Source organism: Pseudomonas sp. RIT-PI-S (genome assembly GCF_025642975.1).
In the GTDB taxonomy this organism is placed as follows: Bacteria; Pseudomonadota; Gammaproteobacteria; order Pseudomonadales; family Pseudomonadaceae; genus Aquipseudomonas.
On record NZ_JANZKJ010000003.1, the window covers coordinates 1 to 115,343 of the forward strand.

A 115,343-nucleotide genomic window follows, 5' to 3' on the forward strand; every position below is an offset into this window, starting at 1 on the left:
TGCCATCGCTCGTGCCTGAACGCTCATTCCGTGGGAAAACCATGCCTGCCTTTCTTTCTGCACTCCGCTCCCCCCGCTCCGCCGCGCTGCTGCTAGGTGCCTTGGCCAGCCCAACGGCATTGGCCGCCGAAGACCTGCGCCCCGGCCGCCCCGAGGACGTTGAACTGGCGCCGACCGTAGTCACCGCCGTAGCGCCTACTTCTCCGCTGACCATCACCACCGATCCCAAGGCCCCAAGGCAGCCGCTCCCGGCCACTGATGGCGCCGATTACCTCAAGACCATTCCCGGCTTCAGCGCCATCCGCAATGGCGGCAGCAATGGCGACCCGGTGTTGCGCGGCATGTTCGGCTCCAGGCTGAATATCCTCGCCAACGGCGGGCAGATCGTCGGCGCCTGCCCCGGCCGCATGGACGCACCCACCTCGTATATCGCGCCCCAGAGCTACGACCGCCTGGTAGTGGTCAAGGGCCCGCAGACGGTGCAATGGGGCCCTGGAGCTTCCGCCGGCACGGTGCGTTTCGAGCGGGACCCGGAGGCCTTTGAAGAGCCAGGCGCCAGGGCCGACGCCACCTTGCTGGCCGGCTCCAACGGCCGCTTCGAGCGCCGGCTGGATACTGCCGCCGGCAGCCGCGAGGGCTATGCGCGTTTCATCGCCAACGAGGCCTTTGCCGATGACTACTCCGACGGCAGCGGCAACACTGTCCCCTCGCGCTGGCGCAAGTGGAATGGCGACCTCGCCCTGGGCTGGACACCCGACCCCGACAGCCTGGTCGAGCTGTCTGCCGGCAAAGGCGACGGTGAGGCGCGCTATGCCGGGCGTGGCATGGACGGCGCCAGCTTCAAGCGCGAAAGCCTGGGCCTGCGGATGGAGCGCCACGGCCTGGGCGAGGTATGGCAGGGGATAGAAGCCCAGCTGTATTACAACTACGCCGACCACGTGATGGATAACTACAGCCTGCGCACGCCGCCAAGCGGCGGCATGATGGCCGGCCCCATGGCCAGTAACGTGGACCGGCGCACCCTCGGAGGGCGGCTCAAGGGCACGTGGGAATGGCAGGACGTGGAACTGGTGGCCGGGGTGGATGCGCAAACCAGCGAGCACCGCAAGCGGTCCGCGATGGGGGAAGGCGCCTACAAAGAGGTGCCTCGCAGTAAAGACGCGGAGATGACCGACCTGGGGGCCTTTGCCGAGCTGACCTGGCACGCCAGCGAGCAAGGCCGCTGGATCGGCGGCGCCCGGCTGGACCGGGCCAGCGCCAAGGACTACCGCACCACCCTTGGCTCGGGGATGGCCGCTCGGCCAAACCCTACCGCCGGCCACGAGCGCAACGACACCCTGCCCAGCGGCTTCGTGCGCTATGAACACGACCTGCAGGGCCTACCACTGACGGCCTATGCCGGCCTGGGCCATGCGCAGCGCTTCCCGGACTACTGGGAGCTGTATTCAGCCACCAGCGGGCCAGCGGGCAGTGCCAACGCGTTCGCCGCGATCCGCCCGGAAAAAACCACCCAGCTGGACACCGGCTTGCAGTACCAAGGCGAGCAACTGGAAGCCTGGGTGTCGGCCTACGCCGGGGAAGTGCGCGATTACATCCTGTTCGACTACACCGGCGGCCAGTCCATGGCGCGCAATATCAATGCGCACATCGCGGGCGGCGAACTGGGCAGCGCCTGGCGTTTCAACGACCACTGGAAGGCCGATGCCACCCTCGCCTACGCCTGGGGCGAAAACCGCAGCGATGGCACCGCCCTGGCGCAGATGCCCCCATTGGAAACCCGTCTGGGCCTGACCTACCTCCACGATCGCTGGAGCGCCGGGGCGCTTTGGCGGCTGGCCAGCGCGCAGCACCGCACCGACCCCGGCCGCGGCAATGTGGTGGGCAAGGACTACCGCGACACGCCCGGTTTCGGGGTGTTTTCCCTTAACGGCGCGGTGCGCCTGAACAAGCACCTGAAAGTCAGCGCCGGGGTGGACAACCTCTTCGGCAAAACCTACGCCGAACACCTCAACCTCGCGGGCAATGCCGGCTTCGGCTATCCAGGCGATGGCACCCGCCCCGTCAACGAACCGGGGCGTACGCTCTGGACCCAAGTGGACTTGAGCTTCTAGGAGGCCCCATGCGCAGCAACAGCGTTTCGTTCTACAACCTGGCGTGGCGGTGGCACTTCTATGCCGGCCTGCTGGTCGCCCCGGTGCTGATCCTGCTGGCCATCACCGGCATCGTTTACCTGTTCAAGCCGCAACTGGACCCGTTGCTTTATCCACACCTGATGCGAGTAGAGGCCGCGGGGCAGGAATTGCCGGCAGATACCCTGCTTGCCCAGGTGCGTGAACGATACCCGAGCGCCAGCATCGACCAATACCTGCCGCCGGCTACGCCAGAGAGCAGCGGGCAGTTCGTGCTGCAGGCCGGCGGCACCACACTCAACCTGTTTATCGACCCCTACCGCGGGCAGGTGCTGGGCACTCAAGACGCCACCTATAACCTCCAAGCCATTGCCCGCAAGCTGCACGGCGAATTGATGATCGGCAAGGTTGGCGATGCCGCGGTGGAACTGGCCGCCGGCTGGGGCATTGTGCTGGTGGTGTCTGGGCTGTACCTGTGGTGGCCCCGCGGCAGCAAGGGGGCCGGGGTGTTCTGGCCGCGCCTGCGCAGCCGCGGCCGGCTGTTCTGGCGAGACCTGCACGCGGTGGTCGGTTTCTGGGGCTCGCTAACGCTGCTGTTCATGCTGCTCACCGGCATGACTTGGACCGGTATCTGGGGCAAGCAATACGCCGAGCTGTGGAATCGCTTTCCAGTGGGCATGTTCAGCGATATCCCGCTTTCGGATGTAAAGGCCCGCAGCCTGAACGAGAACGCCAGCCAACAGACCGTGCCCTGGGCCCTGGAAACCACGCCCATGCCCATGAGCAGCGGCGCCCATGCCGAGCATATGGGCCACGCCACTGCGGGCAACGACCCGGCAGCGCCGCAAGTGGGCCTACAGGCGGTGATTGAAACCGCTGAGCGCGCTGGCGTTCACCCAGGCTACAGCATCACCCTGCCGAAAACCGGCAGCGGCGTTTACACGGTTTCGGTGTTCGCCGACGACCCGCGCAACGACGCAACCCTGCACATCGACCAGTACACCGGTAAGGTGCTGGTGGACGTGCGCTGGGCACAGTACGGCCCGGTCGCCCGGGCTACGGAGCTGGCGGTGATGCTGCACGAAGGGCGTATGTTCGGCCTGGCCAACCAACTGATCGTGCTGGTGATCTGCCTGATGGTGCTGCTCAGCGCCCTCAGCGGCCTGGTGATCTGGTGGAAACGCCGGCCCACGGGCCAGTTGGGCGTACCGCCACTGCGCCACGGCCTGCCGCTGTGGAAAACCGCCGTGGGCGTGATGGTGATGTTGGGCGTGGCCTTCCCGCTGGTAGGTGCGTCGCTGGTGCTGGTCGCGCTGCTGGAATACGGCGTGCTGCGCTGGATGCGTAACCCAGCCCTCCGATAATTACAGGGGCGGGTGACGCCCCGCGGGCCCACATTCGCAACCCGATCTCTCTTGTGAGTCCGTTGCATCGGGTTCGCGGGCTGCGCCCGCTCCCACACGCGTCGGCTCCCAGTCCGTTAGCGGTAGCAGCACCACAAACAGGCACAACCGCGCACCACCCCCCGCTTCGAGCCCCACCCTGGCGCAACGCCGGGGTTGACCGATCCGTCAGGATCCCCGCCCCAGGCCCGTTCCGCTCTTTCGGCATACCCCTTGCAATGACCCGTTCAGGAGCATGCCGTCTGCCCATCCAAAGACCAAAAACCAAAGCACTGGAGATAGCACATGAAGCGCCGCAGTTTGCTAAAGGCTTTTACCCTCTCGGCTTCCGTTGCCGCGATGGGCTTGACCTGGACCGTCCAGGCCGCGGAAACCATCAAGGTTGGCATTCTGCATTCGCTCTCCGGGACCATGGCGATCTCCGAAACGTCCCTCAAGGACATGGCCCTGATGACCATCGACGAGATCAACAAAGCCGGCGGGGTCAACGGTAAGCAGCTTGAGCCAGTGGTGGTGGACCCAGCTTCCAACTGGCCGCTGTTCGCGGAAAAAGGCCGTCAGCTGCTGACCCAGGACAAGGTCGCGGTGGTGTTCGGCTGCTGGACCTCCGTGTCGCGCAAATCCGTGCTGCCGGTGTTCGAGGAACTCAACGGGCTGCTCTTCTACCCGGTGCAGTACGAAGGCGAGGAAATGAGCCCCAACGTGTTCTACACCGGCGCAGCCCCCAACCAGCAGGCCATTCCCGCGGTGGAATACCTGATGAGTGAAGACGGCGGCGCGGCCAAGCGCTTCTTCCTCCTGGGCACGGACTACGTGTATCCACGCACCACCAACAAGATCTTGCGTGCCTTCCTGCACAGCAAGGGCGTGGCCGACAAAGACATCGAAGAGGTGTACACCCCTTTCGGCCACAGCGATTACCAAACCATCGTTGCCAACATCAAGAAGTTCTCCGCCGGCGGCAAAACCGCGGTCATCTCGACCGTCAACGGCGACTCCAACGTGCCGTTCTACAAAGAGCTGGCCAACCAGGGGCTGAAGGCGACCGAGGTGCCAGTGGTGGCCTTCTCGGTGGGCGAAGAAGAATTGCGCGGTATCGATACCAAGCCGCTGGTGGGCAACCTCGCCGCCTGGAACTACTTCGAATCGGTGGAGAACGACGTCAACAAGAAATTCGTCGCGGATTGGAAGGCCTATGCCCAGGCCCACAACCTGCCTAATGCCAACACCACCGTGACCAACGACCCGATGGAAGCCACCTACGTGGGCATCCACATGTGGGCGCAGGCAGTGGAGAAGGCCAAGAGCACCGATGTGGACAAAGTGCGTGAAGCCATGGCCGGGCAGACCTTCAAGGCGCCCTCGGGCTTTACCCTGACCATGGACAACACCAACCACCACCTGCACAAGCCGGTGATGATCGGTGAAATCCAGGACGACGGTCAGTTCAACGTGGTGTGGCAAACCAAAGAGCCCATCCGCGCCCAGCCGTGGAGCCCGTTCATCCCCGGCAACGACAAAAAGCCTGACCACCCGGTGAAGAGCAACTGACCCACCGCCTCCATGGGCCGCGGCCCTGCGCTCGAGCAGGTGCCGCCAAGGCGTGAGGAAAGCCTGATGCGTATTGACCGCCTGCTGTTGCTTTTCGCCCTGCTGCTGCCGCTGGCCGCCCACGCCAGTGATGCTGGAGATTTCGTGGCAAGCGATGCCACGGGCCAGGCCAAGTTGCTGGAAACCTGGGCTGCGCAGCCGGTGCCTGAACGCCTTGGCCTGCTCCAGGCACTGCAAGATGGCCGGCTGGCCGCCGACAGCGAGAAGCACCCCTTTATCGACACCGACGGCAAGTTGCAAGGCATTGATACCCCCGTGCCCAGCGACGAGCCGCGCAAGCTGCGCCTCAATAACCGATTACGCGGCCTGGTCAACAATGCCCTGGCCAGCCATCAATTACTCTCCAATGACAACCCCACGCGCCTGGCTGCCGCGCAGCAGTTACAGCGCAGCGCTTTGCCCGGCCAGGTCGGCGCCTTGCAGCATCAGTTCGAGGGTGAACAGGTGCCCGTGGTGAAGGCCGCCCTGGGGCTGGCGTTGGCCAACCTGCAACTCACCGACCCCGCCGCCGAGGTGCGCCTGCGGGCAGTGCGGTTGCTCGGCGAGACGGGTGACCCGGTGGCCCGTACGCGCCTGCAAGCGCTGCTCGAGCCCGGCGCCGAGGCCGACGCGGGGGTGCGCACCGCCGCCCAGACCAGCCTGGTGCAGATCAACCGTCAGCTGAGGATCGGCGAGCTGCTCGGGCAGGCGTTCAGCGGGCTTTCCCTAGGCTCGATCCTGTTGCTGGCCGCCCTCGGCCTGGCCATCACCTTCGGCCTGCTCGGGGTCATCAACATGGCTCACGGCGAGATGCTGATGCTCGGCGCCTACACCACCTATGTGGTGCAGTCGTTGCTTCAGCACTATGCCCCCGCTGCGCTGGCGTGGTACCCGCTGGTGGCACTGCCGGCGGCGTTCTTCGTGACCGCGGCCATCGGCATGGCGTTGGAGCGCACGGTGATCCGCCACCTGTATGGGCGCCCGCTGGAAACCCTGCTGGCAACCTGGGGCATCAGCCTGATCCTGATCCAGTTGATCCGCCTGTTGTTCGGCGCGCAAAACGTCGAGGTCGCCAACCCCGCGTGGCTCTCCGGCGGGGTTCAACTGCTGCCCAACCTGGTGCTGCCGTACAACCGCCTGGTGATCATCGGTTTCTCACTGTTCGTGGTGGGGCTCACCTGGCTGCTCCTGAACAAAACCCGGCTGGGCCTCAACGTGCGCGCAGTCACTCAGAACCGCAACATGGCCGCCTGCTGCGGGGTGCCTACCGGGCGGGTCGACATGCTCGCCTTCGGCCTGGGCTCGGGCATCGCCGGGCTGGGCGGGGTAGCGCTGAGCCAGATCGGCAACGTCGGCCCGGACCTGGGCCAGAGCTACATCATCGACTCCTTCCTGGTGGTGGTGCTAGGCGGCGTGGGGCAATTGGCGGGGAGTATCTGCGCGGCCTTCGGCCTGGGCATCGCCAACAAGTTCCTTGAGCCGCAGATCGGCGCGGTGCTGGGCAAGATCCTTATCCTGGCGTTGATCATCCTGTTCATCCAGAAACGCCCGCAGGGGCTTTTCGCACTCAAAGGGCGGGTGATCGACTGATGAACCAACCCCTGATGGTTTCCGTTGCACGCAAGGCCGGGCCGCGCCTGTCCATTGCCGTGGGCATGGTAGGCCTGGCCGTCCTGCTGGCGTTGCCGCTGCTGTCGCTGTTGCCAGAAGGCAGCAGCCTGCAAGTGTCGGCCTATACGCTCACCCTGGTGGGCAAGATCCTCTGCTACGCCATAGTCGCGTTAGCGCTGGACCTGGTATGGGGCTATGCCGGGCTGTTGTCCCTCGGCCACGGGTTGTTCTTCGCGCTGGGCGGCTACGCCATGGGCATGTACCTGATGCGCGAGGCGGCCGGCGACGGGCTGCCGGCGTTCATGACCTTCCTGTCGTGGAGCGAGCTGCCGTGGTATTGGGTGGGCACCGAGCATTTTCTCTGGGCGCTGTGCCTGGTGGTGCTGGCGCCGGGGTTGCTGGCGCTGGTGTTCGGCTTCTTCGCCTTCCGCTCACGAATCAAGGGCGTGTACTTCTCGATCATGACCCAAGCGCTGACCTTCGCCGGCACGCTGCTGTTCTTTCGCAACGAAACCGGCTTCGGCGGTAACAACGGCTTCACTAACTTTCGCACGCTGCTCGGGTTTTCGGTCACGTCCCAAGGCACCCGCGCGGTGTTGTTCCTGCTCACGGTGGCGCTGCTGCTGGCTAGCCTTTTGCTCGGCTGGCGCCTGGCGCGGAGCAAGTTCGGGCGCGTCCTCACGGCCCTGCGCGACGCGGAAAACCGCCTGATGTTCTGCGGCTACGATCCGCGTGGCTTCAAGCTGTTCGTATGGGTGCTCAGCGCCGTGCTGTGCGGCCTGGCCGGCGCGCTGTACGTGCCTCAAGTGGGCATCATCAACCCAAGCGAAATGTCTCCGACCAACTCCATCGAAGCGGCCGTCTGGGTCGCCCTTGGCGGCCGTGGCACCTTGATCGGCCCGCTGTTGGGCGCGGGCCTGGTCAATGGCATGAAGAGCTGGTTCACCGTGGCGTTCCCCGAATACTGGCTGTTCTTCCTTGGCGCACTGTTTATCGTGGTAACCCTTTACCTGCCCAAGGGCGTGATCGGCCTGCTGAACAAGCGAGGTGACGTGTGAGAAGCGTGCCCAGCCTGATGCTCGAACCTGCGCTGAACCCTAACCAAGACGCCGGCACCAGCCGTGACGCCCTCGGCCTGGGCGGCGCCAGCACCGGTGGCCTGGATACCCGCCACGGCACCATCCTCACCCTGGAAGACATCAGCGTCAGCTTCGACGGCTTCAAGGCGCTCAATAACCTGAACCTCTACATCGGCGTGGGCGAGCTGCGCTGCATCATCGGCCCCAACGGCGCCGGCAAGACCACCTTGATGGACGTGATCACCGGCAAAACCCGGCCCACCGCCGGCAAGGCCTGGTTCGGCGAAACCCTGGACCTGACCCAGATGAGCGAAGTGCAGATTGCCCAGGCCGGGATTGGCCGCAAATTCCAGAAGCCCACGGTATTCGAAGCACTGACTGTGTTCGAAAACCTTGAGCTGGCGCAGAAAACCGACAAGTCGGTATGGGCTAGCCTGCGGGCGCGGCTGAACGGCGAACAGCGCGACCACATCGAGCGAACCCTTGGCACTATTCGCCTGGACGCCTTCGCTCAGCGGCCGGCGGGGCTGCTGTCTCACGGGCAAAAGCAGTTTTTGGAAATCGGCATGCTGCTGATGCAGGATCCCCAGCTACTGTTGCTGGATGAGCCCGTGGCAGGCATGACCGACGCGGAAACCGAATTCACCGCCGAGCTGTTCAAGGGCCTGGCCGGCCAGCGTTCGCTGATGGTGGTCGAGCACGACATGGGCTTTGTGGGCACCATCGCCGACCACGTAACGGTGCTGCACCAAGGCAGCGTATTGGCCGAGGGCTCGCTGGAAGACGTGCAGGCGGATGAACGGGTTATCGAGGTGTACCTGGGGCGCTAAGGCGCCCCTTCGGGGAGCGGCAAGTTGAAGGGCTGCAAGCGGCAATGCCGGGCGCAACACCACTGTGAAGCTCGTCGCCGCGCACGATCGCCGGCAAGCCGTGCTGCTACGGGTTTAATAAGGACGTAACCATGCTTGAAGTTTCAGACCTTCACCAGTTCTACGGCGGCAGCCACATCCTGCGGGGCCTTTCCTTCGAGGCGCGGGTGGGCGAGGTTACGTGCCTGCTTGGGCGCAATGGCGTGGGCAAGACCACCCTGCTGCGTTGCCTGATGGGGCTGCTGCCGGCCAAGGAAGGCCAAGTGCGCTGGGATGGCCAGGCGGTTACCGGGTTCAAGCCGCATCAGCGGGTGCAGGCCGGTATCGCCTATGTGCCCCAGGGGCGGGAAATCTTCCCGCGGCTCACCGTGGAGGAGAACCTGCTGATGGGCCTGTCTCGCTTCCCCGCTCGCGAGGCGCGAGAGGTGCCTGGGTTTATCTACGAGCTGTTCCCGGTGCTGCTGCAGATGAAACACCGCCGTGGCGGCGACCTTTCCGGTGGCCAGCAGCAACAGCTCGCTATCGGCCGGGCGCTGGCCAGCCGGCCGCGGCTGCTGATTCTCGACGAGCCCACCGAGGGCATTCAGCCCTCAGTGATCAAGGAGATCGGGGCGGTGATCCGCAAGCTGGCGGCACGAGGCGACATGGCCATCCTGCTGGTGGAACAGTTCTATGACTTTGCCGCGGAGCTTGCCGACCATTACATGGTGATGGCCCGTGGCGAGATCATCCGCGAAGGCCGTGGCGCCGACATGGAAGCCGACGGCGTTCGCGGCCTGGTGACGATCTGACCCCATGACCTTGCCCGCGTTGTTCATCCCCCATTGGCATGCCGAACTGGAGCTGGCCTACGCCCGCAGCGATGGCTGCACGCGGCCGGTGCGCCGCCGTCACCTGGGCCCGCTGCGGGTGCAGAAGCACCTCTATCCGGAAGGCCCGCAGGTGTGCCAGCACATCATCATCCACCCGCCCGCTGGCATCGCCGGCGGTGATCGCCTGGCCCTCTCGGCCAGCGTGGGCGAACACGCCTGGGCGCAGCTGACCAGCCCTGGCGCGGCCAAGTGGTACCGGGCGGGATCACCGGCCCGGCAAACCCTCGAGCTTCACGCGGCGGCTGGCGCGACGCTGGAATGGCTGCCGCAGGAAACCATCGTGTTCAGCGGCGCCCAGGCCGAGCTGCACACGAACATCAACCTGGAAGGCGATGCCCGCCTGTGTTACTGGGATGTAGTCGCCCTGGGCCGCCCGGCCAGTGGCGAGGCTTTCAGCACTGGCTGCTTCCAGGCCGCGCTGGATGTACGCCGCGACGGCCAGCTGCTGTGGCACGAGCACCAGCGCCTGGTGGGCGGCGACCGCCTGCTGGCCTCACCGATTGGCTTGCGCGGCCAGCCGGTGTTCGCCACCCTGCTGGTCACCGGCGAGGCCGGCCCAGCGCTGCTGGAACAATGCCGCGCGCTACCCTGCCAGGGGCAGGGTGACCTCAGCCAGTTGCCGGGGCTGTTGATCGCGCGCTGCCTCGCCAGCGAAGCCCTGCATGCCCGCGACTGGCTGATCAGCCTGTGGCGGTTGCTGCGCCCGGCTTTATTAGGCCGGGAAGCGGTCGTGCCGCGCATCTGGACCACTTGAACCTAACGGAACCGCCATGGACCTGACCCCACGCGAGAAAGACAAGCTGCTGATTTTCACCGCCGGCCTGGTCGCCGAACGGCGCCTGGCCCGGGGGTTGAAACTCAACTATCCCGAAGCGATGGCGTACATTTCCGCCGCGCTGCTCGAAGGCGCGCGCGATGGCCGAACGGTCGCCGAGCTGATGCACTACGGCACTACCCTGCTCAGCCGCGACCAAGTGATGGACGGCATCGCCGAGATGATCCCGGAGATCCAGGTCGAGGCCACCTTCCCGGACGGCACCAAACTTGTGACCGTTCACCAGCCCATCGTTTGAGGCCCTGATGAGTATCGACATTCGAGATGCTACCCCGGCGGACCTGCCCACTATTCTGAGCATCTATAACGATGCGGTGGCCAACACCACGGCGATCTGGAACGACAGCCAAGTCGACCTCGCTAACCGCCAGGCGTGGTTCGAACTGCGCCAGCAACAGGGCTATCCGATCCTGGTCGCGGTGGATGGCGCCGGGCAGGTGCTGGGTTACGCCTCCTTTGGCGACTGGCGCCCTTTCGACGGCTTCCGCCACAGCGTCGAGAACTCGATATACGTGCGTGATGGTCAACGCGGCCAGGGGCTAGGCTCAAAGCTGCTGCAACCCTTGCTCGAGCGTGCCCGTGCCTGTGGCAAGCACGTGGTGGTGGCGGCGATCGAAAGCGGCAACGCCTCGTCGATCCGGCTGCACCAGCGCCACGGCTTCAGCATCACCGGGCAGATGCCCCAGGTAGGGCTCAAGTTCGGGCGCTGGCTCGACCTGACCTTCATGCAATTGATTCTCGCCCCTGGCGCCATGCCGCCACAGGAGTAATACGATGAACTCGGCCCAGCTGCGCCGCGTGACCGTCGAAAGTTTCGCCCATTACCGTCCCGGGCTGGTCGAGCTGCTGCTCGATGCCGTAGCGGATGGCGCCTCCATCGGCTTTCTGAACGACGTGGATGCTGCCGCGGCCACGGAATATTTCAACACCGTACACGCCGAAGTCAGGCAAGGCAGCCGCCTGCTCTGGGTAGTGGTGAAGGACGAACACGTGGTGGCCAGCGCGCAACTGGGCCTGTGCCAAAAGCCCAATGGGCTCAACCGTGCCGAAGTGCAGAAGCTGCTGGTGCGTACCGATGCCCGCCGCCATGGGCTGGGCGCGCAACTGATGGGCGCCCTGGAAAGCGAGGCCCTCTACCTGGGCCGAGGGCTGCTTTACCTGGACACCGAAACCGGCTCGGCGGCGGAGCCCTTCTATGAGGGCCTGGGCTACCAGCGGGCCGGGCAGATACCTGATTACGCCTGCTCGCCGAGTGGTGTGTACCGGCCGACTTCCCTGTACTACAAAATCCTCCAAGGACCGCGCGCATGATTCCTGGGCAATACCGCATCGACGATGGCGAGATCGAACTCAACGCCGGCCGCCGTACCCTCAGCTTGACCGTGGCGAACAGCGGCGACCGGCCGATCCAGGTCGGCTCGCACTTTCACTTCTTCGAAACCAACGACGCCCTCACCTTCGATCGCGCCGCCGCCCGCGGCATGCGCCTGAACATCCCGGCCGGCACCGCGGTGCGATTCGAGCCTGGGCAGGCTCGGGAGGTGGAGCTGGTGGACCTGGCCGGGCTGCGCCGGGTGTTCGGGTTTGCAGGCAGAGTGATGGGGGGCCTTGAAGAATGAAGATCAGCAAACAGGCCTATGCCGACATGTTCGGCCCCACCGTCGGTGACCGGGTGCGGCTGGCCGATACGGAGTTGTGGATCGAGGTGGAGCGGGACTTCACCTGTTACGGCGAAGAAGTGAAGTTCGGCGGCGGCAAGGTGATTCGCGACGGCATGGGCCAGGGCCAACTGCTGGCCGCCGAGGTGGTGGACACGGTGATCACCAATGCGCTGATCCTGGACCACTGGGGCATCGTCAAGGCCGACGTGGGCCTGAAGAACGGCCGCATTGCCGCCATTGGCAAGGCCGGTAACCCTGATATCCAACCCGAGGTGACGATCGCCTTGGGGGCTAGCACCGAGGTCATTGCCGGGGAAGGGATGATCCTCACCGCCGGTGGCATCGACACGCACATTCACTTCATCGCCCCACAGCAGATCGAAGAAGCCCTGATGAGCGGGGTGACCACCATGATCGGCGGCGGCACCGGCCCTGCGACCGGCACCAACGCCACCACCTGCACGCCCGGCCCCTGGCACATGGCGCGCATGCTTCAGGCGGCGGATGCGTTCCCGATGAACATGGGCTTTACCGGCAAGGGCAACGCCAGCCTGCCCGGCCCACTGATCGAGCAGGTCGAAGCCGGCGCCATCGGCCTGAAGCTGCATGAGGACTGGGGCACCACGCCAGCGGCTATCGACAACTGCCTGGCAGTCGCCGACCAGTACGACGTGCAGGTGGCGATCCACACCGACACCTTGAATGAATCTGGCTTCGTCGAAACCACGCTGGGCGCTTTCAAGGGCCGCACCATTCACACCTATCACACCGAAGGCGCCGGCGGCGGCCACGCGCCAGACATCATCAAGGCCTGCGGGCTGCCCAACGTGCTGCCCAGCTCGACCAACCCGACGCGGCCGTTCACCCGCAACACCATCGACGAGCACCTGGACATGCTCATGGTCTGCCATCACCTGGACCCGAGCATCGCCGAAGACGTGGCCTTTGCCGAAAGCCGCATCCGCCGCGAAACCATCGCCGCCGAGGACATCCTCCACGACCTCGGTGCATTCTCGATGATCAGCTCCGACAGCCAGGCCATGGGCCGGGTGGGCGAGGTCATTACCCGTACCTGGCAGACCGCCGATAAGATGCGCAAGCAACGCGGGCCGCTGCCCGAGGACAGCGAGCGCAACGACAACTTCCGCGCCAGGCGCTACATCGCCAAATACACCATCAACCCTGCCATCACCCACGGGATCAGCCATGAAGTGGGCTCGATCGAAGTAGGGAAATTTGCCGACCTGGTGCTTTGGCGGCCGGCGTTCTTCGGGGTCAAGCCGAGCTTGATCCTAAAAGGCGGGACCATCGCCGCCAGCTTGATGGGCGACGCCAACGCGTCCATCCCCACGCCGCAGCCCGTGCATTACCGGCCCATGTTCGGCAGCTTCGCCGGAGCCCGCCACGCCACCAGCTTGACCTTCATCAGCCAGGCGGCCCTGGCTGCTGGCGTTCCTGAACGGTTGGGGCTGAAGAAAGCCATTGGCGTGGTAAAAGGTTGCCGGGCGTTGGGCAAGGCGGACTTGATCCACAACAACTACCAGCCCGCCATCGAGGTGGATCCGCAGACCTACCAGGTCAAGGCCGACGGCGTGCTGCTGTGGTGCGAGCCCGCCGAGGAACTGCCGATGGCGCAGCGGTATTTCCTGTTCTAGCCCGCTGGCCCTTTCGTTGTGGGAGCAGACGACCTTTGTGAGAGTAGGCGACAGCCCGCGAACCGGGCGTGCAGGCAGAGGTTCGCAGGCCGGCGCCAGCGTGTACGAGCGCCCAGCTCAACATCGGCCTAGGGCCGGTCGCGAGCTCGGCTGCTACGAGTGCCTCTTTGGTTCCCCGTTCAAGCCCTAGGGTCGAACGCTGCCTTGTGAGCCAGTTTCTCCCACAGCTCACGGGTGGCTTCGGTGTGTGGCGGCATCACTACCTTCAGTTGCACCAGCAGATCTCCACGGCTGCCACCCTTGACCGGCAGGCCGTTGTCTTTAACCCGCAGGCGCTGGCCGTTCTGGCTGCCGGGGCGTACGGTCAGGTTGATCTTGCCGGTCAGAGTGGGCACCTGCACCTTTGCCCCCAGCGCCAGCTCCCAGGGTGCCACCGGCACCTCTACTACCAAGTCCTGCCCTTCCACGCTGAAGCGTGGGTGGGGCGCATAGCGGATGGTTAAGTACAGGTCCCCGGCCTCGCCACCGGCGTACCCGGGCCCGCCCTGCCCCTTCAAGCGCACGCGCTCGCCATCGGCCACACCGGCCGGGATCTTCACGTTCAGGGTCTTGGTGGCGCTGCCGGTGGGCTGGCCAGCGGGGTTGTATTGCGGCACGCGGAAGCTGACCTGCTTGGACTCCCCGGCCAGGGTTTCCTCCAGGAACAGCGCCAGCTCCAGGTCGACGTCCTTGCCGCGCCGGCCCGCATTGCGCGAAGGCCCACGGGCGCTGCCAAAGGGGTTGCCGGCGCGGCTCTGATTGCCAAAGATCGAACTGAAGAACTCGGAAAAATCGACGCTCTCGGCCTGGCCGAAATCCGCGCCACCGCGATACCCAGGCGGGGCCTGGAACGGCCTGCCGTGCACGCCATATTTACGCAGCTCGTCGTACTCGGCGCGCTTTTCCGGGTTGCTCAGGGCGTCATAGGCCTCGGATGCCTCCTTGAAGTGCGCCTCGGCGTTCGGCTCCTTGCTCACATCGGGGTGATACTTGCGCGCGAGCTTGCGGTAGGCGGTCTTGATCGCCTTGTCATCCGCGGTGGGCTCGACCCCAAGTATCTTGTAGTAGTCTTTGAAATCCATCTGTGGGTACCACCTGGAAAAGGAAAGGCGCGAGGGCGTCTATCAATCAGACGTTGCCAGTGGCAAATGTTCGCGCGGGTAATGGCCTGAAGATTGGGGGGCATGGGCTGCCTTTCAAGGCAAACAGGCGGTAAAAAATAACTGATGACTGCCCTTCGGTTCCGGCCAATGCTGGCATACACTGCGCGGCCGTTTTCCCCCAGGGCCGATACATGACCTCCGCTACCTTCGCGCGCGCCTGCGGCATCGACTTTGGTACGTCCAACTCCACCGTGGGCTGGTACCGCCCCGGCGAGGAAACCCTCCTGCCTTTGGAAGACGGCAAGATCACCTTGCCGTCCGTGGTGTTCTTCAATGCCGAAGAACGCCGCCCGGTGTATGGCCGGCTTGCGCTCAAGGAATACCTGGACGGTTATGAAGGCCGGCTGATGCGCTCGCTCAAGAGCCTGCTGGGCTCACGCCTGATCAAGCACGATACCAGCGTGCTGGGCAGCGCCCTGCCCTTCAAAGACCTGCTCGGCCTGTTCATCGCCCAGCTCAAGCAACGGGCGGAACACGCGGGCGGGCGCGATTTCGACCAGGTGGTGCTGGGCCGCCCGGTGTACTTCGTGGACGAAGACCCGGCCGCCGACCAGGAAGCCGAAGACACCCTCGCCGCAGTGGCCCGCAAGATTGGCTTCAAGGACGTGTCATTCCAGTACGAGCCCATTGCGGCCGCGTTCGACTACGAGTCGAACATAGAGCGTGAAGAGCTGGTGCTGATCGTCGACATCGGCGGCGGCACCTCGGACTTCTCCCTGGTACGCCTGGCGCCCGAGCGGCGAGCCCTGACCGACCGCCAGCAGGACATCCTCGCCACAGGCGGCGTGCACGTGGGCGGGACGGACTTCGACAAACAGCTGAGCCTGCAAGGGGTGATGCCGTTGTTCGGCTACGGCAGCCGGATGAAGAGCCAGGCACTGATGCCTACCAGCTATCACCTGAGCTTGGCCACTTGGCACACCATTAACTCGGTGTACTCGCAGAAGTCGCAGATTGCCTTGGGCAACATGCGCTATGACATCGAGGACACCCTGGGCATCGACCGCCTGTTCCGGCTGATCGAGCAACGCGCCGGGCATTGGCTGGCCATGGAAGTAGAAGAAACGAAGATCCAGCTCACCGAAGCGCCGAACCGCCTGCTGGCGCTGGACCGGATCGAACCCGGCTTGAACGTCGACCTCACCCGTGCGCTGTTCCAGGCGGCTATCGAGGGCTTGCTCGAACGCGTCCGCGCCAGCGTGACCGAAACCCTCACCCGGGCCGGTGTGAGTGAAGCGCAAGTCGATACGGTGTTCTTCACCGGCGGCTCCAGCGGCATCCCGGCCCTGCGTGACAGCGTGGCGGCCATGCTCCCTAACGCCCGCCACGTGGAAGGCAACCGTTTCGGCAGCATCGGCAGTGGCCTGGCCATCGAGGCGTGGCGGCGCTATGGCGCCTGAGCCGGGGAGGATCTTGAGGGAGACTCCATGGCCGCCCGCAAGCCCTAACGCGTAGCAGCGCGGCTTGCCGGCGGCAGACGTTACACGCAGCCGGGGCTGATCGCGGGCCTGCCTGGCTGCTATGGCCCTGGCACCGGGCGACAGCCTGCGAACCTGGAGAACTCCCGGGCTCCGCCCTCACGGGGTTCGGTTCCGCCCAGGCTCGCGATATCGACTACACCAACCCCGCCTCACGCAGCTCGCTTTTCAAGTAGGCGTAATAGATCGGCCCGGCGACTACCCCGGGCAGGCCGAAGGCTGCTTCGCACACCAGCATCGCCAGGAGCAACTCCCAGGATTTGGCGCGGATCTGCCCGCCGACGATGCGCGCGTTGAGGAAGTATTCCACTTTGTGGATCAGGATCAGGTAACCCAACGCGGCCACCGCCACCCAGACGGACAGCGACAGCCCGACGATGGTGATCAGGGTATTGGACATCAGGTTGCCGATCACTGGCAGCAAGCCCAGCAGGAAGGTCACCACGACGAGGGTTTTGGTCAGCGGTAGCTTGATGCCGAATAACGGCAATACCACCATCAAAAAGATTGCAGTGAAGGTGGTGTTGAGCAGAGAGATCTTGATCTGCGCGAACACGATATTGCGAAACGCTTGCACCAGCAGCGTCAGGCGATGGTACAGCGCCGCGGCCAGCGGGCGTCGATCAGCGTCTTCCGGGGCTCGTTGCAAGGCGATGATCGCCCCTAGCACCATGCCGATCAGCAGGGTCACGAACGTGTGCACCGCATCCTTGCCCATCAGCTGCAGATCAGTGACATGCTTGCCGAGCCAAGCGCCGATGGCTACCCGAAACTCCGCCGCGCTGGCCGGCAGGTAGGCGTCGATGGCAGGTGGCAGTTGCCCGCGCGCACGGTCTACCACGCCCATGAACTTATCCAGCGAGGCCCCGGGGTTTTCCACTTCGTGCAGCACCAGGCTAAAGGCGCCGAAGAAAATCAGTGCCAGGGCACTGACCACCAACGTGCCCAGCAAGGCCACCGCCACCCAGCGCGCGCGCGGGCCGGCGATCAGCCGTTGCAGCTGCGGGGTCAGTGCGTTGACCAGCTCGAACACCAGCAGCCCCGCGAGCAGGCTGGGCAACAGATGCAGCGGTAACACCAGCAGCAACCCGCCGATAACCATCAGCCAGCTAGCAATCAGAACATGACGCGATGAAAAGACGGGCATACGGCCTCGAACAAACGACCCAGGAAGGATGGGCAGTCTGCCAGCGAACCAGCCGCTCCACCAGCGCTAACAGGGCGGGCCAAGCTCGCGGCGCGCTTGCCCCGACTTAACCGCTGAAAGTTCGAACTCTTGCGCACAAGCGAAGCTCCAAAAAACGTAGCCACTTTGGCTTTTCGAGGAGTTAACCCATGTATAGGCATACCCTGACCGCTGCCTGCGCGCTGGCCATGCTCGCCGGTTGCCAGACCACCCCGGAGAACCCGGTCGACTTCGTCACCTACCGTAACGAGCCTTTGGTCAAGCAAGTGGAAAAAGGCATGACCATGCAGCAAGTGCTCACCGTTGCCGGCCCACCTTCGACTGTCATCGACGGCACCGCAGGCTCAACCAATGGCACCTGCAACAATTACATCCTCAACCGCGATGGCCACCAGCAGGCCTATTACGTGAGCTTCAACAACGCAGGCCTGGTGGACACCAAGGGCTTCATGACCTGCGAACAGCGCAAACAGAACGAACAGGCCAAGTGAGGGCAAGCGCGGCTCGCTCAAGGGTTGAAACCTTCGGAGCGGCCGCCACTCACAGCTAAACCTGAGCCTGCCGGGCGCTGTAGCGCTGAACAGAGCGGGCCAGGGCACCGTGAACCAGCCTGGAGAACGCTATGCTTAACCTGCAACTGACAGACAAGCTCGCCCTGCGCGAGCGAGCTCGCCAAAACGTGGACAACGGCGCGGTAACCGAAGGCTACTCCGCCGACCGCGAAGAAGTGATCCGCCTGCTCAATGAATCTTTAGCAACGGAGTTGGTGTGTACGTTGCGCTACAAGCGCCACTACTTCATGGCCACTGGGCTCAAGGCCAGCGTGGCCGCCGACGAGTTCCTGGAGCACGCGCAACAGGAAGCCGAACACGCCGACCGCCTGGCCGAGCGCATCGTGCAACTCGGTGGAGAGCCAGAGTTCAACCCAGACAAACTGTCTGCGCTGTCCCACGCCGAATACAAAGCCGGCAAGAACCTCAAGGAAATGGTCTACGAAGACCTCGTGGCCGAACGCATCGCTATCGACTCCTACCGTGAGATCGTGCAGTACATCGGCGACAAAGACCCCACCACGCGGCGCATCTTCGAAGACATCCTGGCCCAGGAAGAGGAACACGCCGACGATATGGCAGACATCCTCAAAGACCTGCCGTAACTCCCCGTCGTAGCTCGTAAACCAGGCGCTTGCCTGGTTTTTTTTTGGCCTGGACCTCGACAGCTCATTTAGGCGCGCCTTACATCCGTAGCAGCGCGGCTTGCCGGCGACTGGGCTTTACACGGTGCTAAGCCCTTTCGCGAGCAAGCTCGGCTGCTACAGCGTCCGGGCGCTACACAGTGCTAAGCCCTCCCCCAAACAGGCTCGGCTGCTACCGCATCCGGCCTTACACACTGCCAAGCCCTCTCGCGAGCAAGCTCGGCTGCTACTGGACCGTCTTCGGCACCTTGCCTTGCTGCATCTGTTCGAGCAGCGGACGGCACTGGTTGGGCTCTTCACCGCTCGGCGCCACCAGCGCCAGCAGGCCGGCCGCCGGGGCAACCACCGCACCAAGCGCGACCATACCGGCGCCGCGCAGTAACAGCGGCACGGTTTGCACGCCCGCGTTGGGCTTGGCGAAGGTGCCCCGCACGTACAATGGCGAGCGCAGCGACAGCAAACGCAGGCCCTTGGATTCAGGCGTGACCTTGAAGTCCATTCGTTCGGTTTTGAAGTTAGCGTCGCCGTCGATGTAGATGGCCGCGTTCTCGGTATCGAACACAAACAGGTTGGTGCTGGCCAGGCCATCCTTGATGCCAATGTCTGCGGCGGCGCAGTTGATCTTCACCTCCCGGTCGCCAAAGATTTTGCCCATCACATAGTTGCCCACGTTAAGGCCGGCAATTTCCATCAGGTCGCGGCTGACCGCACCGTCATTGACCAGCATCTTCAAGCTGCCGTTGGACGAGCCCAGCAGGGCGGCCACCGAGTTGCCAGTGCCGGAGAACTGGGCGTCCCCGTTCAATTCACCGAAACTGGTGCGCATAGGCTCGAAGGTCGGAAACAGTTGTTTGAGCTTGAACCCGCGCGCGCTCAGCTTGACCTGGCCCTGCAACGGCGCGGCCTGGCCATTGAGGTTTATTTGCGAATTCAATTGGCCGCCAGCCACGCCGAACCGCAGCGGATTCAGGCTCAAACGGCCGTCATCGAGCACCACATGCGTGTTGAGGTCAGACACCGGCAGGCTCTCGCTCTTGACGATGCGCTTGCCGGCAAATTCCACGTCGGCGTCCATGGCTCGCCAGCGATCCGTGCGGAAGGCTTCCACCGGCAGCACCTTGCCCTCTGGCTGCTGGCTTGCACCGCCGCGGGCCTTTTGTTCCGCATTGGAATCCGCGCCGATCAATGGCGCCAGGTCGGCGAACAGCAATTGGTTGGACACCAGCTTGCCGGTCAGCTTCGGCCGTGGCTGGCTTGCAGCGAAGGCCAGGTCGCCATGGATATCGCTATCGCCAATGCGGCCGTTGAAGCCTTCGTAATGGAAGGTGGCGCCGCTGGGCTCGTGCAGGCGCGCAACCAGGTGGCCGTCGGTGCTATAGGGCGGCGAATCCGGCAGGGTTACGCCGGTCAGCGGGTAAAGGTTGCCCAAGCTGGTACCGGAGAGCTTCAGGTGCAGGTCCAGCGCGCCGAGGTTGCGCGGGTCCGTCAGGGTGCCCACCGCCGCAGCGCGGGTATCGCCCGCGGTCAGGTCAACCTGTACCGGGAACGGCCGGGCAGCGTCCTGCAGAGCCAGCAAGCCGCCAATCTTGCCTTCGCCACGCACTGGCAGGCCTTTATAGCGCCCATCCGCCTTCAGGCCGAAGGCGTAGTCCTGGGTATCGTTACCCTGTTTATCCAGTGCCTTGGCCGCCTCGCTCTGGCCGGCCAAGGCCTTGAACGGAATTGGCTTGCCCAACGGGTCGATCAAGACCCGTACCTGAGCATCGAGGGTGGCATCGTTGAAATTCACCTGCCCCTTGTCGAACCCGATGGCACCGATGTCCAGCACCCAGCTCGACGGCTCGGCTTTGTCATCCTTCGGCCCGAGGTCGAAGTTCCAGTTGGCGCGGCCGTCCTTGAGCCGTTGCAGGTCGGCGCTTGGCTCGGTGAGGTCGATGCGTGGGATCACTATCCGCTGCGCCAGCAATGGCAGCGGAGACAAGCGAAACTCGATCCGCTTGAGGCCAGCCATGCGCGGTTGCTCGGACCACTGCGGGTTGCCTAGGGTGATGTCTTCGGCGCTAAACACCGGCCATGGCACCCAGGCTCGCCAACCGCCCTCGTCGCGCTGCCGGGCCCAGGCCACGGCAAGGTTGCCGTTGATCGCAAAGGGGCGGTGCAGGGCCGCGGACACTTTTTCGTTGAGGGTCGGCTTTACCCGGTTCCAGTCGAAGGTGGCGATGAACACCACGAGGGCGAGGATCAGCGCCGCAAAAATAGCGGCGATCCAGGCAGTGATACGAAGCGGGCGCGACATTTCGGTCTCTCCTTACAGCGGCCATCCCCGGGCATAAACGCGCTATTGATGGTCTTGGGTGTGACTACAGCGAGGCGGCGCTGGTTCGAGCCATCGCGCCGGAGCAGGTTTCCAAACACGTTCCTCAGGGTTAAAAATTGCTGTAGGTGGCTGATTTAAAAAGACTTCTAAAGCATCAATCTGATCAATTGTTAACATTCCCACGATCGACTTCCGCCAGCCGAGGCGCGGCGTAGCATTGGCCCCGTAAACAACTTCTCAGCCAATTTGGAGCCACCATCATGAAAAGCCAAATCCTCGCCGCCGCCCTTTCCCTTGTTACCGTCAGCGCCTTCGCTCTGCCTGTTTCCGAACAAGACCTAGCCGCCCAGGCCAAGCCCACCGCAGCCGTGTTCATCCATCACAGCGTTGAGGTCGCCCGGGACAATGCCGAACGTACACTCGACCGAGTCGCCCAAGACGGCGCTGACCGCGGCTTGAACAGCGTGGCCCAAGACGGTGCCGACCGTGGCCTGAACAGCGTGGCCCAGGACGGTGCCGACCGTGACCTGAACAGCGTGGCTCAAGACGGTGCCGACCGTGGCCTGAACAGCGTGGCCCAAGATGGTGCCGATCGTGGCCTGAACAGCGTGGCCCAAGACGGCGCTGACCGCGGCCTGAACAGCGTGACCCAGGACGGTGCCGACCGTGGCCTGAACAGCGTGGCCCAGGACGGTGCCGACCGTGGCTTGAACAGCGTGGCCCAAGATGGTGCCGACCGTAGCCTGACCGCCGTAGTTTGAGATCAGACCATGACCGACCTTTAAAGCCCGGCTTATTCCAGCGGGCTTGCTCTATTCACTGAAACGGCAAGCACTACAAAGGTGCACGGCAGCTAGCAACGCACCAACGTTACCCAGCAAGCGCCCCCTGGCGGCCTCTCGTATTTCTGCTCCCCTTCTGGTTTGGCATTCTTTCCTGCTTGGCAAGGCACTTGCTCTAAGCTTGGGTACCGGTCCCGCTGGAAGCTTGAACATGCTTGTGATCCACCGCCGTATTGCCCCTCAGGCCATCTGGGCCGCTGAAATCCATTTGAATTTCGATGCCCGCAGCAAAAGCCGGCTGCGCTGCTTTGCAGCCGACGGTGAAGACGTCGGGCTATTTCTGGAGCGTGGCCAGCCCCCGCTTCATGACGGGGACTGCCTTCAGGCTGAGGACGGCCGCGTGGTGCGGGTTTGCGCACGCCCTGAGCGGCTGCTGCAAGTCACCTGCGCCAATGCGCTGGAGCTGAACCGCGCGGCCTATCACTTGGGCAACCGCCATGTGGCCTTGCAGATCGGTGACGGCTGGTTGCGCCTGCTGGACGACCACGTACTGCTGGCCATGCTCGAGCAGCTCGGCGCGACCGTCGAGGCGCTTGAAGCGCCGTTTCAGCCAGAGCACGGCGCTTATGGCGGCGGTCACCACCACTCGCACCAAGGCGAGGAAGGCTTCAATTACGCACCGCGCCTACATCAATTCGGCACTGCGCGGTGAATCGCGCCTGGGCGTTACTACGCATTGCCAGCCCGCAGCTACCTATCGGCGGTTACAGCTATTCGCAAGGGCTGGAGATGGCGGTGGAAGCAGGCTGGGTGAAATGCCGAGCCAGCGCCGCCGCTTGGCTGCGCGACCAGCTGGAACTCAACTTGCCGCGCTTCGAAGCGCCTCTGCTGCTCGCCCATTGCACGCTGGCCATGGCGAACGATTGGGCCGCGCTGCGCCTGCGCTGTGAGCAACACCGCGCAAGCCGGGAAACCCGCGAGCTGCACCAGGAGAGCCGGCAGATGGGCTACTCGCTCAAGCAGCTGCTGTTAGGCCTGACCGAGCTTGACCAAGCCGCTCGCGGCTTTCTGCAAGACCACGAGGAGCCCCACCTGGCCCTGGGTTGGGCATTGGCGGCGCGGGCCTGGGGGATCAGCCCCGGCGACGCGCTGGCCGCTTGGTTGTGGAGCTGGCTGGAAAACCAGCTTGCGGTGCTGATGAAAACGTTACCGCTGGGCCAGCAAGCGGCCCAGCAGTTAACCAGCGAACTGCTGCCCGCGCTCGAGCAAGCCCACCGCGCCAGCTGCGCGCTGGACCCCGCTCACCTCGGCAGTGCCCCCTTCGGCCTGGCATTGGCCAGCATGGCCCATGAACGCCAATACAGCCGCCTGTTTCGATCCTAGGAGAACCTATGAACAGCCAACCCCTACGCGTCGGTATCGGCGGCCCTGTCGGCTCCGGCAAAACCGCGCTTACCCTGGCCCTCTGCCTGGCGCTGCGCGAGCGCTACAACCTGGCCGTGGTCACCAATGACATTTACACCCGCGAAGACGCTGATTTCCTGGTGCGCAACGAGGCCCTGGCGCCGGAGCGGATCATCGGGGTAGAAACCGGCGGCTGCCCGCACACAGCCATTCGCGAGGACGCCTCGATCAACCTCGAGGCCGTGGACCAGCTCAACCGGCGCTTCCCCGGCCTGGACCTGATCTTGGTGGAATCGGGCGGCGATAACCTGTCCGCCACCTTCAGCCCGGAGTTGTCGGACCTAACCCTTTATGTGATCGACGTGTCCGCCGGGGACAAGCTGCCCCGCAAGGGCGGCCCCGGCATTTGCAAGTCCGACCTGCTGGTGATCAACAAGATCGACCTTGCCGAGCAAGTCGGCGCATCGCTGGAAAGCATGGATCGCGACACCCGCAAGATGCGTGGTGAAAAGCCTTTCGTGTTCAGCAACCAGAAAACCGGCCAGGGTCTGGAACAGATCATTGCCTTTATCGAACGCCAAGGCCTGCTCAGCGCAGCCTGAACCCAAGGAAGCCTCTATGACCCGCAAGCATGTGTTCACTACCGTCGCCCTGCTGCTTCTCCCAGCACTGGCCTCGGCGCACCCAGGCCATGGCGATGGTGTACTGGCAGGTGCAAGCCACCCTTTGAGCGGGCTGGACCACTTGTTAGCCATGGTCGCGGTGGGATTGTGGGCCGCCCAGCAACAGGGCCGTGGCCGCTGGGCCCTGCCATGCACCTTCCTGGCCGCCATGCTGCTCGGCGGCGTGCTGGGCTTCGCCGGTGTGAGCCTGCCTGGGCTTGAAAGCGGCATCGCAGCCTCGGTGCTCGCTCTGGGCCTGGCCGTCGCGCTGGCGATCCGCCCGCCGCTGCCGTTGGCGATGCTCGCCACGGCCGGGTTTGCCCTATGCCATGGGCTGGCACATGGCTTGGAACTCCCCGCCATGGCCAGCGCCTGGACCTACGCCCTCGGGTTTATTGGCGCGACCGCTCTGCTGCATGGCGCAGGCTTCGCCTTGGCGCGCTGGATGCCCAGGGCGGCGGCGCCCCTGGTACGCCTCGCCGGCCTCGGCGCGGCCATTGCCGGTGGGTATCTGTTGGCGGTGTGATTCAAGGCGCCAAGGCCAGGTTCGAAGGCTCGCGCCATCTTGTGCGAGCTTGGACGCCACAACCACAACCTGTGGGACCGGGCCGTATCGCTTAAGTGAAGGCCGTCGTAAGCAAGCTTGGCGCGTTACCTGTAGCAGCCGGGCTTGCCGCGATCAAACGCAGCGCCGTGTAGCGCCTGTCTTCAGCAAGCCGCGCTGCTACGCGTTAGCGTGTGCGGGCACCATAGAATCTCCTACCAGCACCTGCCCGGCCCGCGAACCTGGGCATGGCCCCGGCGAAGGATGCGTGGTTTTCTGCTAGAGTGGCGCGCATTTACCGCCCCATGAAGCCGTCCATGCCTGCCTCCCTGCCCTCCCAACTTGCCGAAACCTTCGCCACGGTGTGGCAGCACTTTCTCCAAGGCATCGTGCCACTTTGGGAGGGCCCGGGGTGGAATGCCGCGCTCGGCTTGCCTTATGAGGCACTGGATGCTGCCCAACAGCCGTTGCCGGTGCAGCGCTATCGGGCCATGGCCTGTGCCAGGCAACTGTTCGTGTTCACCTCGCTGGGGGATCGCCCCGGTGCCGCCGAGCGCGCCGCGGCGTTGTTCGCTTCGCTGAACCGCCATTTCGCCGACCCGGAGCATGGCGGCTGGTTCTACAGCGTCGATGCCCTGGGCGCGCCGCTCGATACCCGCAAGGACCTGTACACCCACGCGTTCATCCTGTTCGCCTGCGCTCATTATTTGCGCCGGGCGCCAGCCGCGGCCGCTAGCCTGGATGACGCGCTGCAGGCAATACAGCGCTTCGCTATTGGCGACGGGCTATACACCGCCTGCCTGGACGGTAACTGGGCCAGCTTGGGCCAAGGGCCGTTGCAAAATCCTCTGATGCACCTGGCCGAGGCCTTCCTTGCTGCCTTGGATTCGCGCCCGGACGCAGCTACCGAAGGCGCGCTGCAGGCACTGTGCGACGGCATGCGGCAGCACTTCTTCGATGCCGAACATCAGGTGCTGCTGGAAATGCCATGCGCCAGCGCGGGCAACTGGTACGAGCCCGGGCATCAGTTCGAGTGGTTTTACCTGCTGGCGTCTTCGCCGCGCCTGGCGGCGCACCCGCTGACGGCAGGTATGCGCTTGGCCCTGGCGCGTTCCGAAGCGCAAGGCCTGCGCGATGGCGCGGTGTGCGCCACCTTGACCGCAGACGGCAACCTGCTCGACGGCACCCGCCGGATATGGGCTCAGGCGGAGTACCTGCGCGCCTTGAGCCTGCTACCGGAACGCGCGAGCGCCCTGATGGCGGGGCTGCAACAGCTGCGGGCGCAGTTCCTGCGCGCCGAAGGATGGTTCGAATGCCGTGACGCGGCTGGGGCAGTGAGCCGGCAAGACATGCCGTCCACTACCCCTTATCACCTCTACACCTGCTTCGAAGCCTTGGCCGCGGCGTTCAGCCCTTCTGCTGCCGATTCACGGCAAAGCCCGCCCACGATTGATTGACCGGCATCAGCTCCAGCCGGTTGATGTTGATGTGGGCCGGCTGAGTGAGAATCCAGAAGATAGTGTCGGCGATGTCATGTGGTTGAATCGGCTCCACGCCGGCATAAGTGGCGTCATAGCGCGCCTGATCACCACCGAAGCGGACCAATGAAAACTCGCTCTCGCACATGCCTGGCTCGAGGTCGGTGACCCGCACCCCAGTGTTCTGCAGGTCGCAGCGCAGGCTCAGCGAGAACTGCTTCACGAACGCCTTGGTGCCGCCGTACACGTGGCTACCAGGATAGGGATAGCTGCCAGCGACCGAACCCAGGTTGACGATACCCGCTCCCCTGCCATGGGCAATCAACCGTGGCAGCAGCAGCCGGGTGGTGTAGATCAGGCCTTTGATGTTGGTGTCGACCATGGTGTCCCAATCGTCGAGGTCGCATTGGGGCGCAGGGTCCGCCCCCAGGGCCAGCCCGGCATTGTTCACCAATGCAGTGAGGGTGGCGAAACGTTCAGGCAGGCCTGCGATCGCCGCTTCCATGGCCTTGCGGTCGCGTACGTCCACCGTCAGCGGCAGCACATCTACCTGGGCGGACAATTCCTCGGCGAGCGCCTGCAGGCGGTCCTCGCGGCGCCCGGTGATGATCAGCGACCAGCCAGCCTGGGCAAAGCGCCGTGCGCAAGCCTCGCCAAAGCCGGACGTAGCGCCAGTGATAAACACGGTGGAGGTCATCGGGTGCTCCTCGTTGTGGCGGCCAAGGCTGCCAGTGGTGGGTTCGAGCGTCAGCATGCCCGTGGCGCCTGGCCGGTACAATCTCCGGCGCTGTGTTTTTCCCGACGCGGACCGTTCAGCGGCAATCCAGACGGCCCGGCCCAGTGGGTGCGAGCCGTGCTCCAGGGCTGTTCAAGGGTAGCTTTCCAAGGGTTTCACACAGACTTATCCACAGGCCACTTACTCGGCGCGCCCCCTCCTGTCAAGGCTTGACATCCTGATAGCACCTGGGAACAGGTGACCATGATCAATTAATAGTCAAACCCCTGGAGCCCACGAAGCACAAAGCGCATAGCGTTATGCCAGCAGGTTATTCACAGGCTGGTCCACTGAATTTGGGGCTAAGAACAGTTGGGGATAAGTAAAGTCGGAATGCGACCTGAAGTCGCATTCCGAAGGTGCCCGGAAAATGTTTTCCACATTTGCCGGGCAAAGGGGAAATGCACTGGGATTGTCAATGGCCGCCAAGGTAAGCGTTGCGTACATCGTCGTTGGCAAGCAGCTCCTGGCCCGTGCCGCTCATGCGAATCTGCCCATTGACCATTACGTAGGCACGGTCCGAAAGCCTGAGCGCATGGTTTGCGTTCTGCTCCACCAAGAAGATCGTCATGCCCGATTGAGCCAACTCGCGCAGGGTTGAGAAGATCTGCTTGACCACGATAGGGGCAAGGCCTAGCGAGGGCTCATCGAGCAGCAGCAGCTTGGGTCGGCTCATCAGCGCTCGGGCAATGGCCAGCATCTGCTGCTCCCCGCCCGACATGGTCATTGCCCGCTGGTTGCGCCGCTCCTTGAGCCGCGGGAACAGCTCGAACATCCGCTGCATGTCTTCGCCCGAATGCTTGTCGCCAATGGGGATGGTCCCCATCATCAGGTTTTCTTCCACAGACATGTCCGGGAACACCCGCCGCCCTTCCGGCGACTGGGCAATCCCGTTGGACGCGATGTAGTGGGACGACTTCTGGCTGATGTCCGTACCTTGGTAAAGGATCTGGCCGCTGGCCACCCTTGGCTGGCCGAAAATGGACATCAACAGGGTGGACTTGCCCGCACCGTTGGAGCCGATCAGGCTGACCGTCTCACCCGGGTTGATGTGCAAGGAAACCTGCTTGAGCGCATGGATAGGGCCGTAATAGACATCGATGGCCTTGACGTCGAGGATAGGCGCAGTCATACCAGCTCCTCCTCGTCCGCGCCCAGGTAAGCGGCAATGACTTTCGGGTCGTTACGGATCTGTTCGGGCTTGCCCATGGCGATCACGTTGCCGTGGTCCAGCACCACGATGTCGTCGGAAATACTCATCACCATGCCCATATCGTGCTCGATCAACACCACCGTCATGTCGTGGTGGTCGCGCAAGTGGCGGATCATGCCACTGAGCGCTTCGGTTTCCTGAGGGTTGAGGCCGGCGGCGGGCTCGTCCAGGCAAATCACCTGCGGCCGCGTACACATGGCCCGGGCAATCTCCAGCCGCCGTTGCTGGCCATAGGAGAGCTCGCCGGCCAGCCGGTTGGCGCAGTCCACCAGGTCGACCACTTCCAGCCAATAGAAAGCGGTGGCCAGGGCACGCTCCTCAGCCTTGCGATAGCCAGGGGTGTTGAGGATGCCGGCGAGCATGTTGCGGTTCACCCACATGTGCTGGGCTACCAGCAGGTTTTCCACCACCGACATTTCCTTGAACAGACGAATGTTCTGGAAGGTACGCGCCAGGCCGGCGCGGTTGACCAAGTGGGTGCCGCCGAACATTTTGTAGTACAGCCGGCTGAAGAAGCGCCGCGGCGAAACGAAATCCGTGGCCTTGAACGGCTCGCCGAGCAGTTTGATCACTTCCACGCTGCCATGGCGGGCATTGAGCTGGATGCGCCCGCCGCTGGCCCGGTAGAAGCCGGTAAGGCAGTTGAACACCGTGGTCTTGCCGGCGCCGTTAGGGCCAATCAGGGCAAAGATAGAGTTGCGCTTGACCTGCAGGTTGACGTCGCTCAACGCCTTGATGCCGCCGAACTGCATCATCAAGTGCTCGACGGACAGAATGATATCGTCGCTCATGGCGCCACTCCTTTACGCGGGGTCACCCCGGTGCGGCTGATGCGGATAAGCCCGCGCGGCCGCCAGATCATCATCAACACCATAAGAATGCCGAACAGCAATACCCGGTATTCGGAGAAGCTGCGCAGCAACTCCGGCGCCACCGTCAGCACGAAGGCGGCGATGACCACCCCCACGGTGGAGCCCATGCCACCGAGCACCACGATCGCCAGGATCAGCGCGGACTCGAAGAACGTGAAGGACGTAGGATTGACGAAGCCCTGGTAGCTGGCGAAGAACACACCTGCCAGGCCCGCGGTGGATGCACCCAGCGTGAACGCCGACAGTTTGACCAGTACATGGTTGAGGCCCATGGCGCGGCAAGCGATCTCGTCCTCGCGCAACGCTTCCCAGGCCCTGCCCACTGGCATGCGGGTAAGCCGGTGCTTGATGTACAGCACCAGCATGACCACGATGAACAGCACGCCGTAGATGAACAGGAATTTGAGGTCGGGGTTGTAATCGAAGCCGAAGAACTCATGGATAGGCACCCCCCCATCCTTGGCCCGGCGTCCGAATTCAAGGCCGAAAATGGTCGGCGACGGCACGGGTACGCCGTTTGGCCCGCCGGTGAAATCCAGCCAGTTATTGAGCACCAGGCGGATGATTTCCCCGAAGCCCAGGGTCACGATGGCCAGATAGTCGCCATGCATGCGCAGCACCGGGAAGCCCAGGATGCAACCCGCCAGTGCCGCGGCTATCGCTGCCAGCGGCAGCGCCGACCAGAAGCCAAGGCCCAGGTACTGATAGCCCAACGCCAAGCCATAGGCGCCAATGGCATAGAAGGCTACATAGCCCAGGTCGAGCAGGCCGGCCAGCCCCACCACGATGTTCAGGCCCAGGCCCAGCAGCACGTAGATCAAGCCGAGGATCACGACCGTCAACATGTACTTGTTGGCGAACACTGGGAACACCAGGGCGATCACGATCAGCAGCGGGATGATCCAGCGCAGCCGAGACTTGTAGTCTGGCGCCAGCACATGCACACCGCTGCCGCCGCCCTCGAAGCCCTGGAGAATGCGCAGGCCCTTGGGGGTTTGCAGGAACAGGCTGAGCAGGAAGCGCCCCGCCATGACCACGGTGATGAGCACGGCGGTGCGCGCGGGCTGCAGGTTGAAGCCGTAGCCATCGAGCACGATGCCCACGATCGGGCCAAACACGATCAGCGCCAGCAGGCCAGCGACGATCGCGTCGATAACGCTCTTCTTCAGGTTTACAGGTTTGTTGTTCGCAGGAGACATGGTTACACCTTCGCCACAAGTGGGCGACCCAGCAGGCCTTGGGGACGGAAGATCAGAATCAGCACCAGCAGGCCGAAGCTGAATACATCCTTGTAGTCGGAGTTCACCAGGCCGGAGAACTGGGATTCGGCAACGCCCAGGATCAACCCGCCGAGCATGGCGCCCGGCAGCGAGCCAATGCCGCCAAGCACTGCCGCAGTGAAGGCCTTGATGCCGATGATGAAGCCTGCATAGAAGTCGAAGGTGCCGTAGTTCATGGTCACCAGTACACCGGCCAGCGCGGCCATGGATGCACCGATCACGAACACATAGGAAATGACCCGATCGGTGTTGATGCCCAGGATCGAAGCCATCTTGCGGTCTTGCTGAGTCGCGCGGCACATGCGGCCAAGCTTGGTGTATTTGATGATGTAGGTCAGCACGCCCATGCCGACGAAGGCCGCCACGATGATGAACAGCTTGGTGTAGCTCAGCTGCACAAAGCCTGTGCCCACGTCGAAGCGCCAGCCGCCTTCGAGCAAGGTCGGTACGCCCTGCTGGCGAGAGCCCTGGCTGATCTGCACGTAGTTTTGCAGGATCAGCGAAATACCGATGGCGCTGATCAACGGCGCCAGGCGGGTGGAGTTACGCAGTGGCTTGTAGGCCACCCGTTCGATCACGAACCCGTATACGCCGGTCACCACGATGCTGAAGATCAAGGTGCCGAGTATCAGGAACGGAAAGGATTCGATGCCGAAGAAGGACAGTACCGCCAGGCCGATGGCGGAAAGATAACAAGACACCATGTACACGTCGCCGTGGGCGAAGTTGATCATGCCAATGATGCCGTAGACCATCGTGTAACCGATGGCTATCAGCCCGTAGACCGACCCCAGGGTCAGCCCGTTGACCATTTGCTGCAGGAAAATACCGTCCATCATGCACTCTCGTGAACGTGTTGGGGCGCCATTGCACCTGCCCAGCCGAACGGCTGGAGTGTTGCAGTGGCAATGTTGCGAGGCAGGGTAAAGCACGAACGGGGCGTGCCGGCACGATCACCGGAACGCCCCGCCGTCAGGCTTATTTTTGTTTTTCGAGTTGCTTGTACTTGCCGTCGGAACCCCACTGGTACACGACGTAGTCGGAAACCTTCAGGTCGCCCTTGGTATCCCAGGCCTTCTCACCCATGACGGTCTTCACCGAGTTGGCTTTAAGCCACTTGGCCGCGTCTTCACCCTTGTTGGACTTGGCGCCGTTGAAGCCTGCGGCGATGGCTTGCAGCGAGGCGTAGGCATACAGCGTATAGCCTTCCGGCTCGTAGCCCGATTTGCGGAACTCGTCCACCACAGCCTTGGAGTCGGCGATCAAGCGTGGGTCTGCACCGAAGGTCATGTAGACGCCGTCTACGTATTGAGGGCCGCCAGCGGTGGTGACCAGTTCGTCGGTGACGATGCCGTCATCGGACACGAATTTCACATCCTTCAGGCCCTGCTCGCGCAGTTGACGTACCAGGGGACCTGCTTCTGGGTGCAGGCCGCCGAAGAACACGACTTCGGCGCCGGTGCCGCGAATCTTGGTCACCAAGGCGCTAAAGTCTTTCTCGCCGCGGGTCAGGCCTTCTTCCAGCACGGGGGTCACGCCACGGGACTTCAGCTGTTTGGACGTAGCATCCGCCAGGCCCTTGCCATAGGTGTCCTTGTCGTTGATGACCGCTACTTTCTTGGCCTTCAACACGTCGACGATATAGTTACCCGCGACGATCCCTTGCTGGTCGTCACGGCCACACATGCGCAGCATGGTCGCCAAACCGCGCTCGGTCACGGTCGGATTGGTGGACGCCGGGGTGATCGCCAGGACGCCAGCGTCGGCATAAACCTCAGAAGCAGGAATGGTCGAGGAGGAGCAGAAGTGACCTACCACGGCGATGACCTTGTCCTGGTCGACCAACTTGTTCGCCACCGCCACCGCCTGCTTGGGCTCGCACGCATCGTCGCCCTGAACCAGCACGATCTTCTCACCGTTGATACCGCCCGCCGCGTTGATCGCCGCGGCCGCGGCCTCAGCGCCTTTCACGAACTGTTGGCCGAACGAAGCATTCGCACCGGTCATGGGGCCAGCGACGGCGATCTTGACATCAGCCTGAGCATAAGACGCAACGCCCATTGCGGTGGCGACTGCAAGGGCCAGAAAGCCTTTCTTGTAAAACGTCTGCGACATGAGGTGGTGCTCCTGAGCTTTTTTTAGTTGGCACAACGACTTCAGCGTCATGCTCTGAGCAAGCGTCGTGCCATCACCTTTTCGCTACGCTAAACGGCGTAAACATAAGCCCACAGGCTAAGGCTCGGGGGGCGGCCTAACGGGACGTGCAACCGTCTATCCCAACCTTAGTAGCACCATGTTACAGATAAAGTGCAACCACTATGAGGGCGAAGGAGCAACCAAGACCTGCAAGCCAGGGCAACCTGTACGTAACAACTAGCGTAACGGAACTGCACAGTTTGAGTGCGCGTGCGCTACGGCGCGCACCATCTAAGGTGTGGCACGAGCGCCCGATCCAACGTCAGGTTAGCGGTTGTTCCCCGTCGAAACAGGAGTGCGCCAAGAAGCGCACCCTATGGCAGCCGAGCCGGCTTACTTTTCGCTCGACCTGTTGTCTGAACGCCGTCGATAGCCCTGGAGCCCCTGATGATCGATTCGCCGTTTGGCACCCGCGTTATCCAATCTGTGCTGGACACCGACCTGTACAAGCTCTCGATGATGCAGGCGGTGCTGCACAATTACCCCAACACAGACGTGGAGTGGGAGTTCCGCTGCCGCAACGGTGAGGACCTGCGCCCTTGGCTGCCTTACCTGCGTGAAGAATTGGAACGGCTCTGCGAGCTCGGCCTGAGCGACGACGAAAGCGCATTCCTCGAAAACATCAACTTCATGAAGCCAGATTTCCTGCGCTTTCTCGGGTTGTTCCGTTTCAACCTGCGCTACGTGCAGCTGGGCATAGAGAACGACGAGCTGTACATCCGGCTTCATGGCCCCTGGCTGCACGTCATTCTGTTCGAGGTGCCGCTGTTGGCGATGGTCAGCGAGGTGCGCAACCGTAACCTTAACCCGCAAGTAACGCTGCAGCAGGCCCGAGATCAGCTCTATCGCAAGTTCGACTGGCTGGTCGCCAACGCCTCGGTGGATGAGCTGGCAGGTTTGCAGGTCGCGGATTTCGGCACGCGTCGGCGGTTCTCTTACGGCGTGCAAGATGAAGTGGTTCGCCTGCTCAAGGCTGAATTCCCTGGTCGGTTCGTGGGCACCAGCAACGTGTACCTGGCGCGTAAATATGACCTCAAACCGCTGGGGACCATGGCGCACGAATGGGTGATGGCCCACCAGCAGCTTGGGCCTCGGCTGATCGACAGCCAGATCGCCGCGCTGGACTGTTGGGTCCGCGAATACCGCGGCCTGCTGGGCATTGCACTGACCGATACCATCACCATGGATGCCTTCCTGCGCGACTTCGATCTGTTCTTCGCCAAACTATTCGATGGCCTGCGCCACGACTCAGGCGACCCCGTGGCCTGGGCAGAAAAAGCCATCGCCCACTACCGCAAACTGGGCATCGACCCCATGACCAAGACCTTGGTGTTCTCCGATGGCCTGGACTTGCCCAGGGCCTTGAACCTGTACCGGGCGCTGCGTGGACGTATCAATGTCAGCTTCGGCATTGGCACCAACCTGACGTGCGACATCAACGGTGTGGCGCCCATGAGCATGGTGCTGAAGATGACCAGCTGCAATGGTCAGCCGGTGGCGAAGATTTCCGACGAGGCTGCCAAGACCCAATGCCGGGACCCGAACTTTGCGTCCTACCTGCGGCATGTGTTCAAGGTGGTGTAGTAGGGCCGGCCGTTGGCGCCCAGGGCTCGCAAGCTGTTGCCTGCCCCCTGGGATTGCGCAACCGGAAGCGTGCGAGGCCTGCGAACCGGTGCCTCAATCCACCAATTTGATCGCCCCTTGCATCATTGCGATATGCCCCGGAAAGGTGCAGAAGAACGCATAGGCCGTGGCAGGGTCCAGGGCTGAGGCGTCGAAGGTGACGCTGTCTTGCTCACCCGCGCCTATCAGCTTGGTGTGGGCGATCACTCGCGTATCCCCAGGCTTAAGGTAATCGCTTGCCTGCCCGGCGCTCATGCCGTCACTGGCGACCTCGCGCATGTCGCCCTCCTTGCTCAGCACCCAGTTATGGCCCATGACTTGTGCCGGCAGGGTACCCGAATGGGTCAGGGTGAGGGTGAACGCCTTGCAGCTCTTGCTGACCTCGATGGCCTTCTGGTCGAAGGTCATCTGGTCCGTGGAGTCGATGGTCGCCTGGCATTGCGCCGCCAGCGCGGGCGCCGCAACCAGGCCAAGCAAACTTGCAGCTAGGGCTTTGAGCAACATGCATTCACTCCGAGTGATGGGCCAACGCTTCGTCTATCGCGCCCATGGAAAAGATCAACGGGCCCATCTTGCCCGCCGGGCGTAGCCTTCTCAACACTTGAGGAGAACCACCATGAACTTCAACAGCATCCTGCGCAGCCTGCTTGCGGCCTACGCCTGTGGCGCCAGCGGCACCGAGCCGGCTGACGACCTCCTGCGCTGATCACGACGCGGGCAGCGGCAGCACTGTAACCCGCACCTCCGGGTCATGGCTGCCGCCGCCGAGAATGACCCCGCGAAGAGGCGACACATCAGAGAAATCCCGCCCCCATGCCAGGGTCACGTGGCCCAAGCCCGGGCGCAGGTCGTTGGTAGGGTCGAATTCCACCCAGCCGTTGACCGGGCAATACACGGCCACCCAAGCGTGCGAAGCGTCGGCGCCGATCAGCCGGGGTTGCCCCGGGGGCGGCTCGGTCAGCAGGTAGCCACTTACATACCGGGCCGCCAGCCCGCGCGAACGCAGGCAAGCGATCATCAAGTGGGCGAAGTCCTGGCACACGCCCCGGCGACGTTCCAGCACCTCCAGCAGGGGCGTGGCCACATGGGTGGCACTGGCGTCGTAGGTGAATTCGCGGAAGATCTTGCCCATCAGCGCGGTAACGCATTCGAGCAATGGCCGGCCCGGGGCGAAGCAGCTATCGGCAAAGGCCACGAAATGCTTTTTCAGCCGTACATAGGGTGACTCGAAGCGAAAGCGGCAGGCCTTGAGCAGGTCGCGAGGCATCGGCTGGCCGCTATAGCACAGGCTGTCGCGGGCGCTTTCCCAAGGCGCTGACCCGGCGATATCCGCCACCGGCCGCGGCAGCACTTCCACTTCCAGTTTAGCCTTGACCGTCAAAGCGTCATGAGGCCGCTCGAACGCTAACCGGGTCAACGGGTTGCCGAACACATCGTGCTCGTCGATGCGCTGGGTCGGTGCCGGGGTGATCTCCAGCGCCTGGCTGCGGCATAGCTGCCAGGCACAAGGCCGGGGCCACAGGTGCGCCAGCTGCTTGGCCAGCGAGACTGGGGCATCGTAGCCGTAATGGGTGTCATGCAATACCCGGTAGCGTGCGCCGCTCATACCGACACCGTGCGCTGGCTGATGTCATCCACGTGGGCGAAGTGACGCAAGGCAAGGCGGTCAGACACCGTGGCGCTGGCAGCGCCGATGTCGTCGAGCAAGCCCGCCAGGCCACTGAGCACGGCGCGCACGCTGCCAACGCCGAACAGCGAGTACTCCAGCGCGCCCAGGTCGAACGCGGTGAGGCGCTCGATCAGCCCGGTGAAGCACGGGTCGCGCGGGATGCGCAGGTCGTCATGCAGGCGGCGCAGCGAGCGCGCCACCTGCTTGAGCTGGAACAGCACCGCATGGGGGTTTTGCGGGTCCAGCAGCAGCAAATCGAGCACTGGAATCAACTGAGCCTCGGCCAAGTAGCGGGAGCGATAAGTGATGCTGCTGTTGGCCAGCTCGAGCAGCCACTCCAGCGCCGCGTGTTCGAACACCTGCTCGCTACGCAGGCAGGCGGCAAGGCTCACGCACAGGAACTGCAAGCGTTCCAGGCGCCGGCCGATCATCAGAAAGCGCCAGCCCTCATCACGGGTCATGTCGTCCAGGGCGAAACCGGACAGCGCTGCAAGCGAGACGACCAAACCGTTGAGCAGGTCCAGCGCTTCCCCCAGGTCCGGCCCAACCGCGTCGAGCCTGGCCGACTCACGCTGTAGTTCGACCAGCGCGTGCCAGTTTTCCCGAGAAAGCTTGCCCCGCACCTGGGATGCCGCCCACTGCAACCGCTGCAGGTTGTTGCGCAGGCTGAAGGCCCAGTCTTCGGCGACCAGCGCGGTCAGCAGGCGGGCTTCGAGGTCGCCTTCCTCGGGCATCACATTGAGCGACTGCGCCAGCGCCACTGCGGCGTGCAGGGCCTGGGCGTCGTCGCCTTCCACCTGCCGGGCGAGGATGATGCGCAGCAGCCTGGCGCTGTCATCGCAACGCTCACAGTAACGGCCGAACCAGAACAGGTTCTCGACCACCCGCGAGGGCAGGTAAGGGTCCTGGCGCACCACGTCCTGAACGCCGAGTGCGCGCTGGGCACGCCATTGCTCGGCGCTCGGCGCCGGCTCGCCAAGGATCCAGGTGTCTTTGCTGGCGCCGCCGCGCTGCATCGCGATGACCTGCGCGTCCGCGTGCGCAGCCACCCGGGTCAGGCCGCCGGGCAACACCCGGTAACCCACTGCCGTGCCGACCACCGTGGCCGGTGCTTCAGCCACTGCATACATGCGCATGCCGATAGCGCGCGGCTGCAGGCCTTGGCTCGGCCCGTGCCACACCGGCGCCTGGGACAACTGTGCGATGGCCTGGCCCACATAAGCGTAGGGGCGCGTTCGAATCCGCTCCGCCAGGGCACAGCGCTGCGCGGCGTCGAGGTCACGGCCGAACACCGGGCCAAAGCTTTGCGAGGGAAATGCCGGCTTGAACACCAGTTCAGCCATGCGCTCCAGGGCATCGGCCAGGACCGGCGGCTCACCGCACCACCAAGTAGCGATAGACGGCAACAACAGCTTTTCACCGAACAAATGCTCGTTGATCGCCGGCAGGAAGCCCAGCAGGCCTGGGGACTCCAGCACTCCGCTGCCCAAGGCGTTCGCCACCAGCACCCGGCCTTCGCGGACCGCCTGCAGCAGGCCTGGCACACCCAGCGCGGAATCGGTGCGCAGCTCCAGCGGGTCGCAGAAGTCGTCATCGAGCCGGCGCAGTATCGCGTGCACTCGGCGCAGGCCGCTCAAGGTCTTGAGGTAAACCGTGGCATCGCGCACCGTGAGGTCGGTGCCCTCCACCAGCGGGTAGCCCAATTGGCGAGCCAGGTATAGATGCTCGAAATAACTCTCGTTGAAGCGCCCCGGGGTCAGCACCACCACCAGTGGCGTTTCGCTGGCGTCGGGGGCGAGCCGCGCGAGGGTTTCTTGCAGGGTGCGGAAAAAGCCCGCCAGGTGCCGTGCCTGCATGTCGCGGTACAGGTCCGGGAAGGCGCGGGACACGATCATTCGGTTTTCCAGCGCATAACCGGCGCCGGAGGGGGCCTGGGTGCGGTCGGCGGTGACCCACCAACGGCCGTCCGGGCTGCGCGCCAAGTCCACGGCATAGAGGTGCAGGAAAGTGCTTGCCGGAGGCCGAATGCCCTGGCACGGCCACAGGAAGTTGTTGTGGCCGTACACCAGTTCAGTCGGCAACAGCCCCTCGTGCATCAGCGTTTGCGGGCCGTAGATATCGGCCAGCACGGCATTGAGCAGCCGGGCGCGCTGGGCGATGCCGGCCTCCAGGTATTGCCATTCGGCGGGCCCGATCAGGTTGGGCAGCAGGTCCAGCTCCCAGGGGCGGTCTGCGCCCTTGGGGTCGGCGTACACGTTATAGGTCACGCCGTTCTCGTGGATCTGCCGGTTGAGCATGTCTTGGCGCTGCCCCAATTGGGCCGGCGTGCTGCGCCGCAGGTGCTCGTACAGGCGCCGCCAGTGGGGCCTCACCGCCCCGGCAGGGTCGAGCATCTCGTGATAGCTACCCGCGGCGTGCGGGTAGTGGTCAAGCAGGTCTGGCATGCGATGCTCGGCTACAGATGATTTGCCTCTCTTAACGGAACTGGCGCATATCCAGGGTCAACGGAAACTCGTCGTCAACGTGCAGAGGCGGCAGCTCGATCGTCCCGGGAGTGTGGCCGAGCCGGAAGAAACGCGCCAGCCGGCGGCTTTCGGCTTCGTTGGCGTTGACGGGGAAGGTGTCGTAGGTCCGCCCGCCGGGGTGCGTCACATGGTATTGGCAACCACCCATGGAGTGCTGGGTCCAGGTGTCTACCAGGTCGAACACCAGCGGCGCATGCACGGCGATGGTCGGCTGCAGTGCGTTGGCCGGCTGCCAGGCACGGTAACGCACCCCGGCCACGAACTCGCCCACGCGCCCGGTCGAGCGCAGCGGTACCGGCACGCCGTTGCAAGTCAGCACATACCGCTGCGGCGCTATGCCACTGACCTTGACCTGCAAGCGCTCCAGTGATGAATCCACGTAGCGCACAGTGCCGCCGGCCGTGCCCTCCTCGCCCAGCACGTGCCAAGGCTCCAGCGCCTGGCGCAGCTCCAGCTCGATGCCGGCCACGGCGTAATCGCCGACTTTGGGAAAGCGGAACTCCATGTGTGGGGCGAACCATTCGGGCGCGAAGGCATACCCGGCCAACGACAGCTCGCCGAGCACATCGGTGAAGTCCTGGGCGATAAAGTGCGGCAACAGAAAGCGGTCGTGCAGCTCGGTCCCCCAGCGGGTCAACCGCGCCGGTGCGTAGGGCTCGCGCCAGAAGCGCGCCACCAATGCCCGTAGCAACAGTTGCTGGGCCAGGCTCATGCGGGCGTGCGGTGGCATCTCGAAGGCACGCAGCTCCAGCAGGCCCAGGCGGCCGCTAGCGCTGTCAGGGGAGTAAAGCTTGTCGATGCAAAACTCGGCCCGATGGGTGTTGCCACTCACATCGACCAACAGGTTGCGCAGCAACCGATCGACTGTCCACGGCGCTACTGCCTCGCCCGGGGCGGGCATCAGGGAGAAGGCGATTTCCAGTTCATAGAGCGCATCGTTGCGCGCCTCGTCCACCCGTGGTGCCTGCGAGGTAGGGCCGATGAACAGCCCGGAGAACAGGTAAGACAGCGAAGGGTGATCGTGCCAGTAGCTGATCAGGCTGCGCAGCAGGTCTGGCCGCCGCAGGAAGGGTGAGTCGCCCGGGGTGGCGCCGCCGAGCACCAAGTGGTTGCCGCCGCCGGTGCCGGTGTGACGGCCATCGACCATGAATTTTTCACTGGTCAGGCGGGTAAGCCGTGCCTGCTCATAGAGAAATTCGGTGCGCTCGACCAGCTCTGCCCAGGTGGCCGATGGCTGTACGTTCACTTCGATCACACCGGGGTCTGGCGTAATGCGCAGGTTGCACAGCCGTGGGTCCTGCGGTGGCTCGTAGCCTTCGAGCAGCACCGGGCAACGCAGCGCCTCGGCGACCGCTTCTATCTCGGCCACCAGTTCGAGGTAGTCTTCCAGCCGCTCCAGCGGTGGCATGAACAGATATAGCCGGCCCTCCCGGGCTTCGGCGCACAGGGCGGTACGAGCGATCCAGCCGGCCGATTCACCCGCCTGTGGAGCGCTGCCGCGAAGTTGGCTGTACGCAGCGGGGGCGGATGGCTGCATGGCCAAGGGCGGGAAGCTCTGGTTAGGGTCCGCGGCATGGACAAACGGATAATCGCTTTCCGCTGCCCAGGGCAACGAGCCGAGCGGCAGCCGGTAGCCCAGCGCCGAGTCGCCAGGCAGCAGCCGGCACTGCTCGTCGCGCAGGAACCAGCGGCTACTGTGCCAGCGGTCTTGGGTAGCGGTGCGGGCCAGGGGCAGTACATGGCCGATCACCTTGTCCAGCCCCTGAGTGAATACCTTGCGCAGGCGATGGCGTTCCAGTTCGTCGGCCAGGCGGGCATCGGTGGCGGTCAAGTTGGCCGGCAGGGTGCCCTCTCGCCAGAGGTAATAGAGGCTGTCTTCCACCGCGGGGAACACATAGTCCCCAGGCAAGCCCAGGCGCTCAGCCACCTGCACCAGAAAACGCGCGGCAAGTTCGGCGTCGGCGGCATAGTTTTCCTGCTCGCTGACGATTAACTGCGGGTTACGCCAGATCGGCTGCCCATCGGCCCGCCAAAAGGCGTTGAGCGACCAGCGCGGAAGTTGTTCGCCGGGGTACCACTTACCCTGGCCGAAGTGGGCCAGGCCGTCAGGCGCATAGCGTTCACGCAGGCGCTGGTAGAGCTCGCAGGCGAGGTGGCGCTTGTTCGGGCCGAGCGCTGCGGTGTTCCACTCCGCGCCGTCCGGATGGTCGATCGACACAAAGGTCGGCTCGCCGCCCATGGTCAAGCGCACGTCGCCGGCTTGCAGGTCGCCATCGATGCGCTCGCCCAAGGCAACAATCGCCTGCCACTGCTCATCGCTGTAAGGCCGAGTCACCCTGGGCGCTTCCCAGATACGCCGCACCGACATGGCATGGGCGAAGTCGCATTCGCAGGGCTCCACCTTGCCAGTGATGGGCGCCGCAGAGGTTGGGTCCGGGCTGCAGGCCAACGGAATATGGCCCTCGCCGGCGAACAGCCCCGAAGTCGCATCCAGGCCAATCCAGCCGGCGCCTGGCAGGTAAACCTCGCACCAGGCGTGCAGGTCGGTGAAGTCCACGTCGGTACCAGCGGGGCCGTCCAGCGCCTTGACGTCTGCCGTCAGTTGGATGAGGTAGCCAGAGACGAAGCGCGCCGCCAGGCCCAGGTTGCGCAGCACTTGCACCAGCAGCCAGGCTGAGTCCCGGCATGAGCCTCGGCCCAGTTCAAGCGTTTGCTCGGGCGGCTGTACCCCCGGCTCCATGCGGATCAGGTACTCCACATCCTGGCTGATGCGCTGGTTGAGCTGCACCAGAAACTCCACGGTTGGCAGCGGCTCGCGCTCGATACTTTCGATATAGGCGGCCAGGCGCGGCGACAGCGGCAGCTTTTCCAGGTAGGGCGCTAGCTCGCGGCGCTCATCGCCTGCGTAGCTGAACGGGACGGTGTCGGCATAGGGTTCAAGGAAGAAGTCGAAGGGGTTGAACACCGCCATTTCCGCGACCAGATCCACCTCGATGCGCAGCCGCTCGGTTTTTTCCGGGAAGACCAGCCGCGCCAGGTAGTTGCCTTGGGGGTCCTGTTGCCAATTGATGAAGTGGTTTTCCGGCTGGACCTTGAGTGAGTACGAGAGGATCCGCGTGCGGCTGTGGGGCGCGGGGCGTAGGCGAACGATCTGCGGCCCAAGCTCTACCGCCCGGTCGTAGCGGTAATCCGTGACGTGGTTCAACGCAACATGAATCGACACAGCGTGCCTCCTGCAAGGTAAAGCGGTTCAAGAACAGCGCAAGAGTTGTGCCATGCACAACCGCCCTTATTGCTCGGCGCCACCACACCTCACGCACCCTTTCTGGCGACACCGGCCCTGCATTGGGTTCGCGGTACTGCACCGCAACGGCGCAGCCGATAGATATGCGCCTCAAGACCGGAGCTGTCCGGTGCTGTGCTCGGCTCTCCTGAATCGAGAGGTCCTTGCAATGAACGCCATACCGCCGTACCAGCCATCTCCTTTAGCGCCCTGGGCCGATGCCAAACTGACCCGCCTGGACCGCTTCATCACCTTTGGCCACCGCTTGCTGAAAACACCGCGGGCCCACCTTCGACTCGGCGAACCCTTGTTCTATCCACAGGCGCCTGACCCTGATGACCCGAGCGCAGTACAACGGGTGTCGGTCACCGACTATCTGCAGCAGCAAGGGCTGAATAACGTTATCGATCATGCAGGACTCAGGGTTGCCTTGGACAGGCTAGAACAACAACGAGAAGAGCGGCTGGCCGCGCTTGATGCCCAAGCGCCCAATATCGACTGCTGGCTTGGGCCCGTGGACGAGCAAGCCATAAAGGCAGTATGCGCCGAGTACACCGAAGGTGAACGCCATGACCTGCTCAGCCTGCTGGCGGACGAAGTGCTGGAAAATTACAGCACAGCGCGCATTGCACGGCTGCCAGCCACTTTGATGGCCTACGTGACCGCTCGCGCATTGGACGGTTCGTTCGTTCGGCATTTGCTGGACCAGCTGGGATGGTATGCCGGAGACGCCAGGTCGCCGACCTCTCCTCGGGTGATTTCACGGCTGTTGCGCAAGGCCGTTGCGTTGCACCTGGACCCTCACCGCAACCTTGCCGGCTTCAAGATCTACAGCCCGGCCTACCGTGGCAAGACCTTCCCTCACATCCTGCAGGCGCTAGCGGCGTACTGGGTGGAAGCCGGCATCGTGGCGGACAGGAGCGTGGCCACCTTCGCGCTGTATTGCTTGCGCGCGAACATGCCACCTGAACTGCGCTGCCCGACCTTGCCAGCCTCCCTGCCCTTTTTGAGCAGCAGCGCTTGGGTAGAAATCGCGCAGGCCGCCAGGCTGGTGAATGTACTAGCGCCGGCGGCATTGGAGCGGTTGCCCTACCAGCAGTTACTGAAGGCAGCCCAACGCGTGGCCGCCTTTGACCACACGACCGCCCGCGCCCAGTACTTGAGTTGCCTGGCCGAGCCGGCGTGGCATTGGGCCAATGCACAGGTCAATAGCGGCGGCACCGTGCTCCCAACGCTGGAAGGTTACGCCCGCGCGGTCGAGGCCTACCTAAGCTGGCACGCGCGGCTCCATTCAGCCGCGCAGGCGCTGTCTCGTCCCATGCCCAAACGGTTGGAGCTGGTCGACCTGTACCTTTACGAGCACGCGCTGGATCCGGATGAACTGTGCATACCCAACAGCTTGGCGGTGGGTTTTTTCAACCGCTCGCTGCGGGACTTGGTAGCTACCGGGGCGTTGCTGGAAGATCCTCTGGCATGGACCCCCTTCAGTACTCGGCCATTCTTTGGAAGCCGTTGGCCGAAGCAGTTCGAAGATATCTCTGCTCAGTTCGACAGCGCATTCACCCGCTGGGCTGACCAGCAAGTGCTTGCGATTCGGGATTTGGCCAGCGCTTTACTGGATGAGCTGGATGCCGAAAACCGCTCGATTCTTACCCACGGCGTTGTGCAGATGTACTCGGTACGGGAGGAAGCCTTAAGCGTTGAGGCCTATAACGATGCGGCCCATCCGCTGATCATCGCCTCCACCGGCCGAGGCGGCGTTGTCATGACCAGTGACTTCGAAGGCCGCCGATATGTTTATGAATGGCTCCCAGGCGCGGGTTGGCTGGGGCGTCGCGATGACATCAATGATCTGGTCATAGGGGGCGAGGTGTATGACACCGGCAAAGGCAGTGGCCCCGTCTATGGCAACCACTACAGCTTTGTCTATCGGCTGGCGACTGACCTACCGCTTGACTGGCAAGCGTACTCGACCGGCGTACCGCCACGGCCAGAAGCCCACGGCCAGCTTATCCTCACCCGCGTTGCAACGTTCGATGCGCACCAAAGCGAATCACGGCCTCGGCTGGAGGCTTTGGCGCACACCTTCGCTCACACCTTCTTCGCCGCAGGCATGCCCGCCCTGCGCGACACCGCAAGAGGCCAAGTACCTTCGGAGCGACCGAGCCGGCTGCTAGGTATCGTCAAGGCGTTGGTACCCTTCTGGTCCTCGATCGAAAACATCCAGCAGTGGCGCGAAACCGGCGACTATGGCGCTTTGAAGGATGGGCTGTATGGCCTGACGTTCGATGCCTTCACCACTGCACTTCCTGCTGCGAAGTTGGTGGCGACCACCGCCCGGCTGGCAAAAACAACATTCCATACCACCGCAAAGTGGGCCATCCGCAAGTTAGGGGGCCTTTCCGCTACAGCTCGAAGTAGCCTTGCAGCTTCCGCGCCTTCATCGGCAGAAGAACTTTCACGGCTGTTCGCGTTGGCCGGTGACGCCGCAAACACTGCCTTGGCCCGATCGCTGCGAGCCCAGGACGGCCTCGCCAGGCAAGTTTTACCTACGTCGACCCAGGTATTGGGCGGGGTAATCACCGAGGCGTCGGGTGAGTCTTTAAAAGCCGCCCGGTTAGGAATGCAACTTGAAATCGCAGTATCTACGGCGCTCGGTGATTCGAAGGGCCTGCTTTTGGTCGATGCCCAAAACCTGCTTCCCTTTGGCCCCGCCCTTCCTCTGTCCGCGCCTGGGGATCGGTTATTCGTCGCGCCGGACGTATTGCCCATCGTCACGAAATTCGGCCGGCCCGCTATCGAGCTGGATCATTCGGGGCTGGCGATACAGTGGTTTCGCCAGGATGACGAGCTGACGCTAATGCTTGGCGGCACGCCCTATCGTCAAGGGCGGGCGGCGAGCGGTGAAATAGCCTTGATACGTCAGCGTGAATGGGCGCCCGAGCCTCAGCTCTGGCCATTGCCGTGCCGACGCGCCCGCACACCTGGGCTGGATTGCGTCGCAAACAACACCTTCGCCACCCGCAACTATCATGGGCTTGAAGCCGTGACGGCGACCGAAGCAGGCCCAGTCAGCTGGTTCGAGCACTTCAAGATAAACGCCCAGGGAGGCCGGCTCGTTCATGGCCGCCAGGTTCATCGCATTGTCGGCAACGAACTACGCATCGAACGCCGGGTTGTCCGCTATGGCGATTACAAGCCCAGGCTGGCTGCGCGGTTGCTTGGCGGAAACCAGATCTTCAAGCGCATCCGTATTGAAGAGGGCCTGATACCAGGTGTTAGCGATAGCCGCGAAGTGTCTGCCGTGGTCGTGCGCCACCGACCCAGCGCTACGCTGCGCCTGGTTACCCGGGTGGACAAAGACTTGTTCTATGCCGCGAGCCTGGCCGATGGAGATGCCCTGCAACTTGAAAAGCTGTCGCTGACGCGCGAGCCTGAAAACGTAACGACGTACACCGACGACGACCACCTTGCCAATATCTATGTGGGCTCACTGGATGCCAACAGGCTGATCGCGCGGCAAGGCGAGGCACGGATGAACGAAGCACTGGCCAACCTCAGTGATGAGGTGGTGGCCGCGCGGGAGGAAGCAATCGCGCCCTTCTTCACTGAGCGCTTCGAGCTGGCCACCACGCGGAAAATGGCCGTGCTGTATAACCGCTATGCCAGGCGAGCGGTGGTCGAGGCTATCCGTGAAAACGCTACTTACATCCATGCACTCACGCCGCATACGCCCCTGCAGCAGTTGGAGGCGATTGCGGCTCAGGTCAATGAGCTATTCGTTCGACCTGGGCAGTTCGGCGTCGCCGACCTCTACGATCCGGCACGGCTGCGCGCCGCGCTCGGCACTCGCAACCTGGCATACCTGGCCGTGGAATTGGTCAAGGATGGGCAGCCATTGAAAGAGGTCTATTTCAGCCTGTCGGGGCTCAGGAGAAGCGAGAGTGCCCTGCCTCTGGCTAATACCCTGCCAGCGGGATGGCGCGAAGAAGGGCTGGCGAAGGTTTCCCCTGGGGGCGTGCGGTATATCGATTGCCAACCCAGAACCATCCAGTACACCTCGGTGGTGTGGCTACCCGACCTGAATAAACGCAGCACTTTCATGCACTATCTGGAAAACCCCCGGACATTGGATTCGGAGCGCAACATCCTGGTGCACCTGACCAATCACCCCATCGACCACCAAGCGGTACGGCGAGCCGTCCTTTATACGCAACGGCCGGCCTGCCCCTCTTGCTTGACCGGCATCGAAGCGTTCCAGCATGCGCTCGCGCCCGGCAGCTTCACCTTGTTCGAAGGGCCGTGATCAGCGTGGGATCACCGGTTGCCGGCTGGGCTTCTTCTTGCCGTTGCCATTCCCCTTGCCAGCCCGGGCCGCCTGATCGCGGCGCGCCTGGGCCGCGGCCTTGGCTTCCTCGCGCTTGTCCCAAGGCTTGCTGCCATCGCTGGCACGGGGCGGCAGGCCGGTATGCTGGGTAAGGATCCGCTGCTCGCGGCCAACCTTGTGACTGCCCGCCGGGGTAGAGTTCTTGCGCCGCGCACTGGTGTAGGTATCCACCTCAGGCTGATGCGCCGGAATCAACTGATGCTTGCCTGGGCCGATCAGGTCGGCGCGGCCCATGCGCTCAAGCGCCTCGCGCAGCATCGGCCAGCCCTTGGGGTCGTGATAACGCAAGAAGGCCTTGTGCAAGCGGCGCTGGGCCTCGCTCTTGACGATGCTCACTGCGGGGCTCTTGTAGGTCACCTTGCGCAGCGGGTTCTTGCCCGAGTGGTACATCGCCGTAGCCGAGGCCATGGGCGAGGGGTAGAACGCCTGCACCTGGTCCGCGCGGAAGCCGTTGCCCTTGAGCCACAGCGCCAGGTTCATCATGTCTTCATCGGTGGTGCCGGGGTGTGCCGCGATGAAGTACGGGATCAGGTACTGCTCCTTGCCCGCCTCTTTCGAGTACTTCTCGAACATGCGCTTGAAGCGGTCATAGCTGCCGATGCCCGGCTTCATCATCTGGTTGAGCGGGCCTTCCTCGGTATGCTCCGGGGCGATCTTCAGGTAGCCGCCCACATGGTGGGTGACCAGCTCCTTGACGTATTCCGGCGACTCGACCGCCAGGTCGTAGCGCAGCCCCGAGGCGATGAGGATTTTCTTCACGCCCGGCAAGGCCCGGGCGCTTCGGTATAGCTGGATCAGCGCCGAATGGTCGGTATTGAGGTTCGGGCAAATGCCTGGGAACACGCAAGACGGCTTGCGGCAGGCGGATTCGATTTCCGGGCTTTTGCAGGCGATGCGGTACATGTTGGCGGTCGGGCCGCCCAGGTCGGAAATCACCCCAGTGAAGCCCGGGACCTTGTCACGGATTTCTTCGATTTCACGAATGATCGATTCTTCGGAGCGGTTCTGGATGATGCGGCCTTCATGCTCGGTGATGGAGCAGAAGGTGCAGCCACCAAAGCAGCCGCGCATGATATTCACCGAGAAACGGATCATCTCGTAGGCCGGGATCTTTTCCTTGCCATACGCAGGGTGTGGAATGCGCGCATACGGCATGCCGAACACGTAGTCCATTTCCTCGGTGGTCATGGGAATGGGCGGCGGGTTGAACCACACATCCACCTCGCCGTGTTTCTGCACCAACGCCCGCGCGTTGCCGGGGTTGGTTTCCAAATGCAGCACGCGGTTGGCGTGGGCGTAGAGCACCGCATCGTTACGCACTTTCTCGTACGACGGCAGGCGGATCACCGTTTTGTCGCGGGTCATGCGCGGGCTTTCGAGGATCTGCACGACCTTGGCTTCGGTTGGGTCTTCTACCGGCCCCTTTTCCTGCTCGATGGCGCAGGCCTGGGTGTCCTGGGTGTTCACATAGGGGTTGATGATCTTATCGACCTTGCCGGGGCGGTCGATCCGGGTGGAGTCCACCTCATACCAGCCCTGCGGCGTATCGCGGCGCACGAAGGCGGTGCCACGAATGTCGGTGATGCTCTCGACCTTTTCGCCCGCCGCCAACCGCTGGGCCACTTCGACCACGGCACGCTCGGCGTTGCCGTACAGCAGGATATCGGCGCAGGCGTCGATCAGGATCGAATGGCGAACCTTGTCCTGCCAGTAGTCATAGTGCGCGATGCGCCGCAGCGAGGCCTCGATGCCGCCCAGCACGATGGGCACATGGCGGTAGGCTTCCTTGCAGCGCTGGCTATACACCAGGCTGGCACGGTCAGGCCGCTTGCCCGCCAGGCCGCCGGGGGTATAGGCGTCGTCGGAGCGGATTTTCTTGTCCGCGGTGTAGCGGTTGATCATCGAGTCCATGTTGCCAGCGGCCACGCCGAAGAACAGGTTCGGCTCGCCCAGCTTCATGAAGTCGGCTTTGTTGGTCCAGTCTGGCTGGGCAATGATGCCCACGCGGAAACCCTGGGACTCGAGCAGACGGCCGATGATCGCCATGCCAAACGATGGGTGGTCTACATACGCATCGCCGCTGACAATGATGATGTCGCAGGAGTCCCAGCCAAGCTGATCCATTTCTTCCCGGCTCATAGGCAGGAAAGGCGCCGGCCCGAAACATTCGGCCCAGTACTTTGGATAGTCGAATAGCGGCTTGGCTGCTTGCATGGCGATAACCGAGGTTGTGGCGGATGGCCCGCGTGAATTCGCGGCCGCGGAGATTAGCACAAAAATTAACCAAATCCGACCACTCTTGTCGGATTTACCGGCCGAATCGTTCCCGGGTTTCACCCGGCCCTACAGCGTGGGCGCGGGCGAAGCCACAATTGCCGGTTACTCGTCGTCGAACTGGTAGCTGCCCGGCGCCAGGTTCTCAAACCGCGTGTACTTGCCGATAAACGCCAGGCGCACGGTGCCGATGGGGCCGTTCCGCTGCTTGCCGATGATGATCTCGGCAATGCCCTTGTGTTCGGTTTCGGGGTGATAGACCTCGTCCCGGTACACGAACATGATCACGTCGGCGTCCTGCTCGATCGCTCCGGATTCCCGCAGGTCCGAGTTGACCGGCCGCTTGTTCGGGCGCTGTTCGAGGGAGCGGTTGAGCTGCGACAAGGCGATCACTGGGCAGCCGAATTCCTTGGCCAGGGCCTTGAGCGAGCGAGAGATCTCGGAAATCTCGTTGGTACGGTTGTCGCCACTGGAGCCGGGAATCTGCATCAACTGCAGGTAGTCGATCATGATCATGGCGATTTCGCCGTGCTCGCGAACGATACGCCGTGTACGGGCGCGCATTTCCGAGGGGCTGATGCCAGCGGTGTCGTCGATGAACAGCTTGCGGTCGTTGAGCAGGTTCACCGCGGAGGTGAGCCGCGGCCAATCGTCGTCGTCCAGCCGGCCGCTACGGACCTTGGTCTGATCGATACGGCCCAGCGACGACAGCATACGCATTACCAGGGAATCGCCGGGCATCTCCAGGGAATACACCAGCACCACCTTGTCGCTGCGCAGTACCGCGTTCTCCACCAGGTTCATGGCGAAGGTGGTCTTACCCATGGACGGTCGTCCGGCCACGATCACCAGGTCCGCCGGTTGCAGGCCGCTGGTCTTGTCATCGAGGTCGGCATAGCCGGTGGACAGGCCGGTGATGGCCTGGTCGGTATTGAACAGGGTGTCGATGCGGTCGATGGCCTTGGTCAGCAGGTCGTTCACGCCCACGGGGCCGCCTGTTTTCGGCCGCGCTTCGGCGATCTGGAAGATCTGCCGCTCGGCTTCATCGAGAATCTCCGCTGCGTTACGCCCTTGCGGGTTGAATGCGCTGTCGGCGATGTCGCTGCTGATGCTGATCAACTGGCGCAGGGTCGCCCGCTCTCGCACGATCTGCGCATAAGCCTTGATGTTGGCGACCGAGGGGATGTTCTTGGCCAGCTCGCCCAGGTAAGCCAAACCACCTACCTGGTTGGCTTGACCTTCCTTGTCCAGTTGCTCATGCAGGGTAACCACGTCGAAGGGGACGTTCTGGTCGGCCAGGCGAGCGATGGCACGGAAGATCAGGCGGTGGTCATGCCGATAGAAGTCGCCGTCCGATACCTGGTCTAGCACCCGCTCCCAGGCATTGTTGTCCAGCATCAAGCCACCGAGCACGGCCTGTTCGGCCTCGATGGAATGCGGCGGGACCTTGAGCGCGGCGGTTTGCAGGTCGTATTGCTCGGGCGTCGAAATCTCGTTCATAACCGGCGGAATCTTGAGTGTGGTTCGGTAAAAACAAAGGGCACGGCCTGCAATGCAGGACCGTGCCCAATGTTAACTGGCTGGCAAACGCCAACCAACAGCTTAGGCAGCTACAACCACAACGCGAACGGTGGCTTCGACGTCGCTGTGCAGGTGCACGGCAACGTCGTATTCACCGACGTTACGGATGGTGCCGTTCGGCAGACGTACTTCAGCCTTGGCCACTTCCACGCCAGAGGCGGTCAGTGCGTCAGCGATGTCGTGGGTGCCGATCGAACCGAACAGCTTGCCTTCATCGCCAGCGGTGGCGGTGATGGTGACTTCCAGTTCGGCCAGTTGAGCAGCGCGGCTTTCAGCCGAAGCCTTCTTGTCGGCAGCTGCTTTTTCCAGGTCGGCGCGGCGAGCTTCGAACGCAGCCAGGTTGGCTTCGGTCGCGGCAGTGGCCTTGCCTTGTGGCAGCAGGTAGTTACGGCCGTAACCAGCCTTTACGCTTACCTTGTCGCCCAGGTTGCCCAGGTTGGCGATTTTTTCCAGCAGGATCAGTTCCATTTGGTATTAACCTCTTAACTTTTAACCTTCACCGTTCGCGGATCCCTGGTCATCTCCCTGTTCGGGAGCCAGGCGGCCGCGAAAATCAATCAGGCTGTCGACAATGGCCAAGACCACGAGCAACAGATAGGCCAGCTGCATAAACAGCAGGAACGTGACGTACAACCCTACCAGCCAGAATCGGCCGAGCTTGCCGCGCGCGGCCAGCCCATGCACCAGGGCGAAGCCCGCGAACACCAGCGGCACGCTGCAGATGGGCGTCAACATCGCCACCCGCGGGCCAAACTGCGGCCCAACCAGCATGCACGCCAGCAGCGCTAGCGCCATGGCGCCGGGAATCCTCGCGGCGCGGAACTCGCGCCCGAAACCTCCCGGGTTGTACAACACGGCCTGCCAGTAGCGCCCCAACATCAGGGCCAACAAGCTGACGGCCTGCAACAGTGCTGCTATCAGTCCGATCAGTACCGGGGCGATCAACGCCTCCAGGTGGGCCTGCTCTTCCAGCGACAAGCGCTGGTAGATATCACCGAGCAGGTTGGGCAAGTGGCTGTTCATCGCCACCGCCAGCTGGTTCAGGGCCTCGCCAAAGACAGCGCCCAGCACCACGCCATACACCACACCCAGGCCGATACTCGCCAGCAGCAACCTGTCCCAGGTCCACCCCGCGCGCAACAACGCCGCGAGGCCCAGTGAACCGAGCAGCACCAGCAAGGTGCGAGGTTCACCGAAGTACCACCAGACCAACGCCGGCAGCACCCCCCAGGCAAGCACGCCAATGGCGTCGCTCAGCCCCCGCCGCAGCAGCACTAGGCAACCCGCGGCAGCACTCAACCAGAACAACAGCGGCAACGCCGCACATCCAGCCACCACCAGGGTGGCTTGCATACGACCCCGCATGATGAAATCAGCCAAGGCACGCATGCGCTCTATCCTTTACTGCTTGTCGACAAAGCCCGTATCAGCGGCCGTGGCTGTCGGTGTAAGGCAGCAGGGCCAGGAAGCGGGCGCGCTTGATAGCGGTAGCCAGCTGACGCTGATAACGAGCCTTGGTACCCGTGATGCGGCTAGGAACGATCTTGCCGGTTTCAGATACGTAAGCTTTCAGGGTGTTGAGATCTTTGTAGTCGATCTCTTTAACGTTTTCTGCGGTGAAGCGGCAGAATTTACGACGACGGAAGAAACGTGCCATTTAACAGGCTCCTCTAAAGATCCGTGGATTACTCGTCAGCGTTGTCGCTGTTGTCGCTGTTGTCGCTGCTGTCGCTGTCATCGCCGTCGGCGTTTTCAGCTTGCTCAGGACGGTCACGACGCTCACGGCGCTCGCTGCGGTTCTCTTCAGCCTTGAGCATTTCGGACGGGCCGGTAACGGCTTCGTCGCGACGGATCACAAGGTTACGGATCACGGCATCGTTGTAGCGGAAGCTGTCTTCCAGCTCGGCCAGGGCCTTGCCAGTGCACTCGACGTTCAGCATCACGTAGTGAGCCTTGTGAACGTTGTTGATTGCATAGGCCAGTTGACGACGGCCCCAGTCTTCCAGGCGGTGAATCTTGCCACCGTCTTCTTCGATCAGCTTGGTGTAACGCTCGACCATGCCGCCGACTTGCTCGCTCTGGTCCGGGTGGACCAGGAAGATGATTTCGTAATGACGCATGAATGCTCCTTACGGGTTGTAGCCTGCCGGGATACCGGTCAGACAAGGAGTTAATGTTTCTGATGCTTGCCTCGGCCGGGCGCAAATACGCCTGCCACCTGGGCAAGGGGCGCAATTGTAGAGAAGGGGCTGGGCTTAAGCAAGGCAATTGGCGAATATTTGACCAGCCCCATAAACAAGCCAACAGGTGCTGCCCGCGAACCTTGAGCGCTCATTCCGGGCCCCGCCCGGCCCCAAAGAGTTCGGCGCGGGGCCGGGGGCTGCTGCAGGAGATTCTACGGTTGGCCCGCAAACGCTAACGCGCAGCAGCACGGCTTGCCGGCGATAGGGATTACGCGGAGCTGCATCTGATCGCGGGCAAGCCTGGCTGCTACGGCCTTGGCGTGCAGGAGCTGGCGCCTGCCCACGAACCCCGAGGCCGTGGCTCGCAGGTTTTGCCCGCTTCTACATTCAGCGGCCCTTGCGCTGGCGCACGGCTTCGAACAGGCATACGCCGGTGGCTACGGAGACGTTCAGGCTGCTGACACTGCCGCCCATGGGCAGCTTCACCAGATGGTCGCAATGCTCGCGGGTCAAGCGCCGCATGCCCTTGCCTTCGGCCCCCATCACCAGCACCAGTGGGCCGGTGAGGTCTTGCTGGTAGATTTCTTTGTCCGCCTCGCCGGCGGTGCCGACGATCCATAGCCCACGCTGCTGGAGTTTTTCCAGGCTACGGGCCAGGTTGGTCACGGCCACCAGCGGAATGACTTCCGCCGCGCCGCAGGCGACCTTACGCACCACCGGGGTGAGCGTGGCGGCTTTGTCCTTAGGGATGATCACCGCCAGAGCGCCGGCAGCATCGGCGGTGCGCAGGCAGGCGCCAAGGTTATGTGGGTCGGTCACGCCGTCGAGCACCAGCAGCAGCGGTGGCCCGTCGTGGCGGTCGAGTAACTCCTCGAGCATGGCTTCGCCCCACACTTGGCTGGGGCTCACATCCGCCACCACGCCTTGATGCACGCCCTCGACCCAGGCATCGAGCTCTTTGCGTTCAGCGGCACCGATCGCCACCCGATGTTGCCCGGCCAGCTCCAACAGCGCTTGCAGGCGAGGCTCGCTACGCCCCTCGGACAGCCAGATCTGCTTGACCCGGCGAGGATGGTGGCGCAGCAATGCTTCGACGGCATGTACGCCGTAGATTTTTTCCAGCTGACTCATGTTCTTGCCTTGGTCTTGCGCGAGCCGGCTTTAGGCGGCCCCTTGCGGTGCTTGGTCGGCTTGGCGGCGTCGGCCTTGGCCGGGTTGCCATGCCGGGCTTCGCTCATCAGCGCCTTTTTCATTTCGCGGCTCTTGCGCACTTCGGCGTTGTTGGCCGTGGCATGAGAGGCGCGATAGGCGTCGTCGACGGCCGGGTCCTTCCCTGCCTTGCGCTTGCGCGGGCGGGCCGGCTCGGCCGGTGGCACGGCAGCGGCCGGCGCGGAGGCGGAAGCCGCAGGCCCTTTATCGGCAGGCTTGCGAGACTTGCGCGAATTGCTATCGGAGCCCTTCTCAGGGGTTTTGTCAGCCAACTCGAAGTCGATCTTGCGCTCATCAAGGTCAACCCGCATCACCCGCACCGCGATAGTGTCGCCGAGGCGGAAACTGCGGCCGGTCCGCTCGCCGGTAAGGCGATGGTGGACCTGGTCGTAGTGGTAGTAGTCCCCCGGCAAGGCCGAAACATGCACCAGGCCTTCGACGTAGATGTCGGTGAGTTCCACGAACAGGCCAAAACCGGTGGTCGCGGTAATCACGCCTGGGAACACTTCGCCCACGCGGTCTTTCATGTACTCGCACTTGAGCCAGTTCACCACATCACGGGTGGCTTCATCGGCCCGGCGCTCGGTCATCGAGCACTGCTCGCCGAGCTGTTCGAGCGCGGCCTCGTCGTACGGGTAGATGCGCGCCTTGGGCATTGCAGCGGCGCCGGCACGCACCACATGCGGGGTTTCGCGCTTGGAACGGATCACGCTGCGTATGGCCCGGTGCACAAGCAGGTCCGGGTAGCGGCGGATCGGCGAAGTGAAGTGGGTGTAGGCGGGATAGTTGAGGCCAAAGTGGCCGTGGTTGTCCGAGGTATACACCGCCTGGCTCAGGGAGCGCAGCATGACGGTCTGGATCAGGTGGAAGTCCGGGCGATCCTTGATGGTTTCCAGCAGCGCCTGGTAATCCTTCGGGCTCGGCCCCTCCTTGCCCTTGTGCAGCGACAGGCCAAGCTCGCCGAGAAAGGCGCGCAGTTTTTCCAGGCGCTCCGGCGGCGGGCCATCGTGCACCCGGTACAACGCAGGCACTTCGTGCTTCTTGAGGAATTCGGCGGTGGCCACGTTGGCGGCCAGCATGCACTCCTCGATCAGCTTGTGGGCATCGTTGCGGGTGGTGGGGCGAATCTCGGCGATCTTGCGCTCGGTGCCGAAGATAATGCGGGTTTCCTGGGTTTCGAAGTCGATGGCGCCGCGCACATGGCGCCCGGCAAGCAGCACCTGGTACAGCGCATACAGCTGCTTGAGGTGCGGCAACACTTCGCCATATTCCCCGCGAAGCGCCTTCGCCTCGGTGCTGCGGGAATGCTCGAGCATGGTGCTGACCTTGTTGTAGGTCAGGCGAGCATGGGAATGGATAACCGCTTCGTAGAACTTGTAGTCGACCATCTGCCCGCTTTTGGAAATGGTCATTTCGCAGACCATTGCCAGGCGGTCGACGTGGGGGTTCAGGGAGCACAGGCCGTTTGACAGCTCTTCGGGCAACATCGGCACTACCCGCTCGGGGAAGTACACCGAGTTGCCCCGTACCTGGGCTTCCGCGTCCAGTGCGGAGTCGATCTTCACATAGCTGGACACATCGGCGATGGCCACGAACAACCGCCAGCCGCCAGAAAACATCTTGATGCGGCCCTTGGGCTCGCAATACACCGCGTCGTCGAAGTCTCGCGCATCTTCACCGTCGATGGTGACAAACGGCAGGTGACGCAGGTCCACCCGGTTCTGCTTGTGCTTTTCTTCCACCTCGGGCTTGAGCCGCGCGGCTTCTTTTTCCACCGCCTCGGGCCACACATGGGGGATATCGTAGCTGCGCAGGGCAACGTCGATTTCCATGCCGGGGGCCATATAGTTGCCCAGCACTTCGATCACATCGCCCTGAGGCTGGAAGCGCGCGGTCGGCCAGTGGGTGATCTTGATCTCGACGAACTGGCCAACGCGCGCTCCACCATTACGGCCCGGCGTGACCAGTACTTCCTGCTGCACCTTGGGATTATCGGCCTGAACGAAGCCGATACCGCCCTCTTCGAAATAACGGCCCACGATGCTTTCATGGGCACGGCTGACCACCTCGACCAACGCGCCTTCACGGCGGCCACGACGGTCCAGGCCGGATACCCGCGCCAGCGCACGGTCGCCGTCGAATACCAGGCGCATCTGCGCCGGGCTCAGGAACAGATCATCACTGCCGTCATCGGGAATAAGGAAGCCGAACCCATCACGGTGACCGCTGACCCGGCCGGCGATCAGGTCGAGCTTGTCTACCGGGGCGTAGGTGCCACGGCGGGTATAAATAAGCTGAGCATCGCGCTCCATCGCCCGCAGGCGGCGGCGCAATGCTTCGATCTGGTCCTCGGTCCCCAGGCCGAACTCCTCTACCAGCTGCTCGCGGCTCGCAGGGGAACCACGCTCGGCGAGGTGGTGCAGAATCAGTTCACGGCTGGGGATAGGATTTTCGTATTTTTCCGCTTCACGAGCGGCCTCGGGATCGAGGGACTGCCAATCGGCCATTAGAGAGTGTTCACCTTGTGTGATATGCAAGTTAGTTTGGCATACCCCTGTTGAAACGGGAAATTCCGACCGTTAAAGCCTGGTCGTGGCATTGCCTCGTTACTCGCTTCAAAGGGCTGCAAAGGGCGCCCGACCGGTGGGAAATATTTTTGGGGTCAGGGGTTTACACTGCAATACGGCAACCGTATAGTGCGCGCCATCGACGACGCAAGTAGTCGATTTGCCCAGATGGTGAAATTGGTAGACACGCCAGCTTCAGGTGTTGGTGGCCTTACGGCCGTGGAAGTTCGAGTCTTCTTCTGGGCACCATATTCAAACGCGAGACTACCTCAGTCCACTGCGTTCCAAAAGCCCGCGAAAGCGGGCTTTTGCATTTTTGCGCAGATGTATTTCTCCGTCATATTCATGCCCAGCCCCTGTTGGCAGCTTTTTTCAGGGAGGGGGCTTTACAGCCCGATATGACCGCCGTATAGTGCGCGCCATCGACGACGTGAGTCTTCGATATGCCCAGGTGGTGAAATTGGTAGACACGCCAGCTTCAGGTGTTGGTGGCTTTACGGCCGTGGAAGTTCGAGTCTTCTCCTGGGCACCAAATTCAGCGTCATCGCTACAAAGAGCCCGCAAATAGCGGGCTTTTTTGTGCGCGCTAGTAAAGTACCTAACCTTCACTGCAACCGCATTCGAAAAGCGATCTCCTTTATAATCGCCGCACTTTTGTATCGAGGAGATATGCCCGGATGTCGATGCGACGTGCCCTCTTGCGCCTATGCGCCTTGCCTGCTCTGGCGCTGGCCTTGTTCGCCAGCTGCGCCCAAGGCGCAGATATCCCAGAACTCACCTTGTATAACGGCCAGCACAAAGAGCTGGGTGAAGCCATTGCGAAAGCGTTCGAGGCAAGCACCGGTATTCATGTGAACGTGCGCAAGGGCAGCAGCAACCAGTTGGCCAGCCAGATTATGGAAGAGGGTGAGCGCTCCCCGGCCGACGTGATCTACAGCGAAGAATCTCCGCCACTCAATGCGCTGGGCGAAAAAGGCTTTCTGGCGGCCACTGACAAAACCACTCTCGACGCCCTGCCCGCCGACTATGTAGCCAAGGATGGCACCTGGATCGGCATCACGGCCCGGGTTCGAGTCGTCGCCTATAACCCCAGCCTGGTGGCTGAAAAGGATCTGCCGGCCTCGGTCATGGACTTCGCCCGCCCTGAATGGAACGGCAAGATCGGCTTTGTGCCCAGTAGCGGCGCCTTCCAGGAACAAGCCGTTGCCGTGCTGAGGCTTAAAGGCGAAGACGCCGCCGAAGAATGGCTGACGGGCCTGAAGGCTTACGGCAAGACCTACGCCAACAACATGGTGGCGATCAAGGCCGTGGAACGCGGCGAAATTGCCGCGGTACTGGTGAACAACTACTACTGGTATGCACTCAAGCGCGAAAAAGGCGAGCTGCAATCGCGCCTGTATTACTTCAAGAACAAAGACCCCGGCGCCCTGGTAAGCATCTCCAGTGCGGCAGTCGTCAAGGCCAGCAAGCATCCGCAACAGGCTCAACAACTGTTGGCGTGGATGACCAGTGAAGAAGGCCAGCGGGTGATCACTCGCGCCCAGGCGGAATACCCGCTGCGCAAGGGCATGGTTTCCGATCAAGGCCTCAAGCCCTTCGAGGAACTGCAAGCACCGGATATCACCCCAGCCGACATCGGCAATGCCGAGGAAGCGCTGGACATGCAGCGTGATGTCGGGCTGAACTGATGACCGCCCAGGCACAGATTTCGCAGCTGCCGCACAAGGCCTGGCAGGCGAAGGGCAAGCGGCCCTCCGCCTGGCTGGTGGCTCCGGTGCTGCTGTTGGTGGGCTTGAGCCTGCTGCCGCTGGCCTACGTGAGCATCCGCACCGCGGAGGCCGGCTGGCATGACATCTCGCGCCTGTTGCTGCGCCCCTATGTGTATGGGCTGTTGCTCAACACGCTCACGTTGCTCGCCGGGGTGACCGTAGCCTGCGCCGTCGCCGGAACCTTGCTGGCTTGGTTGCTCGAACGTACCAACTTGCAAGGCAGGCGCACCTGGGGCGTGATCTTGTGCCTGCCGTTCGCAGTGCCTTCATTCGTGGCCAGCTTTACCTGGATTTCGTTGAGCGCGGGGTTCGAGGGCCTGGGCGGCGCCATTCTGGTGATGAGCTTGTCCAAATACCCGCTGGTTTTCCTACCCGTAGCGGCAACCTTGCGTGGCCTGGACCACTCGCTGGAAGAATCCGCGCGCCTGCTGGGCGCTAGCCGCCGCAAACTGTTTTTCCGCGTGACCCTGCCGTTGCTATGGCCGGCCATTCTCGCCGGCAGCTTGCTGATCGCCCTGCACATGCTGGTGGAATTCGGCGCACTGTCGATACTCAACGTGCGCACTTTCACCACCGCTATCTACCAGCAATTCGAGCTTGAGTTCAGCAACGCCAACGCAGCCATGCTTTCAGCCGTGCTGCTGGTGCTATGCCTAGGCTTTCTTTGGTTGGAACTGAAGGTCCGCGGCCGCGCTCGCCACGTGCGCACCGGCCAGGGGGTCGCGCGGCGAGCCCCGCCCATGCGCTTGCCGCCGTGGGCGGGGCTCGCCGCGCAGGTTTTTTGCCTGACGCTGGCGGTGCTGGGCAGCGGCGTGCCGCTGGTGATGCTTGGCTATTGGCTGGTACAGGGTAGCTCCGCGGCGTTCCCTTTGGCCGCCATCGGCCAGGCGCTGCTGTCGTCGCTGGGGCTGTCACTGGCCGGGGCGGCCGTGTCGCTGTTGCTGGCACTGCCCGTGGGCCTGCTGGTGGTGCGCTATCGCGGCCCGCTGGCGATCTGGGCCGAGCGCCTGCCCTATCTGCTGCACGCCCTGCCCGGCCTAGTGATCGCGCTGACGCTGGTGTACTTCGCCTTGCATTATGTGCCGGCGCTATACCAAACCACCGCCCTGCTGATTGCGGCCTACGCACTGTTGTTCCTGCCCCTAGCCCAAGGGCCGGTGCGCACCGCGCTTACCAAAGCCGCGCCACAACTCGAAGAGGCCGCGCGTACACTGGGCGCCAGCGCGTTCAAGGCATTCTGCAAGGTGACCTTGCCGATCATTTTCCCAGCCCTGGCTGCAGCTTTCGCCCTGGTGTTCCTAGACACCATGAAAGAACTCACCGCTACCCTGGTGCTGAGCCCGACCGGTACGACGACCCTGGCGACAGAAGTGTGGGCGCATACCTCGAACATGGAGTTCGCCGCCGCCGCGCCCTTCGCCGCCCTGCTTATCCTGGTTTCCGGTCTGCCGGTTTACCTGATAACTACGCGGATGTACCTCAACAAGCGCTAGCTTAGGCGCGGAACTGCCCCAGGCTCGCCCGCAGCTGGTGAGCCAGGCGGTCCAGCACTTTACTGCTCGCCGTGGTTTCCAATACCACCTGGGCCGACTGCTCGGCCTGGGCATGGATTACCTCCACCCGGCCCTTAACCGCCTGCGCCCCTTGTGCCTGATGTTGAGCGGCGCGGGTGGCCAGGTCGATCGCCGCATGCACCTGCTCCACTGAGCTCTGTACAGTTTGTTGCAGCCGGGCGCTCTCACGCAGCACCAACAGCCCTTCACTCGCCTGGCGCCCCGCCTGGCCGATGGCACTGACCGCTTCACGCGCCCCAGCTTGTAAGGCGCCGATATGCGCCTGGATATCGCCAGTAGAACTCTGGGTCTTGCTGGCCAGCGCGCGCACTTCGTCGGCCACCACAGCGAAGCCGCGGCCGGTTTCCCCGGCGCGGGCGGCTTCAATAGCCGCGTTGAGGGCAAGCAGGTTGGTCTGCTCGGCGATGCCATGGATGACCGTCAGCACAACCTCGATCTGCTGGCTTTGCTCAGCCAGCCGCTCGATCACTCGTGAACCCGTTTCCACCTGGCCCGCCAACGCTTCGATGAGGTGCCCTACCTGGGCCGAGGCTTTGGTGTTGGCATCCGTCGCTTGCCGAATTTCGATGACCTGCTTGAGGGCCGCCTGCATCGCCACGCTCTCCGCCTGGGCTTCATCGGCCATTGTGGCCAATGCCTGGAGGCTGGCAGCCACTTCGTCACGCTGGCGTTCTGCAGCTTTATCGGCGCCGGCACTGCGCTGGGTCATGGCTCCGATTTCCTGCCCAGTACGCTGGGCGACATCGCCGGCCTCGCGCACGATCGGCTGCAACTTGGCGACAAAGCGGTTCACCGCGCCAGCCATGTCGCCAATTTCGTCGTTGCTGGACAGCTCGACCCGTTTTGTCAGGTCACCCTCACCCGCCGCCAGGTCATCCAGCGCGCCGATCAGTAAACGCAATTTGCTGACTACGCGATGCCCGAGCACTACCGCCAGCGCGAGCAACACCCCCAGCGCCACGACCGCAAGGCCGGCGCCAATGCGCCAGCGCAGAATGCCCGCTGCCTCGCTGACAGCCTGATGGGTATTAGCCTGCATGGCTTGGGCCGCGGCTTGAGCGCTTTGCAGGCGATCGCGCAGTACACGCGAGCTTTCGGCAGAAGCGCCGGCCACGCTGTCGGCAACCAATTGGTCCCCGCTGGCGATCAGGTCAGTGAAACGCTTGTCGAGCGCTGCAAGCTGGGCATCGACGCTGGCCGTAGAAACACCCATGCGCACCTTGCCAATCTCGGTGCCATTAGGGCTGATAGAGGCTTCGACGTAATACACAGCCGGATCATTGCGGGCGGCATCGAGTACTTTGTCCAAAGGTCGTTCGCCCTGGCCTTTTTCGATCAGCGCTTGGTTGATCGGGTTATCGCGGTTCAGGTAACGGGTAAGGTGTTGGCCGTTCGCATCGTCATAGATGACGAACAGCACGTTCGGATTGCGCTGGGCACGCCGGGCAAATTCGGAAAGGGTTGGAATGTCGCTGTCCCACATGGCCCTCGGGGCTACCGACGCCAAGAGCTCGGCCATGTCGTTGGCAGACTCCTTGATGCTGTGCTCGAGGGTCGCGCGCACCTGCTTCTGTTCATCGGTAAGGCGGCTGGACAGCCCGGCCCCCAGGCGCTGGCGCGTACTGGAAGAGAGCTTGTCCAAGCTGCTGGTCAAGTCTTGCCCGGCTTGGGCCAGCTCACCTCCCAGGCGTTGGCTGTCCGCACCCAAGCGCACCCCAAGATCGGCCTCGAGCGCACTGACCGTGCTTCGAGTAAGAGCCAACGCAACCAACACCTGCACCAAAAGGGCAACGCCCAGGGCAAGGAATACGGGGCGTAACAACCGGCTACGGAAAAGCGAAAGAATGGCCGACACGGGGAAATCCTCTGATCCAGTGCCATTAAAACAATGGCGCACACGCTGTCAGAACTTCCCAGCAAACTACGTGCCGTTCAACAGGCAAAAACGACAAAGGGCCCGATCAGGGCCCTTTGGTCAAGCAAAGCAACGACTTACGCGAAGGGATGGCGCAGCACGATGGTTTCGATGCGATCCGGGCCCGTCGAAATAATGTCAATCGGCGCGCCGACCAGCTCTTCTACCCGCTTGATGTAAGCACGGGCATTGGCAGGCAGCTCCTCAAGGCTCTTGGCGCCGACCGTGGACTCGGTCCACCCGGGCACGTCCTCGTACACCGGCTGCAAGCCAATGTAGCTGTCCGCGTCGGTCGGAGCATCGATCACAGCGCCAGCGTCGTTCTTGTAACCCACACAAATGCGGATGGTTTCAAGGCCGTCGAGGACGTCCAGCTTGGTCAGGCACAGGCCAGAGATACTGTTGATCTCGATGGCGCGACGCAGAATCACCGCATCGAACCAACCGCAGCGGCGCGCACGCCCAGTGGTAGCACCGAACTCATGGCCGCGCTTGGCCAGGTAGGCACCAACGTCGTCGAACAACTCGGTCGGGAACGGGCCGGACCCTACGCGCGTGGTGTATGCCTTGGTGATACCCAGGATGTAGTCCAGGTACATCGGGCCGAAACCAGAGCCCGTAGCGATACCGCCCGCCGTGGTGTTGGAGCTGGTAACGAAGGGGTAGGTGCCGTGGTCGATGTCCAGCAACGAACCCTGCGCGCCTTCGAACATGATGTCTTTGCCGGCTTTGCGCAGGCCATGTAGCTCGGCCGTAACGTCCTGCATCATCGGTTTGAGCAGTTCGGCATAACCCATGCACTCATCCAGCGTCTGCTGGAAGTCGATGGCAGGCTCTTTGTAATAGTTGACCAGCACGAAGTTGTGGTAGTCGAGCAGTTCACCAAGCTTGGCGGCGAAGCGCTCGCGATGGAACAGGTCACCGACGCGCAGGCCACGGCGAGCAACCTTGTCTTCATAGGCCGGGCCGATACCACGCCCGGTGGTGCCAATTTTTTGTTCGCCACGCGCTTTTTCTCGCGCCTGGTCCAGCGCCACGTGGTACGACAGAATCAACGGGCACGACGGGCTGATGCGTAGGCGCTCACGCACTGGCACGCCCTTTTCTTCGAGCTTGGTGATTTCACGCATCAACGCGTCTGGCGCGACCACCACGCCGTTGCCGATCAGGCACTGCACGCCGTCGCGCAGAATGCCGGACGGGATCAGGTGCAATACGGTTTTCTCGCCGTCAATTACCAGCGTGTGGCCGGCATTGTGCCCGCCTTGGTAACGGACGACCGCGGCGGCATGTTCGGTGAGCAGATCGACGATCTTGCCTTTGCCCTCATCACCCCATTGGGTGCCCAGGACGACGACATTCTTACCCATAACACTTGTCCTCATTGGCGCAAACTTGGTGCCGGCCGCGGCCGGCGTGAACTCAGGAAACCAGCGGTGCTACTTGCCAGCAGCCGCTTTGAAGAATGAGCTGGCGGTCGCAGCCAGCCTCGTGGGCGGCAGCCGCAGCCTGGCCAGGCAACGCCTGAACGACCCGTTCGCCCGCTGCACGCAGGCGGCAAACCGCTTGCCACAGCGTAGTGTCCGAACTGTCAGGCATCCATATGCCGCCCTCGGGCAATTCGACCTCGGCACGGCCGAGAGTGACCAGGCTCTTGAGGTCGGTGGAGAAACCAGTGGCCGGGCGTGCTCGGCCAAAGTCGGCGCCGAAGTCATCATAGCGGCCGCCCTGAGCGATGGACTGCCCAACGCCAGACACGAACGCCGCGAACACAACGCCGGTGTGGTAGTGATACCCGCGCAGCTCGCCCAGGTCGAAATACAACGGGAGCCCAGGGAACCGCGCGGTCAGCCGCTCGGCCAACTCTAGCAGTTCGTCCAACGCCGCCAGCACCGGAGCCGGCGCACCGCCAAGGATTTCCCGCGCCTGGCCCAACACCGAACGGTCGCCGCACAGGTTTACCAACGCTCGCAACATACGCGCTGGGCCCGCGGCCAGGCCGGCAGTCAGGTCGAACACCTCATCCGTGGCCTTGCGCTGCAGGGCATCGAACAAGCGCTGCTCGGTTTCACCCGACAGCCCGGCCGCACGGGCCAGGCCGCGGTAGATACCGACATGCCCTAGGTCCATGTGTACATCGGGGACCTGCCATAGCTCGAGCATCGCCAGCATCAGGCTGATTACTTCGAGATCGCTGCCAATGCTGGCATCACCGTACAACTCGGCGCCCAGCTGAATCGGGCTACGCGACGTGGACAAGGCGCGGGGGTTGGCATGCAACACGCTGCCGGCATAGCACAGGCGGCTCGGCCCTTCACGGCGCAGGGAATGAGCGTCGATGCGCGCCACCTGCGGCGTGATGTCTGCGCGGAAGCCCATTTGCCGCCCGGAAAGCGGGTCGACGACCTTGAAGGTGCGCAGGTCCAGGTCTTGGGAGGCACCTACCAACAGCGACTCCAGGTATTCGATGTGTGGCGTTACAACGAATTCGTAGCCCCAGCTCTGGAACAGATCCAGCACCTGGCGCCGCGCCACTTCGATGCGTGCCGCCTCAGGTGGCAGTACTTCCTCGATACCATCCGGCAAAAGCCAGCGGTCTACCGTTGCCATTACCCCATCCCCTTTGTCCGGGCAGCAGGCCCATCCAGGCCCGCCCTTGAGTGAAGCAGATACTGCCGCGCAGGCGCGAAAACCATAGCGCTTGCCGCGCCACGGGGCAGTGTCCTCGAAAAACTGTGGGGCCCACGCTGGGACCATCGCAGACGCAAAAAAGCCGGGAATTTCCCGGCTGCCGCATGATACACAGGTTTGGCCGGAGGATCACCCCGCCAGGCAACGAGCTGCCCAGCGGGGCATGCCCTCAAGGCTTGGCGCGCTCCATGAAACGGAAGAAATCGCTGCTCGGATCGAGCACCAACACATCACCCTTGCTGGAGAAGCCCTGCTTGTAGGCTTGCAAGCTCCGGTAGAACGCGTAGAACTCAGGGTCCTGGCTGTAGGCCTTGGCATAGATGGAGGCTGCCTGGGCATCCCCGTCACCCCGCACTTCTTCAGACTCCCGATAGGCCTCGGCTAGCAGCACTCGGCGCTGACGGTCGGCGTCGGCACGGATGCCCTCTGCCAGCTCGTTACCCTTGGCACGGTGTTCCCTGGCCTCGCGCTCACGCTCGGTGCTCATGCGCTCGAATACGCTGCGGTTGACTTCCTTGGGCAGATCGATGGCCTTGACCCGAACGTCGACGACCTCGATACCGAGTTCCTGGTCCGCCATGCGGTTGAGCGAGGCGGTGATGTCGGCCATCAACGCGTCGCGTTCGCCCGATACCACCTCGTGCAGGGTGCGCTTGCCGAACTGGTCGCGCAGGCCGGATTCCAGCCGCCGCGCCAGGCGCTCGTCCGCCGTGGCCTTGAGGCCCGCGGTTGCCGTGTAGAAGCGGTCTGCATCCTTGACCCGCCACTTGGCGTAGGCGTCCACCATCACTGCTTTCTTTTCCAAAGTAAGGAAGCGCTGGGTCGGCGCGTCCAGGGTCATCAACCGGGCATCGAAGCGGCGCACCTGGTTCACATAGGGCACTTTCATATGCAGACCAGGCTGTACATCGGCCTCCACCACCCGGCCGAAGCGCAGCAACACTGCCCGCTCGGTCTGGGACACGATATAGAAGCTGTTCCACAACGCCACTGCGACAACGACGCCGACGATAAGCGCGATTACGGATCTATTGCCCATCAGCGGCTCTCCCTGGTACGCATTTCTCGCTGCTGCTGTTGCAGGTCGGCGGCACTATGGCCGGCGGAGTCCGAAGGCGCGACCGTAGGTTGCGCCGGGGCCGGGGCGCGGCCTTTTTCAAGTAGTTTGTCCAGCGGCAGGTAGAGCATGTTGTTCTGCCCCTTGCCCGACACCAGCACCTTGCTGGTGTTGCTGTACACCTCTTGCATGGTTTCGAGGTACAGGCGCTCACGGGTCACATCCGGCGCCTTGCGATACTCGGCCAACAGCTTGCTGAAGCGGTCCGCTTCACCCTTGGCGCGTGACACCGTCTCGTCGCGGTAGCCGTTGGCATCCTCGATGATCCGCTGGGCTTGGCCACGGGCCTCAGGCACTACGCCATTGGCATAGGTTTCGGCCTGGTTCCGCGCACGCTGTTCGTCCTCGCGGGCACGAATCACGTCGTCGAAGGCTTCCTGAACCTCACGCGGCGCCGCGGCGCTTTGTACGTTAACCTGGGTCACGCTGATACCGGTACGGTAGGTGTCGAGGAACCGTTGCAGGCGCTCCTTGATCTCACCGGCCATCTGTACCCGGCCCTCGGTCAACACCTGGTCCATGGCCGTGGAGCCGACCACATGGCGCAAAGCGCTATCGGTCGCATGCTGCAGGCTGACCTCGGGCTGGTCGACGTTGAGCACGAAGTCGCGCAGGTTGACGATCTTGTACTGGACCGTCAGCGGGACCTCGACGATGTTTTCGTCCTCCGTGAGCATCTGCCCCTGCTTGCTGTAGGCACGCTCACGGGTGACGTTCTCCAGGTACTTGCGGTCGATGGGTGGGAAATAGATGTTGAGGCCCGGCCCCACGGTTTCGTAGTACTTGCCGAACCGAAGGATCACTGCCTGCTCTTGTTCGTCCACCACATAAACGGCGCTGTACAGCCAGATGGCCGCCAGCACGGCGAGGCCGATACCCAGCAACCCCAGCCCACCGCCCTTGGACCCTGTCGGCTCGCCGCCGCGGCGCTTACCGCCGCCGAACAGACCGTTCAGGCTCTCTTGCAGCTTGCGGAAGGCTTCGTCCAGGTCTGGTGGGCCCTTGCGATCGCCACCCCGGCGCCCGCCCCAAGGATCCTGGTTGTTCGAGTTGCCACCCGGCTCATTCCAAGCCATAGCGCTCTCCATCAGATAAAGCTAAGACGCGCCCACGGCGCGTCGGCCAATGCTACAGAATGCCGCCCCTCCCGACCAAACCAACACGGAGGGCTTTTATTGCAAAGTGTGTTCGCGGATGAAATCCAATGGTTTCAAGCCTTCACGGCTGACCAAACGGTTAAGTTCCACCCGGGGCAGGCGTACATCGAGCAGGCTCGCCCCGCTTTCGTCGTGAGCCTCGCCCTGCACGGCGCCCGAAGAGAAAAATTGCGCACGTAAGCGGCCAAGACCCTGGGGCAGGCGCAAGGTAGCCACGAACAAGTCTTCACTTAGTAATTCGGCGACTGCCTTGCCGACCAGCTCCAGGCCGCGCCCATCACGGGCGGAAACCCATACCCGCTGCGGCTTGCCGTCTTGGCCGCGCTGAATGTGCGGCTCCACGTTTTCGAGCAGGTCTAGCTTGTTATACACCTCGAGGATCGGCAGGCCCTGCGCGCCGATCTCGGTAAGCACCGCCATGACCTGTTCCACCTGGGCCATGCGCTCTGGCTCGTGCGCGTCTATCACGTGGAGCAGAAGGTCGGAGCTGGCCGATTCTTCCAACGTGGCGCGGAAAGCTTCCACCAACTTGTGTGGCAGGTGGCGGATGAAGCCCACGGTATCGGCCAGCACGATCGGACCGATATCGGCCAATTCGAGCCGGCGCAAGGTAGGGTCGAGGGTCGCGAACAGCTGGTCCGCCGCGTATACGTCAGACTGAGTGATCGCGTTGAAGAGTGTCGATTTACCCGCGTTGGTATAGCCTACCAACGAAACCGAAGGGATATCCGCCCGCTTGCGTCCACGCCGAGCTTGCTCACGCTGGCTCCGGACCTTTTCCAGACGCGCCTTGATTTGCCGCAGGCGAACCCGTAGCAGGCGGCGGTCGGTTTCAAGCTGGGTTTCACCCGGGCCGCGCAGACCGATACCGCCCTTCTGGCGCTCCAGGTGGGTCCAGCCGCGAACCAGCCTTGTGCTCATATGCTCGAGCTGGGCCAGTTCGACCTGCAGCTTGCCTTCATGAGTACGTGCCCGTTGGGCGAAGATATCGAGGATCAACCCCGTACGATCCAGCACCCGGCACTCGAAGGCACGTTCGAGGTTGCGCTCTTGGCTGGGAGTCAAGGTGTGATTGAAGATGACCAGGTCGACTTCACCGGCCTTGACCTGCTCTCGCAGTTCGTCGACCTTGCCGGTGCCGATCAAGTATTTTGCCGTCGGCTGATGCCGCGAGACGCTCACGAAAGCGACCGTCTCCGCGCCAGCCGATGCTGCCAGCTCCTGAAACTCCTGCGGGTCTTCGCGCGCCTCAGGGTCTTGTCCATCAAGATGAACGAGAATGGCCCGTTCACCACCACCGTGGCGCTCAAAGAACAAAGGAGGCTCCTATCAGGCGTTGCCAGGCTCGGAGTCGCTGTGTTCGGCATCGCCAGCGCTAGGCAGGCGGATCGGGCGAACAGGTACGACGGTAGAGATAGCGTGCTTGTAGACCATCTGGCTGACGGTGTTCTTCAGCAGTATGACGAACTGGTCGAAGGACTCGATAGTGCCTTGCAGCTTGATGCCGTTGACAAGATAAATCGAAACCCCCACTTTTTCTTTACGCAATGTGTTCAGGTAAGGGTCTTGTAGCGAATGCCCTTTTGACATGTGCCGCACTCCTTTAAGGATCTATAAAAAACTGCAAAAAATGGTCGCTGACCGACTTCCCCCAAGGATAGACGGCAACGCAAGACTCAGCTCAATATGGAGATCGAACCAAGGTATTTCAAGGACTGCGTCAGATTGTCGCGAGCGAGGCTATCCAGCCACTTTAGGCCATCCCAGCCCCGCAGCCATGTGAACTGCCGCTTGGCCAACTGACGAGTCGCAATGATCCCTCGCTCTTTCATTTCGGTGGCAGACAACTTGCCATCGAGATGATCCCACACCTGCCGGTAGCCAACCGCCCGGATCGAGGGCAGACCTGGGTGCAGGTCTCCTCTATCGCGCAACTGTCTGACCTCACCGATGAAACCCTGTTCAAGCATTTGCTCGAACCTCTGGGCGATTCGCGCATGTAGCAGCGACCGCTCTGCCGGGGCAATGGCCAGGCTGGCGACAGTATAGGGTAATTGGACATCGCCCGATGCGCCTGCCACACCCTTTTGCACATTTTGCCGCTGACGCAGTTCGGTCATGCTGACGCCACCGGCCTGGTATACCTCCAGGGCGCGAATGATCCGTTGGGGATCATTGGGATGAATGCGCGCCGCGGACACAGGGTCGATCCGCGCAAGCTCGGCATGCAGCGCTTGCAGCCCCTCCGTGTTCGCCTGCGCCTCCAGGGCCTGGCGAATGCCGGGGTCGGCGCTGGGCATGTCTGCCAGGCCTTCGAGCAATGCCTTGAAGTACAGCATGGTGCCGCCCACCAGCAGCGGGATGCGTCCACGCGCGGTGATCTCGGCCATGGCCTGCAGCGCATCGCGGCGGAAATCGGCGGCCGAGTAACTCTCGGCAGGGTCGAGGATATCCACCAGCCGATGCGGAAACTCCGCCAGCAGTGCCTTGGACGGCTTGGCCGTGCCGATGTCCATCCCCTTGTACACCAGGGCCGAGTCGACGCTGATCAGTTCGCACGGGAGCGTTCGGGCCAGCTCCAGGGCCAGGTCTGTCTTGCCCGAAGCAGTAGGCCCCATCAGGAAGATGGCCGGCGGAAGGCTGGGCATTTCAGCGGCCCCGCAGAAATAGTTTGTCGAGTTCGTCCAGGCCCAGCTGAGTCCAGGTCGGCCGACCGTGGTTGCATTGGCCGCTGCGCTCGGTGGTTTCCATGTCGCGCAACAACGCATTCATCTCTGGGACGGCAAGGCGCCGGTTGGCCCTTACGGCGCCGTGGCAAGCCATGGTACCGAGCAGCTCGTTCAGGTGCGCCTGGATGCGATCGCTGGTGCCGTACTCCATGAGATCAGCCAGCACGTCGGCAACCAGCCGATTCGCTTCTGCCTGCTTGAGCAAGGCCGGGATTTGCCGGATCGCCAGGGTCTCCGGCCCCAGCCGCTGCAATTCGAAGCCCAGTCGGGAAAACCAGGCGACATGCTCTTCAGCGCAATCAGCCTCGCGCTGGCTCAGCGACAACGACTCCGGCACCAGCAACGGCTGGCCGCTCAAACCTTCGCTAGCCATGGCCAACTTGAGCCGCTCATACATGATGCGTTCGTGGGCGGCGTGCATGTCTACCAGAACCAACCCCTGAGCGTTTTCCGCCAGGATATAGATGCCCTTGAGCTGCGCCAGGGCAAAGCCCAGCGGTGGGATTTCCCCCTGCTGCTCGGGCAGCACCGGCGCAGCTGCAGCGCCAGTCGGCAAGGGCGCGAAGAAGGCACGGTAGGCGCCCTCTGCTTCAGCCAGCGGCAGCGCCTGCGGGCGCCGCTCAGTGTTACCCGAGTAACTGCCGTAACTGCCGCCGCCGGCGTAGCCATGAGCAGCCTGCGGCTGCGCCTGAAATTGCTGTTGCTGTGCCTGCAACGGTCGCGCCGCCAGGGCTATTTCCCCTTGCGGGCCGAATTCGCCGGCATCCGGGCCCGACGGGCGAACCATGGCCGTAGTGGCTGCGGGGGCCAGCTGATCTTCGGGCCGTACCTCGGCCAGGGCGCGGTGCAGCGTGCCATAGAGGAAATCGTGCACCATGCGCCCATCGCGGAAGCGCACCTCGTGCTTGGTGGGGTGCACATTCACGTCCACCACCGCTGGGTCGACTTCCAGGAACAGCACGAAAGTCGGATGGCGACCGTTGAACAGCACGTCTCGGTATGCCTGGCGTACGGCATGGGCGACCAGCTTGTCGCGCACGGTACGGCCGTTGACGAAGAAGTACTGCATGTCTGCCTGGCTGCGCGAGAAGGTCGGCAGGCCAACCCAGCCCCATAGCCGCACACCGCTGCGCTCCACGTCGATGGGCATCGCCTGCTCGAGGAAGCCCGGCCCACAGATCGCGCCGACCCGGCGAGCGCGCGTCAACTCATCGTGCGCCTCGTGCAGGCTGAGTACGCTCTTGCCATTGTGGCGCAGATGGAATGCCACATCGAAGCGAGCCAAGGCAAGGCGCCGGATCACTTCCTGAAGGTGGTCGAACTCGGTCTTTTCGCTCTTGAGGAATTTGCGGCGCGCGGGAGTATTGAAGAACAGGTCGCGCACCTCGACCGAGGTCCCAACCGGGTGGGCCGCTGGCTGTACCCGGGGGGCCATGTCTCGACCTTCGGTTTCCACCTGCCAGGCTTGCTGTGCCTCGGCAGTGCGAGAAGTGAGCACCAGGCGCGCCACCGAGCTGATCGAAGCCAGCGCTTCGCCGCGAAAGCCCAGGCTCATCACCCGCTCCAAGTCCTCGAGGTCGCGGATCTTGCTGGTGGCATGACGGGCCAACGCCAGCGGCAGGTCATCGGAGGCTATACCGGAACCATCATCACGTACCTTGAGCAGCTTCACGCCACCCTGCTCGACCTCCACATCCACGCGCCGGGCGCCGGAGTCCAGGCTGTTTTCAAGCAGCTCCTTGATAACCGAAGCGGGCCGCTCGACCACTTCGCCAGCAGCGATCTGGTTGGCCAGCCGTGGGCTGAGCAATTCAATGCGGGCGGCGCCGGTCATGGTTGGGCTGCCACTGCGGCGGATGGGATGACCAGCAGTTGGCCAATCTTCAGCTCGTCTGTTTTCAAGTCATTGGCGCTGCGCAATGCACTAACGGACACCTGGTAGCGGGTCGCAACCATCGGCAGGGTTTCGCCACTGCGAACGGTGTGCTCGCTCTCGGCACGGGCCAGCTTGCCCGAATCACGCAGCCACGCGATGTATGTACCAGGCGGCGGGTTTTGCTCGAAGAACTGCTTCACACCCGCCCGGATCGACCGCGCCAGCGCCTGCTGGTGAGCGGCGGACTGGAGCTTGCTGGCCTCTCCAGAGTTAGAGATGAAACCCGTTTCTACGAGAATCGAGGGAATATCCGGGGACTTGAGCACCATAAAGGCGGCCTGCTCCACGCGAGCCTTGTGCAGCGTGGTCACCCGGCCGATGTTGCTGAGCACCTTCTGGCCCACATTCAGGCTGGAGCTGAGCGAAGCGGTCATGGACAGGTCCAGCAGCACGCCGGCGAGCATACGATCCTTGTCATCGAGGCTGACGTTGCCCGCGCCGCCGATCAGGTCGGAGCGGTTTTCACTGTCGGCCAGCCAGCGCGCAGTCTCCGAGGTGGCGCCTCGTTCGGAGAGGGCGAACACCGAGGCACCGTAGGCGGCGGAAGAAGGCGCGGCGTCGGCGTGGATGGATACGAACAGATCGGCGCCCTTCTTGCGAGCGATCTCGGTACGCCCGCGAAGGGGGATGAAATAGTCGCCAGTGCGCGTGAGTTCAGCGCGGAAGCCTTTTTCCTGGTTGATCTGCCGCTGCAGTTCACGGGCGATGGACAGCACCACGTCTTTCTCATGCTCGCCTCGCGAACCCGAAGCGCCCGGATCCTCGCCGCCATGCCCGGCGTCGATGGCGATGATAATGTCACGCTTGCCATTGGGTACCGGCGCCAGCTTGATTTCCGGCTTGGACGGCGTCACTGGCAGGGCTGGCGTGGTGGCGAGCGTTGGCGGCGGCGCGGGTGGCTCGGCGTCGGCGGGCTGGTCGTAGAGGTCCACTACCAGGCGGTTGCCGTACTGCTGGTTGGGCGCGAGGATAAAGCTCTTGGGGGTCAGTGGTTTTTTCAGGTCCACGACCACGCGCAGGTCCGTAGGGGTGCGTTGGGCGGTGCGCACGCTGGTGATCGGCGTGTTGGCCGTAGACACCTTCAGCGGCGTGGCCAGGTTCGCGCCATTGATGTCGATCACCAGGCGATCGGGCGCCGTGAGCGTGAACACACTATGCTCCACCGGGCCGGACAGGTCGAAGACCAGGCGGGTGTTATCGGGGGCTCGCCACAAGCGCATGCTTTTGACTTGCGTGACGGCCACAGCGTCGACCGCGAATGCCGTAAGCCAAAGTCCCACGACTGCGATCAGCGCGCGAATGCGCATACGTCCCTACCCCTTCATTGATCAACCGGCGCCAGTGCGCCCAACCACGTTTCACCACTTGAGCTGCCGGCGCGCAATTCAACAAGGCGCCCCTGCTCGTGGGCGCTTATGGTAATGGTCAGGTCAGGCTTTGGCAAAACGCCCTCACCCTTGCGCGGCCACTCCACCAGGCACAAGGCATTGCCGTCGAAATAATCCCGGATACCCATGAATTCAAGTTCTTCGGGGTCTGCAAGGCGGTAAAGGTCAAAGTGATAAAGGGTTATCGCGCCCAGCTCGTATGGCTCTACGAGGGTAAACGTAGGGCTCTTCACCGCCCCGACATGCCCAAAACCGCGAACGATGCCACGGGACAAGGTGGTTTTGCCCGCGCCCAGGTCTCCTTCCAGAAAGACCGTGCCGTGGCCGCGCGAGGCGGTGGCCAATTGGGCACCCAAAGCGGTCATCGCCGTTTCATCAGGCACGAACAGGGTCAGGCTTTGCATGGGGCCAGCTCCTCGAGCAACTGACGAATGGCGGGAATCAGATCGACGGCGGCTAGCCCGCGGCCTTTGGCCCCTTCCTGTTCACCGGCGGTAGCATGCAGCCACACACCCAGGCAGGCTGCCTCGAATGCCGCCATGTGCTGCGCCAGTAAGGCGCCGATCAGCCCGGAGAGCACATCCCCCAGTCCCCCAGTGGCCATGGCCGGATGGCCACGGTCGCAGAGCGCCAGGCGCCCATCGGCTGAAGCGATCAAGCTACCGGCGCCCTTGAGCACACAGACACAGTGATACTTGCTCGCAAGGGCGCGCACGGCCGCAGGCCGGTCTGCCTGCACCTGCGCAGTGCTGATGCCAAGCAGGCGGGCGGCCTCGCCTGGGTGTGGCGTGATCACCGCCCCTTCAGGGAGAGAGACCAGGCCTTCGGCGAGAAGGTTAAGCGCATCGGCGTCCCAAACTTGTGCCTTGTTTTGGCTGGCGGCCACAGAAAGCAGGCTCCGGGCCCAAGCACTGGTGCCCATGCCAGGGCCCACTACCACTACCGAGGCAGGTTCGATCAGCCGTGGCAGCTGATTCGCTGACTCTACGGCAGCTGTCATTACCTCCGGCAGGCGGGTCAGCGCTGGGGCTAGGTGAACGTCCCGGGTCGCCAGCGAAACCATGCCAGCGCCACTGCGCAAGGCGGCCTCCGCTGCCATGATCGCGGCGCCGCCCGTGCCACGTTCGCCACCGATGACCAGTACCCGGCCGAATTGCCCTTTATGCGCGGTCGCTGGGCGGGGCGCTGGAAGCGGCAGGCGCGGCGGTGAAAGCCGGGTGGCCTCCGCGCGCACGGGGGTGACGACAGCGGCATCGGCCTGCAGGTCGTCGAAGATAAGCGCGCCGACACACGCTGGGGCCTCGCCGGTGAACAAACCCAGCTTGAGCCCGATAAATGTGACGGTGAGGTCGGCATGCACCGCTTCGCCCAGTACATGGCCGGTATCAGCGCTCAACCCGGAGGGGATATCCACTGCCAGTATGGGCAGGTCGCTGGCGTTGATGGTGGCAATGGCCTGTTTGTAGGCGCCTTCAACCGCTCGGGACAGGCCAGTGCCGAGCAATGCATCGACCACCACGCCTTGCAGCGGGCTACCTTCGACCCAGGGCTGGCTGGCTACGCCCTGCTCGCGCGCCTGGGCGAAGGCCGCTGCGGCATCCCCGACCAGGGCCGTGGTATCGGCCAGGGTGTAAACCTGAACCGCCCAACGGGCCTGATGCGCGAGTGCCGCCAGCAGGTAGCCATCCGCGCCATTGTTGCCCGCACCGGCGAATACCGTGAGCGCGTCCGCCTGCGGCCAGCGCAAGCGCAGCGCCTGCCAGCAGGCCGCTGCGGCACGGTGCATCAATTCCAGCCCCGGAGTGCCAGCGGCGATCAACCGGGCATCGAGGTCGCGGACCTGGGCCGCGGTATACAGTACGTCGGGTAAAAGGGTATGAGGCTGTGCCATCGTTCAACCATCAGCGTGGATGTCTGGCAGAATTATACGCACCTATGCCTGGGTTTCTCCCTTCTCATGTCCGCCGCCGTTATCGACCTTACTGAACTCGTCTCGTCCATCAAGGCCTGGGGCCGCGAGCTGGGCTTCCAGCAAGTGGGCATCAGCGGCTTGACCCTGGGCGAACATGAGCAGCACCTGCAGCGCTGGCTGGAGGCAGGCCACCATGGCGAAATGGACTATATGGCGGCCCATGGCAGCAAGCGCTGGCGCCCGGACGAGCTGGTGCCTGGCACCTTGCGGGTGGTGTCGGTGCGCATGGATTACCTGCCAGGCGACACTCGCATGGCTGAGCGCCTGGCGCAGCGGGAAACGGCGTATATCTCCCGCTATGCCCTGGGCCGCGACTATCACAAGCTGGTGCGCAAGCGCCTGCAGCAGCTTTCCGAGCGCATCAGCGCGGTGATCGGCCCGTTTGGCTATCGCGCCTTCGTCGACAGCGCGCCGGTGCTGGAAAAAGCCATCGCCCAGCAAGCGGGCTTGGGCTGGATCGGCAAGAACACTCTGGTGCTCAACCGCAAGGCCGGTAGCTACTTCTTTCTGGGCGAGCTGTTCGTGGACCTGCCGTTGCCCGAGGATGCTCCCCACGCCAGCGAACACTGCGGCAGCTGCCGCGCCTGCTTGGAAATCTGCCCCACCAACGCCTTCGTTGGCCCCTATCAGCTGGATGCGCGGCGTTGCATTTCCTACCTGACCATCGAATACAAAGGGTCGATCCCCGAAGCGCTGCGGCCAATGATCGGGAATCGGGTATTTGGTTGCGACGACTGCCAACTGGTATGCCCATGGAACCGCTTTGCGCGGCCCACCGCCGAGGGGGACTTCAGCCCCCGCCACGGCCTGGACAACGCCGAGCTGGCGGCGCTGTTTCGCTGGGATGAGCAGCAGTTCCTGGCTAACACCGAAGGCTCGCCGTTACGCCGCGCCGGCTATGAGCGCTGGCTGCGCAACCTGGCAGTGGGGCTAGGCAATGCCCCCACCACCATTGCGGTGGTCGAGGCCCTGCAGGCGCGCAGAACCTACCCCTCGGAACTTGTCCGTGAACATGTGGAATGGGCCCTGGCGCAACATGGCCACGGCTCCCCCGTCACGCCTTGATGAAGTGCTTGCGGTAATGCTGCAGCTCGGCAATGGACTCGCGGATGTCGTCCAGGGCCAGGTGGCTGCCACCTTTCTTCAGGCTGGCGAGCACGTCGGGGGCCCAGAGGCCGGCGAGGATCTTGAGCGTGGACACATCCAGGTTGCGATAGTGGAAATAGCCTTCGAGGGCTGGCATGTGGCGATAGAGGAAGCGACGGTCCTGGCAGATGCTATTGCCGCAGATCGGCGACTTGCCCTTGGGTACCCATTGCTCCACGAACGCCAGTGTCTGGCGCTCGGCATCAGCCATGCTCACGGTGCTCTCGCGCACTCGCTGGGTCAGCCCCGAACCGCCATGCTGGCGGGTATTCCACTCGTCCATGCGCGCCAGCACTTCATCGCTATGGTGAATGGCGATGACCGGGCCCTCGGCCAGGGTATTGAGCTGGCTATCGGTGATGATCGTCGCCATTTCGATGATGACGTCGTTGTCCGGATCCAGCCCGGTCATTTCCAGATCGATCCAGATCAGGTTGGTGGGGTTGAGCATTGAAATCTCCTCGACAAGACTGCGCAGTGTAGCCTACCGGCGCGTGCTAGACTCGCGCCTCGACCCACTGGCGGCTGTTTGCGCGCCTATTTTTCAGGACTTTCATGGCCAAACGCCAGCTCAATCGTCGCCAGGCCTGGCGTATCGACAAAATCCAGAACGAACGCGCTGCGCGCGCCGCCAAGCGCGAGTCGCAGGCCGTCGATGTACTCGAAGGCGGGGACCTGGGCCCGGAGGAAACCGGCCTGGTCATCGCCCACTATGGGGTGCAGATCGAAGTCGAAGCCCAGCAGGGTGAGCGGGCGGGCGAGGTGTTCCGCTGCCACTTGCGGGCAAACCTGCCGGCGATGGTTACCGGCGATCGGGTGGTCTGGCGCGCGGGCAACCAAGGTATCGGCGTGATCGTCGCGCAACTGCCGCGCAGTACCGAATTATGCCGGCCCGACACTCGCGGGCAGCTCAAGCCGGTTGCGGCCAACGTCGATTTGATCGTGATCGTGTTCGCGCCAGCACCCGAACCCCAGGCCAACCTCATCGACCGCTACCTGGTCGCCGCTGAACATGCGGGCATTCGCCCGTTGTTGTTGCTGAACAAGGCCGACCTGATCAACCCGGGCAACGAAGCTGCCCTCAACGACCTGCTGGAGGCTTACCGTCAGCTGGGCTACCCGCTGCTGGAGGTATCTGCCCATGAGGGCGATGGCATGCAGCAGCTCAAGGAGCGGCTCAAGGGGCACACCAGTGTGTTCGTGGGGCAGTCCGGGGTGGGCAAGTCTTCGCTGGTCAACAAACTGCTGCCTGAAGCACAGGCCAGGGTAGGCGCATTGTCGGAATGGTCGGGCCAGGGCACTCACACCACGACCACCGCCAAGCTGTTCCACTTCCCCGAAGGCGGCGACCTGATCGACTCCCCCGGGATTCGTGAGTTTGGCCTGGTGCACGTGAGCCGGGATGACGTGGAAGCGGGCTTTATCGAGTTCGCCGGCCTGCTCGGGCGTTGCCGCTTCCGCGACTGCAAGCATGACCGCGAGCCAGGCTGCGCCCTGCTTCAGGCCTTGGAGGATGGGCGCATCCATCCGCAGCGCATGCACAGCTACCGGGCAATCATCGCCAGCTTGCCCGAAGAGCGGTATTGACCACCTGCCAGGGAGAGTCGCCCGCGCTTACGGAATCGGGCGACTTGCGGGAGCCGGCACCACCCTGCGAGCTTTGAGCGCCCCGGTTTGCGGGCTCCTACAGTTGTTTCCCTGGCGCTTCCATCTTCAACGCACCGCTGTCGAAGATATTAAGCTTCTCCCGTAGGTCGCGAGGCTGCACTGCCGCGCTCGGCCCAGCCGTGGGCTTGGCCGCCGGCACCGCAGGCCCAGGCTGCCCTGGAGCCGGCGCAGGAGCAGCAGGTGCGGGCGCGCCTGGGCTGGCAGGCGGAGCGGCCTGATCGGCACCGTCTGGCTGCTCGCCTTCGATATCGCGCTGGGCCTTTTTGGTCAACACGATGATATCGATGCGGCGGTTGACCGGGTTGAGCGGGTTCTTGCGGTCGAACAGCGAGGACGATCCGTAGCCCACTACCCGAGCGATCTGCGTCTCAGGGTAGCTGCCCGCTACCAGCGCGCGCCTCGCGGCGTTAGCGCGGTTGGAAGACAGCTCCCAGTTGCCGAAGTCTGCGCTCGCCGCGTATGGCTTGGCGTCGGTATGGCCGCTGATGCTGACCTTGTTCGGCACTTCCTTGATGGTGTCAGCCATCGCCAGAAGGATGTCCTCGAAGTACGGCTTGAGCCGCGCGCTACCAAGGTCGAACATCGGCCGGTTTTCCGCGTCCATGATCTGGATGCGCAAGCCGTCCTGGGTAATCTCGAACAGGATCTGGTCCTTGAACTTCTGCAACTGCGGGTTCTCGTCGACCTTGTTCTGCAGCTCTTGCAGCAACAGCTCGAGGCGGTCTTTTTCGACCTTCTCGGCAATATTTTCTGCTTCGTCCGGCGTCACCTGGTTCTGGGCCTCAGGCTTGGGCGGAGCGTCCTTGGTTTCCGGGTTCAGGGTGTGGTCCGGCGCCAGCTGTGGAGACCCGCCAAGGTCGATCACATAAGGCGAGCCGCTTTCTGTAAAGCCGATCGGGTCCTTGAAGTAACCAGCGATGGCGAGCTTCTGTTCAGGGGTGGCTTCAGACAACAGCCACAACACCAGAAAGAAGGCCATCATCGCGGTCGCGAAGTCGGCGAAGGCAATTTTCCAGGCACCACCGTGGTGCCCGCCGCCGAAGCGCTTTACGCGCTTGACGATGATCGGCTGATTATTTTCCATGGCTTAGCGACCGCGAACCGCTTGTTCAAGCTCGGAGAAGCTCGGACGGTGTGCCGGGTAGAGCACCTTGCGGCCGAATTCGACCGCCAGGGTAGGCGGCATGCCGGACGCCGAGGCAACCAGCGAAGCCTTGATAGCTTCAAACACGTTCATCTCTTCCTTGGCGTCATGCGCCAGGGTGGCCGACAGCGGGCCGAAGAAACCGTATGCCGCCAGAATACCGAAGAAGGTACCCACCAGCGCCGCACCTACGTGGCCACCGATGGCTGCCTTGTCGCCGTCGCCGAGCGAGGCCATGGTGACCACGATGCCCAACACCGCCGCCACGATACCGAAGCCTGGCAAGCCGTCGGCGATACCCTGCACCGCGTGCGATGGGTGCTCGAGTTCTTCCTTCATGCTCAGCAGCTCCATGTCGAACAAGCCCTCGAGCTCGTGCGGGGCCATGTTGCCCGACGACATGATGCGCAGGTAATCGCAGATGAACGCGGTCATCCGGGTATCGTTCAACACCGCCGGGTACTTGGCGAAGATGGGGCTGGCCGCGGCATCTTCGATGTCGCTCTCGATCGCCATCATGCCTTCGCGCCGGCTCTTGTTGAGGATCTCGTAGACAAGCCCCAGCACTTCTAGATAGAAGGCGTGAGTGAAGCGAGACTTGAACATCTTCAAAGACTTCTTGAGGACGTGCATAGTCATCGATCCAGGGTTGGCCTGGAGGAATGCGCCGAGAACGGCCCCACCGATGATCATCACCTCGAAAGGCTGGATCAGGGCCGCGATCTGCCCGTGGGAAAGAACGTATCCGCCGAGCACGCTCGCAAATACGACAATGATGCCGATAATTTTAGCCATAGGTCAGGACACTTCGAAACGTGGAAAAACTGGCGCGGGGCCGTTTCAATCTCTGCTTCTACCTATCGGCAGAACTGCGCCAGACTATAGTCATCATTCGTTAGGTTCTGTACGAAAACTCGGCGAGCGATAGCCAGGCAGGGAGAAAAAACGGCAAGGGCGCGGAGTTTACAGATTGTAAATGAGCATTCCGAGCCTGTTTTGAAGCCTGGGCCAACGTAGCTTCTTTACGTATAAAACCTAAATCAGTTCGAGCGAGCAGCGCGCCCTATGTCAGCAGTCCGGCAGCAGAACATCGAAGCATGGGTCCAGTCGCTCGGGAACGCCCGTATTCCAATACCCCGGGCCAGCCACGAGCGCGTATGCGCCATCCTCAACGATAGCCGCAGTTCGCTGCGCGACATCGCCGAATGCATGCAGGACAGCCCGGCGCTGGTGCTCAACGTCATTCGTGAAGCCAACCTGCAGGCCAGCGGGACCCTGGTAGAGCCGGCCGAAAGCCTGGAAATCGCCCTTAACCGGCTGGGCCTCAAACGTATTGGGGAGTTGCTGGAGCGGGTGCCCGCGCTGGAGCCGGAGAGCATTCCAGCGCCGTTGCGTCAGCTGCAGTTGATCAGCCAGCACGCCACCGCCCAGGCCAGCGGCTTCTTCGGTGCCCGGCTGGCGCGGCTATGGCAGGAAGTTCATTGGGGCAGCCTGTTGTTCCTCGCGCCGCTCTGGCCATTGGCGATGACCGAGCCCAAGCTCTTCGAGGAGTGGGACCTGCGGGTACTGCACAAAGGCGAGAACCCCGCCCGCGTGGAACGCGAGCTGTTCGGCGTACGTGTGTTCGACCTGTGCGAGGCACTGGCCGAGTACTGGCGGCTGCCGGCCTGGGTGCGCCAGGGCTACCGCACCCTGACCCAGGAGCGTCGCTGGCTGGCCAAGGCCATGCTGATCGCTCGTGACCAGGACGACCCGCTCGGGCAACAGCATCAGCTCGACGCCAACCCCGAGCTGTACCGCTGGCTGAACCAGCCCGCCAATACCGTGTTGCTGGCCAACGGGCTGGCCCTGGCCTGCGAACAAGGTTGGGGCACTGCGCATGTACTGCGCTGGCAACAGCTCCTTGCGCTTTACACTCAGGCGCCACTGGACCAGGTACAACAACAAACGCATACCCTTGCGGTGCAGAGCGCGCATGCCCACGCCGGCCCCCAGCTGTGGCACCCGGCAGTGGCGCTGCTGTGGCCAGCCAACGAGCGGCGGCTCCATGCAGGCCTGCTGCCAGCGCCCGGCCCTACACCTGAGGCACTGGCGCTATGGCGGCAGCACTGCACTGCCCTGCGTGCCGAACCGAGCCCCTTCAACAATGTCATGCACCTTGCCGGCGTTGCCATCCAAGCCTTGCAAGCGTGCGGCATGCAGCGCATTGCTTTGCTGATGGTCGACAAGGCGCAGGCCAACCTGCGGGTCCAGCAGCTTGCCGGCCTGCCCAAGGCCGCCGCCGAACTGAGCATGGTGCTTGCTCACGCGCCCTTGCTGCAGCGGCTGGTCGAGCGCCCAGGGCAATTGCGGCTTACGCCAGAAAACAATGCGTCGCTATCGCGGCTGATCCCGGCGAGCTTGCGAGTGATGTTCCGTGGCGAGCATTTGCTGCTGCGCTCCATTGCCGGCCAGGACCGCGTGCTGATGCTATTGCTGGCCGACCAAGGCGGCTTGCCCATGGCCGAGATGAGCGTGCAGGCGTTCGGCAAGACCGCCCAGTGCATCGAGCGGGCCCTGGCGGTGTTCAGTAACCGCAGCCGCTAACGGTTGCGCTACAATCCGGCTTTTGATCACCCCGAGGGGACGCTTGGATGGCTGATTTTTCTGGCCTTGGGCTGGTAATCGAACCTGTGGACCTGGCGGCGCGGCTAGGCGCGCCCGGGCTTGTGGTGGTCGACCTCACCAGCCAGGCGCGCTATGCCGCCGGGCATATTCCTGGCGCTCACTTCGTTGCGCCCGCCCGCACCCAACTGGGAACGCCTCCGGCGCCAGGGCTGCTGCCAAGCGTCGACAGCCTGAGCCAGTTGTTCGGCGAACTCGGTCATGGCCCGGACGTCACCTACGTGGTGTACGACGACGAAGGCGGCGGCTGGGCTGGGCGTTTCATCTGGCTGCTCGATGTGCTCGACCACAGCCGCTATCACTACCTCGATGGTGGCCTGCTCGCCTGGCAGGCCGAGGGGCACCCGCTGAGCACCGAGGTTCCAGCGGCCCACGCGGGCCTTGCCAGCATCACCCTGAGCGATGAGCCCACCGCCACGCTCGATTACCTGCGGGGGCGCCTGGGCGCCGCAGACCTGGCCATCTGGGATGCCCGCGGGCCGCTGGAGTACTCTGGCGAAAAACGCGTGGCCGCGCGCGGCGGGCACATTCCCGGGGCGGTGAATTTCGAATGGACCGCAGGCATGGATGCTGCCCGCAGCTTGCGCATCCGTCGCGATCTGCCGCAAGTGCTGGAACGCCTGGGCATCACGCCCGACAAAGAAATCATCACTCACTGCCAGACCCACCACAGGTCCGGCTTCACCTATCTGGCTGCAAAGGCACTTGGTTACCCTCGGGTCAAAGCCTACGCCGGTTCCTGGGGCGAATGGGGCAACCTGCCTGATACCCCTGTCGAAGTTTAAGGGTTCCTTGATGAAAGATCGGTTGTTTATTCTCTCCCAGTACCTCCTACCCCATCACCTGCTGTCGCGGCTGGCCGGCTGCGTGGCAGAGTGTCGCGTGCGCTGGCTGAAGAACGCCTTCACCGGCTGGTTCGCCCGGCGCTTCAACGTGGACATGAGCGAGGCGCAGGTCGAAGACCTTACCGCCTACGAGCACTTCAATGCCTTCTTCACCCGTGCGCTCAAGCCTGGGGCTCGCCCGCTGGACCCAACGCCTGGTGCCATTCTCTCGCCCGCCGACGGTGCAATCAGCCAGATGGGCCCCATCGAGCATGGCCGCGTGTTCCAGGCCAAGGGCCACAGCTTCAGCGTGCTGGAGCTGCTCGGGGGCGATCCGGCGCACGCGGCGGCGTTCATGGGCGGCCAGTTCGCCACCGTCTACCTCTCGCCACGCGATTACCACCGCGTCCACATGCCGCTGGCCGGCACCCTGCGTGAAATGATCTACGTGCCGGGGCGTATCTTCTCGGTAAACCAGACCACCGCCGAAAACGTGCCCGAGCTGTTCGCCCGTAACGAGCGGGTCGTTTGCCTGTTCGACACCGAACGTGGGCCGATGGCCATGGTGTTGGTGGGTGCGATGATCGTCGCCTCCATCGAGACGGTATGGGCAGGGCTGGTCACTCCGCCGAAGCGCACGTTGAAGAACTGGCGTTACGACGAAGCCGCGCGTGGGCCGATCCATCTGGAAAAAGGCGCCGAAATGGGTCGCTTCAAGTTGGGTTCTACCGTGATCATGCTGTTCGGGCCGGACCAGGTCACCTGGGGCGCCGAACTCGCCGCGGTGTCGCCGGTGCGCATGGGGCAAGCCCTGGGCGTGCCCGCCATGGCGCAATGATATATTTTGCGTCAACGTGCGACGTAATCACGATGCTGTTAGAGTCCGATAGACGTCACCCCGATAATGGCCATGCGTTTCCGGACCGAAGCCGCGCACGCTTCGTACGATGATCAGGAATCACTGGATGCTTCGCCCCAGCCCCCATCTCTCGTTACGCGCTCCGAGCCCTTCGCAGAACACGTTGTCGTTCTGCGAGGCGAACCCGCGTGACCTGAAGCGATGGATCTCCGAGCTGCCCAAGGCGAACATCGGTGAAACCGCGCGGCTGCTGTACCAGGGCCTTACCGAGCTGAACCAGCTGGTGACCCCAAGCGAAAACCGCTTGCAACTGCTCGAGCTGCTGCGCCCGGAAGTGTATTACGTGTGCAAGCAGCTGGAACGGCACTTCCTCAACCAGGCCATCGTGCTGGATGAGCGCGCGCGCAAGGTCGCCAACCTGTGCCAGGCGTTACAGAACCACCTCGCCGCCGGCTACAAGATCATCGTGGTGCGAGTGGCTTCGGCGAGCCGCGAGCATTCGACCGCGCTGGCGATTTCCGTGCAGCGCGCTGTCCACTGCCTGTACGGCCCGCTGGTGCGCTCATGCCTGCTGTATTGCCCTGTGCCAGAACGGCTATGGCTGGAGATGCACCACCTGTACCTGGTGGCGTGCGAGCATAAGGTCCAGCACACCTCGGTAGCCGATGGCCTGGCCCACGGCGTAAAAGCCCTGACGCCCGAGCAGGCCTACGTAGCGGCACTGCTGCTGGGTAGCTCACGATGTAACCAGATGCGCCAGAGCGCGATCATGCGCCTGGCTGAAATGCTCGAAGGCTGGAGCCAATACGCCCGGGTACAGCCGGCGCTGGCTGCCAGCAGCCTGTTCGCCGTGGCACCGGCCACCGACGGCCCGCCGCGCTACAAGACCCTCTTCGAAGAAGCGCAGTTGCCCGATCTATTGGGGCTCGATACCACGCTGCTCGCCCACCAGATCAAGGAATACCTGGCGCTGCCGATCGAGCAACGCCCCCAGGCTCGCCTGCAGGTGCCGGTAGGCGTAAGCACCGACCTGCTGCAACACGTGGCTGCGGCCTGGGGCAATGTGGCCGAGCGCACGTTCGAGCGCACGCCAGGGCAAGGCAATCTCACGGTGTGTATCGGCATGAGCGCGATGCACTATTACCTGGGCGGAGAGCGTACCTTCGGCGAGCAGCTCGGCCTGCCGGGGAGCAGCACGTCGGCGCAGTTCAGTGCGCTGGGCAAGCAAGGCGTGTGGGGGCCGGTGATAGAGGTGCCGGCCCTGGAAGAGATCGAATACCAGCCTGAGCGCCCCGCTGCCCAAGGCCAGGGCCGTGAATTTCCGACCTACAGCCTGCAAATCGTCAACCACAGCCCGGGCGGTTACTGCCTGGCATGGCGCAAAGAGGTGCCATCCCAGCTGCAGGCGGGCGAACTGGTGGGCATTCAGGACGCCCCGTCACAGGGCTGGAGCGTGGCGGTGGTGCGCTGGATCCGCCAGGTGCGCGACGGTGGCACGCAGATGGGCATCGAACTGATCGCGCCCCACGCCCAGCCCTGCGGCCTGCAACTGGTGCGCGGTGACGACCCTCACAGTGAGTACCTCAGAGGCCTGGTGCTGCCGGAGATCCGTGCTATCGACATCCCCGCGACCCTGCTGGCGCCGCGCCTGCCGTTCCAGGTGGGCCACAAGATCATCCTCAACACCAATGGCGAAGAGCACCGTGCGCAGCTGCTGAAGGGGCTTGCCAGCACGGGCAGCTTCAATCAGTTCGAATATCGCTTCGCCGAACAAGCGGCGCCTGCCCCGGCCAAACCCGCCAGCCCAGATGCGGCCAGCCGCGACGAAGACTTCGACTCGCTCTGGCGCGATCTTTAGCGGCAAGCGCTGCTGCTACAACGATTCAGCCCCCGTTAAGCCAATGATTGGCGAGCGCTTGCGGTGTACTGCGGGGCGGGCCTAAGCTTGTTGATCCTAAAGAACAGTTACCCCGTTACGCTGGCACAGGCCAGCCCGAGGCTCCCCATGTTTGATGTCGTTTCTTCGAGCAAATGGCCCGCCGGCTACATGATCAACCCTAACGTCGAGCCCCTCGACCCGAAATGGCTGGGCGAGTTTTCCAAGATCCCCGCCGCGGCGGTAAGCGACTGCCTCGGCCGCAACGTTGGCGGCCTGGGCCTCAAGGCCTTCCACGGCAACAAGCCGATGCTCGGAAGTGCGCTGACGGTGCGGGTACGCCCGGGCGATAACCTGATGATCCTCAAGGCCATGCAAATGGCCCGCCCCGGCGACGTGCTGGTTATCGACGGCAGCGCCGACCTCACCCGCGCCGTGTTCGGCGGCATCATGCGAGCCATGGCCTTGAAGGCCGGTATCGCCGGAGTGGTGATCAACGGCGCGCTGCGCGATGTGGACGAATGGCAAACCGGCGAGCTGCCGGTGTATGCGATTGGCGCGGTACACCGTGGCCCCAGCACCGATGGCGGGGGCGAGATCAACGTACCGATCTCTTGCGCGGGGATGCTGGTGATGCCCGGCGACCTGATGATCGGCGACGGCGACGGCGTGGTGGCCGCGGCACGCGCAGAGCTGCCGGAGCTGGTTCAGCGCTGCAACGACCTTCTGGCCCGGGAGCGCGCGACCCTCGAAGGCATTGCCAACGGAACCCTCGACCCAAACCGCTTCGACGCTATCCTGCGAGCTAAAGGGTGCCCGATCTGAGCGGTTCGTTGTTTGCCCTCACGGCGACCCTGCGTCAGCGTTTCGCTGCGCTGAGCACGGCGGCGGACGCCCACGTTCTGCGCCATGTACGCCAGGCCAGCCAATACCTGTGCGTACGCCGGAATGTGGCGCAGCCGCCCCAGCTCGCGCTGGATGAAGGCGCCATGCTCGTTGCAAGGGTCGGCGGCTGCGAAGCCTATGCAGCTACCAGCGACCTGTCCCAAACGGGGTTGCAGCGCGCCCTCGACCGTGCCGAGGCGCTCGCCCGCGACCTGGCCCGCTTCAACCTGGTAAACACCACCGCGCTGGCGCCGGCCGAGGGCTGCCACGACTACCTCGCCCCCGGGGTAACGCAGCCTTTTGCCAGCGTGCGCGATTGCCTTGGGGTGCTGCTGGCAGAAGCTGGGCAGGTGCCGACGGATCCTCGTTTTGCCAGCTGGGAGACCGGCCTTGGCGTAACCGAGCTGGAACAGCTGTATTTCAATAGCGCGGGTGCCGAGCTGCGCCAGGCGTTTCGCTTCGTGTACCCAGGTGTGAGCGTAACTGCCGCCGATGCTAGCGACAGCCAAACCCGCACCCTGGGCCGGGAAAACTTCGGCCAGCAAGGCGGCATGGACGTGCTCGAACGCATTGCCATGACGGGTAGTGCCGCGCGGGTGGCCGACGAAGCGCTGCAGCTGCTGCTCGCCCCCAATGCGCCAGCGGGAGTGCGCGATCTTTTACTGATGCCAGACCAAATGACCCTGCAGATTCACGAGTCCATCGGCCACCCGTTGGAGCTGGACCGCATTCTGGGGGACGAGCGCAATTACGCCGGCACCAGCTTCGTGCGCGCAGAAGACTTCGGCAACCTGCGCTACGGTTCCCCCCTGTTGAATGTCACCTTCGATCCCTCGCTGCCGGAACAGCTTGCCAGCTATGGCTTCGACGACGAGGGCACCGCCGCGAGCAAGGCCTGGCTGATCCGCGATGGCATTCTTCAGCGGCCGCTGGGCAGCGCTTTGTCTGCCCTGCGCAGCGGCCTGCCTGGCGTGGCCAATAGCCGGGCCTCGAGCTGGAACCGCCCGCCCATCGACCGTATGGCTAACCTTAATATCGAGCCTGGCAATGAATCGCTCCAAGCGATGATCGGCCGGGTGGAGCGCGGCATCCTGATGCAAACCAACCGCTCCTGGTCCATCGACGATGCTCGCAACAAGTTCCAGTTCGGTTGCCAATGGGGCCAGTTGATTGAGAACGGAGCCTTGGGCGCGGTGGTGAAGAACCCAAATTACCGAGGCATTTCCGCTAACTTCTGGCGCAGCCTCAAAGGCGTGGGCGACCGGCATACCTTCGAGGTGCTCGGCACGCCTTACTGTGGCAAGGGGGAACCTAACCAGGTGATCCGAGTGGGCCATGCCTCGCCGGCTTGCCTGTTTGCCGACATCGACGTGTTTGGCGGGCGGGAAGCATGAACGCAGACCGTTTCGAGCAGATTGCCCACGCCGCCTTCGCTGGCCTCGGCAGTGGCGAGCACCTGAGCCTTTCTCTGGCAGCGGAAACCTCGGAATTCATCCGCTTCAACCAAGCCTTGGTTCGCCAGGCGGGGCACGTGCGCCAAGCGGTGCTGACCCTCGTGCTGGACGATGGCGAGCGAGAGGCCAGCCTGCAATTGACCTTGGCCGGGGGCCGCGAGGACGTGGAGCACGTGCAGAACGGGGTCTCGCGGCTGCGGCAACTGCTGCCGCTGTTGCCGGCTGATCCCTGGCTGGCGCTGAACCGTGAGCGCTGGGAAGTGCGCGGCACGGTGCACGCAGCCCCAGCCGAGGTGCAGGCGGCAGCGGTAGCGCGGGAGGTGTGCGACGCCGCCAAAGGGCTGGACCTGGTCGGCGTTCTGGCCAGCGGGCCGATCTACAGGGGTTTTGCCAGCAGCGCTGGTGCATTCGGCTGGCACCAGGCTAGCAACCTGCACCTGGACTGGAGCCTGTTCCACCGCAACGGCCAGGCGGTTAAGAGCACATTGGCAACCTCCGCCTGGAACCCCGAAGTCTTCCACCAACGGCTCAGCCAGGGGCGTGAGCAACTGAGCTACCTTGGCTTGCCCGCGATCACGGTCAAGCCTGGCGACCACCGCGCGTACCTCGCCCCCGCCGCCATGGCCGAATTGTTCGGCATGTTGGCTGAGGGCGGCTTTTCCGCTCAGGCGCTCGCCAGCCAGGCAAGCCCTTTGCAAAAGCTGTATGCCGGCCAGGCGCGGCTCAGCCCTCAAATTACGTTGAACGAGCAGGTCACCGGCTCGCTTAGCCCGGCCTTCAGCGACGAAGGGCGCGAACGGCAAAACCTGGCGCTGATCGTAGCCGGCCAGGCCGGTGAGCGGCTCACCAATAGCCGCAGCGCCGTTGAATACTCGCTGCCCTGCAACGGCGCGGACCCGCGTGAAACCCCCGTCGCGCTTGACCTGGCGGCGGGCGAACTGGCGCAGGCCAGCGTGCTGTCCGCCCTTGGCCGCGGGCTGTACATCAACAACCTGTGGTACCTGAACTACTCCGACCTGCCGGCGGCCCGCCTGACCGGCCTCACCCGCTTCGCCACTTTTTGGGTGGAAGACGGTCAGATCCTGGGCCCGGTCGATACCATGCGCTTCGATGACAGCGCCTATGACCTGCTGGGAGACCAACTGCTGGCGCTGACCCAAGAGCGCGAGCTGATCGTTTCCACCGATACGTACGAGCAACGCCATACCGCTTCAAGCCACTTGCCCGGCGCACTGGTCAGCCGCCTGCGGTTGACGCTCTGATGCCCTGGGGAGCGGCCATCATCCGCAGTGCTCCCCACTCAGAGAGGTGCCATGCCTAGCTCCGCCCCCCTTGACCCCGCCACAGCCCGCTGGATCCCCTGGGTCGTAGCGATTGCCTTCTTCATGCAATCGCTCGACGGCACCATTCTCAACACCGCGCTGCCAGCCATGGCCCGTGACTTGGCCGAGGACCCCCTGCGCATGCAGTCGGTGGTGATCGCCTACATGTTGACCGTGGCGTTGTTGATCCCGGCATCGGGGTGGGTCGCCGACCGCTTCGGGATCAAGCGGGTGTTCTTCAGCGCGATCGCTTTGTTCACCTTTGGCTCGCTGGTGTGTGCGGTGTCGCCCAGCCTGCCGATGCTGGTCGCCGCGCGCGTGTTGCAAGGCCTGGGCGGTGCCCTGCTGCTGCCGGTGGGTAGGCTGGTGGTCTTGCGGGCCTATCCCCGCTCAGAGCTGGTGCGCATCATGAGCTTCATCACCGTGCCCGGGCTGCTAGGCCCGCTGATGGGGCCAACGCTAGGCGGCTGGATGGTGGAATACCTCACCTGGCACTGGATCTTCCTGATCAACCTGCCAGTGGGCATTCTGGGTTGCATGGCGGTGCACCGCTTGCTGCCGGAGCTGCCCGGTGGCGGTCGAACGCGCTTCGACGGCTTGGGCTTTGGCCTGTTCGGCGCGGCCATGGTGCTGATCACCATTGCCATGGAAGGCCTGGGCGAGCTCAACCTGCCCCATTTGCGGGTGATGCTGCTGCTCTTCGCCGGCATGGCCTGTCTGGCCGCTTACTGGCTGCGCGCAGTGCATATGGAAGCGCCGTTGTTCTCCGCCCGCCTGTTCCGCACCCGCAGCTTCGCCGTAGGCATCCTGGGCAACCTTTTCGCCCGGCTTGGCTCGGGCGCACTGCCCTTCCTGGTGCCCTTGCTGTTGCAAGTGGGTATGGGTTATTCGCCCTCCCAGGCCGGGATGAGCATGATCCCCTTGGCTGCGGCGGCAATGCTTGCCAAATCTCTGGCGCGCCCGCTGATCGAGCGCTTTGGCTATCGAGGAATTCTCACCGCCAACACCCTGGCCCTGGGCGTGCTACTGGCCAGCCTGGGCCTGGTGGACGCCGACACGCCTTACCCTTTGCTGCTAGCGCACCTGGCCGTATTGGGCGCGATCAACTCCATGCAGTTCACCGCCATGAACACCGTCACCCTCATCGACCTGGGCGACCAGGAGGCCAGCAGCGGCAACAGCTTGCTCTCGGTGGTGGCGCAGCTGTCCATGAGCCTGGGCGTCGCCTGCGCCGGTGCTCTGTTGGGCGGCTTCGAGTCCTCCATCGGGCGCGACGGCGTGGACAACATCCTAGGGGCGTTCCATCTCACCTTCCTGACCATCGGCTTGATGGCCATGTTCGCGGCGACCATCTTCGTTCAGCTGTCACCCGACGTCGGCCGCCGCGCTGTTCGTCCGCCTCCAGGGCCAGACGCATAGGGAGTTCGGCCACGGGCTGCTAAACTGCGCCACATTTTTTTTGCAGGACCGCTCCGTGACCGCCACCGCCTTCGAAACCCTGCCGCTGTCGCCAGCGATGCTCGCCAATCTGGCATCGCTGGGCTACACGCAAATGACACCGATCCAGGCGCATAGCCTGCCGGTCATCCTCGAGGGCGCCGACCTGATCGCCCAGGCCAGCACCGGCAGCGGCAAAACCGCCGCCTTCGGCATCGGCCTGCTCAACCCGATCAACCCGCGCTACTTCGGCTGCCAGGCCTTGGTGCTGTGCCCTACACGGGAGTTGGCCGACCAGGTGGCCAAAGAGCTGCGCCGGCTGGCCCGCGCCGAGGACAACATCAAGGTGCTGACGCTGTGCGGCGGCGTGCCCTTCGGCCCGCAAGTGGGTTCGCTGGAGCATGGCGCGCACATCATCGTCGGCACCCCCGGGCGGGTGCAGCAGCACCTGGATAAAGGCACCCTGGTGTTGAGCGGCCTCAATACGCTGGTGCTCGACGAAGCCGATCGCATGCTGGACATGGGTTTCGTCGACGCCATCTCGGCGATCATCGAGCAAACCCCCAGCCGGCGGCAAACGCTGCTGTTTTCGGCGACCTACCCGAGCGGTATCGAGGCGCTGGCAGCGCGGTTCATGCGCAACCCACGCACGGTCAAGGTGGCGGCCCTGCACGACGATCGCAAGATCGAACAGCGCTTCTATGAAGTGGATGCCGAGCAACGCCTGAGCTCGGTGCTCAAAGTGCTGGGGCACTTCCGGCCCCAGAGCTGCGTGGCGTTCTGCTTCACCCGCCAGCAGTGCCAGGAGCTTACCGACCTGCTGACCAGCAAAGGCATCAGCGCCAGCGCCCTGCATGGCGACATGGAACAGCGGGATCGCGACCAGGTACTGGCGCTGTTCGCCAACCGCTCGACCACGGTCATGGTCGCCACGGACGTGGCCGCGCGCGGTATCGACATCGAAGGCCTGGACCTGGTCATCAACGTGGAGCTGGCCCGGGATGCGGAGATTCATATTCACCGCATCGGCCGCACCGGCCGTGCCGGCGAAAGCGGCATAGCGGTGAGCCTGGTGGCGCCGGCCGAGGCGCACCGCGCCCAAGCCATCGAAGCGCTGCAGAAGGCCCAGGTGAACTGGCGCCCGCTGGAAGAGCTGAAAAACCGTGGCGACGGCCCGCTGGTGCCACCGATGGCGACCTTGTGCATCGCTGGTGGGCGCAAGGACAAGGTGCGCCCTGGAGACATCCTGGGCGCGCTCACAGGTGACGCCGGCATTCCAGGCGCCCAGGTCGGCAAGATCGCCATCTTCGACTACCAGGCGTTCGTGGCGGTGGAGCGCGGGGTCGCCAAGCAAGCCCTGGACCGCCTCAACAAGGGCAAGATCAAAGGCCGCTCCCTGCGGGTGCGCCTGCTGTGACCCTAGACGTCATCGTTCTTGGCGCTGGCGCCGCCGGGCTAATGTGCGCCGCCACCGCGGCCGCGCGTGGGCGTAGGGTGCTGGTGCTGGACCACGCCAACAAAGCCGGGAAGAAGATCCTGATGTCTGGCGGCGGCCGCTGCAATTTCACCAACCTGTATACGGAGCCTGCCAACTTCCTTTCGCAGAACCCGCACTTCTGCAAGTCGGCCCTGGCGCGCTATACGCAGTGGGATTTCATCGGCCTGGTAGCGGGGTATGGCGTGCCTTACCACGAGAAGAAACTCGGCCAGCTGTTCTGCGACAACAAGGCCAGCGACATCCTCGGCCTGCTGCTGGCTGAATGCGAACGCACCGGCGCCGAGGTGCGCTTGAACACCAGTGTGCAGGAGGTGGCCACAGTAGCCGGGGGCTATCGCCTGCTCACCAGTGGTGGGGCCCTGAATTGCCAATCGCTGGTGGTGGCCACCGGCGGGCTGTCCATTCCTACCCTGGGCGCCACCGGCTTCGGCTATCAGCTGGCACGGCAATTTGGCCACAACGTGCTGCCCACCCGTGCCGGGCTGGTGCCCTTCACTATCACCGACCAGCTCAAGGCACTGTGCACCGAGCTGAGCGGTACTTCGGTAGACTGCATCGCCAGTTGTAACGGGCAGAGTTTCCGAGAAAACCTGTTGTTCACCCATCGCGGGCTGAGTGGCCCAGCGATTTTGCAGGTGTCGTCGTTCTGGGCGCCGGGCGATACGGTCAGCATCAACCTGTTGCCGGACCATAACGCCCTGGATTGGCTACAGGCCCAGCAGGCAGAACGGCCCAATGCAGAGCTGCGCACCGTGCTGGGCGACCTGTTCACCCGCAAGATGGCGCAATTGTTGTGCGAGCAGTGGTTCGAATCCCGCCCGATGAAGCAATACACCCCGCCGCAGTTGCAGGCACTGGCAGCCCAGCTCAGCGAGTGGCAACTGGTGCCAGCCGGTACCGAAGGCTATCGCACCGCCGAGGTCACCCTGGGCGGCGTCGATACGCGCGAAGTGTCGTCCAAGACGCTCGAATCCCTGAAAAGCCCAGGGCTGTATTTCATCGGCGAAGTGCTGGACGTCACCGGGCACCTGGGTGGTTTTAACTTCCAGTGGGCCTGGGCATCGGGGCATGCGGCGGGTGAGGTGTGTTGAGGCGGGCGGACGTTTGACGGTTAGCGGGCCTTGCCCGCCCTTACAGTTGAACGGTGCTGGCCCGGGCACACCCCGCGAAACTCACGCAATGCCGTGCCCGAGCAACCATTCCAGCCCCGCTTGCACGTGCGCCTCAGTGCTGTCCACCAACGGCAACGAGGTAGCATCGGCGGTCACCAGCAGGCCAATCTCGGTGCAGCCCAGGATCGCCGCCTCAGCGCCGGCGCCTTGTAGCTTCGCCAGGCACCCCAGATAGAAAGCCCTGGATTCCGGCCGGATTTCTCCGCGGCACAGCTCGGCGAAAATGATCCGGTCGATCTCGTCCATTTCGCCGTCGTCGGGCAGCAAGACCTGCACCCCAAAACGTTCTGCCAAACGCTCCCGATAGAAGGGTTCGCGCATGGTAAAGCGGGTACCGAGCAGGGCCGCCTTCGTCACGCCCCGTGCCTGGAGTTGCCCACCGACGGCATCGCCGATGTGCAGCAAGGGAATGCGAACCGCGCTTTGGATGCTAGCTGCTACCTTATGCATGGTGTTGGTTGCCAGCAACAACGCACCAGCCCCGGCCCGCTCCAGGCCTTGTGCCACCTCGGCCAACAGTGCCCCAGCGGCTTCCCACTCGCCGGCCTTCTGCATGGCCGCGACTTGGGCAAAATTCACCGAATGTAACAGCAGCGGCGCAGAGTGCAGGCCACCGAGCCGCTCGCGGGCGCCTTCGTTGAGCAGGCGGTAATAAGTGGCGGTGGACTCCCAGCTCATCCCGCCGATGATTCCAAGGGTTCGCATGCCGATGCTCCGTATCAGTGGCCTTCCAGCAAATCGTGCAGTTCCACGAATTGCTGGGTCAGTTTATGGCGCGGGTCGAAGTGAATCAGCGGCATGTTGGCTTCGTGGGACTCGCGCATTCGTATTGAAGCGCCAAGGTAAACCGGCAGAACCGGCAAGCCTTCGGCAAGCAGGCTGTCGAGCATTTTCTGCGGCAGGCTCGCCCGGGGCTGAAATTGGTTAACCACGATACCCTCGATGCTTAGGGCTTCGTTGTGGTCGTCACGCAGCTCGCCAATCTCAGCTATCAGCCCATAGAGCGCCTGACGTGAGAAGCTGTCGCAATCGAAAGGAATCAGCACCCGGTCGGCAGCGATCAATGCCGAAACCGCATAGAAGTTCAGCGCCGGCGGCGTATCCAAGTAGATCCGCTCATACTCGCCATCCAAGGTGTCGAGCAATTTACGCAGCTTGTTGATCTTGTGCTTGGCCTCGAGTTTGGGTTGCAGGTCTGCCAGCTCGGCCGTGGCAGTGATCACATGCAGGTTATCGAACGCGGTCTCATAGATATCGACCGCGTGCTTCTTGCCGAACCCGCTCGATGCGAGGGTATTGCGAAAGAAGGCTGCGATACCGGCCGGCACGTCGTCCGCCGCCAGGCCGGTCAAGTACTGCGTGGCGTTAGCCTGGGCATCGAGGTCGACCAGTAGCGTCCGGTAGCCGGCGCTGGCGCTGACCGCAGCCAAGTTGCAGGCGATGCTGGACTTGCCCACCCCGCCCTTCTGGTTGAACACCACACGTCGCATTCCCGCCTCACTTTTTGCGCCTGAGCCCTGCGTTAGATATGTACAGGGTCTGCGTGGCAAACGCTACCTTCGCCTTCAGCGGTGCCCGAGCAATAACTGAGTGAAGGCCTCAGCCATGGCCGAGCCGGGCTCCTTGCGGCGAACCAGCCATACCGCCGACTGCGCCGCGGCATCGAGCAGGGGCCGATACACCACGCCGCCGATACGGATAGCGCGGAACGAGGCCGGTAGCACCGACACGCCGAGCCCAGCCGAGACCAGGCCAATAATGGTCATGGTCTCGGTGGCTTCCTGCGCAAAGTGCGGGCTGAACCCCGCTTCGCGCGCTAGCCCCAACAGCTGGGCATACAGCCCGCTGCCATAGCTGCGAGGGAAAAACACAAAAGGCTCTTGCGCCAGTGCCGCCATCGGCAGGCCCTCCCCGGGCGCCGTGGCCAGGGGGTGGCTAGCGTTGATCACTGCCACCAACGGTTCCTTGAATAGCTCGACGGGGTGCAATGTTTCAGCGAGCGGCAAGGGCCGCATGAGGCCAACATCCAAACGCTTGTCCACGAGCGCGTCGGCCACCTCCTGGCTGCTCATTTCGCGCAAATGCAGGTGCACCGCCGGAAACGCACGGCGAAAAGCATGGATCGCCGTGGAAATGCTGGAATTGAACGGTGCGGAGGAGGTAAAGCCGACTTTCAATTCACCCAACTCGCCCAGCTGTGCACGCCGCGCCACGTCTGCGGCCTTATCGACCTGGGCCAGCACCTGCCGCGCTTCATCGAGAAACAACCGGCCCGCTTCGCTCAACATTACCCGGCGGTTGGTGCGGTCGAACAAGCGGGCGCCCAGCTCCTGCTCCAAGGCTTGTATCTGCTGGCTCAGCGGCGGCTGGCTGATGCCCAGGGCCTGCGCCGCCCGGCCGAAGTGGAGGCTTTCAGCTACGGCAATAAAATAACGAAGGTGACGGAGCTCCATAACCATACTCAATGCATATCAAACGGGTCGAACAATATATTGGAAGTCATGTTTTGCTAGCTATATGATTTTTTCGTTCCCCTTCTTCGCCGAGGCTTCCCTTGAAGACCATGATGGCCGAACCCTCACGGGCAGAACCTGCATTACCAAGTGAGCCCGGCACCGAGCGCTGGATCGAAAAAGGCACGCCGCTGTTCCTGCGCACCGTCCTGGCATTGTTTTGCGGCGGTTTTGCGACCTTTGCCTTGCTGTATTGCGTGCAGCCGATGATGCCGATCCTTTCTAGGGAGTTTTCCATCAATGCGGCGCAAAGCAGCTTGGTGCTGTCGGTGTCTACCGCCATGCTCGCGGTGGGGCTGCTGATCACTGGGCCGATTTCCGACCGGTTCGGGCGCAAACCCGTCATGGTCACCGCGCTGTTCGGCGCCGCCCTCTGCACCCTGGCCAGCGCGCTGATGCCAAGCTGGCCGGCGATCCTACTGATGCGTGCCTTGCTTGGCTTGTCATTGAGCGGCGTGGCGGCCGTGGCGATGACCTACCTGAGCGAAGAAATCCACCCAGAGCACATTGGCCTGGCAATGGGCCTGTACATCGGTGGCAACGCCATCGGCGGGATGTCTGGCCGTTTGATTCTGGGCGTACTGATCGACTACGTCAGCTGGCACACCGCAACGCTGGTGATCGGTGCCCTCGCGTTGGCGGCGGCAGTGGTGTTCGTGAAGGTGCTGCCACCGTCGCGTAATTTCCGCAGCCGGACGCTCAACCCGCGCAGTTTGCTCGACGGCTTTATGGTGCACTTTCGGGATGCCGGCTTGCCCTGGCTGTTTCTGGAGGCCTTTCTGTTGATGGGCGGCTTCGTCACCTTGTTCAACTACATCGGCTATCGGCTGCTCGCCGCGCCTTATGCCCTGAGCCAGGCCTTGGTGGGGCTGCTATCGGTGGTGTACCTGGCGGGCATCTACAGCTCAGCGCAGGTCGGTGCGCTCGCTGACAAATACGGCCGACGCAAGGTTTTCTGGGTAGCTATCGCCGTCATGCTGCTGGGCTTGCTGCTGACGCTGCTGCCTGCGCTGGGGACAATCCTCTGCGGCATGTTGGTGTTCACCTTTGGCTTTTTCGGGGCGCATTCCGTGGCCAGCAGCTGGATCGGCCGTCGCGCCATTCATGCCAAGGGCCAGGCATCTTCGCTCTACCTGTTCAGTTACTACCTGGGCTCCAGCCTCGCCGGCACGCTAGGCGGCATCGCCTGGCATTACGGCGGCTGGAATGGCATTGGCCTGTTTATCGGCAGCCTGCTGGTAGCCGCCCTCGCCGTCGCGGTGAAGCTGGCGCGATTACCAGTGCTGCCGGGGAATAAGAAGCCGGTATAGAACAGAAACACCGGGAGCCGGCAAAAAGGGCTCCCGAAGGTCTCATTCAGGCGCCAAGGCCTGCTCCCACAGGAATCATTTCACCAGCTGAATGCGATCCACATCGACTTCCACACCCTTGGCGTCCCGGTCCACTTCGCCGACCAGCCGCACCTTCTGCGTCTCACTCACGGTCACACCCGCCGGCCACTTGTCATGGTCGATCTCGACCTTCACTTCCCCGGTGGCGTCACGGAACTCGTAGTCATCTTCCCCGACCTGCCTGGTGATCTGCCCTTCGAGGATCACTGGCGTATCGTCAGCGGCCTCCAAGGCAGCTTTTACCGTTTCAACCTGTTGGGGGGCCGTGCCCTTCGTTTGGCCGGAATTCGGCCCGGTGTAGGCGGCGAAGGCGCTGACAGACATCAGCGAGGCGAGGCAGGCGGCGGTAATTGCAGCTTTCATGGGCGTCTCCGGTTGGCTACTTGAGTGCAACCAGCGTAACGCCCATGGCTGAAGCCAAACTTAAGCCGGGGTGTGATATCCGGCCGACAGTTCGTGTACCGCTTCGATAAAGGCGCCGGCGTGGGCGGGGTCCACCTCAGGGGTGATGCCATGGCCAAGGTTGAACACGTGGCCGCTGCCTTGGCCATAGCTCGCCAGGATGCGAGCGACTTCTGCACGGATCGCCTCCGGCTTGGCATACAACACGGCGGGGTCCATGTTGCCTTGCAGCGCTACCTTGGCGCCCACGCGCCGGCGTGCCTCGCCGATGTCGCAGGTCCAGTCCAGGCCCAGCGCATCCGCCCCGGCCTCGGCAATCGACTCCAGCCACTGGCCGCCATTCTTGGTGAAGAGAATCACGGGCACTTTGCGCCCGTCGTGCTCACGGATCAGCCCACTGACGATCTGCTTCATATAGGCCAGCGAGAAGGTTTGGTAGGCAGCCGAAGACAAGTTGCCCCCCCAGGTATCGAAGATCTGCACTGCCTGGGCGCCAGCCTGGATCTGCCCGTTAAGGTAGGCGGTGACCGCTTGAGCGAGCTTGCCCAGCAGCAAGTGCATGGCCTCGGGCTGGTCATAGAGCATGGCTTTGATCTTGCGAAAATCCTTTGAAGAACCCCCTTCGACCATGTAGGTCGCGAGCGTCCAAGGGCTGCCGGAGAAGCCGATCAGCGGAACGCGGCCGTTCAGCTCGCGGCGGATGGTGCTGACGGCATCCATCACGTAACCCAGGTCTTGATGCGGGTCCGGGATCGGCAGCGCCTCGATGTCGGCGACCGTGCTGATCACCTTGCGAAAACGCGGGCCCTCGCCGGTTTCGAAATACAGGCCCTGGCCCATGGCATCGGGGATGGTGAGGATGTCCGAGAAGAGGATGGCGGCATCGAGCGGGTAACGCTCCAGCGGTTGCAGGGTCACCTCACAGGCGAACGCAGGGTTCATGCACAGGCTCATGAAATCGCCGGCCTTGGCCCGGCTGGCGCGGTACTCAGGCAGGTAGCGCCCGGCCTGACGCATCATCCATACCGGCGTAACGTCTACCGGTTGCTTGAGCAGGGCGCGCAGGAAACGGTCGTTCTTCAGGGCAGTCATGGGGGCATCCGCGGAAAAAGTGCGGGCATTTTCTCAGACACCACGGCAAAAGGCACGGCGTTGCGCCGTGCCTTTCATCTATCGCCTCGATTGAGCGCTCCCGCGGTTACAGCTGCAGGTAGTCCATGATCCCTTCGGCGGCAGTGCGACCTTCGAAGATGGCCGTCACTACTAGGTCCGAACCGCGCACCATGTCGCCGCCGGCGAAGATCTTCGGGTTGCTGGTCTGATGACGGAACTGCCCACCCTCCGCCGGTGCGACCACCCGGCCCTGGCTGTCCAGCTGAATCTGGTGCTGCTCGAACCAGGCCGCCGGGCTGGGGCGGAAACCGAACGCGATCACCACCGCATCGGCGGGCAGGATCTCCTCGGAGCCCGGAATCGGCTCGGGGCTACGCCGGCCACGGGCATCGGGTTCGCCGAGGCGCGTTTCCACCACCTTGACACCCTCGACCCGGTCCTCGCCGACGATGGCGATGGGTTGGCGGTTATAGAGGAACTTCACCCCTTCCTCCTTGGCGTTTTTAACCTCGCGGCGCGAGCCCGGCATGTTCGCCTCGTCGCGGCGATAGGCGCAGGTCACCGTATGCGCGCCTTGGCGAATAGACGTGCGATTGCAGTCCATGGCGGTGTCCCCGCCACCGAGCACAACCACGCGCTTGCCCTTCATGTCGACGAAGTCTTCCGGGGCCTTTTCGAAGCCCAGGTTGCGGTTGACGTTGGCGATCAAGAAGTCCAGCGCATCGTGCACGCCGGGCAGGTCTTCACCGGGGAAGCCGCCTTTCATGTAGGTATAGGTACCCATGCCCATGAACACTGCGTCGTACTCGGCGAGCAACTGCTCCATGGTGATGTCCGTGCCCACCTCGGTGTTGAGGCGGAACTCGATGCCCATGCCGGTGAAGATCTCTCGGCGGTTGCTCAGCACCGTTTTTTCAAGCTTGAACTCCGGGATGCCAAACGTGAGCAGCCCGCCGATTTCCGGGTTGCGGTCGAACACCACCGGTGTCACCCCGCCACGCACCAGCACGTCCGCACAGCCAAGGCCCGCCGGGCCTGCACCAATGATCGCCACGCGCTTGCCGGTGGGCTTGACCTTGGACATGTCTGGGCGCCATCCCATGGCGAAGGCGGTGTCGGCGATGTATTTCTCCACCGAACCGATGGTCACCGCGCCAAAGCCATCGTTGAGGGTGCATGCCCCTTCGCAGAGCCGGTCTTGCGGGCAAACGCGGCCGCATACCTCCGGCAAGGTGTTGGTTTGATGAGACAGCTCGGCAGCGGCGAGGATGTTGCCTTCCGACACCAGCTTGAGCCAGTTGGGAATGAAGTTGTGCACAGGGCACTTCCATTCACAGTACGGGTTGCCGCAGCCCAGGCAGCGGTGGGCCTGCTCGCCGGCCTGCTGCGGCTTCAGCGGTTCGTAGATTTCCACGAAAGCTTTCTTGCGCTGGCGCAGCTGTTTTTTCTTCGGATCCTTGCGGCCGACATCGATGAACTGGAAGTCGTTACTCAAGCGGTCAGACATTTCGGGTCGCCTCACGGCGCAGCTTCAAGCGACAGCTTCAAGCTGCAAGCAAAATTCTGGTTACCGCGGGCAGCTCGAAGCTTATGGCTTGAAGCTTGCCCGCTAGGGCTCTTACTGTGGGTTGGCAATGGTGCTGGACAGCAGCGACTTGAGGCTGGCGGCCTTGGGCTTGACCAACCAGAAGCGGCGCAGGTAATCGTCCAGGTTCTCCCAGAGGTTACGCCCCCATTCGCTGTCGGTTTCGGTTACATACTCGGCCAGCACCCCTTCCAGATGGCTGCGGTAGGCTTCCATCGCCTCGCCGCTAATCCGTTGGATCTCCACCAGCTCATGGTTGACCCGGTCAACGAAGGTGTTGTCCTGGTCCAGCACATAGGCGAAGCCGCCGGTCATCCCGGAGCCGAAGTTGTAGCCGGTTTTGCCCAATACGCAGACGAACCCGCCGGTCATGTATTCGCAGCAATGGTCACCGGTGCCTTCCACCACGGTATGCGCGCCGGAGTTACGCACAGCGAAACGCTCGCCGGCGGTGCCGGTGGCAAACAGCTTGCCGCCAGTGGCGCCATATAGGCAGGTGTTGCCAATGATGGCGCTGTCCTGGGTTTTGAACGGGCTGCCCTTGGGCGGCACGATGACCAGCTTGCCGCCGGTCATGCCCTTGCCCACGTAGTCGTTGGCGTCGCCTTCGAGGTACATGTTCAGGCCGCCGGCGTTCCACACGCCGAAGCTCTGCCCGGCGGTTCCGATGAAGCGGAAGGTCACGGGGGCATCAGCCATGCCTTGGTTGCCGTAGCGCTTGGCGATCTCGCCAGACACCCGGGCGCCGATGGAGCGGTCGCAGTTGCACAGGTCCATGGCGTATTCACCACCGCTGCGGGTCTCGATCGCGCCGAGGGCCAGCTCGACCATCTTCTCGGCCAGCAATCCTTTGTCGAACGGCGGGTTGCGCTCGGCCTCGCAGAACTGCGGCTTGTCGGCTGGCACATGGTCGCTGCCCAGCAGCGGCGTGAGGTCCAGGTGCGCCTGCTTGGCAGTGTCCCCGGCGATCACGTCGAGCAGGTCGGTGCGCCCGATCAGCTCACCGAGGCTGCGAACGCCCAGGCGCGCCAGCCACTCGCGGGTTTCTTCGGCCACGAAGGTGAAGAAGTTCACCACCATGTCCACGGTGCCGATGTAGTGGTCCTTGCGCAGCTTTTCGTTCTGAGTGGCCACGCCTGTGGCGCAGTTGTTCAGGTGGCAGATGCGCAGGTACTTGCAGCCCAGGGCAATCATTGGCGCGGTGCCGAAACCGAAGCTTTCGGCGCCGAGGATCGCGGCCTTGATCACGTCCAGGCCGGTTTTCAAGCCGCCGTCGGTCTGCACGCGTACCTTGCCGCGCAGGTCGTTGCCACGCAGGGTCTGGTGCGTTTCCGCCAGGCCCAATTCCCACGGGCTGCCGGCGTACTTGATGGAGGTCAGTGGCGAGGCGCCAGTGCCGCCGTCGTAGCCCGAGATAGTGATCAGGTCTGCGTAGGCCTTGGCCACGCCGGCGGCAATGGTGCCAACGCCGGCTTCGGACACCAGCTTGACCGATACCAGCGCGGCCGGGTTGACCTGCTTGAGGTCGAAAATCAGCTGCGACAAGTCTTCGATCGAATAGATGTCATGGTGCGGCGGCGGCGAGATCAAGGTAACGCCCGGCACCGCATAACGCAGCTTGGCGATCAGCCCGTTGACCTTGCCGCCAGGCAGTTGGCCGCCTTCACCTGGCTTGGCCCCCTGGGCGACCTTGATCTGCAACACCTCGGCGTTCACCAGGTACTCGGGTGTCACGCCGAAGCGGCCGGTCGCTACCTGTTTGATCTTGGAGCTGCGGATGGTCCCGTAGCGGGCCGGGTCTTCGCCGCCCTCGCCGGAGTTGGAGCGCGCGCCCAGGCGGTTCATTGCCTCGGCAAGCGCTTCGTGAGCTTCCGGAGAGAGCGCACCGAGGGAAATACCGGCCGAGTCGAAGCGCTTGAGGATCGCCTCTAGCGGCTCCACTTCTGCCAGCGCCAGCGGTTGCGCGGTTTCACGCACCTTGAGCAGGTCACGCAGCATGGACACCGGGCGGTTGTCCACGATCGCGGTGTACTCCTTGAACCGGGCGTAGTCGCCTAGCTGTACAGCGGCCTGCAACGAGTTGACCACGTCTGGGTTGTAGGCGTGGTATTCGCCGCCATACACAAATTTCAACAGGCCACCCTGCTGGATCGGTTTGCGCGGGCTCCAGGCCTCCAGGGCCAGTGCCTTCTGCTCGGCTTCCAGGTGGCTGAACCGCGCGCCCTTGATGCGGCTGGCAACGCCACGGAAGCACAGCCCGGTGACCTCGTCGGCCAAGCCAATGGCTTCGAACAGCTGCGCGCCACGGTAAGAGGCGACGGTAGAGATGCCCATCTTCGAGAGGATCTTGAGCAACCCCTTGGTGATGCCCTTGCGGTAATTCTTGAACACCTCGTAGAGGTCGCCCAGCACTTCGCCCGTGCGGATCAGATCGCCCAGCACTTCGTAGGCCAGGAAGGGGTAAACGGCTGAGGCGCCGAAGCCGATCAGCACGGCGAAGTGATGCGGATCGCGCGCGGTAGCGGTCTCTACCAGGATGTTGCTGTCGCAGCGAAGGCCCTTTTCCACCAGCCGGTGGTGAACGGCGCCGGTCGCGAGTGCGGCGTGCGCTGGCAGCTTGCCCGGGGCAATGGCACGGTCGCTAAGTACGATCTGGGTCTTGCCGCCCCGTACCGCTTCCTCGGCCTGGTCGGCGATGTTGCGAATGGCGGCCTCGAGACCAAGGCTTTCATCGTAGTTGAGGTCGATCAGCTGGCGCTCGAAGCCTGGGCGCTCGAGGTTCATCAGCGCTCGCCACTTGGCCGGCGAAATCACCGGGGAGCTGAGAATCACCCGGGAAGCGTGTTCCGGGGATTCCTGGAAGATATTGCGCTCGGCGCCCAGGCAGATTTCTAGCGACATCACGATCGCTTCCCGCAGCGGGTCGATCGGCGGGTTGGTGACCTGCGCGAACTGCTGGCGGAAATAATCGTAGGGGGTGCGCACCCGCTGAGACAGCACCGCCATCGGCGTGTCGTCGCCCATCGAGCCCACGGCTTCATAGCCCTGCTCGCCCAGCGGGCGCAGCACTTGGTCACGCTCCTCGAAGGTCACCTGATACATCTTCATGTACTGCTTCAGGCGATCGGGATCGTAGAAGTCCGAGCCGTGGTCGTGGTCGTCCATCTTCGCCTGGATGCGCAGTGCATGCTTGCGCAACCACTGCTTGTACGGATGCCGCGACTTGAGGCGATCGTCCAGGGCATTGGTGTCGAGGATCTGCCCGGTCTGGGTGTCCACGGCGAAGATCTGCCCCGGCCCCACGCGGCCCTTGGCGATGACGTCCTCGGGTTTGTAGTTCCACACGCCGATTTCCGACGCCAGGGTAATGTAACCATTGCGCGTGGTGACCCAACGCGCAGGCCGCAGGCCGTTGCGGTCAAGCAGGCACACCGCGTGACGGCCTTCGGTCATCACCACGCCCGCTGGCCCGTCCCACGGCTCCATGTGCATGGAGTTGTATTCGTAGAAGGCGCGCAGGTCTGGGTCCATGGTTTCGACGTTCTGCCACGCCGGCGGGATCAGCATGCGCACGCCGCGGAACAAGTCGATGCCACCGGTGACCATCAGCTCGAGCATGTTGTCCATGCTGGAGGAGTCCGAACCTACCCGGTTGACCAGCGGGCCGAGCTCTTCAAGGTCCGGGATCAACTCGTTGGCGAACTTGGCGCGGCGTGCCTGCGCCCAGTTACGGTTGCCGGTGATGGTGTTGATTTCCCCGTTGTGGGCCAGGAAACGGAACGGTTGGGCCAACGGCCACTTTGGCAGGGTGTTGGTCGAGAACCGCTGGTGGAACACGCAAATGGCCGTTTGCAGGCGTTCATCGCCAAGGTCCGGGAAGAAGGCCGCCAGGTCGGCGGGCATCATCAAGCCTTTATAGATGATGGTCTTCTGCGAAAAGCTGCAGATGTAGTGGTCGGTGTCCTCGGCATTGGCAACCGAGGAGCGCCGCCGGGCGCTGAACAGCTTGATCGCGAACTCTTGGTCGCTCAAGCCTTCGCCACCGACGAACACTTGCTCGATCTTCGGCAACCGCTCCAAAGCCAGGCGGCCGAGCACGCTGGTGTTGATCGGTACTTGCCGCCAGCCGATCAGCTGCAGGCCAGCCGCGATGATCTCGCGGTTCATGTTTTCCCGAGCCGCCTCGGCACGGGCGTCATCCTGGTTCAGGAACACCATGCCCACGGCATATTGGCGGGGCAGCTCAGCGCCAAAATGCTCCTTGGCGATCGCTCGCAGGAACAGGTCGGGCTTTTGCATCAGCAGGCCGCAGCCGTCACCAGTCTTGCCGTCGGCATTGATGCCGCCGCGGTGGGTCATGCAGGTCAAGGCCTCGATGGCCGTCTGCAACAGGTTGTGGCTGGGCTCGCCCGTCATATGGGCAATGAGGCCAAAGCCGCAGTTGTCCTTGAATTCCTCGGGATGGTACAGACCTGTTTTCATAGACACTTTCTCACCAGGCTGCCTCTCTTGGAGGCAAATGCTCTTTAATTCAACCACTTACCATCCACGCCGAACGAACGCCAGCTTTGCGGGGGCAAAAGGGCAGTCATTGTACACAGCGGTGCTGTGTGCCACAAATTTGATGACGATTTAATGTATTTACTTGTCGCCAATTTGAAAGCAATTAGCAGCCTTTATGGAGTAGCCGGGCTGCTTGAGTCAATGATTATCGGCCTCGCGACAGGGGCTCGTGGCCTGCGGGCACTTTGGAGGGACACAAAAGCCCGCAGCGTGGTGCGCCGCGGGCTTTTGTGCAATCGACTCGGGGAACGTCAGGAGGTGGCGAGGATGGCGCCACCGGGCCCTCAGTGGGCTGAGGCCAGCTCTTGTTGGACGCTGGCGACAGTTCTAGGCCATGGTTTACCAGCCTGGACCTTCGCTGGCAAGTTCTTGATCGCGGCAACCGCGGCTGCGCGGTTGGCGAAGCTGCCGTAAGTCACCACGAACAGGGGTTTGCCCTGAAGGGTTTTCTTGAAGTACCGATACTCGCCACCCTGCTCATTGACGTAGGACTGCGCCGCACTCTCCGAGCTGGTGCCAAAGATCTGCACCACATAGTTACCAGGCGACTGGGCGGTGTACCAACCGGAGCCGGCAGCCTTGGCAGTGGCCTTATCGGCTGGCTTTTCCGTGGGCTTGACTGGAGCAGGCTTGGCCATCGCCAACTGCTGGCCTTGGGCTGGCGCCGGTGCTGGCTTGGCGGGCGCCGGGGTGGGCTTGCTGGCAGCTACCGGCGCGGCTGGCTGAGGCGCGGCGTTAGCAGGAACAGGCACCGGGGTAACGGCAGGGCCCGCAGGCGCGCCCACAGGCGGCGCGGTGGTGGTGACCATTGGCGGCTGGCCGGCACCACTGTTGTCGGCCACCGAAGGTGCGCCGTCATCGTCCTCGGAGCCTGCTGCCGAGGCCAGCGGCTCACGCATCACGGGCTGGCCGTTGAGCGGCAGCGGCTTGGAGTTGCCGGCGAATTCAATGGAAGGGTTACCGTCCTGGTTAGGCTGAGCACTGCCCGGCTGCCCCTGCCCCAGTGGCAGCTGCGCCTGTTCGCTTGCAGGGCTCGGCGGCCTGTGGCCCGAAAGCAAGCCCGCGGCGGCGACGACTACAACCACCACGGCGGAAAGGGCCAGTACGTATTTATTCGGCATTTTAAATCCTATGGAAGGGCGCTTACCCGCGGAGCGACTGGCGATCATCGCCTCGATCATCGAGTCCCGCGCGACCTGGTTGATCGGCCCGGGCCAGCCAGCGGAAGACTCATGAATGTCCGCGATCTGCTCGTTGCTGAACAACGCGATACCCTTGCCGGCACCTTCCAGGCGCTGGGCCAGGTATTCGCGGGTTTCCTCGAGTGTGTACGGCTGCAACTCGATAATGTGATAACGCTCTGGCCCGCATTCGAGCTGCTCGAGGGTCGCTATCAGCGACGGCTCGCCGAACAGGAACACGTGCGGCCGCCCTTCGGGCGCCCCTCCGGCCAGTTCCAGCAGGGCTTCGAGCGCCGATTCGTCGAGTTGTTCCGCGTCGTCCACCAACAGGTAGACTTCCTGGCCGGTCAGCCCCAGCTGAACCACCCGCGCCAGGATGTTGCCGACGGAGGCTTCGCTGGCTCCCACGCCCAGGGCGACCTGACCAAGCATGCCAGCGGCTTCGCCAGCGCCCCGCGCCGATACCACCACGCTCATCACCGACTGCTTGTTGGTGCTAGCGACCAGGGCCTGACGCAACAGGGTTTTCCCGCTACCAAGAGGCCCGGTGACCACCAGCATCAGCTGGCTGTAGCGCGCAAGGTGGTGCAGTTGGCCGAGCACCGGCTTGCGCTGCGCGGGGAAAAACTTGAACCCCGGCACGCGAGCGGCGAAGGGGTCGTGTTCCAGTTGGTAGTGGCCGAGGAAGGCCTCATCGGCATGCAAACTTGTCATCGAACTCTCGTTAACCTCGAAGCTGATCCACGATAGCGCGGTAATCCGCCTTCAGCGTGGCCTGGAGTATCTCGGGTGCATAATCGTCGGTCACGACCGCTTCGCCCAAACGGCGCAGAAGCACCAGGCGCATGCGGCCATCGACCACTTTCTTGTCGACGGCCATATGGCGAAGGAAGTCATCCGCGCTCATTTCAGCCGGCGGCACAACGGGCAGCCCAGCACGCAGCAACAAGCCGATCCCGCGATCGCGCGCGGCCCGGTCGATCCAGCCCAGGCGCATGGACATTTCCAATGCCATGGCCGTGCCTGCCGCCACTGCCTCGCCGTGCAGCCACACACCATAACCCATCTGGGTTTCGATGGCGTGGCCAAAGGTGTGCCCCAGGTTGAGCGTGGCGCGCACGCCGGACTCACGTTCGTCGGCATTCACCACCACGGCCTTGGCCGCGCAGGAACGGCGAATGGCTTCGGTCAGCGCGACCTGATCTACGCTCATCAACGCGTCGATGTTCTGCTCCAGCCAAGTCAGGAAGGGCTCGTCGCAAATCAGCCCGTACTTGATCACCTCCGCCATCCCCGCGGACAGCTCCCGCCGCGGCAGCGAACGCAGGGTAGCCGTGTCGATCAACACCGCCTTGGGCTGGTAGAAAGCACCGACCATGTTCTTGCCCAGCGGATGGTTGATCCCGGTCTTACCCCCCACGGAGGAATCCACCTGGGACAACAGCGTGGTCGGCACCTGGATGAAGTCGACCCCCCGCTGATAGCAGGCGGCAGCGAAGCCCGCCATGTCGCCGACCACGCCGCCACCCAGGGCGACCACCGTAGTGCGACGGTCATGACGCGCCCCCAGCAGGGCATCGAAAATCCGCTGCAGGGTCTCCCAGTTCTTGTAGGCCTCGCCATCGGGCAGCACCACCGGCAGCACTGACCGCCCTTCGAGCGCCTTGCTGAGCTGCGCAAGGTAAAGTGGCGCCACCGTCTCGTTGGTGACCACCGCCACCTGCCGGCCCGCCAGGTAGGGCTGCAGAAGCTCCGGATCGCCGAGCAGGTTCTCGCCAATGTGAATGGGGTAGCTGCGTTCGGCCAGTTCGACCTTGAGTGTTTGCATCGTTTCGCAAGTCCGGGCGCGGTGGCCGTTGGTCATGTTTGCCGCGGGCTTCACCGAGGAGTCAGGTGACGCAGGCGGTCGAGAATGTCGAGTACTACCATCCGGGGCGGCCGCTCGTCCGTTTCCACCACCAGGTCGGCGATCTCCCGATAGAGAGGATCACGAACCTGCAACAGTGCGCGAAGGGTGGCCTCGGGGTTGCCGGTCCGCAAGAGGGGCCGGTTGCGGTCGCGAGCTGTGCGCCCCACCTGCTGTTCCACCGACGCGTGTAGATACACTACCCGGCCGCCGGCACGCAGGACCTGCCGGTTGGTATCGCGCAAGACCGCACCGCCACCGGTGGCCAGCACCACGCCATCATAGGCGCACAGCTCAGCCAGCATGGCATGCTCACGGTCGCGGAAGCCCGCCTCGCCTTCGCGGTCGAAAATCCATGGGATGTTCGCGCCGCAGCGTGTCTCAATTTCCTTGTCGGAGTCCCGGAAGGGCAGACGTAACTCTTTGGCTAACAAACGGCCGATGGTGCTTTTCCCCGCGCCCATCGGCCCAACGAGTATCAGATTTCGCACAGAATCAATGACTCACAGCAATCGCCTGGTTGTTCATGATACGCGGAGTCAAGAACACCAACAGCTCGGATTTGGCTTCCGAGACCACGTCCCGGCGGAATAGGCGCCCAACATACGGCACATCGCCAAGAAATGGCACCTTGTCCGTCGTTTTGGTCTGCGTGTTGGAGAACACCCCACCGATCACGATGGTTTCGCCATCGTTGACCAAAACCTTGGCGTTGACCTCGTTCTTCTGGATCGGCGGAACACCCAGCACCTCATTGAGGTAGTCGGGTTCGTCCTTGGTGACCTTCACTTCCATGATGATGCGGTTATCCGGCGTGATCTGCGGAGTAACCTCCAGCGACAACGATGCTTCTTTGAAGGACACCGTGGTTGCGCCGCTGGAACTGGACTCCTGGTAAGGAATTTCCGTGCCCTTGAGGATTTTCGCCGTTTCTTTGTCCGAAGTGACGACCTTGGGTTGCGATACCACCTCGCCGTTGCCGGTTTTTTCCATGGCGCTGAGCTCAAGGTCGATCAGGGTATTGTTGGTAACGAAGCCCAGGCCGATGCCGGAGGTAGCGTCGGCGGCGCCCAGATCGACGAATGGCACGTTCTTGCCAATGTCGTCGCCCGTGTTGCCCGCCTCGTCGCCGTTGTCGTCCAGGCCGTAAACGGTGCCCTTGCCCCGGGTAGACGTACCGCCCCAGCGAACGCCCAAGGCCTTGTCGTAGCCCACGTTCGCTTCGACGATCCGCGCTTCGATCATCACCTGGCGCACTGGGATGTCCAGTTGAGCAACGATCCGCCGCAGTTCATCGAGGCTGTCCTGGGTTTGATAGGCAATGATGCTGTTGGTGCGGTCGTCCACGGTGATCGAGCCACGAGCATCGGCATTGTCCTTGGAACCGGTCACGGACTGGAACAGCTTGGCGATATCCGTTGCCTTGGCGTAGTTCACCTGGATCAAGTCACGCCGCAGCGGGGCCAGCTCCTGCAATTGCTTCTGCGATTCGAGTTCCTGGCGCTCGCGGGCAGCGATTTCATCGGCCGGGGCCACCAGCAGCACGTTGCCCACCTTGCGTTTGTCCAGGCCCTTGGTCTTGAGCACCAGGTCCAGGGCCTGGTCCCAGGGAACATTCTGCAGGCGCAGGGTAATGCCGCCTTGAACCGTATCGCTGGCCACCAGGTTGAGGTTGGTGAAGTCAGCGATCAGCTGCAGTACCGAGCGCACGTCAATGTCCTGGAAGTTGAGCGAGAGCTTGTCCCCGGTGTAAACATTGCGGTCAGCGTTGCGCCGCTGCAGGTCTTCGTTGGTCAACGGCCGTACGCTCAGGGTCAGCTTGTTATCTGCCTGGTAGGCCGAATAGTCGAAGGCCCCAGAAGGCTCGATGGTCACCGTGGCGCTATCACCCGCGACGGTAGAATTGACGAACTGAACCGGCGTGGCGAAGTCTTTTACGTCCAGGCGCAGGCGCAGCGGGTCCGGCAGAGCCGTCTTGGCGAAGCTGACTATGATCTTGCCGCCCTGCTCCTTGATGTCAGGGCTGATAGTGGGATCGCTCAATTCGATTACCACGTTTCCTTCACCCAGCGGCCCGCGCTGGAAATCCACGCTGCGGATGGCTTTGCCCACCGGAGCGGCCATCACAGGGCGGGGAGCGACCGGCGCCGGGGCCCGCGTGGGTGAGCCGGCAGCATTGCCGGGCGCGGCGGGCGGCGTGGGGCCCGAGGCCTGGACGGCGCTGGCGCCCTGACCGATGAGTACGAATACGTTGTTGCCTTCGACCCGGGTGCTATAGGAAACCAGGGTCGTAAGGTTGACGATCAGCCGGGTACGGTCCTTAGCCTCGATCAGCACGAGGCTACGCGCATTGCCCACGCCTAGGTCCCGGCTGCGAGTAGCGACTTGGGCGACCACACCCGGGAAGTCCAGCGCGATACGGGCCGGATCCTCGGTGGTGTAGCCCCGAGGCGCTGTCACTGGGCTGTCGAACGACAGCTTCAGTTCGATGCGGTCACCCGGAAGCGCCGCGACATCGAGCGTCTTTAACGTGGCGGCCAGCAGGGCCGGGGACGCCAGCAACGCGACCAGCGCGACACCGAGGGCGGAGAGAATCCTGTTCATTGTTTGGTTCCACTGAGCATGCTTGACCGACCCGTCAGGAGGGTTCCTTGAGCAAAATGGTGCGTGGCCGTTCCAGCCACCCGCCTTCGCCGTCTGGAACGAGTTCCACGACATCGACTTCTGTGTCGCTGATGGCAACTATCTTGCCGTCGTTCTGGCCAATATAGTCGCCTACCTTGACCCGGTGGACCCCCCCACCGCCCTTGAGCAAGGCGTACCTGCCCGTAGCGTTGGCCAGGATGCCGACCATTTCGAAATCCCCGATACCGAATCCTTCGAGGAACTGCTTCACCCGGTTCGGATCGGGATGCACGTCCCGCGATCCCTTTTCCCGCTTCGCCTGCTCTACCCGGATCGGCGGCTGGAACGGGCTACGCATGTCGGTCGCCTGGTAAGTGAAAGCCTGGTAGGTCTGGAAGCGTGGAATGGGCTCGATAGTACCCTTGGGCGCCTCGTTCACCTGCTTGAGAAAAGCGTCGATATCGGAAAAGTCATCGGAACTGCCGCAGCCGGAGAGCGCCAGCAACACCAGCAGCATGCCTGCGTTGACCCAGCCCCTCATTGCGTCAGCCCCTTGTCGTTGTAACGATAGGTTTTGGCGAGGATCTGCATGCGTAATTGCGAGGTGCTTCCCTCGCTGACCGGTTTAACGTCGAAATCATGCAGCGTAACGATCCGCGGCAAGCTGGCCACGCCGCTGACGAAGCTTGCCAGGTCGTGGTAATTGCCAGTTACGGTGATTTGAATGGGCAACTCGATGTAGAACTGCTGGGCGGTCTCCGGCAGCAGTTTGATCTCTTCGAATTCAAGGCCGGCACCAAGCCCTGTCCGGGTAATGTCTTCCAGCAGGCCAGGAACCTCCGTGTCGCTCGGCAATTGGCGCAGCATGGCGCCAAACGAAGTTTCCATTTCTTTCATTTGCACGGTGTAGGCTTCGAGGTTCGCCGCTTGAAAAGCGTTGTTGGAATATTGCTCGCGCAGGACCTGCTCCTGGGCGATGTTGGTATTAAGGTCAGCCTCCAGGTCTTGGAGGTGAAAATAATAGCCCAGCCCCAACAGCAACAGCGCAAGCAGAACGGCGGCAACGCCTTTGACCGCCGCGGGCCATGAGCCCACGTTATTGATGTCGAGTTCGCTTAGCTCAACCTTTTGTAGGCTATCCAGCCATCCTGCCATGTTCATTTGTCATCCTCCTCCACCGTCGGCGCGGTCTGCCTTACGGACAACTGGAACAGGTTGGTCTGGTCGGTATCGGCGTCGGTCTTGGCCTTGACCTCGGTAAGGGCAGGCGCCTCGAGCCAGGGTGAAGCATCGAGGTTACGCATCAGGTCTGATACCCGATTGTTGGACTCTGCCGCGCCGGTGATGTCGATTTGCTTGCCGGCCATCTTCACCTCAGTGAAGTACACGCCATCGGGCAGGGTGCGCGCCAGCTGATCGAACACCCGCCCGATGATCGGCCGGTTGCCTTGCAGGTCTTGGATGATCCGCATCCTGGCGAGCAATTGCTTGCGCCTGGTTTTCAGCTCGCTGATGGCCTTGATACGCTGATCGAGGTTGGCGTTCTGGGTTTGCAAATAGTTGTTGCGCGCTGCTTGGCGGTCGATCTGGCCCTTGATGTACTGATCCGCCAGAAAGATGATCCCGCCGCAAAACAGCACTACCACTGCCAGCAGCAGCAAAAAGTGTTTTTTCCGTTCCTCGCGCTGCTGGTCGCGCCAAGGCAGCAGGTTGATGCGTGCCATCAGTCGAAGCTCCTGAGCGCCAACCCGCAGGCGATCATCAGCGCCGGGGCATCACTGGCCAGCGCGCCGGCGTTTACCTTGCTGTTAAGGGCCATGTCCGCGAAGGGATTGGCGACCAACGTAGGCGTGCCGATGCGTTGCTGGATCAATTGATCCAGGCCCGCGAGCGAGGCCGTACCGCCAGCGAGCACGATATAGTCAACCTGATTGAACTGCCCGGCGGCAAAAAAGAACTGTAACGAACGCGACACTTGCTGCACCACCGCCTCGCGGAACGGTTGCAGCACCTCGGCAACGTAGTCGTCCGGAAGCCCGCCCTGTTTCTTGGCCAGGCCCGCCTCCTCGACGCTCAGGCCGTAGCGGCGCTGGATTTCCTCGGTCAGCTGGCGGCCGCCGAACAACTGCTCGCGGGTATAGATGATCCGCCCGCCGTGGATCACGCTGAGCGTCGTCATGGTCGCGCCAACATCGACCACCGCTACGGTCAGCAGTTGGTCGCCGTTGCGCAATTGCGGGGCAAGCAAACCGAAAGCCCGCTCCAGGGCGTAGGCCTCTACGTCAACCACCCGCGCATTGAGACCGGCGACTGCCAACGCGGCCTCGCGCACTTCGACGTTTTCCTTGCGGCAAGCGGCCAGCAGCACCTCCACGCGTTCAGGATTACGCGCGGACGGCCCCTGGACTTCGAAGTCGATCGCGACTTCTTCAAGCGGGTAAGGAATGTATTGGTCTGCTTCGAGCTTGAGCTGGTTTTCCATTTCATCGTCGGTCATCCCGGCGTCCATTTCTATGGACTTGGTGATGACCGCCGAACCCGAGACGGCGAGCGCTACGCCGCGGGTGCTGGTACGGGCCTTGGCGACCACGCGAAGCAAGGCGTTGCCGACCCCTTCGAGCTCGGCGATGTTCTTTTCTACCACGGCATTGGCCGGCAACGGCTCGACGGCGTACGACTCGACCTTGAAACGGTCGCCTGCCCGGCTCAGCTCCAGCAGCTTGACTGATGTGGAGCTGATGTCGATCCCCAGAAGCGAGTTCGCTTTCTTGCTGAAGAGTCCTAGCACTACCGATTCCCTAGCACTATCCGAGACTTACGGACCGTTTATGGTACAAGGCATTTAATAGCAGTCTTGACAGAAGCGCAAATGACGCTCTCCCCCAAATTGCTTATAATGCCGAGCGTTTTTTTGCCTTGGCCCGCCCCTGCGGCTAAGCCCTTATTCTTACTGGAAATCCGAAAGCCTTGATCCGCCTGCTCAAGTTTTTCTGCTGGTCCATCCTCGCTGTGGTGTGCGGGCTTCTGCTCGGCCTGAGCGGCGCGTATCTGTATCTTAGCCCTGGCCTGCCCTCCGTGGAGGCCCTCAAAAGCGTTCAGTTGCAAATTCCTTTACGGGTATACAGCAGCGACGGCAAATTGATAGCAGAATTCGGCGAGATGCGCCGGTCGCCGATCAAGTTTTCCGATATCCCACCCCACTTCATCCAGGCACTGCTCTCGGCCGAGGATGACAACTTCGAAAACCACTACGGCGTGGACCCATCCAGCCTGGTGCGTGCCGCCAGCCAACTGCTGCGCAGCGGGCATATCCAGACAGGCGGTAGCACCATCACCATGCAGGTGGCGAAGAACTATTTCCTCAGCAGCGAGCGCAGTTTCTCGCGCAAAACAAACGAGATCCTGCTGGCGTTGCAGATTGAACGGCAGCTGAGCAAGGATGAAATCCTCGAGCTGTATGTGAACAAGATTTACCTGGGTAACCGCGCCTACGGCATCGAAGCCGCGGCGCAGGTGTACTACGGCAAATCCATCCGTGATTGCAGCCTGGCGCAAATGGCGATGATCGCCGGCCTACCCAAGGCGCCTTCGCGCTTCAACCCCCTGGCCAACCCCGCGCGGGCCAAGGAGCGCCGCGACTGGATTCTCGGGCGCATGTACAAGCTGGGCAAGATCGACGACGCCAGCTACCAGACCGCCCTGGCCGAGCCGATCAACGCCAGCTATCACGTGCCCACCCCGGAGCTGAACGCCCCTTACATCGCTGAAATGGCCCGCGCGGAAATGGTTGGCCGTTACGGCAGCGACGCGTATACCGAGGGCTTCAGGGTCACCACCACGGTTCCGGCAGACCTCCAGGAGCACGCCAACAAGGCGGTGCTTGATGGGCTTGTCACCTACGACCAGCGCCACGGCTACCGTGGGCCGGAATCGCGCCTGCCTGGCAAGACTCATGAAGCCTGGCTCGCCGAGCTGGCTCGCCAACGCACCCTGAATACCCTGGACCCGGCAATCGTTACCCGGGTGGACAAGGCCGGCATCACTGTACTGACCCGTGAAGACAAGCAAGAGCAGGTGTCTTGGGACAGCATGAAATGGGCCCGGCCGTTCCTCAATACCAATAGTCAGGGCCGCGCGCCGAGCCAGCCGGGCGACGTGGCGCAGATCGGAGACCTGGTGCGGGTTCAACGCCAGCCCGACGGCAGCTTGAAATTCAGCCAAGTGCCCACTGCCCAGAGCGCTTTGGTTTCGCTGGACCCTCACGACGGCGCGATCAAGGCGCTGGTTGGCGGCTTCGCTTTCGAACAGAGCAATTACAACCGCGCCATGCAGGCCAAGCGGCAACCGGGATCGAGCTTCAAGCCGTTCATTTACAGTGCCGCGCTGGACAACGGCTACACCCCGGCGAGCCTGGTCAACGACGCCCCCATCGTGTTCGTGGACGAATTCCTCGATAAGGTCTGGCGACCGAAAAACGACACCAATACCTTCCTTGGCCCGATCCGCCTGCGCGAAGCGCTGTACAAGTCGCGCAACCTGGTTTCCATCCGTGTGCTGCAAAGCCTGGGCGTCGATCACACCATCGACTACATCACCCGCTTTGGCTTCAACCGCCAGGACCTGCCGCGCAACCTTTCGCTGGCGCTGGGCACCGCCACCCTCACGCCGATGGAAATCGCCACGGGCTGGAGCGCCTTCGCCAACGGCGGCTTCAAGGTAACGCCCTATCTGATCCAGAAAATCGAAAGCCGCAGCGGCGACGTGCTCTTCACCGCGGCGCCGCCCGCGGTACCGACCGAAGAACAGGAAGCCGCCGAGCCGCCTGCCCAGCCGGCGCCTGCGGCCAATGGCAACGACGTGCAAGCTGGCAGTGCCGCTCCGGCCGCTTCGGCGCCGGCCTTCGCTCCACGGATCATCGATGGCCGCACCACCTTCATCCTGACCAGCATGCTCGAGGACGTGATCAAGAAAGGCACCGGCCGGCGGGCCCTGGCGCTGAATCGCCCGGATATCGCCGGCAAGACGGGTACCACGAACGACTCCAAAGACGCTTGGTTCTCCGGCTACAACGCGGACTACATGACCACGGTATGGACAGGTTTCGACCAGCCCGAAACGCTTGGCCACAAGGAATTCGGCGGTACCGTTGCGCTGCCGATCTGGATGGACTACATGGGCGCGGCGCTCAAAGGCAAGCCAGCGCATACCCAGGCCGAGCCTGAGGGTATCGTCAGCTTGCGCGTAGACCCGGTGACCGGCCGCGCCGCTACCCCTGCTACGCCCAACGCCTATTTCGAGCTGTTCAAGAGCGAAGACACACCGCCCTCGATCAACGAATTGGGCAACGGCAGTGCCCCGGGCAGCCCACTGCCGGCTGACGAGGCAGCGCCGATGGACCTGTTCTGACCGGCTCCCGGGCATGCCTGGCTGACCCGTAGCAGCACGGCGTGCCCAGGGCCGACCATCCGGCGATCAGGAGCACTCCGTTCCGGGCCATGGCCGCTCTCATAGCCGCCGACAGCATCGACGAGGCAATAAAAAACCGGCCATCAGGCCGGTTTTTTATTGCAGGCTAATCAACCCTTGAACACGTCGTCCACGCTCTTGAGCGGATAGTTGGACGGGTATGGCAGGGTTGCCACGCCGGACTTGATGGCCGCTTTGGCGACAGCGTCGCAGACCACGTCGATCAGGCGTACATCCAGCGGCTTTGGAATGATGTATTCGCGGCCGAAGCTCAGGCTTTCGACGTTATAGGCCTTGCACACTTCCTGGGGTACCGGCAGCTTGGCCAGGTCGCGCAGGGCATAGGCCGCGGCGATTTTCATGTCTTCGTTGATGCGCTTGGCGCGAACGTCCAAGGCACCGCGGAAGATGAATGGGAAGCCCAGCACGTTGTTCACTTGGTTGGGGTAATCCGAACGGCCGGTGGCCATGATCACGTCGTCGCGGGTCGCGTGAGCCAGCTCCGGGGAAATCTCCGGGTCCGGGTTGGAGCAGGCGAACACGATCGGGTTGGCCGCCATGCTCTTCAAGCCTTCAGGGCTCAGCAAGTTAGGGCCAGACAAACCAACGAACACATCGGCACCGTCCAGGGCATCAGCCAAGGTGCGCTTGTCGGTCTCGTGGGCGAACACAGCCTTGTACTGGTTGAGGTCGTCACGGCCAGCGTGGATCACGCCGACGCGGTCGATCATGAAGATGTTCTCGACCTTCGCGCCCATGCTGATCAGCAGCTTCATGCAGGAAATAGCTGCCGCGCCCGCGCCGAGGCATAC

92 protein-coding genes and 2 tRNA genes (1 of these 94 running past the window's edge) are annotated in these 115,343 nt (G+C 63.2%); 42 read left to right on the forward strand and 52 right to left on the reverse strand.

Annotation, left to right across the window (positions count from 1 at the left end; all coding sequences use genetic code 11):
• The first annotated feature begins 41 nt into the window (after positions 1-41).
• The 13 genes from OGL93_RS06050 (at position 42) to ureC (ending at position 13,704) form a co-directional block, all read left to right on the forward strand.
• Positions 42-2,111, forward strand: coding sequence for a TonB-dependent copper receptor (locus OGL93_RS06050; protein WP_263261944.1), 2,070 nt, complete (start codon positions 42-44; stop codon positions 2,109-2,111).
• Positions 2,112-2,119: 8 nt separating this feature from the next.
• A complete protein-coding gene (locus OGL93_RS06055) occupies positions 2,120-3,493 on the forward strand; it encodes a PepSY domain-containing protein (RefSeq protein ID WP_263261519.1) in 1,374 nt (457 codons plus the stop codon).
• A 324-nt stretch (positions 3,494-3,817) separates the two neighbouring features.
• Positions 3,818-5,083, forward strand: a complete 1,266-nt coding sequence (gene urtA / locus OGL93_RS06060; protein WP_263261521.1) for an urea ABC transporter substrate-binding protein — start codon at positions 3,818-3,820, stop codon at positions 5,081-5,083.
• Between the two features lie 66 nt (positions 5,084-5,149).
• Entirely contained in the window at positions 5,150-6,712 is a 1,563-nt protein-coding gene (urtB, locus tag OGL93_RS06065; protein WP_263261523.1) for an urea ABC transporter permease subunit UrtB, read from the forward strand.
• Positions 6,712-7,791: an urea ABC transporter permease subunit UrtC gene (gene urtC / locus OGL93_RS06070; protein ID WP_263261525.1), complete on the forward strand. Its 1,080-nt coding sequence runs from the start codon at positions 6,712-6,714 to the stop codon at positions 7,789-7,791. Before urtB ends, urtC begins: the two co-directional genes overlap by 1 nt.
• Positions 7,788-8,642: an urea ABC transporter ATP-binding protein UrtD gene (urtD, locus tag OGL93_RS06075; RefSeq protein ID WP_263261527.1), complete on the forward strand. Its 855-nt coding sequence runs from the start codon at positions 7,788-7,790 to the stop codon at positions 8,640-8,642. Before urtC ends, urtD begins: the two co-directional genes overlap by 4 nt.
• Before the next feature lie 131 nt (positions 8,643-8,773).
• Complete coding sequence (urtE, locus tag OGL93_RS06080; RefSeq protein ID WP_263261529.1) at positions 8,774-9,472, forward strand: urea ABC transporter ATP-binding subunit UrtE; 699 nt, start codon at positions 8,774-8,776, stop codon at positions 9,470-9,472.
• A gap of 4 nt (positions 9,473-9,476) precedes the next feature.
• Entirely contained in the window at positions 9,477-10,307 is an 831-nt protein-coding gene (locus OGL93_RS06085) for an urease accessory protein UreD (protein WP_263261531.1), read from the forward strand.
• A 16-nt stretch (positions 10,308-10,323) separates the two neighbouring features.
• Positions 10,324-10,626, forward strand: a complete 303-nt coding sequence (ureA, locus tag OGL93_RS06090; protein ID WP_263261533.1) for an urease subunit gamma — start codon at positions 10,324-10,326, stop codon at positions 10,624-10,626.
• A gap of 7 nt (positions 10,627-10,633) precedes the next feature.
• On the forward strand, positions 10,634-11,158 hold the full coding sequence (locus OGL93_RS06095) for a GNAT family N-acetyltransferase (protein WP_263261535.1): 525 nt from the start codon (positions 10,634-10,636) through the stop codon (positions 11,156-11,158).
• A 4-nt stretch (positions 11,159-11,162) separates the two neighbouring features.
• A complete protein-coding gene (locus tag OGL93_RS06100) occupies positions 11,163-11,699 on the forward strand; it encodes a GNAT family N-acetyltransferase (RefSeq protein ID WP_263261536.1) in 537 nt (178 codons plus the stop codon).
• Positions 11,696-12,007 carry an urease subunit beta gene (locus tag OGL93_RS06105; RefSeq protein WP_263261537.1) on the forward strand — a complete coding sequence of 104 codons (312 nt, stop codon included), beginning with the start codon at positions 11,696-11,698 and terminating at the stop codon, positions 12,005-12,007. Before OGL93_RS06100 ends, OGL93_RS06105 begins: the two co-directional genes overlap by 4 nt.
• Positions 12,004-13,704, forward strand: coding sequence for an urease subunit alpha (gene ureC, locus OGL93_RS06110; protein WP_263261539.1), 1,701 nt, complete (start codon positions 12,004-12,006; stop codon positions 13,702-13,704). The genes OGL93_RS06105 and ureC overlap by 4 nt, the downstream gene beginning before the upstream one ends.
• A gap of 179 nt (positions 13,705-13,883) precedes the next feature.
• Here ureC and OGL93_RS06115 read toward each other — a convergent pair whose 3' ends face one another.
• Positions 13,884-14,825 carry a DnaJ C-terminal domain-containing protein gene (locus OGL93_RS06115; protein ID WP_263261540.1) on the reverse strand — a complete coding sequence of 314 codons (942 nt, stop codon included), beginning with the start codon at positions 14,823-14,825 and terminating at the stop codon, positions 13,884-13,886.
• Between the two features lie 212 nt (positions 14,826-15,037).
• Between OGL93_RS06115 and OGL93_RS06120 the strand changes: the two genes are divergently transcribed.
• Positions 15,038-16,306: an Hsp70 family protein gene (locus OGL93_RS06120; protein WP_263261541.1), complete on the forward strand. Its 1,269-nt coding sequence runs from the start codon at positions 15,038-15,040 to the stop codon at positions 16,304-16,306.
• Between the two features lie 214 nt (positions 16,307-16,520).
• Here the strand turns inward: OGL93_RS06120 and OGL93_RS06125 are convergent, their stop codons facing one another.
• On the reverse strand, positions 16,521-17,531 hold the full coding sequence (locus OGL93_RS06125; RefSeq protein WP_263261542.1) for a hypothetical protein: 1,011 nt from the start codon (positions 17,529-17,531) through the stop codon (positions 16,521-16,523).
• A gap of 188 nt (positions 17,532-17,719) precedes the next feature.
• On the opposite strand from OGL93_RS06125, the gene osmE reads away from it, so the two are divergent.
• Positions 17,720-18,061, forward strand: coding sequence for an osmotically-inducible lipoprotein OsmE (osmE, locus tag OGL93_RS06130; RefSeq protein WP_263261543.1), 342 nt, complete (start codon positions 17,720-17,722; stop codon positions 18,059-18,061).
• A 131-nt stretch (positions 18,062-18,192) separates the two neighbouring features.
• Positions 18,193-18,726: a ferritin-like domain-containing protein gene (locus tag OGL93_RS06135; protein WP_263261545.1), complete on the forward strand. Its 534-nt coding sequence runs from the start codon at positions 18,193-18,195 to the stop codon at positions 18,724-18,726.
• A 265-nt stretch (positions 18,727-18,991) separates the two neighbouring features.
• Here the strand turns inward: OGL93_RS06135 and OGL93_RS06140 are convergent, their stop codons facing one another.
• Entirely contained in the window at positions 18,992-21,061 is a 2,070-nt protein-coding gene (locus OGL93_RS06140; RefSeq protein ID WP_263261546.1) for an AsmA family protein, read from the reverse strand.
• A gap of 281 nt (positions 21,062-21,342) precedes the next feature.
• Here OGL93_RS06140 and OGL93_RS06145 point away from each other — a divergent pair, with 281 nt between their 5' ends.
• From OGL93_RS06145 to OGL93_RS06170, 6 genes are all read left to right on the forward strand, one after another.
• The gene (locus tag OGL93_RS06145) at positions 21,343-21,843 is read left to right on the forward strand and encodes a hypothetical protein (protein ID WP_263261547.1); all 501 of its coding nucleotides are present in this window, start codon (positions 21,343-21,345) and stop codon (positions 21,841-21,843) included.
• Positions 21,844-22,075: 232 nt separating this feature from the next.
• Entirely contained in the window at positions 22,076-22,576 is a 501-nt protein-coding gene (gene ureE, locus OGL93_RS06150; protein ID WP_263261549.1) for an urease accessory protein UreE, read from the forward strand.
• The gene (locus tag OGL93_RS06155) at positions 22,573-23,247 is read left to right on the forward strand and encodes an urease accessory UreF family protein (protein WP_263261550.1); all 675 of its coding nucleotides are present in this window, start codon (positions 22,573-22,575) and stop codon (positions 23,245-23,247) included. The genes ureE and OGL93_RS06155 overlap by 4 nt, the downstream gene beginning before the upstream one ends.
• An 8-nt stretch (positions 23,248-23,255) precedes the next feature.
• Positions 23,256-23,870: an urease accessory protein UreG gene (gene ureG, locus OGL93_RS06160; protein WP_263261551.1), complete on the forward strand. Its 615-nt coding sequence runs from the start codon at positions 23,256-23,258 to the stop codon at positions 23,868-23,870.
• Positions 23,871-23,886: 16 nt separating this feature from the next.
• A complete protein-coding gene (locus tag OGL93_RS06165) occupies positions 23,887-24,456 on the forward strand; it encodes a HupE/UreJ family protein (protein WP_263261553.1) in 570 nt (189 codons plus the stop codon).
• Positions 24,457-24,791: 335 nt separating this feature from the next.
• Positions 24,792-25,931: an AGE family epimerase/isomerase gene (locus OGL93_RS06170; RefSeq protein ID WP_263261554.1), complete on the forward strand. Its 1,140-nt coding sequence runs from the start codon at positions 24,792-24,794 to the stop codon at positions 25,929-25,931.
• Here OGL93_RS06170 and OGL93_RS06175 read toward each other — a convergent pair.
• The 6 genes from OGL93_RS06175 to OGL93_RS06200 form a co-directional block, all read right to left on the reverse strand.
• The gene (locus OGL93_RS06175) at positions 25,882-26,649 is read right to left on the reverse strand and encodes an SDR family oxidoreductase (RefSeq protein ID WP_263261945.1); all 768 of its coding nucleotides are present in this window, start codon (positions 26,647-26,649) and stop codon (positions 25,882-25,884) included. The two genes, OGL93_RS06170 and OGL93_RS06175, sit on opposite strands and share 50 nt — an antisense overlap.
• 493 nt (positions 26,650-27,142) lie before the next feature.
• On the reverse strand, positions 27,143-27,859 hold the full coding sequence (locus OGL93_RS06180) for an ABC transporter ATP-binding protein (protein WP_263261556.1): 717 nt from the start codon (positions 27,857-27,859) through the stop codon (positions 27,143-27,145).
• Positions 27,856-28,731, reverse strand: coding sequence for an ATP-binding cassette domain-containing protein (locus OGL93_RS06185; RefSeq protein ID WP_263261557.1), 876 nt, complete (start codon positions 28,729-28,731; stop codon positions 27,856-27,858). Before OGL93_RS06185 ends, OGL93_RS06180 begins: the two co-directional genes overlap by 4 nt.
• Positions 28,728-30,011 (reverse strand): high-affinity branched-chain amino acid ABC transporter permease LivM, encoded by a 1,284-nt coding sequence (livM, locus tag OGL93_RS06190; RefSeq protein WP_263261558.1) that lies wholly within the window; start codon positions 30,009-30,011, stop codon positions 28,728-28,730. The genes OGL93_RS06185 and livM overlap by 4 nt, the downstream gene beginning before the upstream one ends.
• A gap of 2 nt (positions 30,012-30,013) precedes the next feature.
• Entirely contained in the window at positions 30,014-30,928 is a 915-nt protein-coding gene (locus tag OGL93_RS06195) for a branched-chain amino acid ABC transporter permease LivH (protein WP_263261946.1), read from the reverse strand.
• A gap of 142 nt (positions 30,929-31,070) precedes the next feature.
• Entirely contained in the window at positions 31,071-32,207 is a 1,137-nt protein-coding gene (locus OGL93_RS06200) for a branched-chain amino acid ABC transporter substrate-binding protein (protein WP_263261559.1), read from the reverse strand.
• Between the two features lie 468 nt (positions 32,208-32,675).
• Between OGL93_RS06200 and pncB the strand changes: the two genes are divergently transcribed.
• Positions 32,676-33,872, forward strand: coding sequence for a nicotinate phosphoribosyltransferase (gene pncB, locus OGL93_RS06205; protein WP_263261560.1), 1,197 nt, complete (start codon positions 32,676-32,678; stop codon positions 33,870-33,872).
• Positions 33,873-33,965: 93 nt separating this feature from the next.
• On the opposite strand, the gene azu is transcribed toward pncB, so the two are convergent.
• The 4 genes from azu to OGL93_RS06225 form a co-directional block, all read right to left on the reverse strand.
• On the reverse strand, positions 33,966-34,415 hold the full coding sequence (azu, locus tag OGL93_RS06210) for an azurin (protein WP_263261561.1): 450 nt from the start codon (positions 34,413-34,415) through the stop codon (positions 33,966-33,968).
• A gap of 202 nt (positions 34,416-34,617) precedes the next feature.
• Entirely contained in the window at positions 34,618-35,517 is a 900-nt protein-coding gene (locus tag OGL93_RS06215) for a transglutaminase family protein (RefSeq protein WP_263261563.1), read from the reverse strand.
• Positions 35,514-38,024 (reverse strand): circularly permuted type 2 ATP-grasp protein, encoded by a 2,511-nt coding sequence (locus OGL93_RS06220; protein ID WP_263261564.1) that lies wholly within the window; start codon positions 38,022-38,024, stop codon positions 35,514-35,516. The genes OGL93_RS06215 and OGL93_RS06220 overlap by 4 nt, the downstream gene beginning before the upstream one ends.
• Positions 38,025-38,055: 31 nt before the next feature.
• Complete coding sequence (locus tag OGL93_RS06225; protein ID WP_263261566.1) at positions 38,056-41,328, reverse strand: transglutaminase family protein; 3,273 nt, start codon at positions 41,326-41,328, stop codon at positions 38,056-38,058.
• Positions 41,329-41,557: 229 nt separating this feature from the next.
• Between OGL93_RS06225 and OGL93_RS06230 the strand changes: the two genes are divergently transcribed.
• The gene (locus tag OGL93_RS06230; RefSeq protein WP_263261567.1) at positions 41,558-45,694 is read left to right on the forward strand and encodes a hypothetical protein; all 4,137 of its coding nucleotides are present in this window, start codon (positions 41,558-41,560) and stop codon (positions 45,692-45,694) included.
• On the opposite strand, the gene OGL93_RS06235 is transcribed toward OGL93_RS06230, so the two are convergent.
• From OGL93_RS06235 to rnr, 8 genes are all read right to left on the reverse strand, one after another.
• Positions 45,695-47,989, reverse strand: a complete 2,295-nt coding sequence (locus OGL93_RS06235; RefSeq protein ID WP_263261569.1) for a YgiQ family radical SAM protein — start codon at positions 47,987-47,989, stop codon at positions 45,695-45,697. It abuts the gene before it with no gap.
• 165 nt (positions 47,990-48,154) lie between these two features.
• Complete coding sequence (dnaB, locus tag OGL93_RS06240; RefSeq protein WP_263261570.1) at positions 48,155-49,549, reverse strand: replicative DNA helicase; 1,395 nt, start codon at positions 49,547-49,549, stop codon at positions 48,155-48,157.
• Positions 49,550-49,651: 102 nt separating this feature from the next.
• Positions 49,652-50,098 (reverse strand): 50S ribosomal protein L9, encoded by a 447-nt coding sequence (gene rplI, locus OGL93_RS06245; RefSeq protein WP_263261571.1) that lies wholly within the window; start codon positions 50,096-50,098, stop codon positions 49,652-49,654.
• Between the two features lie 21 nt (positions 50,099-50,119).
• A complete protein-coding gene (locus OGL93_RS06250) occupies positions 50,120-51,019 on the reverse strand; it encodes a hypothetical protein (protein ID WP_263261573.1) in 900 nt (299 codons plus the stop codon).
• Between the two features lie 37 nt (positions 51,020-51,056).
• The gene (gene rpsR / locus OGL93_RS06255; protein WP_040260021.1) at positions 51,057-51,287 is read right to left on the reverse strand and encodes a 30S ribosomal protein S18; all 231 of its coding nucleotides are present in this window, start codon (positions 51,285-51,287) and stop codon (positions 51,057-51,059) included.
• A gap of 28 nt (positions 51,288-51,315) precedes the next feature.
• The gene (rpsF, locus tag OGL93_RS06260; protein ID WP_263261574.1) at positions 51,316-51,750 is read right to left on the reverse strand and encodes a 30S ribosomal protein S6; all 435 of its coding nucleotides are present in this window, start codon (positions 51,748-51,750) and stop codon (positions 51,316-51,318) included.
• 450 nt (positions 51,751-52,200) lie between these two features.
• Positions 52,201-52,944: a 23S rRNA (guanosine(2251)-2'-O)-methyltransferase RlmB gene (rlmB, locus tag OGL93_RS06265; RefSeq protein ID WP_263261575.1), complete on the reverse strand. Its 744-nt coding sequence runs from the start codon at positions 52,942-52,944 to the stop codon at positions 52,201-52,203.
• Entirely contained in the window at positions 52,941-55,529 is a 2,589-nt protein-coding gene (gene rnr, locus OGL93_RS06270; protein ID WP_263261576.1) for a ribonuclease R, read from the reverse strand. Before rnr ends, rlmB begins: the two co-directional genes overlap by 4 nt.
• Before the next feature lie 222 nt (positions 55,530-55,751).
• Between rnr and OGL93_RS06275 the strand changes: the two genes are divergently transcribed.
• The 4 genes from OGL93_RS06275 to OGL93_RS06290 all read left to right on the forward strand — a co-directional run bounded on the left by OGL93_RS06275 (position 55,752) and on the right by OGL93_RS06290 (position 58,851).
• Positions 55,752-55,838 (forward strand) — tRNA-Leu (locus tag OGL93_RS06275).
• A 196-nt stretch (positions 55,839-56,034) separates the two neighbouring features.
• Positions 56,035-56,121: transfer RNA gene (locus OGL93_RS06280), tRNA-Leu, on the forward strand.
• Positions 56,122-56,266: 145 nt separating this feature from the next.
• Positions 56,267-57,277 (forward strand): iron ABC transporter substrate-binding protein, encoded by a 1,011-nt coding sequence (locus OGL93_RS06285; protein WP_346659633.1) that lies wholly within the window; start codon positions 56,267-56,269, stop codon positions 57,275-57,277.
• On the forward strand, positions 57,277-58,851 hold the full coding sequence (locus OGL93_RS06290) for an iron ABC transporter permease (protein ID WP_263261577.1): 1,575 nt from the start codon (positions 57,277-57,279) through the stop codon (positions 58,849-58,851). The genes OGL93_RS06285 and OGL93_RS06290 overlap by 1 nt, the downstream gene beginning before the upstream one ends.
• A gap of 1 nt (position 58,852) precedes the next feature.
• On the opposite strand, the gene OGL93_RS06295 is transcribed toward OGL93_RS06290, so the two are convergent.
• The 12 genes from OGL93_RS06295 to OGL93_RS06350 form a co-directional block, all read right to left on the reverse strand.
• Positions 58,853-60,787, reverse strand: coding sequence for a methyl-accepting chemotaxis protein (locus OGL93_RS06295; protein WP_263261578.1), 1,935 nt, complete (start codon positions 60,785-60,787; stop codon positions 58,853-58,855).
• A gap of 137 nt (positions 60,788-60,924) precedes the next feature.
• Positions 60,925-62,217: an adenylosuccinate synthase gene (locus tag OGL93_RS06300; protein ID WP_263261579.1), complete on the reverse strand. Its 1,293-nt coding sequence runs from the start codon at positions 62,215-62,217 to the stop codon at positions 60,925-60,927.
• Positions 62,218-62,269: 52 nt separating this feature from the next.
• Positions 62,270-63,457, reverse strand: coding sequence for an ATP phosphoribosyltransferase regulatory subunit (locus OGL93_RS06305; protein WP_263261581.1), 1,188 nt, complete (start codon positions 63,455-63,457; stop codon positions 62,270-62,272).
• 250 nt (positions 63,458-63,707) lie between these two features.
• On the reverse strand, positions 63,708-64,577 hold the full coding sequence (hflC, locus tag OGL93_RS06310) for a protease modulator HflC (RefSeq protein WP_263261582.1): 870 nt from the start codon (positions 64,575-64,577) through the stop codon (positions 63,708-63,710).
• Positions 64,577-65,731 carry an FtsH protease activity modulator HflK gene (gene hflK / locus OGL93_RS06315; protein ID WP_263261584.1) on the reverse strand — a complete coding sequence of 385 codons (1,155 nt, stop codon included), beginning with the start codon at positions 65,729-65,731 and terminating at the stop codon, positions 64,577-64,579. Before hflK ends, hflC begins: the two co-directional genes overlap by 1 nt.
• 96 nt (positions 65,732-65,827) lie before the next feature.
• Entirely contained in the window at positions 65,828-67,129 is a 1,302-nt protein-coding gene (gene hflX / locus OGL93_RS06320) for a ribosome rescue GTPase HflX (protein WP_263261585.1), read from the reverse strand.
• Positions 67,130-67,141: 12 nt separating this feature from the next.
• Complete coding sequence (hfq, locus tag OGL93_RS06325) at positions 67,142-67,402, reverse strand: RNA chaperone Hfq (protein ID WP_263261586.1); 261 nt, start codon at positions 67,400-67,402, stop codon at positions 67,142-67,144.
• 86 nt (positions 67,403-67,488) lie between these two features.
• The gene (gene miaA / locus OGL93_RS06330) at positions 67,489-68,460 is read right to left on the reverse strand and encodes a tRNA (adenosine(37)-N6)-dimethylallyltransferase MiaA (RefSeq protein ID WP_263261587.1); all 972 of its coding nucleotides are present in this window, start codon (positions 68,458-68,460) and stop codon (positions 67,489-67,491) included.
• 1 nt (position 68,461) lies between these two features.
• On the reverse strand, positions 68,462-70,375 hold the full coding sequence (mutL, locus tag OGL93_RS06335) for a DNA mismatch repair endonuclease MutL (protein WP_263261588.1): 1,914 nt from the start codon (positions 70,373-70,375) through the stop codon (positions 68,462-68,464).
• On the reverse strand, positions 70,372-71,784 hold the full coding sequence (locus OGL93_RS06340) for an N-acetylmuramoyl-L-alanine amidase (RefSeq protein WP_263261589.1): 1,413 nt from the start codon (positions 71,782-71,784) through the stop codon (positions 70,372-70,374). The genes mutL and OGL93_RS06340 overlap by 4 nt, the downstream gene beginning before the upstream one ends.
• A 14-nt stretch (positions 71,785-71,798) precedes the next feature.
• On the reverse strand, positions 71,799-72,269 hold the full coding sequence (gene tsaE, locus OGL93_RS06345) for a tRNA (adenosine(37)-N6)-threonylcarbamoyltransferase complex ATPase subunit type 1 TsaE (RefSeq protein WP_263261590.1): 471 nt from the start codon (positions 72,267-72,269) through the stop codon (positions 71,799-71,801).
• Positions 72,257-73,756: an NAD(P)H-hydrate dehydratase gene (locus OGL93_RS06350; RefSeq protein ID WP_263261592.1), complete on the reverse strand. Its 1,500-nt coding sequence runs from the start codon at positions 73,754-73,756 to the stop codon at positions 72,257-72,259. The genes tsaE and OGL93_RS06350 overlap by 13 nt, the downstream gene beginning before the upstream one ends.
• Before the next feature lie 66 nt (positions 73,757-73,822).
• On the opposite strand from OGL93_RS06350, the gene queG reads away from it, so the two are divergent.
• Positions 73,823-74,902, forward strand: coding sequence for a tRNA epoxyqueuosine(34) reductase QueG (queG, locus tag OGL93_RS06355; protein WP_263261594.1), 1,080 nt, complete (start codon positions 73,823-73,825; stop codon positions 74,900-74,902).
• Here the strand turns inward: queG and orn are convergent.
• Positions 74,892-75,434, reverse strand: a complete 543-nt coding sequence (gene orn, locus OGL93_RS06360) for an oligoribonuclease (RefSeq protein ID WP_263261596.1) — start codon at positions 75,432-75,434, stop codon at positions 74,892-74,894. The genes queG and orn overlap by 11 nt on opposite strands.
• A 104-nt stretch (positions 75,435-75,538) precedes the next feature.
• On the opposite strand from orn, the gene rsgA reads away from it, so the two are divergent.
• Positions 75,539-76,570 (forward strand): small ribosomal subunit biogenesis GTPase RsgA, encoded by a 1,032-nt coding sequence (rsgA, locus tag OGL93_RS06365; protein WP_263261597.1) that lies wholly within the window; start codon positions 75,539-75,541, stop codon positions 76,568-76,570.
• Between the two features lie 97 nt (positions 76,571-76,667).
• On the opposite strand, the gene motB is transcribed toward rsgA, so the two are convergent.
• Entirely contained in the window at positions 76,668-77,735 is a 1,068-nt protein-coding gene (gene motB / locus OGL93_RS06370; protein ID WP_263261599.1) for a flagellar motor protein MotB, read from the reverse strand.
• A 3-nt stretch (positions 77,736-77,738) separates the two neighbouring features.
• Complete coding sequence (gene motA / locus OGL93_RS06375; RefSeq protein WP_263261600.1) at positions 77,739-78,590, reverse strand: flagellar motor stator protein MotA; 852 nt, start codon at positions 78,588-78,590, stop codon at positions 77,739-77,741.
• Between the two features lie 270 nt (positions 78,591-78,860).
• Here motA and OGL93_RS06380 point away from each other — a divergent pair, with 270 nt between their 5' ends.
• The 10 genes from OGL93_RS06380 to OGL93_RS06425 all read left to right on the forward strand — a co-directional run bounded on the left by OGL93_RS06380 (position 78,861) and on the right by OGL93_RS06425 (position 91,705).
• Positions 78,861-80,381: an HDOD domain-containing protein gene (locus OGL93_RS06380; RefSeq protein ID WP_263261601.1), complete on the forward strand. Its 1,521-nt coding sequence runs from the start codon at positions 78,861-78,863 to the stop codon at positions 80,379-80,381.
• A 47-nt stretch (positions 80,382-80,428) separates the two neighbouring features.
• Complete coding sequence (locus tag OGL93_RS06385; RefSeq protein WP_263261602.1) at positions 80,429-81,244, forward strand: rhodanese-like domain-containing protein; 816 nt, start codon at positions 80,429-80,431, stop codon at positions 81,242-81,244.
• A 10-nt stretch (positions 81,245-81,254) separates the two neighbouring features.
• The gene (gene asd / locus OGL93_RS06390) at positions 81,255-82,121 is read left to right on the forward strand and encodes an archaetidylserine decarboxylase (RefSeq protein WP_263261603.1); all 867 of its coding nucleotides are present in this window, start codon (positions 81,255-81,257) and stop codon (positions 82,119-82,121) included.
• Between the two features lie 127 nt (positions 82,122-82,248).
• Positions 82,249-84,000 carry a molecular chaperone gene (locus tag OGL93_RS06395; protein WP_263261605.1) on the forward strand — a complete coding sequence of 584 codons (1,752 nt, stop codon included), beginning with the start codon at positions 82,249-82,251 and terminating at the stop codon, positions 83,998-84,000.
• A gap of 147 nt (positions 84,001-84,147) precedes the next feature.
• Entirely contained in the window at positions 84,148-84,843 is a 696-nt protein-coding gene (locus tag OGL93_RS06400) for an RraA family protein (protein WP_263261606.1), read from the forward strand.
• 8 nt (positions 84,844-84,851) lie between these two features.
• Positions 84,852-86,297 carry a TldD/PmbA family protein gene (locus tag OGL93_RS06405; protein ID WP_263261947.1) on the forward strand — a complete coding sequence of 482 codons (1,446 nt, stop codon included), beginning with the start codon at positions 84,852-84,854 and terminating at the stop codon, positions 86,295-86,297.
• Complete coding sequence (locus OGL93_RS06410; RefSeq protein WP_263261607.1) at positions 86,294-87,619, forward strand: metallopeptidase TldD-related protein; 1,326 nt, start codon at positions 86,294-86,296, stop codon at positions 87,617-87,619. The genes OGL93_RS06405 and OGL93_RS06410 overlap by 4 nt, the downstream gene beginning before the upstream one ends.
• A 51-nt stretch (positions 87,620-87,670) precedes the next feature.
• Positions 87,671-89,098: a multidrug transporter subunit MdtD gene (mdtD, locus tag OGL93_RS06415; protein ID WP_263261608.1), complete on the forward strand. Its 1,428-nt coding sequence runs from the start codon at positions 87,671-87,673 to the stop codon at positions 89,096-89,098.
• 97 nt (positions 89,099-89,195) lie between these two features.
• On the forward strand, positions 89,196-90,533 hold the full coding sequence (gene dbpA, locus OGL93_RS06420) for an ATP-dependent RNA helicase DbpA (RefSeq protein WP_263261948.1): 1,338 nt from the start codon (positions 89,196-89,198) through the stop codon (positions 90,531-90,533).
• Entirely contained in the window at positions 90,530-91,705 is a 1,176-nt protein-coding gene (locus OGL93_RS06425) for an NAD(P)/FAD-dependent oxidoreductase (protein WP_263261609.1), read from the forward strand. Before dbpA ends, OGL93_RS06425 begins: the two co-directional genes overlap by 4 nt.
• Before the next feature lie 81 nt (positions 91,706-91,786).
• Here the strand turns inward: OGL93_RS06425 and OGL93_RS06430 are convergent, their stop codons facing one another.
• From OGL93_RS06430 to OGL93_RS06440, 3 genes are all read right to left on the reverse strand, one after another.
• Complete coding sequence (locus tag OGL93_RS06430; protein WP_263261610.1) at positions 91,787-92,491, reverse strand: aspartate/glutamate racemase family protein; 705 nt, start codon at positions 92,489-92,491, stop codon at positions 91,787-91,789.
• 14 nt (positions 92,492-92,505) lie between these two features.
• Positions 92,506-93,276, reverse strand: coding sequence for a ParA family protein (locus OGL93_RS06435; RefSeq protein ID WP_263261611.1), 771 nt, complete (start codon positions 93,274-93,276; stop codon positions 92,506-92,508).
• Between the two features lie 75 nt (positions 93,277-93,351).
• Entirely contained in the window at positions 93,352-94,239 is an 888-nt protein-coding gene (locus OGL93_RS06440) for a LysR family transcriptional regulator (protein ID WP_263261612.1), read from the reverse strand.
• A gap of 110 nt (positions 94,240-94,349) precedes the next feature.
• Here OGL93_RS06440 and OGL93_RS06445 point away from each other — a divergent pair, with 110 nt between their 5' ends.
• The gene (locus OGL93_RS06445; protein WP_263261950.1) at positions 94,350-95,609 is read left to right on the forward strand and encodes an MFS transporter; all 1,260 of its coding nucleotides are present in this window, start codon (positions 94,350-94,352) and stop codon (positions 95,607-95,609) included.
• Between the two features lie 75 nt (positions 95,610-95,684).
• Here the strand turns inward: OGL93_RS06445 and OGL93_RS06450 are convergent, their stop codons facing one another.
• The 12 genes from OGL93_RS06450 to OGL93_RS06505 form a co-directional block, all read right to left on the reverse strand.
• Positions 95,685-96,053 carry a NirD/YgiW/YdeI family stress tolerance protein gene (locus tag OGL93_RS06450; RefSeq protein WP_263261613.1) on the reverse strand — a complete coding sequence of 123 codons (369 nt, stop codon included), beginning with the start codon at positions 96,051-96,053 and terminating at the stop codon, positions 95,685-95,687.
• Positions 96,054-96,113: 60 nt separating this feature from the next.
• Positions 96,114-97,184: a uroporphyrinogen decarboxylase gene (gene hemE / locus OGL93_RS06455; RefSeq protein WP_263261614.1), complete on the reverse strand. Its 1,071-nt coding sequence runs from the start codon at positions 97,182-97,184 to the stop codon at positions 96,114-96,116.
• A gap of 106 nt (positions 97,185-97,290) precedes the next feature.
• Entirely contained in the window at positions 97,291-98,712 is a 1,422-nt protein-coding gene (locus OGL93_RS06460; RefSeq protein ID WP_263261615.1) for an FAD-dependent oxidoreductase, read from the reverse strand.
• Between the two features lie 111 nt (positions 98,713-98,823).
• On the reverse strand, positions 98,824-103,272 hold the full coding sequence (gltB, locus tag OGL93_RS06465) for a glutamate synthase large subunit (protein ID WP_263261617.1): 4,449 nt from the start codon (positions 103,270-103,272) through the stop codon (positions 98,824-98,826).
• 365 nt (positions 103,273-103,637) lie between these two features.
• On the reverse strand, positions 103,638-105,248 hold the full coding sequence (locus OGL93_RS06470; RefSeq protein WP_263261619.1) for an AAA family ATPase: 1,611 nt from the start codon (positions 105,246-105,248) through the stop codon (positions 103,638-103,640).
• A 10-nt stretch (positions 105,249-105,258) separates the two neighbouring features.
• The gene (gene aroB / locus OGL93_RS06475) at positions 105,259-106,362 is read right to left on the reverse strand and encodes a 3-dehydroquinate synthase (RefSeq protein WP_263261620.1); all 1,104 of its coding nucleotides are present in this window, start codon (positions 106,360-106,362) and stop codon (positions 105,259-105,261) included.
• A 50-nt stretch (positions 106,363-106,412) separates the two neighbouring features.
• Complete coding sequence (gene aroK / locus OGL93_RS06480; RefSeq protein WP_263261622.1) at positions 106,413-106,931, reverse strand: shikimate kinase AroK; 519 nt, start codon at positions 106,929-106,931, stop codon at positions 106,413-106,415.
• Between the two features lie 4 nt (positions 106,932-106,935).
• Positions 106,936-109,044, reverse strand: a complete 2,109-nt coding sequence (locus OGL93_RS06485) for a type IV pilus secretin PilQ family protein (protein WP_263261623.1) — start codon at positions 109,042-109,044, stop codon at positions 106,936-106,938.
• Between the two features lie 34 nt (positions 109,045-109,078).
• Entirely contained in the window at positions 109,079-109,606 is a 528-nt protein-coding gene (locus OGL93_RS06490; protein ID WP_263261624.1) for a pilus assembly protein PilP, read from the reverse strand.
• Positions 109,603-110,226: a type 4a pilus biogenesis protein PilO gene (gene pilO, locus OGL93_RS06495; protein WP_263261625.1), complete on the reverse strand. Its 624-nt coding sequence runs from the start codon at positions 110,224-110,226 to the stop codon at positions 109,603-109,605. The genes OGL93_RS06490 and pilO overlap by 4 nt, the downstream gene beginning before the upstream one ends.
• Positions 110,223-110,789, reverse strand: a complete 567-nt coding sequence (locus OGL93_RS06500) for a PilN domain-containing protein (RefSeq protein ID WP_263261626.1) — start codon at positions 110,787-110,789, stop codon at positions 110,223-110,225. Before OGL93_RS06500 ends, pilO begins: the two co-directional genes overlap by 4 nt.
• Positions 110,789-111,853, reverse strand: a complete 1,065-nt coding sequence (locus OGL93_RS06505; protein WP_263261627.1) for a pilus assembly protein PilM — start codon at positions 111,851-111,853, stop codon at positions 110,789-110,791. Before OGL93_RS06505 ends, OGL93_RS06500 begins: the two co-directional genes overlap by 1 nt.
• Before the next feature lie 179 nt (positions 111,854-112,032).
• On the opposite strand from OGL93_RS06505, the gene OGL93_RS06510 reads away from it, so the two are divergent.
• On the forward strand, positions 112,033-114,471 hold the full coding sequence (locus tag OGL93_RS06510; RefSeq protein WP_263261629.1) for a penicillin-binding protein 1A: 2,439 nt from the start codon (positions 112,033-112,035) through the stop codon (positions 114,469-114,471).
• A gap of 170 nt (positions 114,472-114,641) precedes the next feature.
• Here the strand turns inward: OGL93_RS06510 and OGL93_RS06515 are convergent, their stop codons facing one another.
• Positions 114,642-115,343, reverse strand: partial view of a malic enzyme-like NAD(P)-binding protein gene (locus OGL93_RS06515; protein WP_263261631.1) — the 3' portion only. 567 nt of this gene lie beyond the right edge of the window; only the last 702 of its 1,269 coding nucleotides appear in the window; its start codon lies beyond the right edge, outside the window — the gene reads right to left on this strand; the stop codon is at positions 114,642-114,644.

Coding starts and splice junctions, on each gene's coding strand:
- OGL93_RS06050 (WP_263261944.1), top strand. CDS start 42: ATGCCTGCCTTTCTTTCTGCACTCCGCTCCCCCCGCTCCGCCGCGCTG.
- miaA (WP_263261587.1), bottom strand. CDS start 68,460: ATGCCCAGCCTTCCGCCGGCCATCTTCCTGATGGGGCCTACTGCTTCG.
- OGL93_RS06300 (WP_263261579.1), bottom strand. CDS start 62,217: ATGGGTAAGAATGTCGTCGTCCTGGGCACCCAATGGGGTGATGAGGGC.
- pilO (WP_263261625.1), bottom strand. CDS start 110,226: ATGAACATGGCAGGATGGCTGGATAGCCTACAAAAGGTTGAGCTAAGC.
- orn (WP_263261596.1), bottom strand. CDS start 75,434: ATGCTCAACCCCACCAACCTGATCTGGATCGATCTGGAAATGACCGGG.
- OGL93_RS06400 (WP_263261606.1), top strand. CDS start 84,148: ATGTTTGATGTCGTTTCTTCGAGCAAATGGCCCGCCGGCTACATGATC.
- OGL93_RS06215 (WP_263261563.1), bottom strand. CDS start 35,517: ATGAGCGGCGCACGCTACCGGGTATTGCATGACACCCATTACGGCTAC.
- OGL93_RS06500 (WP_263261626.1), bottom strand. CDS start 110,789: ATGGCACGCATCAACCTGCTGCCTTGGCGCGACCAGCAGCGCGAGGAA.
- pncB (WP_263261560.1), top strand. CDS start 32,676: ATGATCGATTCGCCGTTTGGCACCCGCGTTATCCAATCTGTGCTGGAC.
- OGL93_RS06410 (WP_263261607.1), top strand. CDS start 86,294: ATGAACGCAGACCGTTTCGAGCAGATTGCCCACGCCGCCTTCGCTGGC.
- mutL (WP_263261588.1), bottom strand. CDS start 70,375: ATGACCGGCGCCGCCCGCATTGAATTGCTCAGCCCACGGCTGGCCAAC.
- OGL93_RS06490 (WP_263261624.1), bottom strand. CDS start 109,606: ATGAGGGGCTGGGTCAACGCAGGCATGCTGCTGGTGTTGCTGGCGCTC.
- OGL93_RS06095 (WP_263261535.1), top strand. CDS start 10,634: ATGAGTATCGACATTCGAGATGCTACCCCGGCGGACCTGCCCACTATT.
- azu (WP_263261561.1), bottom strand. CDS start 34,415: ATGTTGCTCAAAGCCCTAGCTGCAAGTTTGCTTGGCCTGGTTGCGGCG.
- ureC (WP_263261539.1), top strand. CDS start 12,004: ATGAAGATCAGCAAACAGGCCTATGCCGACATGTTCGGCCCCACCGTC.
- OGL93_RS06195 (WP_263261946.1), bottom strand. CDS start 30,928: ATGGACGGTATTTTCCTGCAGCAAATGGTCAACGGGCTGACCCTGGGG.
- mdtD (WP_263261608.1), top strand. CDS start 87,671: ATGCCTAGCTCCGCCCCCCTTGACCCCGCCACAGCCCGCTGGATCCCC.
- OGL93_RS06165 (WP_263261553.1), top strand. CDS start 23,887: ATGACCCGCAAGCATGTGTTCACTACCGTCGCCCTGCTGCTTCTCCCA.
- OGL93_RS06175 (WP_263261945.1), bottom strand. CDS start 26,649: ATGACCTCCACCGTGTTTATCACTGGCGCTACGTCCGGCTTTGGCGAG.
- tsaE (WP_263261590.1), bottom strand. CDS start 72,269: ATGCAAAGCCTGACCCTGTTCGTGCCTGATGAAACGGCGATGACCGCT.
- rpsF (WP_263261574.1), bottom strand. CDS start 51,750: ATGCGTCATTACGAAATCATCTTCCTGGTCCACCCGGACCAGAGCGAG.
- dnaB (WP_263261570.1), bottom strand. CDS start 49,549: ATGAACGAGATTTCGACGCCCGAGCAATACGACCTGCAAACCGCCGCG.
- hflK (WP_263261584.1), bottom strand. CDS start 65,731: ATGGCTTGGAATGAGCCGGGTGGCAACTCGAACAACCAGGATCCTTGG.
- OGL93_RS06460 (WP_263261615.1), bottom strand. CDS start 98,712: ATGTCTGACCGCTTGAGTAACGACTTCCAGTTCATCGATGTCGGCCGC.
- urtE (WP_263261529.1), top strand. CDS start 8,774: ATGCTTGAAGTTTCAGACCTTCACCAGTTCTACGGCGGCAGCCACATC.
- OGL93_RS06100 (WP_263261536.1), top strand. CDS start 11,163: ATGAACTCGGCCCAGCTGCGCCGCGTGACCGTCGAAAGTTTCGCCCAT.
- queG (WP_263261594.1), top strand. CDS start 73,823: ATGTCCGCCGCCGTTATCGACCTTACTGAACTCGTCTCGTCCATCAAG.
- OGL93_RS06145 (WP_263261547.1), top strand. CDS start 21,343: ATGAAAAGCCAAATCCTCGCCGCCGCCCTTTCCCTTGTTACCGTCAGC.
- urtC (WP_263261525.1), top strand. CDS start 6,712: ATGAACCAACCCCTGATGGTTTCCGTTGCACGCAAGGCCGGGCCGCGC.
- OGL93_RS06170 (WP_263261554.1), top strand. CDS start 24,792: ATGCCTGCCTCCCTGCCCTCCCAACTTGCCGAAACCTTCGCCACGGTG.
- OGL93_RS06115 (WP_263261540.1), bottom strand. CDS start 14,825: ATGGATTTCAAAGACTACTACAAGATACTTGGGGTCGAGCCCACCGCG.
- rpsR (WP_040260021.1), bottom strand. CDS start 51,287: ATGGCACGTTTCTTCCGTCGTCGTAAATTCTGCCGCTTCACCGCAGAA.
- ureA (WP_263261533.1), top strand. CDS start 10,324: ATGGACCTGACCCCACGCGAGAAAGACAAGCTGCTGATTTTCACCGCC.
- OGL93_RS06435 (WP_263261611.1), bottom strand. CDS start 93,276: ATGCGACGTGTGGTGTTCAACCAGAAGGGCGGGGTGGGCAAGTCCAGC.
- motA (WP_263261600.1), bottom strand. CDS start 78,590: ATGGCTAAAATTATCGGCATCATTGTCGTATTTGCGAGCGTGCTCGGC.
- OGL93_RS06140 (WP_263261546.1), bottom strand. CDS start 21,061: ATGTCGCGCCCGCTTCGTATCACTGCCTGGATCGCCGCTATTTTTGCG.
- OGL93_RS06220 (WP_263261564.1), bottom strand. CDS start 38,024: ATGCCAGACCTGCTTGACCACTACCCGCACGCCGCGGGTAGCTATCAC.
- OGL93_RS06135 (WP_263261545.1), top strand. CDS start 18,193: ATGCTTAACCTGCAACTGACAGACAAGCTCGCCCTGCGCGAGCGAGCT.
- aroB (WP_263261620.1), bottom strand. CDS start 106,362: ATGCAAACACTCAAGGTCGAACTGGCCGAACGCAGCTACCCCATTCAC.
- OGL93_RS06235 (WP_263261569.1), bottom strand. CDS start 47,989: ATGCAAGCAGCCAAGCCGCTATTCGACTATCCAAAGTACTGGGCCGAA.
- osmE (WP_263261543.1), top strand. CDS start 17,720: ATGTATAGGCATACCCTGACCGCTGCCTGCGCGCTGGCCATGCTCGCC.
- OGL93_RS06350 (WP_263261592.1), bottom strand. CDS start 73,756: ATGGCACAGCCTCATACCCTTTTACCCGACGTACTGTATACCGCGGCC.
- gltB (WP_263261617.1), bottom strand. CDS start 103,272: ATGAAAACAGGTCTGTACCATCCCGAGGAATTCAAGGACAACTGCGGC.
- OGL93_RS06380 (WP_263261601.1), top strand. CDS start 78,861: ATGTCAGCAGTCCGGCAGCAGAACATCGAAGCATGGGTCCAGTCGCTC.
- asd (WP_263261603.1), top strand. CDS start 81,255: ATGAAAGATCGGTTGTTTATTCTCTCCCAGTACCTCCTACCCCATCAC.
- motB (WP_263261599.1), bottom strand. CDS start 77,735: ATGGAAAATAATCAGCCGATCATCGTCAAGCGCGTAAAGCGCTTCGGC.
- OGL93_RS06125 (WP_263261542.1), bottom strand. CDS start 17,531: ATGCCCGTCTTTTCATCGCGTCATGTTCTGATTGCTAGCTGGCTGATG.
- OGL93_RS06250 (WP_263261573.1), bottom strand. CDS start 51,019: ATGCGTGCCTTGGCTGATTTCATCATGCGGGGTCGTATGCAAGCCACC.
- rsgA (WP_263261597.1), top strand. CDS start 75,539: ATGGCCAAACGCCAGCTCAATCGTCGCCAGGCCTGGCGTATCGACAAA.
- OGL93_RS06200 (WP_263261559.1), bottom strand. CDS start 32,207: ATGTCGCAGACGTTTTACAAGAAAGGCTTTCTGGCCCTTGCAGTCGCC.
- livM (WP_263261558.1), bottom strand. CDS start 30,011: ATGTCTCCTGCGAACAACAAACCTGTAAACCTGAAGAAGAGCGTTATC.
- urtA (WP_263261521.1), top strand. CDS start 3,818: ATGAAGCGCCGCAGTTTGCTAAAGGCTTTTACCCTCTCGGCTTCCGTT.
- hemE (WP_263261614.1), bottom strand. CDS start 97,184: ATGACTGCCCTGAAGAACGACCGTTTCCTGCGCGCCCTGCTCAAGCAA.
- OGL93_RS06285 (WP_346659633.1), top strand. CDS start 56,267: ATGTCGATGCGACGTGCCCTCTTGCGCCTATGCGCCTTGCCTGCTCTG.
- OGL93_RS06450 (WP_263261613.1), bottom strand. CDS start 96,053: ATGAAAGCTGCAATTACCGCCGCCTGCCTCGCCTCGCTGATGTCTGTC.
- rplI (WP_263261571.1), bottom strand. CDS start 50,098: ATGGAACTGATCCTGCTGGAAAAAATCGCCAACCTGGGCAACCTGGGC.
- OGL93_RS06440 (WP_263261612.1), bottom strand. CDS start 94,239: ATGGAGCTCCGTCACCTTCGTTATTTTATTGCCGTAGCTGAAAGCCTC.
- hflC (WP_263261582.1), bottom strand. CDS start 64,577: ATGGGCAATAGATCCGTAATCGCGCTTATCGTCGGCGTCGTTGTCGCA.
- OGL93_RS06395 (WP_263261605.1), top strand. CDS start 82,249: ATGCTTCGCCCCAGCCCCCATCTCTCGTTACGCGCTCCGAGCCCTTCG.
- OGL93_RS06430 (WP_263261610.1), bottom strand. CDS start 92,491: ATGCGAACCCTTGGAATCATCGGCGGGATGAGCTGGGAGTCCACCGCC.
- OGL93_RS06185 (WP_263261557.1), bottom strand. CDS start 28,731: ATGAGCGACGATATCATTCTGTCCGTCGAGCACTTGATGATGCAGTTC.
- OGL93_RS06085 (WP_263261531.1), top strand. CDS start 9,477: ATGACCTTGCCCGCGTTGTTCATCCCCCATTGGCATGCCGAACTGGAG.
- OGL93_RS06290 (WP_263261577.1), top strand. CDS start 57,277: ATGACCGCCCAGGCACAGATTTCGCAGCTGCCGCACAAGGCCTGGCAG.
- hfq (WP_263261586.1), bottom strand. CDS start 67,402: ATGTCAAAAGGGCATTCGCTACAAGACCCTTACCTGAACACATTGCGT.
- ureG (WP_263261551.1), top strand. CDS start 23,256: ATGAACAGCCAACCCCTACGCGTCGGTATCGGCGGCCCTGTCGGCTCC.
- OGL93_RS06180 (WP_263261556.1), bottom strand. CDS start 27,859: ATGACTGCGCCTATCCTCGACGTCAAGGCCATCGATGTCTATTACGGC.
- OGL93_RS06340 (WP_263261589.1), bottom strand. CDS start 71,784: ATGCGCATTCGCGCGCTGATCGCAGTCGTGGGACTTTGGCTTACGGCA.
- OGL93_RS06230 (WP_263261567.1), top strand. CDS start 41,558: ATGAACGCCATACCGCCGTACCAGCCATCTCCTTTAGCGCCCTGGGCC.
- OGL93_RS06445 (WP_263261950.1), top strand. CDS start 94,350: ATGATGGCCGAACCCTCACGGGCAGAACCTGCATTACCAAGTGAGCCC.
- dbpA (WP_263261948.1), top strand. CDS start 89,196: ATGCTCGCCAATCTGGCATCGCTGGGCTACACGCAAATGACACCGATC.
- OGL93_RS06470 (WP_263261619.1), bottom strand. CDS start 105,248: ATGACAAGTTTGCATGCCGATGAGGCCTTCCTCGGCCACTACCAACTG.
- urtB (WP_263261523.1), top strand. CDS start 5,150: ATGCGTATTGACCGCCTGCTGTTGCTTTTCGCCCTGCTGCTGCCGCTG.
- OGL93_RS06485 (WP_263261623.1), bottom strand. CDS start 109,044: ATGAACAGGATTCTCTCCGCCCTCGGTGTCGCGCTGGTCGCGTTGCTG.
- OGL93_RS06385 (WP_263261602.1), top strand. CDS start 80,429: ATGGCTGATTTTTCTGGCCTTGGGCTGGTAATCGAACCTGTGGACCTG.
- rlmB (WP_263261575.1), bottom strand. CDS start 52,944: ATGAGTCAGCTGGAAAAAATCTACGGCGTACATGCCGTCGAAGCATTG.
- OGL93_RS06305 (WP_263261581.1), bottom strand. CDS start 63,457: ATGGCAACGGTAGACCGCTGGCTTTTGCCGGATGGTATCGAGGAAGTA.
- OGL93_RS06120 (WP_263261541.1), top strand. CDS start 15,038: ATGACCTCCGCTACCTTCGCGCGCGCCTGCGGCATCGACTTTGGTACG.
- OGL93_RS06105 (WP_263261537.1), top strand. CDS start 11,696: ATGATTCCTGGGCAATACCGCATCGACGATGGCGAGATCGAACTCAAC.
- ureE (WP_263261549.1), top strand. CDS start 22,076: ATGCTTGTGATCCACCGCCGTATTGCCCCTCAGGCCATCTGGGCCGCT.
- rnr (WP_263261576.1), bottom strand. CDS start 55,529: ATGGCCGATTGGCAGTCCCTCGATCCCGAGGCCGCTCGTGAAGCGGAA.
- OGL93_RS06055 (WP_263261519.1), top strand. CDS start 2,120: ATGCGCAGCAACAGCGTTTCGTTCTACAACCTGGCGTGGCGGTGGCAC.